The sequence below is a fragment of the Falsihalocynthiibacter sp. BN13B15 genome, assembly GCF_041205415.1.
GTDB classification, from domain to species: Bacteria; Pseudomonadota; Alphaproteobacteria; order Rhodobacterales; family Rhodobacteraceae; genus Falsihalocynthiibacter; species Falsihalocynthiibacter arcticus.
In genome coordinates, this window is the sequence record NZ_JBGFCE010000002.1 from 230,687 (window position 1) to 346,029 (window position 115,343).

The 115,343-nt window shown below is 54.5% G+C and carries 95 protein-coding genes and 1 pseudogene (2 of these 96 running past the window's edge); 73 read left to right on the forward strand and 23 right to left on the reverse strand.

Annotated features, from left to right (window positions below):
• Together AB9F26_RS03810 and AB9F26_RS03815 are read left to right on the forward strand one after the other, a co-directional pair.
• Window positions 1-143, forward strand: the end of a protein-coding gene (locus AB9F26_RS03810; RefSeq protein WP_369767314.1) for a putative 2-aminoethylphosphonate ABC transporter ATP-binding protein. Its footprint begins 970 nt before the window's first position; the window shows 143 of its 1,113 coding nt (coding positions 971-1,113); the start codon falls outside the window, past its left edge; its stop codon occupies window positions 141-143.
• Entirely contained in the window at window positions 140-2,161 is a 2,022-nt protein-coding gene (locus tag AB9F26_RS03815; RefSeq protein ID WP_369767315.1) for a putative 2-aminoethylphosphonate ABC transporter permease subunit, read from the forward strand. The genes AB9F26_RS03810 and AB9F26_RS03815 overlap by 4 nt, the downstream gene beginning before the upstream one ends.
• 22 nt (window positions 2,162-2,183) lie before the next feature.
• Here the strand turns inward: AB9F26_RS03815 and AB9F26_RS03820 are convergent, their stop codons facing one another.
• Entirely contained in the window at window positions 2,184-3,089 is a 906-nt protein-coding gene (locus AB9F26_RS03820; protein ID WP_369767316.1) for a LysR substrate-binding domain-containing protein, read from the reverse strand.
• Between the two features lie 102 nt (window positions 3,090-3,191).
• Here AB9F26_RS03820 and AB9F26_RS03825 point away from each other — a divergent pair, with 102 nt between their 5' ends.
• The 5 genes from AB9F26_RS03825 to AB9F26_RS03845 are packed head-to-tail and all read left to right on the forward strand — an operon-like array spanning window position 3,192 to window position 9,947.
• Window positions 3,192-4,379, forward strand: coding sequence for a 2-aminoethylphosphonate--pyruvate transaminase (locus tag AB9F26_RS03825; RefSeq protein WP_369767317.1), 1,188 nt, complete (start codon window positions 3,192-3,194; stop codon window positions 4,377-4,379).
• A gap of 19 nt (window positions 4,380-4,398) precedes the next feature.
• Entirely contained in the window at window positions 4,399-5,643 is a 1,245-nt protein-coding gene (phnA, locus tag AB9F26_RS03830; RefSeq protein ID WP_369767318.1) for a phosphonoacetate hydrolase, read from the forward strand.
• A 3-nt stretch (window positions 5,644-5,646) separates the two neighbouring features.
• A complete protein-coding gene (gene phnY / locus AB9F26_RS03835) occupies window positions 5,647-7,101 on the forward strand; it encodes a phosphonoacetaldehyde dehydrogenase (protein ID WP_369767319.1) in 1,455 nt (484 codons plus the stop codon).
• A gap of 39 nt (window positions 7,102-7,140) precedes the next feature.
• Window positions 7,141-8,496 (forward strand): aspartate aminotransferase family protein, encoded by a 1,356-nt coding sequence (locus AB9F26_RS03840; RefSeq protein ID WP_369767320.1) that lies wholly within the window; start codon window positions 7,141-7,143, stop codon window positions 8,494-8,496.
• Window positions 8,496-9,947, forward strand: coding sequence for an FAD-dependent oxidoreductase (locus AB9F26_RS03845; RefSeq protein ID WP_369767321.1), 1,452 nt, complete (start codon window positions 8,496-8,498; stop codon window positions 9,945-9,947). The genes AB9F26_RS03840 and AB9F26_RS03845 overlap by 1 nt, the downstream gene beginning before the upstream one ends.
• Here AB9F26_RS03845 and AB9F26_RS03850 read toward each other — a convergent pair.
• A complete protein-coding gene (locus AB9F26_RS03850) occupies window positions 9,944-10,957 on the reverse strand; it encodes a C-terminal binding protein (protein WP_335583526.1) in 1,014 nt (337 codons plus the stop codon). The genes AB9F26_RS03845 and AB9F26_RS03850 overlap by 4 nt on opposite strands.
• A gap of 344 nt (window positions 10,958-11,301) precedes the next feature.
• Here AB9F26_RS03850 and AB9F26_RS03855 point away from each other — a divergent pair, with 344 nt between their 5' ends.
• The 6 genes from AB9F26_RS03855 (at window position 11,302) to AB9F26_RS03880 (ending at window position 22,874) form a co-directional block, all read left to right on the forward strand.
• Window positions 11,302-12,957, forward strand: a complete 1,656-nt coding sequence (locus AB9F26_RS03855) for a ShlB/FhaC/HecB family hemolysin secretion/activation protein (protein ID WP_335583525.1) — start codon at window positions 11,302-11,304, stop codon at window positions 12,955-12,957.
• Window positions 12,917-17,332: a filamentous hemagglutinin N-terminal domain-containing protein gene (locus tag AB9F26_RS03860; RefSeq protein ID WP_369767322.1), complete on the forward strand. Its 4,416-nt coding sequence runs from the start codon at window positions 12,917-12,919 to the stop codon at window positions 17,330-17,332. Before AB9F26_RS03855 ends, AB9F26_RS03860 begins: the two co-directional genes overlap by 41 nt.
• 9 nt (window positions 17,333-17,341) lie before the next feature.
• Complete coding sequence (locus AB9F26_RS03865; RefSeq protein ID WP_369767323.1) at window positions 17,342-19,261, forward strand: caspase family protein; 1,920 nt, start codon at window positions 17,342-17,344, stop codon at window positions 19,259-19,261.
• A gap of 377 nt (window positions 19,262-19,638) precedes the next feature.
• A complete protein-coding gene (locus tag AB9F26_RS03870) occupies window positions 19,639-20,610 on the forward strand; it encodes an ABC transporter substrate-binding protein (RefSeq protein WP_335583522.1) in 972 nt (323 codons plus the stop codon).
• A 146-nt stretch (window positions 20,611-20,756) separates the two neighbouring features.
• On the forward strand, window positions 20,757-21,794 hold the full coding sequence (locus AB9F26_RS03875) for a proline/glycine betaine ABC transporter permease (protein ID WP_039002657.1): 1,038 nt from the start codon (window positions 20,757-20,759) through the stop codon (window positions 21,792-21,794).
• 12 nt (window positions 21,795-21,806) lie between these two features.
• Window positions 21,807-22,874 carry a betaine/proline/choline family ABC transporter ATP-binding protein gene (locus AB9F26_RS03880; protein ID WP_335583521.1) on the forward strand — a complete coding sequence of 356 codons (1,068 nt, stop codon included), beginning with the start codon at window positions 21,807-21,809 and terminating at the stop codon, window positions 22,872-22,874.
• A gap of 73 nt (window positions 22,875-22,947) precedes the next feature.
• Here AB9F26_RS03880 and AB9F26_RS03885 read toward each other — a convergent pair whose 3' ends face one another.
• Window positions 22,948-23,976, reverse strand: a complete 1,029-nt coding sequence (locus AB9F26_RS03885) for a LacI family DNA-binding transcriptional regulator (RefSeq protein WP_369767324.1) — start codon at window positions 23,974-23,976, stop codon at window positions 22,948-22,950.
• Window positions 23,977-24,092: 116 nt separating this feature from the next.
• On the opposite strand from AB9F26_RS03885, the gene AB9F26_RS03890 reads away from it, so the two are divergent.
• The 8 genes and pseudogenes from AB9F26_RS03890 to AB9F26_RS03925 form a co-directional block, all read left to right on the forward strand.
• The gene (locus AB9F26_RS03890; protein WP_335583519.1) at window positions 24,093-24,620 is read left to right on the forward strand and encodes a gluconokinase; all 528 of its coding nucleotides are present in this window, start codon (window positions 24,093-24,095) and stop codon (window positions 24,618-24,620) included.
• A 25-nt stretch (window positions 24,621-24,645) separates the two neighbouring features.
• A complete protein-coding gene (locus AB9F26_RS03895; RefSeq protein ID WP_335583518.1) occupies window positions 24,646-25,668 on the forward strand; it encodes a TRAP transporter substrate-binding protein in 1,023 nt (340 codons plus the stop codon).
• A gap of 61 nt (window positions 25,669-25,729) precedes the next feature.
• Complete coding sequence (locus AB9F26_RS03900) at window positions 25,730-26,281, forward strand: TRAP transporter small permease subunit (protein ID WP_369767325.1); 552 nt, start codon at window positions 25,730-25,732, stop codon at window positions 26,279-26,281.
• Window position 26,282: 1 nt separating this feature from the next.
• Complete coding sequence (locus tag AB9F26_RS03905; protein ID WP_039002663.1) at window positions 26,283-27,608, forward strand: TRAP transporter large permease subunit; 1,326 nt, start codon at window positions 26,283-26,285, stop codon at window positions 27,606-27,608.
• Between the two features lie 275 nt (window positions 27,609-27,883).
• A complete protein-coding gene (locus tag AB9F26_RS03910) occupies window positions 27,884-28,009 on the forward strand; it encodes a hypothetical protein (protein ID WP_335583515.1) in 126 nt (41 codons plus the stop codon).
• Between the two features lie 6 nt (window positions 28,010-28,015).
• Window positions 28,016-28,273, forward strand: a complete 258-nt coding sequence (locus AB9F26_RS03915; protein WP_369767326.1) for a DUF3604 domain-containing protein — start codon at window positions 28,016-28,018, stop codon at window positions 28,271-28,273.
• 108 nt (window positions 28,274-28,381) lie between these two features.
• Window positions 28,382-28,669: a DUF3604 domain-containing protein gene (locus AB9F26_RS03920; protein ID WP_369767327.1), complete on the forward strand. Its 288-nt coding sequence runs from the start codon at window positions 28,382-28,384 to the stop codon at window positions 28,667-28,669.
• A 701-nt stretch (window positions 28,670-29,370) separates the two neighbouring features.
• Window positions 29,371-29,493: pseudogene (locus tag AB9F26_RS03925) on the forward strand (hypothetical protein); the annotation flags it as partial.
• A gap of 149 nt (window positions 29,494-29,642) precedes the next feature.
• Here the strand turns inward: AB9F26_RS03925 and AB9F26_RS03930 are convergent.
• The 3 genes from AB9F26_RS03930 to AB9F26_RS03940 form a co-directional block, all read right to left on the reverse strand.
• Window positions 29,643-30,656 (reverse strand): HupE/UreJ family protein, encoded by a 1,014-nt coding sequence (locus AB9F26_RS03930; RefSeq protein ID WP_369767328.1) that lies wholly within the window; start codon window positions 30,654-30,656, stop codon window positions 29,643-29,645.
• Window positions 30,653-31,498, reverse strand: coding sequence for a peptidyl-prolyl cis-trans isomerase (locus AB9F26_RS03935; RefSeq protein WP_369767329.1), 846 nt, complete (start codon window positions 31,496-31,498; stop codon window positions 30,653-30,655). Before AB9F26_RS03935 ends, AB9F26_RS03930 begins: the two co-directional genes overlap by 4 nt.
• 185 nt (window positions 31,499-31,683) lie before the next feature.
• Window positions 31,684-32,388 (reverse strand): GntR family transcriptional regulator, encoded by a 705-nt coding sequence (locus AB9F26_RS03940; protein ID WP_369755116.1) that lies wholly within the window; start codon window positions 32,386-32,388, stop codon window positions 31,684-31,686.
• A 170-nt stretch (window positions 32,389-32,558) separates the two neighbouring features.
• Here AB9F26_RS03940 and AB9F26_RS03945 point away from each other — a divergent pair, with 170 nt between their 5' ends.
• The 3 genes from AB9F26_RS03945 (at window position 32,559) to AB9F26_RS03955 (ending at window position 35,455) form a co-directional block, all read left to right on the forward strand.
• Window positions 32,559-33,440 carry a fumarylacetoacetate hydrolase family protein gene (locus AB9F26_RS03945; RefSeq protein WP_369767330.1) on the forward strand — a complete coding sequence of 294 codons (882 nt, stop codon included), beginning with the start codon at window positions 32,559-32,561 and terminating at the stop codon, window positions 33,438-33,440.
• 16 nt (window positions 33,441-33,456) lie between these two features.
• Window positions 33,457-34,410, forward strand: coding sequence for a VOC family protein (locus AB9F26_RS03950; protein ID WP_335583509.1), 954 nt, complete (start codon window positions 33,457-33,459; stop codon window positions 34,408-34,410).
• A gap of 118 nt (window positions 34,411-34,528) precedes the next feature.
• Window positions 34,529-35,455 (forward strand): LysR substrate-binding domain-containing protein, encoded by a 927-nt coding sequence (locus AB9F26_RS03955; protein WP_335583508.1) that lies wholly within the window; start codon window positions 34,529-34,531, stop codon window positions 35,453-35,455.
• A gap of 9 nt (window positions 35,456-35,464) precedes the next feature.
• On the opposite strand, the gene AB9F26_RS03960 is transcribed toward AB9F26_RS03955, so the two are convergent.
• On the reverse strand, window positions 35,465-37,096 hold the full coding sequence (locus AB9F26_RS03960; RefSeq protein ID WP_369767331.1) for an FAD-dependent monooxygenase: 1,632 nt from the start codon (window positions 37,094-37,096) through the stop codon (window positions 35,465-35,467).
• Window positions 37,097-37,186: 90 nt separating this feature from the next.
• Window positions 37,187-37,780, reverse strand: a complete 594-nt coding sequence (locus tag AB9F26_RS03965; protein WP_369755110.1) for a VOC family protein — start codon at window positions 37,778-37,780, stop codon at window positions 37,187-37,189.
• 250 nt (window positions 37,781-38,030) lie between these two features.
• Here AB9F26_RS03965 and AB9F26_RS03970 point away from each other — a divergent pair, with 250 nt between their 5' ends.
• The 11 genes from AB9F26_RS03970 (at window position 38,031) to AB9F26_RS04020 (ending at window position 49,740) form a co-directional block, all read left to right on the forward strand.
• Entirely contained in the window at window positions 38,031-38,408 is a 378-nt protein-coding gene (locus tag AB9F26_RS03970) for a nuclear transport factor 2 family protein (RefSeq protein WP_335583505.1), read from the forward strand.
• A gap of 281 nt (window positions 38,409-38,689) precedes the next feature.
• On the forward strand, window positions 38,690-39,706 hold the full coding sequence (locus tag AB9F26_RS03975) for a TRAP transporter substrate-binding protein (RefSeq protein ID WP_369757457.1): 1,017 nt from the start codon (window positions 38,690-38,692) through the stop codon (window positions 39,704-39,706).
• Window positions 39,707-39,766: 60 nt separating this feature from the next.
• On the forward strand, window positions 39,767-40,279 hold the full coding sequence (locus AB9F26_RS03980; RefSeq protein WP_335583503.1) for a TRAP transporter small permease: 513 nt from the start codon (window positions 39,767-39,769) through the stop codon (window positions 40,277-40,279).
• Complete coding sequence (locus AB9F26_RS03985; protein ID WP_369767332.1) at window positions 40,276-41,553, forward strand: TRAP transporter large permease; 1,278 nt, start codon at window positions 40,276-40,278, stop codon at window positions 41,551-41,553. Before AB9F26_RS03980 ends, AB9F26_RS03985 begins: the two co-directional genes overlap by 4 nt.
• Window positions 41,554-41,564: 11 nt before the next feature.
• Window positions 41,565-42,320, forward strand: coding sequence for an SDR family NAD(P)-dependent oxidoreductase (locus AB9F26_RS03990; protein ID WP_369767333.1), 756 nt, complete (start codon window positions 41,565-41,567; stop codon window positions 42,318-42,320).
• Between the two features lie 70 nt (window positions 42,321-42,390).
• Window positions 42,391-43,260, forward strand: a complete 870-nt coding sequence (locus tag AB9F26_RS03995; protein WP_369767334.1) for a fumarylacetoacetate hydrolase family protein — start codon at window positions 42,391-42,393, stop codon at window positions 43,258-43,260.
• A gap of 22 nt (window positions 43,261-43,282) precedes the next feature.
• On the forward strand, window positions 43,283-44,155 hold the full coding sequence (locus AB9F26_RS04000) for an alpha/beta hydrolase (RefSeq protein WP_369767335.1): 873 nt from the start codon (window positions 43,283-43,285) through the stop codon (window positions 44,153-44,155).
• A 129-nt stretch (window positions 44,156-44,284) separates the two neighbouring features.
• Window positions 44,285-45,235 (forward strand): TAXI family TRAP transporter solute-binding subunit, encoded by a 951-nt coding sequence (locus tag AB9F26_RS04005; RefSeq protein WP_369767336.1) that lies wholly within the window; start codon window positions 44,285-44,287, stop codon window positions 45,233-45,235.
• 63 nt (window positions 45,236-45,298) lie between these two features.
• Window positions 45,299-47,236, forward strand: coding sequence for a TRAP transporter permease (locus tag AB9F26_RS04010; RefSeq protein ID WP_369767337.1), 1,938 nt, complete (start codon window positions 45,299-45,301; stop codon window positions 47,234-47,236).
• Window positions 47,233-48,228: an amidohydrolase family protein gene (locus AB9F26_RS04015; RefSeq protein WP_335583496.1), complete on the forward strand. Its 996-nt coding sequence runs from the start codon at window positions 47,233-47,235 to the stop codon at window positions 48,226-48,228. The genes AB9F26_RS04010 and AB9F26_RS04015 overlap by 4 nt, the downstream gene beginning before the upstream one ends.
• A 48-nt stretch (window positions 48,229-48,276) precedes the next feature.
• Window positions 48,277-49,740 carry an amidohydrolase family protein gene (locus AB9F26_RS04020; protein ID WP_335583495.1) on the forward strand — a complete coding sequence of 488 codons (1,464 nt, stop codon included), beginning with the start codon at window positions 48,277-48,279 and terminating at the stop codon, window positions 49,738-49,740.
• A 55-nt stretch (window positions 49,741-49,795) separates the two neighbouring features.
• Here the strand turns inward: AB9F26_RS04020 and AB9F26_RS04025 are convergent, their stop codons facing one another.
• Window positions 49,796-50,353, reverse strand: coding sequence for an NADPH-dependent FMN reductase (locus tag AB9F26_RS04025; protein WP_335583494.1), 558 nt, complete (start codon window positions 50,351-50,353; stop codon window positions 49,796-49,798).
• A gap of 284 nt (window positions 50,354-50,637) precedes the next feature.
• On the opposite strand from AB9F26_RS04025, the gene AB9F26_RS04030 reads away from it, so the two are divergent.
• Entirely contained in the window at window positions 50,638-51,594 is a 957-nt protein-coding gene (locus tag AB9F26_RS04030) for a glutathione S-transferase family protein (RefSeq protein ID WP_369767338.1), read from the forward strand.
• A gap of 14 nt (window positions 51,595-51,608) precedes the next feature.
• Here the strand turns inward: AB9F26_RS04030 and AB9F26_RS04035 are convergent, their stop codons facing one another.
• Window positions 51,609-52,082, reverse strand: coding sequence for an Lrp/AsnC family transcriptional regulator (locus tag AB9F26_RS04035; RefSeq protein WP_038999978.1), 474 nt, complete (start codon window positions 52,080-52,082; stop codon window positions 51,609-51,611).
• 132 nt (window positions 52,083-52,214) lie between these two features.
• Between AB9F26_RS04035 and AB9F26_RS04040 the strand changes: the two genes are divergently transcribed.
• Genes AB9F26_RS04040 through AB9F26_RS04050 form a run of 3 tightly spaced genes read left to right on the forward strand, consistent with a single transcriptional unit; the run spans window position 52,215 to window position 56,764 of the window.
• On the forward strand, window positions 52,215-54,605 hold the full coding sequence (locus tag AB9F26_RS04040) for a transketolase (RefSeq protein WP_369767339.1): 2,391 nt from the start codon (window positions 52,215-52,217) through the stop codon (window positions 54,603-54,605).
• Complete coding sequence (locus tag AB9F26_RS04045; RefSeq protein ID WP_369767340.1) at window positions 54,602-55,276, forward strand: glutathione S-transferase family protein; 675 nt, start codon at window positions 54,602-54,604, stop codon at window positions 55,274-55,276. Before AB9F26_RS04040 ends, AB9F26_RS04045 begins: the two co-directional genes overlap by 4 nt.
• Window positions 55,277-55,294: 18 nt before the next feature.
• A complete protein-coding gene (locus tag AB9F26_RS04050) occupies window positions 55,295-56,764 on the forward strand; it encodes an aldehyde dehydrogenase family protein (protein ID WP_369767341.1) in 1,470 nt (489 codons plus the stop codon).
• A gap of 212 nt (window positions 56,765-56,976) precedes the next feature.
• On the opposite strand, the gene AB9F26_RS04055 is transcribed toward AB9F26_RS04050, so the two are convergent.
• From AB9F26_RS04055 to AB9F26_RS04085, 7 genes are read right to left on the reverse strand one after another with little or no spacing between them, the layout of a single operon-like run.
• Entirely contained in the window at window positions 56,977-58,263 is a 1,287-nt protein-coding gene (locus AB9F26_RS04055) for an NAD(P)/FAD-dependent oxidoreductase (RefSeq protein WP_369767342.1), read from the reverse strand.
• Window positions 58,264-58,268: 5 nt separating this feature from the next.
• Window positions 58,269-59,726, reverse strand: a complete 1,458-nt coding sequence (locus tag AB9F26_RS04060) for an NAD-dependent succinate-semialdehyde dehydrogenase (protein ID WP_369767343.1) — start codon at window positions 59,724-59,726, stop codon at window positions 58,269-58,271.
• A complete protein-coding gene (locus tag AB9F26_RS04065; protein WP_369767344.1) occupies window positions 59,726-61,006 on the reverse strand; it encodes a 4-aminobutyrate--2-oxoglutarate transaminase in 1,281 nt (426 codons plus the stop codon). Before AB9F26_RS04065 ends, AB9F26_RS04060 begins: the two co-directional genes overlap by 1 nt.
• Before the next feature lie 33 nt (window positions 61,007-61,039).
• Window positions 61,040-61,720 (reverse strand): type 1 glutamine amidotransferase, encoded by a 681-nt coding sequence (locus AB9F26_RS04070; RefSeq protein WP_335583486.1) that lies wholly within the window; start codon window positions 61,718-61,720, stop codon window positions 61,040-61,042.
• A gap of 3 nt (window positions 61,721-61,723) precedes the next feature.
• Entirely contained in the window at window positions 61,724-62,692 is a 969-nt protein-coding gene (gene speB / locus AB9F26_RS04075; RefSeq protein ID WP_369767345.1) for an agmatinase, read from the reverse strand.
• A gap of 7 nt (window positions 62,693-62,699) precedes the next feature.
• The gene (locus AB9F26_RS04080) at window positions 62,700-64,010 is read right to left on the reverse strand and encodes an FAD-binding oxidoreductase (protein WP_335583484.1); all 1,311 of its coding nucleotides are present in this window, start codon (window positions 64,008-64,010) and stop codon (window positions 62,700-62,702) included.
• On the reverse strand, window positions 64,010-65,323 hold the full coding sequence (locus tag AB9F26_RS04085; RefSeq protein WP_369755606.1) for a glutamine synthetase family protein: 1,314 nt from the start codon (window positions 65,321-65,323) through the stop codon (window positions 64,010-64,012). The genes AB9F26_RS04080 and AB9F26_RS04085 overlap by 1 nt, the downstream gene beginning before the upstream one ends.
• Before the next feature lie 129 nt (window positions 65,324-65,452).
• On the opposite strand from AB9F26_RS04085, the gene AB9F26_RS04090 reads away from it, so the two are divergent.
• Both AB9F26_RS04090 and AB9F26_RS04095 read left to right on the forward strand, forming a co-directional pair.
• Window positions 65,453-66,142 carry a GntR family transcriptional regulator gene (locus AB9F26_RS04090; RefSeq protein WP_038999990.1) on the forward strand — a complete coding sequence of 230 codons (690 nt, stop codon included), beginning with the start codon at window positions 65,453-65,455 and terminating at the stop codon, window positions 66,140-66,142.
• Window positions 66,143-66,168: 26 nt separating this feature from the next.
• Window positions 66,169-67,662 carry an aldehyde dehydrogenase gene (locus AB9F26_RS04095; protein WP_369767346.1) on the forward strand — a complete coding sequence of 498 codons (1,494 nt, stop codon included), beginning with the start codon at window positions 66,169-66,171 and terminating at the stop codon, window positions 67,660-67,662.
• A gap of 51 nt (window positions 67,663-67,713) precedes the next feature.
• Here the strand turns inward: AB9F26_RS04095 and AB9F26_RS04100 are convergent, their stop codons facing one another.
• The 3 genes from AB9F26_RS04100 to AB9F26_RS04110 are packed head-to-tail and all read right to left on the reverse strand — an operon-like array spanning window position 67,714 to window position 71,085.
• A complete protein-coding gene (locus AB9F26_RS04100; protein ID WP_369767347.1) occupies window positions 67,714-69,048 on the reverse strand; it encodes an FAD-dependent oxidoreductase in 1,335 nt (444 codons plus the stop codon).
• Entirely contained in the window at window positions 69,015-70,403 is a 1,389-nt protein-coding gene (locus tag AB9F26_RS04105; RefSeq protein WP_335583479.1) for a glutamine synthetase family protein, read from the reverse strand. The genes AB9F26_RS04100 and AB9F26_RS04105 overlap by 34 nt, the downstream gene beginning before the upstream one ends.
• Window positions 70,404-70,437: 34 nt before the next feature.
• Entirely contained in the window at window positions 70,438-71,085 is a 648-nt protein-coding gene (locus AB9F26_RS04110; RefSeq protein ID WP_369767348.1) for a GntR family transcriptional regulator, read from the reverse strand.
• Window positions 71,086-71,188: 103 nt separating this feature from the next.
• Here AB9F26_RS04110 and AB9F26_RS04115 point away from each other — a divergent pair, with 103 nt between their 5' ends.
• The 14 genes from AB9F26_RS04115 (at window position 71,189) to AB9F26_RS04180 (ending at window position 87,848) form a co-directional block, all read left to right on the forward strand.
• On the forward strand, window positions 71,189-72,268 hold the full coding sequence (locus tag AB9F26_RS04115) for a polyamine ABC transporter substrate-binding protein (protein ID WP_335583477.1): 1,080 nt from the start codon (window positions 71,189-71,191) through the stop codon (window positions 72,266-72,268).
• Window positions 72,269-72,334: 66 nt separating this feature from the next.
• A complete protein-coding gene (locus AB9F26_RS04120; RefSeq protein ID WP_369767349.1) occupies window positions 72,335-73,465 on the forward strand; it encodes an ABC transporter ATP-binding protein in 1,131 nt (376 codons plus the stop codon).
• Window positions 73,466-73,474: 9 nt separating this feature from the next.
• Window positions 73,475-74,371: an ABC transporter permease subunit gene (locus AB9F26_RS04125; RefSeq protein WP_335583475.1), complete on the forward strand. Its 897-nt coding sequence runs from the start codon at window positions 73,475-73,477 to the stop codon at window positions 74,369-74,371.
• Window positions 74,368-75,183, forward strand: a complete 816-nt coding sequence (locus tag AB9F26_RS04130) for an ABC transporter permease (RefSeq protein WP_335583474.1) — start codon at window positions 74,368-74,370, stop codon at window positions 75,181-75,183. The genes AB9F26_RS04125 and AB9F26_RS04130 overlap by 4 nt, the downstream gene beginning before the upstream one ends.
• Window positions 75,184-75,304: 121 nt before the next feature.
• Complete coding sequence (locus AB9F26_RS04135; RefSeq protein ID WP_335583473.1) at window positions 75,305-75,748, forward strand: hypothetical protein; 444 nt, start codon at window positions 75,305-75,307, stop codon at window positions 75,746-75,748.
• Window positions 75,745-77,937: a 4Fe-4S binding protein gene (locus AB9F26_RS04140; RefSeq protein ID WP_369757459.1), complete on the forward strand. Its 2,193-nt coding sequence runs from the start codon at window positions 75,745-75,747 to the stop codon at window positions 77,935-77,937. The genes AB9F26_RS04135 and AB9F26_RS04140 overlap by 4 nt, the downstream gene beginning before the upstream one ends.
• A 23-nt stretch (window positions 77,938-77,960) precedes the next feature.
• The gene (nosZ, locus tag AB9F26_RS04145) at window positions 77,961-79,895 is read left to right on the forward strand and encodes a TAT-dependent nitrous-oxide reductase (protein WP_369767350.1); all 1,935 of its coding nucleotides are present in this window, start codon (window positions 77,961-77,963) and stop codon (window positions 79,893-79,895) included.
• Between the two features lie 4 nt (window positions 79,896-79,899).
• A complete protein-coding gene (locus tag AB9F26_RS04150) occupies window positions 79,900-81,231 on the forward strand; it encodes a nitrous oxide reductase family maturation protein NosD (protein ID WP_369767351.1) in 1,332 nt (443 codons plus the stop codon).
• Window positions 81,197-82,093, forward strand: a complete 897-nt coding sequence (locus AB9F26_RS04155) for an ABC transporter ATP-binding protein (protein ID WP_369757462.1) — start codon at window positions 81,197-81,199, stop codon at window positions 82,091-82,093. Before AB9F26_RS04150 ends, AB9F26_RS04155 begins: the two co-directional genes overlap by 35 nt.
• Window positions 82,090-82,914, forward strand: a complete 825-nt coding sequence (locus tag AB9F26_RS04160; RefSeq protein ID WP_369767352.1) for an ABC transporter permease — start codon at window positions 82,090-82,092, stop codon at window positions 82,912-82,914. Before AB9F26_RS04155 ends, AB9F26_RS04160 begins: the two co-directional genes overlap by 4 nt.
• A complete protein-coding gene (locus AB9F26_RS04165; protein ID WP_369767353.1) occupies window positions 82,911-83,477 on the forward strand; it encodes a nitrous oxide reductase accessory protein NosL in 567 nt (188 codons plus the stop codon). The genes AB9F26_RS04160 and AB9F26_RS04165 overlap by 4 nt, the downstream gene beginning before the upstream one ends.
• A 4-nt stretch (window positions 83,478-83,481) precedes the next feature.
• The gene (locus AB9F26_RS04170; protein ID WP_369767354.1) at window positions 83,482-84,390 is read left to right on the forward strand and encodes an FAD:protein FMN transferase; all 909 of its coding nucleotides are present in this window, start codon (window positions 83,482-83,484) and stop codon (window positions 84,388-84,390) included.
• A gap of 383 nt (window positions 84,391-84,773) precedes the next feature.
• On the forward strand, window positions 84,774-86,843 hold the full coding sequence (locus AB9F26_RS04175) for a calcium-binding protein (RefSeq protein WP_369767355.1): 2,070 nt from the start codon (window positions 84,774-84,776) through the stop codon (window positions 86,841-86,843).
• 501 nt (window positions 86,844-87,344) lie between these two features.
• Window positions 87,345-87,848, forward strand: coding sequence for a hypothetical protein (locus AB9F26_RS04180; protein WP_369767356.1), 504 nt, complete (start codon window positions 87,345-87,347; stop codon window positions 87,846-87,848).
• Here AB9F26_RS04180 and AB9F26_RS04185 read toward each other — a convergent pair.
• Window positions 87,814-90,357 carry a DUF3131 domain-containing protein gene (locus tag AB9F26_RS04185; RefSeq protein ID WP_369767357.1) on the reverse strand — a complete coding sequence of 848 codons (2,544 nt, stop codon included), beginning with the start codon at window positions 90,355-90,357 and terminating at the stop codon, window positions 87,814-87,816. The two genes, AB9F26_RS04180 and AB9F26_RS04185, sit on opposite strands and share 35 nt — an antisense overlap.
• A gap of 196 nt (window positions 90,358-90,553) precedes the next feature.
• On the opposite strand from AB9F26_RS04185, the gene AB9F26_RS04190 reads away from it, so the two are divergent.
• Complete coding sequence (locus AB9F26_RS04190) at window positions 90,554-93,886, forward strand: glycosyltransferase (protein WP_369767358.1); 3,333 nt, start codon at window positions 90,554-90,556, stop codon at window positions 93,884-93,886.
• 146 nt (window positions 93,887-94,032) lie between these two features.
• Here the strand turns inward: AB9F26_RS04190 and AB9F26_RS04195 are convergent, their stop codons facing one another.
• Complete coding sequence (locus AB9F26_RS04195) at window positions 94,033-94,494, reverse strand: hypothetical protein (RefSeq protein ID WP_369767359.1); 462 nt, start codon at window positions 94,492-94,494, stop codon at window positions 94,033-94,035.
• 412 nt (window positions 94,495-94,906) lie between these two features.
• Between AB9F26_RS04195 and AB9F26_RS04200 the strand changes: the two genes are divergently transcribed.
• From AB9F26_RS04200 to AB9F26_RS04215, 4 genes are all read left to right on the forward strand, one after another.
• Window positions 94,907-95,179, forward strand: a complete 273-nt coding sequence (locus AB9F26_RS04200) for a DUF3302 domain-containing protein (protein WP_335583471.1) — start codon at window positions 94,907-94,909, stop codon at window positions 95,177-95,179.
• 51 nt (window positions 95,180-95,230) lie between these two features.
• On the forward strand, window positions 95,231-96,490 hold the full coding sequence (locus AB9F26_RS04205) for an HlyD family secretion protein (protein WP_369755583.1): 1,260 nt from the start codon (window positions 95,231-95,233) through the stop codon (window positions 96,488-96,490).
• Window positions 96,491-96,749: 259 nt separating this feature from the next.
• Window positions 96,750-98,144, forward strand: coding sequence for a glutamate decarboxylase (locus AB9F26_RS04210; protein ID WP_335583469.1), 1,395 nt, complete (start codon window positions 96,750-96,752; stop codon window positions 98,142-98,144).
• A 152-nt stretch (window positions 98,145-98,296) separates the two neighbouring features.
• On the forward strand, window positions 98,297-99,034 hold the full coding sequence (locus AB9F26_RS04215) for a hypothetical protein (protein WP_335583468.1): 738 nt from the start codon (window positions 98,297-98,299) through the stop codon (window positions 99,032-99,034).
• 5 nt (window positions 99,035-99,039) lie between these two features.
• Here AB9F26_RS04215 and pcaD read toward each other — a convergent pair whose 3' ends face one another.
• On the reverse strand, window positions 99,040-99,831 hold the full coding sequence (pcaD, locus tag AB9F26_RS04220) for a 3-oxoadipate enol-lactonase (protein WP_335583467.1): 792 nt from the start codon (window positions 99,829-99,831) through the stop codon (window positions 99,040-99,042).
• Window positions 99,832-100,253: 422 nt separating this feature from the next.
• Between pcaD and hmgA the strand changes: the two genes are divergently transcribed.
• The 13 genes from hmgA to AB9F26_RS04285 all read left to right on the forward strand — a co-directional run.
• Window positions 100,254-101,615, forward strand: a complete 1,362-nt coding sequence (hmgA, locus tag AB9F26_RS04225) for a homogentisate 1,2-dioxygenase (RefSeq protein ID WP_335583466.1) — start codon at window positions 100,254-100,256, stop codon at window positions 101,613-101,615.
• A gap of 78 nt (window positions 101,616-101,693) precedes the next feature.
• The gene (fahA, locus tag AB9F26_RS04230; RefSeq protein ID WP_369767361.1) at window positions 101,694-102,956 is read left to right on the forward strand and encodes a fumarylacetoacetase; all 1,263 of its coding nucleotides are present in this window, start codon (window positions 101,694-101,696) and stop codon (window positions 102,954-102,956) included.
• Window positions 102,957-103,061: 105 nt separating this feature from the next.
• Window positions 103,062-104,063 (forward strand): Gfo/Idh/MocA family protein, encoded by a 1,002-nt coding sequence (locus tag AB9F26_RS04235; protein ID WP_369767362.1) that lies wholly within the window; start codon window positions 103,062-103,064, stop codon window positions 104,061-104,063.
• A gap of 3 nt (window positions 104,064-104,066) precedes the next feature.
• Entirely contained in the window at window positions 104,067-105,641 is a 1,575-nt protein-coding gene (locus tag AB9F26_RS04240; RefSeq protein WP_369767363.1) for an acyl CoA:acetate/3-ketoacid CoA transferase, read from the forward strand.
• Window positions 105,638-106,420, forward strand: a complete 783-nt coding sequence (locus AB9F26_RS04245; RefSeq protein ID WP_369767364.1) for an enoyl-CoA hydratase/isomerase family protein — start codon at window positions 105,638-105,640, stop codon at window positions 106,418-106,420. Before AB9F26_RS04240 ends, AB9F26_RS04245 begins: the two co-directional genes overlap by 4 nt.
• The gene (locus AB9F26_RS04250) at window positions 106,410-107,933 is read left to right on the forward strand and encodes an aldehyde dehydrogenase family protein (RefSeq protein ID WP_369767365.1); all 1,524 of its coding nucleotides are present in this window, start codon (window positions 106,410-106,412) and stop codon (window positions 107,931-107,933) included. Before AB9F26_RS04245 ends, AB9F26_RS04250 begins: the two co-directional genes overlap by 11 nt.
• A 38-nt stretch (window positions 107,934-107,971) precedes the next feature.
• Window positions 107,972-109,222: an ABC transporter substrate-binding protein gene (locus tag AB9F26_RS04255; protein ID WP_369767366.1), complete on the forward strand. Its 1,251-nt coding sequence runs from the start codon at window positions 107,972-107,974 to the stop codon at window positions 109,220-109,222.
• Between the two features lie 73 nt (window positions 109,223-109,295).
• Entirely contained in the window at window positions 109,296-110,192 is an 897-nt protein-coding gene (locus AB9F26_RS04260) for a carbohydrate ABC transporter permease (protein ID WP_039000402.1), read from the forward strand.
• On the forward strand, window positions 110,192-111,073 hold the full coding sequence (locus AB9F26_RS04265) for a carbohydrate ABC transporter permease (RefSeq protein WP_335583458.1): 882 nt from the start codon (window positions 110,192-110,194) through the stop codon (window positions 111,071-111,073). The genes AB9F26_RS04260 and AB9F26_RS04265 overlap by 1 nt, the downstream gene beginning before the upstream one ends.
• Window positions 111,074-111,077: 4 nt before the next feature.
• Window positions 111,078-112,193: an ABC transporter ATP-binding protein gene (locus tag AB9F26_RS04270; RefSeq protein WP_369755573.1), complete on the forward strand. Its 1,116-nt coding sequence runs from the start codon at window positions 111,078-111,080 to the stop codon at window positions 112,191-112,193.
• Window positions 112,194-112,217: 24 nt separating this feature from the next.
• On the forward strand, window positions 112,218-113,714 hold the full coding sequence (locus AB9F26_RS04275) for a GMC oxidoreductase (protein WP_369767367.1): 1,497 nt from the start codon (window positions 112,218-112,220) through the stop codon (window positions 113,712-113,714).
• Window positions 113,711-114,472 carry a 3-ketoacyl-ACP reductase gene (locus AB9F26_RS04280; RefSeq protein ID WP_369767368.1) on the forward strand — a complete coding sequence of 254 codons (762 nt, stop codon included), beginning with the start codon at window positions 113,711-113,713 and terminating at the stop codon, window positions 114,470-114,472. The genes AB9F26_RS04275 and AB9F26_RS04280 overlap by 4 nt, the downstream gene beginning before the upstream one ends.
• A gap of 7 nt (window positions 114,473-114,479) precedes the next feature.
• Window positions 114,480-115,343, forward strand: the 5' portion of a protein-coding gene (locus tag AB9F26_RS04285; RefSeq protein ID WP_335583454.1) for a GMC family oxidoreductase N-terminal domain-containing protein. It continues 732 nt past the right edge of the window; 864 of the gene's 1,596 nt are visible here — the first part of the coding sequence; it begins with the start codon at window positions 114,480-114,482; its stop codon lies off the right edge, out of view.

Below are 115,343 nucleotides of genomic sequence, written 5' to 3' on the forward strand. Positions count from 1 at the left end.
AACGTTTCGAAGGCTCTGAGTTAATTGCCGACTTCTCGATCAACGCCGTACGGCGCTTGGACTTGGGCGAGGGCAAAAACATGGTCATCGAATTGCCAAATGACCGACTGATGGCCTTTAGCCGTCCGGAGGTCGCAGCATGAGTTTTTTCCAAGCGGCCCCAACTGGGCTGCCTGCAGGTCCCGTGATTAAACCCAAGCTCAGCCGCGACGACATAGTTATGCGCGGCGGTATGCTGGTCATCGCGCTTTATCTGATCGTAACGTTGATTTTGCCCCTTTGGGCGATGTTGTCGAAATCAATTTTGACCTATCATTTTGATCTTTCGCAATACGAGTTTCAGGTCAGTGATGAGGTAGGCACATTCGACGGAATCATCCTCAACGCAGCAGTGCTGAACACTGAAACCAAGGCCTATGCGCCAGATGACCTCAGTGCGGGGAGCGACAGCCGGTTAAGTGTTACCAGCTTTTTCCCTGATTTTAGTTTCCGCAGTCCAGTGCTGTATCAGGTTCGCAATACGGTTGACGGCGGGCGTTTCTTGGTCGGCTCCACCTTGAATGACACAACCGATTGGGTCGAGTTGGACAGCAACACGTTTCGGCGGGTACAATTGCGGCCCATCCAATCGACAGGTCTTGATAACTTTGTGAACTATTTCTCGACCCCCGCTTTGTTCAATTCGATCAAAAACTCGGTGATGATTGCGACGATTTCTACGATCATTACGGTCACGCTGGCGTTCTGGTTCGCCTATGCCCTTAACCGTACGTGTATGCGCTTTAAAGGGGCGTTTCGTCTGGTTGCGATGATGCCCATTCTTGTGCCGTCGCTCCTACCGGGCATCGCGCTCGTGTACTTGTTTGGCAACCAAGGGATGATCAAAGAACTGCTGTTTGGCGCTTCGATATATGGCCCGATTGGGATTGTCATTGGTTCAGTGTTTTTCACCTTTCCGCACGCGTTTATCATTATTTCAACAGCACTCGCGATCTCGGACGCGCGTCTTTACGAGGCCGCGACCTGCCTGCGTTCTACCCCGTGGCGCACCTTCTGGACGGTCACAATTCCGGGTGCGCGGTATGGCCTGATCTCTGCGGCTTTTGTGGTGTTCAATCTCGTGATTACCGACTTTGGCCTGCCCAAAGTCATCGGTGGGCAATTTAATGTGCTTGCGGTCGATATCTATAAACAAGTGATTGGCCAGCAGAACTTCGAGATGGGGGCCGTGGTGTCCGTTGTCCTTGTGATCCCCGCGATTTTGGCCTTCGCGATTGATCGCCTTGTGCAGGGAAAACAGGTGGCGCAATTGTCCTCGCGCTCGGTTCCGTTTCAACCGTCGCCCAACGCGAAAAATGACAGGCTTTTCTTTATCTACGCGTTGTTTGTGGCCATCTTTATTGTCGGAATGCTGCTTGTTTGCCAGTTTGCGGCCCTTGTCAAATTTTGGCCCTATGACCTCAGCCTGAGTTTGAAAAACTATCAGTTCGGCAACATGGACGGTGGAGGGTGGGCGTCGTATTTCAACTCGATCAAGCTGGGTTTTCTTACGGCTATTGTTGGTACGATAATTGTATTCTTTGGCGCCTACCTTGTTGAAAAAACGAATAGATTCTTCGTCGGCCGCGCAATGTTTCAGATGTTCGCCATGTTGCCAATGGCAATTCCGGGCATGGTGCTTGGCCTTGCGTATATCTTCTTTTTCAACAATCCCGCTAACCCGTTCAACGCGATTTACGGCACGATGGCGATCCTAGTGATCTGTTCGGTGACACACTTTTACACCGTGTCTCATCTCACGGCGGTGACGGCGCTTAAGCAGATGGACCGCGAGTTTGAATCCGTGTCGTCTTCCCTCAAACAACCCACGCTCAAGTTGTTTACCCGCGTGACGGTTCCGGTTTGTTTGCCGTCGGTGCTCGACATTTCGATCTACCTTTTTGTCAATGCGATGACCACAGTTTCGGCGGTTGTGTTCCTGTATTCTCCGACCACAACGCTGGCATCGATCGCGGTTTTAAATATGGATGATGCTGGGGATATTGCACCTGCAGCGGCGATGGGAATGATGATTTTCTATACCAACGCGGCGGCGCGGATTATTCACCTGATCGCGTCAAAAGGCATCATGCGGCGCACACAGGCTTGGCGCGCGCGGTAAGCAAAAACGCTTCCGCGCCACATCAATGTGTGGCGCGGGTCTCCTTTTCTTCTTGGGCCACGCGGGCAAAATCCACAAAGGTTCTGATGACTTTAACATCGCGGCGTTGGGCCATATGCAACATCACTTCGCTCATCTGGATGTCGACGCCTTGAAGGTGGATTTTTGTGAAGCGATCATCGTTGCCAAACTCCGCCTCCGACACAAACCCAATCCCTGCGCCAGAAGCCACAACTTCACGCACCGCTTCCCGCCCCTCCGCAACAATCGCCGGTGTCAGGCTTAGCCCCTGTGTCTTAGCAACTTCCTCAAGTTGTTGACGGGTTTTGGAGCCAGTCTCGCGGAAAATGAGCGGGTACTTAGTCAACTCCTTCAGGGTAAGCGCGGTTTTGGACGGGGGTAGGAAATCATGTGCGGCGAAGGCCATAATCTGGCTTGATCCAAGATTCATGATTTCCATATCCCTGCCGGGTGCCATGCTGCCCGCAATGCCAATATCCGCATTATAGCCACGCAATTCCTCAAGGATATCTTCCGTGTTTCCAGTCCGTAAAGTGACGGTGATATTGGGATAGCGATTGCGAAATTTGCCCAGAAAAAACGTAATATGGTGCGCAGAATCCGCGATAATACGCAGCTCTCCATCCACCGTGGCGCTGGTTGCCGACATGTATTCCTCAATCTGCTGTTCGATCTCGAAATATTGTTTGGTATAGCGAAAAAGGCGGTCCCCCTCTGGGGTCAGAGACACCATTTTACGCTCGCGATGGAATAACAGCACGTCATAGTCTTGTTCCAGTTTGCGGACTTGCTCGGAAATCGCGGGTTGGGTGAGGTAAAGCGCTTCTGCGGCTCGTGAAAACCCCCCCGTTAAGGCAACGTAATGAAAGGCTTTTAGCTGGCTGTGGCGCATATTTTTGGCTTTCATTTATTTCATAAGCTGAGCCTATGATTTGATTGTAATTAGCAATTTCACATATAGGTTGGAATTCTGCAATGGTCGTTTTGAAAGTCACTTCGGAGAGATAAAATGGCCGCTCCAGAATTCAAAATACCCCGCCCACATTTGGGCGAGCCTTACCTTCTTACCCCCGGTCCGTTGACCACATCCTACGCCGTCAAACAGGCGATGTTGCGCGACTGGGGAAGCTGGGACGATGATTTCCGCGGTATGACGCGCGAGTTGCGGGCGCGTTTGCTTGATCTTTTGGGTGCGGGCAAAGAAGCCTTCGATTGTGTCCCAATTCAAGGCAGCGGCACGTTTTCCGTTGAGGCCATGTTGGGGTCGTTTATCCCTCGCAACGGCAAGGTTTTGGTGCTTGCCAATGGCGCCTACGGCAAACGCACGGCGCAGACGCTGGAATACCTTGGCCGCGCTCATGTGGTTCTGGACAAGGGCGATTACCTGCCGCCACGCGGCGCAGAGGTCGCGAAAATCTTGGCCGACGATCCGGCCATCACCCACGTTGTCGCTATCCATTGCGAAACCAGCTCGGGCATTTTGAATCCGGTTGAGGAGATTTCCGAAGTTACTTATGCGGCGGGCCGCAAGCTGTTGATTGACTCCATGTCGGCCTTTGGCGCGATTGAATTGAAAGTTGCGGATATTCGCTACGAAGCGCTGGTGTCTTCGGCGAATAAATGCATTGAAGGCGTGCCCGGATTTGGCTTTATCATCGCGCGCATAACCGAGCTTGAGGCCGCCAAGGGCAACAGTCATTCCTTGAGTTTGGACGTCCATGCCCAATGGGCGCATATGAATAAAACCGAGCAATGGCGCTTTACGCCGCCCACTCATGTGGTCGCCGCATTCCTTGTGGCATTGCGCGCCCATGAGGCCGAAGGCGGTGTCGCAGGGCGGGGCGCGCGCTATACGCGAAACCGCGATGTGATGGTCGCCGGCATGCGCGACCTTGGGTTTGAAGCCTTGCTCAAAGATCGCTGGCTTTCCCCCATCATTGTCACATTCTTTTGTCCTTCGGATGATAACTTTGCCTTTGATCGCTTTTACGAACTGATGAAGGACAAAGGGTTTATCATCTACCCTGGAAAATTGACCGTCGTCGACAGTTTTCGCGTCGGTTGTATCGGCCAAATGGACGAACATGTTATGCGGCAAGTTGTTGCCGCTGCCAAAGAAGCGCTTGCCGAAATGGGCGTTGCAAATGCAGCACCTCCCGCGCGCGCCCTAGAAGAACGCGCTATCTTAGCCGCTTGATTTCAAAAGGAAATACCACATGACCATTCAATCTCCCATCGTCGCCAATGGCCGCGCATATCCCGTTCCTAAAACCTGCGCCATCGCCATTTGTCTGGACGGTTGCGAGCCGGAATATCTGGAGGTCGCTATCGCCGACGGCTTGATGCCAACCCTCAAACGGATGCGCGAAACAGGCACTGACAGGTTGGCGCATTCGGTGATCCCGTCGTTCACCAACCCCAATAACCTGTCCATCGCAACGGGACGCCCGCCTGTTGTGCATGGCATTTGCGGCAACTATTTGTACGAGCCGGAAACCGGCGAAGAAGTCATGATGAACGACGTGCGTTTCCTGCGCGCGCCCACCATTTTCAAGACGTTTTATGATGCCGGTGCCCGTGTTGCGATAGTCACCGCCAAGGATAAATTGCGCGCGCTTTTGGGGGCGGGTTTGACGTTTGAAGATGATCGCGCCAAGTGCTTTTCAGCCGAGAAATCCGATACCTCCACACAGGCCGAGCATGGTCAGGAAGCCGCGAGCAAATGGCTCGGAATGGCGCAACCTAATGTCTATTCCGCCGAGTTGTCTGAGTTTGTTTTTGCAGCAGGGGTCAAGCTTCTGCGTGAGTGGAAACCCGATGTGATGTACCTGACGACGACCGATTTCGTGCAACATAAATACGCCCCACATCAGCCCGAAGCCAAAGCCTTCTATGAAATGTTCGACAAATATCTGACCGAACTTGATGCCATGGGCGCGGCGATTGTGGTTACGGCCGATCATGGAATGAAGCCAAAACACCTCGCCGATGGATCGCCTGCGGTGGTCTATGTTCAGGACTTGTTGGATGAGTGGCTTGGCGAAGCGGCGGCGCGTTTGATCCTGCCAATCACCGACCCCTATGTTGTGCACCACGGCGCGCTAGGCTCGTTTGCAACGGCATATTTGCCAGAGGGCGCCGATCAGGCCGATATCATGGCCAAGCTACGTGCGACGGAGGGTATCACGGATGTTCTGACCAACGCTGAAGCGGTTGCGCGGTTTGAACTGCCAAGTGATCGTATTGGCGACATTATTTTGGTTTCGGGCGAGAATATTTGCATCGGAACCTCGGAGCACCGCCATGATCTGGCCGCGCTCAAGGAGCCACTGCGCAGTCACGGTGGGTTAACCGAACAAGAGGTTCCCTTCATTTGCAACCGTGTCTTGCCGCTGCCTGAACGTCCCGTTTTGCGCAATTTTGATGCGTTCTTTTACGCCACTACAGCGGCGGCCCTTTAAAAAATGGCCGTTCTCAAATCTGAAATCCGCAACGAAGGCATGCGCATCGGGGGCGAAATTGTCTTTACCGACGATGTGATCCCCGTTCACTATCCTTTCACAAACGAGGTGGTTGGCTCTGTTCCTGCGGGCACGGCCGAACATGCAAAACGTGCGTTCGAGATTGCGGCAAACTACACCCCTAAATTGAGCCGCTATGAGCGCAGCCAGATTTTGCGGCGGACGGGGGAGCTGATTGGAGAGCGGCGCGATTATCTTGCGAAATGGTTGACGCTTGAGTTGGGGATTTGCCACCAACATGCGATTTATGAAACCAAACGCGCGCAGGATGTGTATCTATTTGCCGCGCAACAGGCGCTGGTGGATGACGGCGAGATTTTCTCCTGTGATCTGACGCAAAACGGCAAACCGCGCAAGATTTTTACCAAGCGCGAACCCGTGCGGGCGATTTCGGCGATCACCCCGTTCAACCACCCGCTCAACATGGTCAGCCATAAAATAGCGCCCTCGATTGCTACCAACAATTGCATGGTCCTTAAGCCCACTGAGCTGACGCCCCTCACCGCGATTGCGCTGGCGGATATCCTCTATGAGGCCGGATTACCGCACGAAATGCTCCAGATTGTTACGGGGTGGCCCAAGGATATCGGCGAAGAAATGATGGTGAACGAGAACATCGATATCGTCACATTTACGGGCGGCGTGCCCGTGGGTAAACTGATTGCAGCCAAAGCGGGCTATAAACGTCTGGCGTTGGAATTGGGTGGCAATGACCCGTTTATCGTTTGCAATGACCTGTCTGATGAAGACCTCGAAAAAGCCGCGTCGATTGCCGTCGCGGGAGCGATTGGCAACTCTGGCCAACGCTGTACCGCGATCAAACGCATTCTGGTTCAAGAGTCTGTGGCGGATAAATTCGTGCCGATGGTTCTGGCCAAGGCCAAAGCGGTGAAGTTTGGCGATCCCCAAGATCCCGAAACGGAACTGGGCTGCGTGATCCATGCAGAGGCGGCAGAACTCTTTGAAAAACGTGTGTTCATGGCGGAGAAGGAAGGTGCGAAGATACTTTACCATCCCGGCCGTCAAGGCGCACTTCTTCCGCCCATTGTGATTGACCACGTGCGCCATGACAGCGAGTTGGTGATGGAGGAAACCTTTGGCCCCATCGTGCCCATCGTCCGTGTTCCCGACGATGACACCGAGGTCATGCGGATTTCAAACTCCACGAATTTCGGCCTGAGTTCCGGTGTCTGTACCAATGATTTAAACCGCGCGATTGCCTATATCAACGGTCTTGATGTCGGCACCTGTAACATTTGGGAGCAACCCGGTTATCGTATCGAAATGTCCCCCTTTGGCGGCATCAAAGACAGCGGTAATGCGGTTAAGGAGGGCGTGATCGAGGCGATGAAATTCTTTACTAACGTCAAAACCTACTCCCTGCCGTGGCCTGAATAACGTCAAATCATCTGTCTCGTTTTTCCCAATTGAGGTCCCATGTCCAAAAAGATTGTCCACACTGAAGGCGAGTCAAACACATCAGACGCCCGCCAAGCTTGGTTGAAAAAATCGATCGGTCCGCGGTCCGAGCCATTGCTTGAGAGGGATTCAAATGCTTTTCTGCATCAAAGTCTGTCGAGCCCCTGTGTGAGCACAATCGCCAAGGCCGAAGGGATTTGGATCGAGGACATGGACGGGCGGCGCTATATGGATTTCCACGGAAATTCGGTGCATCACATCGGATATGGCCACCCGAAATTGGTGGCGGCAATCAAAAAGCAGCTGGATGATCTGCCCTTTGCACCGCGTCGTTTTACCAATGATCCCGCCGTCGAATTGGCCGAAAAAATTGCCGAAATCGCACCGGGGGATTTGTGTAAAACACTGTTTACCACGGGCGGGTCGGACGCAAATGAAGTCGCGTTAAAGATCGCGCGTGCGGCAACGGGGCGGTTCAAAACCGTGTCGTTTTGGGATGCATTTCACGGCGCGGGGTTGGGCGCGGCGAGTGTCGGCGGCGAAGCAACCTTCCGCAGCCACATCGCCGGACCGCTTTTGTCGGGCACCGAACACGTCGCGCCATTTGCCTGTTATCGCTGCCCGTATAATCACGCGGGGCCGGATGTTTGCGGCTTGGCCTGCGCGCAGATGGTCGAATATGTTTTGGAACGGGAAGGCGACGTCGCCGCCGTAATCGCCGAGCCAATGCGGGCCGTGCCTTATGTGCCGCCGCCCGGATTTTGGAAGGTCGTCCGCGAGGCCTGTCATCGTCATGGCGCCTTGCTGATTTTCGATGAAATCCCAACGGGCTTGGGCAAAACGGGCAAAATGTTTGCCTTTGAGCACGACGATGTCATCCCCGATATTGTCACGATGGGCAAAGCTTTGGGCGGGGGAATTCTTCCGATTGCGGCCTGTGTTGCACGACGTGAATTGGATGTTTGCGGCGATTTTGCCATCGGCCATTATACCCACGAGAAAAACCCCGTGACTGCGCGCGCCGCCCTCACGACCATTCAAATCATCGAGGAAGAGGGACTTGTTGCGCGTGCGGCCGAACTTGGCGATTACGCGATGGCGCAGTTGCAAGACCGCCTTGTTGATGTGCCAATCGTTGGGGATATCCGCGGACGCGGTTTGATGTTTGGCGTAGAGATTGTCGAAGATCGTGCTGAGAAAACCCAAGGCAATGCGCGCGCCGAACGGATATATTATGCCTGCCTTGAAGCGGGGTTGAGCTTTAAAATCAGTCAAGGTTGCGTCCTTACCCTTTCGCCGCCCCTCACCATCGCAAAGGCCGATCTTGATCGCGCATTGGATATTGTGGTGACGGCGATCAAGGACGCGGCTTGATGGCGGACACCCATTTCGACGTCGCGATTGTCGGTGGCGGCATCAATGGCGCGAGTGCGGCACAGCATTTGAGCGCGACGGGATACCGCGTTTTGGTTGTGGAGAAAGACGACTTTTCCAGTGGCGCCACCAGTCGTTCCAGTCGCTTGTTGCATTGTGGGCTGCGCCATTTGGCGAATGGTGATCGGCTGCGCGATCTGTTGCGTCATCCCCTGCGGTTGATGCGCGCGCTCGTAACCGTGCGCGAAGACATGTTGGCGCGAGACGAGTTGGTCGCCACCCTTCCTGAGCAGGTTAAAGCGATGAAGTTTTGCTTGCCAATTTACAAGGATGATCCCTATCCCGCGTGGCTTCTTGATCTCGCCTTTGCGGCTCTGAGGCTGGCAAGTCCGCGGGGTGTGCCGCTTGAATATCGCCGGTATCGCCCTTCCGAAATGCAGAAAATCCCGATTTATCCATGGCTGCGTAGGCCAGAAAAGCTGCGCGGGCTTGTGGTGTTTCGGGAGTATATTTTCGACTGGCCCGAACGAATTGCGCTGGATGCCTTATTGGATGCGCGGCGGATGGGGGCCGACATTCGCAACTATACCCAAGTGACGGCGCTGCACCGCGAGGGCAACCAATGGCAATTGAATTTGCGAAAGTCCGACGCAACACAGGCCAAGGTGACCGCGCAAACAGTGCTTAATTTCTCGGGTGCTTGGGTTGATGCTGTGCATCAGTCTACGGGCGATCCTGTGGGTGAAATCTGTCAGGGGATCAAGGGCATTCACATCGCGATTCAACTGCCAGAGGCTTTTGCCGATCATGGCGTTTTTACCTACAACAGCCTTGGCGAACCGCTCTATTGCCTGCCGTGGCGCGGCATTCATTACGTGGGCCTGACGCGTACGCCGTTCACGGGCGATGCCAGCGATATTTCGGCCTCGGATCAGGAAATCGACTGGATACTTGCCGAAACTAACCGCGTGATGCCCGACCTGAATTTGGGGCGTTCGGATGTCTTGTATAGTTGGGCGGGGGTTAATCCGCTAACGCATGATCCACAGGAAGCTTTGGGCAGTCGCGAGATTAAAATCCATGACATGGCGTCCCACGGAATGGAGGGTATGTTTGCCTTGACGGGAGGCGCGATCATGACGCATCGACGCGTGGCGCGGCGGGTTGTTCAGAAGATTAGGGCCAAAATTCAGCCGTCCGTCTCGCCGCAAGACATGCAATTTGGCGCGGGTCTGGGAAGGGTTGACGCCGAATGTGCGCAAAGCTTGACTGACGTTCTGTCGCGCCGGATGGGCCTTGCGTGGGACGCCGATCAGGGGCGCGACTCCGCCCGTGGGATCGCCGAAAAACTGGCTCCCAATCTGGGGTGGGACGCCCAAAGGATCGAAGCAGAACTGATGGACTATGAGGGCTACTTACAAACGGCGCGGCGCAAGCCAACGCAGGATTAATTTTCGAAAACAACGCCTTGGGATTGGGCGCGCAATCGGGGGTCTGTAGATTTCACCAACACATCGCGCCCTTCAAGCACCTCAAAACACCGCTCTAGGGTTTCCGCTTCTAACCGCTCCATCGCCCCCTCCGTATAGAACGTGAGATGCGGCGAGAGGATGACATTCGGGCGATTGAAAAGGGCGCTCATCGGGTGCCGCTCGCGCGCGAGCGGCTCTTGGGAATAAACATCAAGGCCAGCCCCCGCGATCCATTTCTCCTCGATGGCCCGCACCAACGCTTGTTCATCAACAATTGCGCCACGCGAGACATTCACCAGAAACGCAGTGCTTTTCATAGCCCGCAATTCGGCCTCACCGACCAAGTGGAGCGTATCATCATTCAGGACGCTGTGAATGGTGACAAAATCGCTCTGCGCCAACATTGCCTGTAATTCGTCGATCTTTTCTACACCGATTTCTTGCATGTCCTGCGCCGAAGTATGGGGGCTATAGGCGATGACACGGGCGTTAAAGCCTTGCCCTGCCATGCGCGCCATGCTGCGCCCGATTTTCCCGAGTCCGATAATTCCCACGGTTTTGCCGGCAATATCTGAGCCCATCCACGTCGGTTCCGGCCACGCCCAGCCTTCGCTGTTCATGTGCTGGTTCAAATGGGGGAGCCGCTTGGCGAGGGCGATCAACATAGCAAAAGCGCCTTCGGCCACCGTTTCTTCTGCGTATTCGGGAATGTTTACCACCGTCACGCCGTGCTCAATCGCGGCAGGAATATCTATTGCGTCAATTCCGACGCCGTATTTCACGATGCCTTTAAGCATGGGCGCATTTTCCAAAATGTGGCGCGTGATCGGCGTATAGCACATGAGGAGAAGGTCGGCGTCTTTTAGGGCTGCAATGAGATTCTGAGGGGTCGTCGCATCAGGAAGAAGCACCAATTCGTGGCCCGCCGCAATCAAGGCTTGATCCAAATAGGGTGTTTGTAATTCGCTGTCGGTTCTTACAATTCTCATGGTCAACCTTTCAAAATCGAAGCTGGTATAATTCACCCATTTAACAATTGCTCAAATACAAAAATGTGATCGGTCCATATGCTTGTCCTATATGTGCCCGTGGAATGGCGCGTAAAAATGCCAACGCTGGACCGAACTTCGAGACCCTTGAGGAAGATATGGAACCTTAACGTTCGTTCTGGTGCTGAGGTTGCTATCCGACGCGAGATTTAGGGATGCAAAGTACTAATTGTTTGTATAACAATGTTAATAATTAAAATTCAATTTTCCAAGGGTGGTGCGCTGTGGTATTTCAGACTTGCGTGACCGGGGTTCGCAAAAGCAAATTCCTTGTGTGCCTTTTCATGACGTGCCTGGTAGGGGCGCAGGCGTTGGCGCAGACGGCCAGTGAGATCACACCCGACACATTTCAGCCCCCGCTGCAGCGGTTAACGGGCGCAATTGTTTTTTCAGGGCAGTCGGGAACCGAGGCTCCTGCGGGATCAGAAAAGATTGAGATCACCCTGTCTGGGGTGGATTTGCAGGATGGTTTGCGCCAGATGGCAAAGGAAAACGCGGCGTTCGAAGCGCGGTTGACGCGTGGCCGCATTCCCGTATCTGAACTGTTCGAGGCGACCGCCGATCTTGAGGCGGCCTATGCCAACGCCGGATATGTTTTGGCGCGCGTCGTGTTACCACAGCAAACCTTGAACAACGGGGGCAGGCTGAAGGTCACGGTTGTTAACGGCTTTATCGAAGCGATTGATTCAACAAATGTTGCACCCAATATCCGTGCGCGCCTTGAGTTGTTGACGGCCCCATTGGTGGATCAGCCCGGCCTTACGCGTGCGGAACTTGAAAGTCAGCTGCTGTTGGCGGGCGATATGCCCGGGGTGGCTTTGCAGTCGGCACTGGCCGCAGGGGAGCTAGAGGGCGGCGCGATCATTGCGTTGGATCCTGAGTTTAGGCCGTTCACTGGTTTTATCGGATTTGGGAACCCCTATGGCGAAGATTTAGGGGGCAATAGCCTGAATATGGGCTTTGAGATCAATAGCCCGTTTAAGTTCGGTGAGACTTTTTATGCCCGTTTGTCGGGCGCACCGGGGGCGATGGAAACGTCTGATCCGCGCAATCGTATTTTTGCCATCGGGGCTGTGGTGCCGCTGGGATATTCCGGATTAACGATAAACGTTGAGGCGACCCAGAGCGAGACAAACCCAGACGTCGCCTTTTTCCCAACGCAATCCACCTTTGAGCGCAATGCGGTGCGCCTCGCTTATCCCTTTATACGGTCGCTTGATTTGAATGTGTCAGGGCTGTTTGCGTTGGATATGCAGACAGATCAGCAATCATTGAGAAGTGGGCCGCAGATTTACGAAGATCGGCTCTCAATTTTGCGCCTTGGCGGTACCGTCTCGAAGATTCACGACAGTGGCGCGACGAGCTTTCTGGGTTTGACCGTGTCGCAGGGCATTGACGCCTTTGGAGCACGGGTCGAGGGCGATGCCGGATATGCGCCGTCACGCGCGGGTGCCAATGCAATCTTTACCAAGTTGAATGGCGCATTTTCGTATTTGAGCAACTTGTCTGAATCTGTGATGGTGGCTGTCTATGGGCGGTTCCAAACGTCGTTTGGCGATCCGCTACCAACATCAGAACAGTTTAGTTTGGTAGGTCCGACCGAATTGTCGGCGTTTGATTCCGGCGAGCTTCGGGGCGACAGTGGTTGGGTTCTGCATGCAGAAGTCTCGACCCTGCGCCAAGTCAGCCTAGGAGAGACGCCGCTTTTGGCGAGCCCCTATCTTTTTGCCGGTTTCGGACAAGCCTTTACCGAGAGGCCGACCTTCTATGAACAAAGCCGCGTCAATGCGTTTGTTTATGGTGTTGGCACCGATCTATTTACAGTAAATGAATCCAACTTCCGATCCGACAGTTTGCGGATAGAGTTTGGGAGAGGGAGCCGAGACGATGGGAAACCAGATGATTACAGATTCAGCATTACTGCCAATTCCCGCTTCTAAATTCGCCGCTCGTTTGCGCGGGGTTTTGCGCACCAGCGTGGCGGTATGTATTTGCCTGCCCAGTGTCGTATTCGCGCAAGCCTTGCCCCAGAACGGCACGGTGGTGAGCGGCAATGCAAACATCAGTACGGCTGGCGCGGGGATGACCGTGCGCCAAGGGACGAACTCGGCCATCGTAAATTGGCAGAGCTTCTCGATTGGCACGGGCGCGGATGTTGATTTCATTCAGCCCAACGCCAATAGTGTGACTTTGAACCGTGTGACGGGCAGTACCACAAGTGACATTCACGGCAATCTGACGGCCAATGGCTCGGTCTATCTGATCAATCCCAATGGCATTTTTATTGGCCCAAATGGCGCGGTAAATGCGCAGGGTTTTGTGGCCTCGACGTTGGATATGACGAACGAAGATTTCAACAACGGCAGATTGCGGTTTAGTGGCGACGGCAATTCGGCCGCAGTCACCAACCAAGGGCGCGTCACCATTGGGCGGGGAGGCTATGCCGCGCTGTTGGGCGGGCACGTGCGCAACGACGGGATTGTGACCGTGCCGATGGGGCGGGTTGCCTTTGGTTCGGGCGAGCGGATTACGCTGGATTTTTCGGGTGACCAGTTTTTGCAGGTGGCTCTCCCGACGGGCGAAGACGCAGACGTGTTGATTGACAACGCAGGCGCGGTGCAGGCCAACGGCGGCTCAATCGAGATGCGGGCGGCGACGGCGCGCAACGCGGTGCGCAATGCGATCAACCTTTCAGGCGTGGCCGAAGCGCGGTCAGTTTCCGTGCACAACGGCAGCATTGTGCTGGGCGGCGGCAGTGGCGGCGGAGTGAACGTTTCCGGCACGGTCAACACGCGCAGCGCCAGCAACGCCAACGCGGGCACCACGGGCGGCGACATTACGATCACCGGACAAGACATCATGCTAGACGGCGCGCAGATGGATGCCAGCGGCAATGGCGGCGGCGGTTTGGTGCGGATTGGCGGCGATTTCGCGGGCGAGGGTGCCTTGCTGCGCGCCGATACGCTGTCGGCGGATGCAGAGACACGGATTATTGCCGACGGGCTTTTGAACGGCGACGGCGGGCGGATTGCCCTTTGGTCTGACGTCAATACGGGTTTTGCTGGGGATTTGTCAGTGCGGGGCGGCGATATCGGTGGGGACGGCGGCTTTATCGAAGTTTCCAGTCGTCAGACGCTAGCCTATAGCGGGTTCGCGGATCGCCGTGCGCCAAACGGCATATGGGGAATGCTGCTTTTAGATCCAGGCGATGTGACCATAAATTCAGGTACTGGCGGGGATTATGGTGGCGCAATCGGTGTTGGAAATAGCCTAGCGTTTGGCAATCTCACTATCGAGACGAATTCGCGCAGTGGCCCTCCGGGTGCTGGGACGATCACCATCAACGGCGATATTTCTTGGACCACGAGTACCTCCCTATATTTGACGGCTGACGTTGATATCGTGCTAAACGGCGCGATTAACGGACCAAATGGCGGGTTGCATATCTACGCGATAGGCGATGTCATCGCCAATTCCGCCACCAGCAGCATCGACGTGGAATCCCTTTACGTGGACGGAGGGAATTGGATTGAGGTCGGAGCGGCATTGACCCCGATCGACGTGACTTCCTTCTATCTGGATAGCTATGCTGCCACCTTCGTGCGCGCCACGGGTGGAACGGGTATTGAGAGCGATCCCTATATGATCGCCGATATCTATGGCTTGCAGGGGATAGCATCAGGCAATACTTCAGCGGCGCATTTTGCTCTTCAAGGGGATATTGACGCCCGCAGTACGGAGTTTTGGCGCACGACCTATGGCTCAGGATTTTCCCCAATCAACACAGTGGACGGATCCTTGAATGGGAACGGCCATACGGTCAGTAACCTTTTTATCTTGCCTTCGTTTGATGAATCTGGCCCGAGTTCCGCAGCCTTCGCGTATGGTGTTGGAACCACGGGTTCCATTTCGAACTTGTTCCTGACCGGCGTTGAAGTAGTTGGTTCCAATGCGGCGATTTTGGCGCTCTACAATGACGGCCTAATCAGCAACGTGCATGTTGACGGGACAATTCAAACCGTTGGCAGCGCCGCCGGTGGTTTGGCGGCCTATAACAATGGTATCATTGAGGACAGCAGCGCCGATGTTTCTATCCTCGTGGAGGACTCGTTTTTTGGAAATGGAAGCCCCCGCAGTTTCGGCGGATTGGCTGGGGAAAGTGCTGGCGTGATCCAGAATTCGACGGCGGTTGGTGATATTACTCTGCCTATGAGCCTCGACAATCTCGCCGTCGGTGGTGCTGTCGGCGCGCAGTTTGGTGGGGATTTGATCAATACAAACGTCGATGTCGATATCTCGGCAACGGGGACGTTGTTTGCCAACGCGTATTTTGGTGGCCTTGTGGGGTATGTGGATGACGATCTTGGGGAAGGGGCTGTCGATGCAGAGCCATTAGGCGATGCGGCCCTCGGCTCTCCGAATGCGACCCTCACCAACAACACCTCTCGGGGTGATTTAACCTTTAACATTCAGACCGACCATACCAATCTTGACTCGCTATATGTTGGGGGCCAAGTCGGCTACTTGTCGGGCACCTCTACGTTAACACGAGGCCTCTCGTATGGCGATATTTCAGTCACATCCATCGGCACAACCAGCCTGAATGCAGGCGGTGCCATTGGGCGCGCCGATTTCAACGCCACCATCGGCCAAACGCGTTCTCTTGGCGGCAGTATGACCGTTGACTATGACGGTACGGGCGAGATTGGCGGATTTGTTGGGGCGAACGACGGGACGATCACGCAATCCGACACTGCAACCGCCCTCCGCAGTTACGGTTTTAATGACACGAGCATCGGTGGTTTTGCAGGGGCGAACCAAGGCATAATCATGCGGACCGCCGCCAATAACGAAATCTATGTTGATTTCAGCGGTGGTGACAAAGTGATTGGTGGCCACACGGGAAGCAATCTGGGTGGCTCAATCGACATGTCCTATACGACCGGAGATCTCATCGTTTCGGGCACATCGGCTGGCTATCAGTCCTATCTTTACGACGTTGGCTTGTTCGCAGGTCAACAATACGGCAGCGTCTCGGAAAGCTTCGCTGCACGCGATCTCTCCCTTGCCGACTCGCCCATGTTGAACTCTGGTTTCTCGGGTGACTTCAATGATTTATTGGGCTTCGTTGATGTGTTTTTTGATAGTGACCTGGCTGGATTTGCGGCGTCTGCTGATGGTGCGACCGGATATACGACGGCGCAATTGCAAGACACAGAGTTTTTCGTCTCCACCCTCGGGGGCCTGAGTGCTGGGTTTTCTATAACCGACTGGGCACCGGGGGCGGCGGGTTTCTATCCTGTTTTGTATAATCTTGTGCCAGTGATCTATGCTGAACCTGATCCCGTAACGGTTGTCTTTGGGCAAACGGCAAGTGCTACGACGACGGGCACCGTATATGGCGGAGTTGGGTCCTATGTTTTTGGGCCGGACGGCGATAGTGTAAATTTGGATACGCTATTTACCACACTGGTATTCGGCGGAACCTCGGTTGGGCCGCAAGTGTTTACGTTGGCCACAACGGCGCTGACCAGTGCTCTGGACGTGATCTATCAAGTCATTGCGCGTGAAGGGGATGCAACGATTACAGCCGCACCGCCACCGCCGCCGCCGCCACCACCGCCACCGCCGCCGCCGCCACCGCCGCCGCCGCCGCCACCGCCGCCGCCACCGCCGCCGCCACCGCCGCCGCCGCCACCGCCGCCGCCGGATCCAGATCCGAAACCGGAGCCGGTCGCTCCACCACCAGTGGTGCCTGAGTTTTTGCTGCCAAATCCGACGGACATCATTGTGGGCGGTGAAGGCCCCCAAAGTGTATTGACGATCCAAACGGTCACCACGCAGTCGGCGGCGACCGCATTGTCAGTGACGCAAGCAAGCGCGGATGGGCTGGTTTCAGCGACGAGTGCTTGTGACGAAAGTGGTGACGTTAATCAGTATCTGGCCTGTGTGTCCGATGCGCTGAATGATTTTGCGGATGAGCTGGATGCGATTGCCACGGATTTGCCACCGGGAATGGAAAACGTTGCGCAGATTGTGCAAACCGCACGGGCGGATATCGACCGTGCACGCACCCGCGCCACCAGCCGTTTGGCCAATGCCACAACAGACGCCGAGCGTCGGGCCATTCGCCGTGATGCGTTGAGTGAATCCACTGCGGCCCTCGCCACTGCTGCAAGCGAAATTCGCAAAGTGATCTCTTTGGTGCGGGTTGAAGACCCCGAGTTGGCGAGCATTCAGCGAGAAACGATTGTGACGGCCTCCGCTGCTGTGGACAATGTTGGAATTCAACTTTCGCGCGCTGTTGGACTTTAAGGGGAAGTTATGCTGAGAAATATTATTGCGTCTGTCCTATTGTGGGGGCTGACGGTTTCCGCCGTTTGGTCTGAGGGGCGTGTGGCCTTTGTTGTGGGCAACTCTGCCTATGAAAACGTTGGGGCACTGGACAATCCGATCAATGATGCTTTGGATATTTCCGTTGCCTTGGAGGGCCTTGGCTTTGACGTGATCTTGGGCAGCAACCAGGGCTTTGAGGCGATGTCCGACGCGATTTCACGGTTTTCGCAGGCGGCGCTGACGGCGGATGCTGTGCTGTTTTACTATGCGGGGCACGGGTTTCAGGTCAACGGCGAGAACTATCTGGTGCCGGTTGATGCGGTGATTGCACAGGCCAGTGATGTGGCAACAGCAACGATCCCTTTGTCCGATGTTATGAACGCAATGGAGCAATCAAAGGGTTTGAAACTTGTGTTTCTGGATGCCTGTCGCGACAACCCTTTTGCGGGCGGAGCAGCGGTCCCTGAGGCCGGAAGCGGTTTGGCACGGGTTGGCTCGTCGGCGGATTTCATGATTGGTTATGCAACCCAGCCCGACAATGTGGCCTATGACGGGACGGGGCGGAACAGTTTCTTTTCCGAGGCGATGCTGAACCATCTTTATACCCCAGGTCAGTCGATTTCCGAACTGATGATCGCGGTGCGCCGTGATGTTTTGGCGGCGACGGGCGGGCGACAAATTCCTTGGGACAACTCGTCCCTGACACGGCAGTTTCGCTTTGATAACAGCCCCGTAACCGCCTCCGAGGAAACGTTGTTGTGGCAGGTTGCCGCGAGCGAGAGCGACGCAAACTTGATGCAGCTATATGCCGAGCGCTATCCACAGGGCGCGCATGTGGATGATGTGAATGCGTTTATTCAGAGCGGCGCGCAAACCCGCACATTGACGGACCGCGATGACGTGGCCGAGGCCGCGCGACTGTGGTCGTTGGCGCGGCGCAGTCGGATGCGCCCCTTGTTGGAATATTATCTGGAGCAATACCCGACTGGCGCCGACGCCGAACAGGTCGCACGTCTTTTGGCGCTGATCCCCGAGGCCGATGACACCACACCGGGTGGGATTTGCGAGCGCTTGGCAACCCATCCTCGTGATGCGACGGCAAATCAGTCAGGCGTCAGTTTCGAGCAGTTGCAGCGCAATGCTTTCTCGGCGATTCAAGCCTGTTCTGCGGCTGCGGTTCGCTCGCCAGAGTTGCCCCATTACACCGCCCTTTTGGCGCGGGCGACGGCAGCCTCGGGAGAGATGGATCGGGCGGTGCAGTTGTATCAAAGTGCGGCAGAGCGCGGCGATTTACGCGCGATGGTCAGCCTTGCGCAATTAACGGAGTCAGGCAACGGCTTGCCACAGGACCAGACCCAAGCGCTGGCATTATATGAACGGGCCGCAGAGGGGGGAAGCGCTGATGCGATGATCAACCTCGCTATAACTCTGTTTGAGGGCGTGTTGCTCCCTGCCGACCCAGATCGCGGTGTGGCTTTGCTGCGGCGAGCGGCGGAGGGGGGCTCGGCCAAGGCCGTGTTCAACCTTGGTGTTTTGGCCCAGAGCGACCAGATCGATACGCCGGCGGATGCGCTGGACTACTTCCGCCGCGCCGCGCGCGATGGCGAAGTCGAAGGCTATCGTGCCGCTGCGATCTTGCTGGATGAAGGCCGAGGCATTGATCGCGACCCTGAAGCAGCGGCGGATTTGCTACTGCGCGGCTTGGCCGAAGATCGGGGCGCTTTGCTGCAACAATTGACGACCGCGTCGGATGAGTGGTCCCGTGATACAATTTCTGCGGTTCAGTCGCGCCTGTTAGAAGCGGGATATTACACAAGCACTATTGATGGCCTGCCCGGACCGAACTTCACGTCTGCGCTGACGCGTTGGCGCAATGGTGGTTTTAACGCGGATGTTTTGAAGAGTTGAGCTGAACTGGGCTAGAAAAGCCGCCTTTCGTTGCGGGTATATGCGGCGCAAAGGGATTGTTTTGATTGAACACTTTCCTCGTTCAAAGGGCTTGTGGTGTTGATTGTGCGTTGATTTTTACTTGAATCGACCTTGCTCAATTACGCGGCCTTAGAAGGCTTGGAAATATATACTTGGTTGCATTCCGTCAGTATTGCGATAGTTTGTAGCCTGAAAGCGACTAGAGATGTCGCAAATAGACCTTCCACTTTTTTTGACAAAAAAAGGAATGCAGCCTGACTGCTGGGATGGCGTTTGCGAGGTTGCTGGGCTTTCTGCGAGTGCGCCAACACGTGGCTGACACTCGGTAAAACAAGAAATAAGAAGGAATTACCCATATGAAACGTATTATTATCGGCGCGGCATTCGCGGCACTCGCAGCCCCAACGGCGGCTTTGGCACAAGACCAGTGCGGCGAAGTTACGATCACTCAGATGAACTGGGATTCAGCTGCTATTGTTACGGCTGTCTCGAAATTCCTGATGGAACAGGGCTATGGGTGTGATGTAACGGCGGTGCCGTCGGACACGACGCCGGCGATGACGTCCCTTTCCGAAAACAACGAACCAGATATCGTAACCGAGTTGTGGGTTAACTCCGCAGGTGATGCTTACAAAAAGCTAAAAGCTGACGGCAAAATCGAAGAGTTGACCAGCGTCCTTGACCCCGGTGGTGTCGAAGGTTGGTGGCTTCCAACGTATCTTGTTGAAGCGCACCCAGAGCTTGCAACAATCCAAGGCGTGATGGACAATCCAGAACTGGTTGGTGGCATGTTTAACAACTGTCCTGATGGTTGGGGCTGTCGCATCGTCAATGACAACCTGATCCGCGCATTCAACCTTGAAGATAGCGGTATCGAAGTCTTTAATCACGGTTCCGGCGAAACGCTGGCGACTTCGATGGCTGCGGCTTATCAGAGCGAAGAACCTTGGTTTGGCTACTATTGGGGTCCAACGACGCCAATGGGTAAGTTTGCAATGACCAGCGTTGATCTTGGTGAATACGACGAAGCGGTACACGCGGCGAACCAAAACGCTGATGCGGCTGATCCTAAGGCATCGTCCTTCCCATCTGCACCCGTGCTGACGATTGTGACCAAAGACTTCATGGGTACGCACCCTGATATTGCGGACCTGATGAGCAAAGTGACCTTCAAGACGGACACAATGAGCCAACTTCTCGCTTGGAAAGAAGAGAACAACGCCTCTAACGAAGAAGCGGCTGTTTACTTCCTCAAGGGCAATCCTGAGGTTTGGGGAAGCTGGATCAATGAAGCGGCGACAGAAAAACTGTCTGCTCTTTTGAAATAAGCGAACTGCCTGTCTGATTGCTCGTTCAAGGGCATGACGGTATTTTAGGCGATCCATTTAACAGGGCCAGTTCACATGATCTGGCCCTGTCGTCGTTTAGACGAACAATAGAATAGGGCCGAAACGATGGCCTGAATGAGGGATGTATGGCGACTTACGATTTTGTTTTCGACGGACTTGGCTTACGCAACTGGTGTGGTAGCAGCGGAGATGACGGCGGAGGAATGACGTCGATGGCGCAACTTCTGGCGGAGACATCAGACGAAGATGTAGTCGCCTCGGCTTGGGAAACGCCTTTTCCCTCCATGGATGCCCTGCATGAAGCCTGTCCCGCCTTTCCACAATCACGTGAGCTGACTAGCGGACTAGAAGAAGGCTTCCTGTCGATCAAAGACAGTCTGAAAGTCGTCGTCGACCCGCTGACTCAACCCCTGAGCTGGGCGCTTAACGAAGCGCTCTGGGTAATGCAGGTGGTGCCATGGTTCGTCATGATCCCGCTGTTGATGCTCATTGCTTATGCCGTTAGTCGGCAGTGGAAACTGGTTGGGCTGGTTGCGATTTGCTTCGGGTTCCTCGGTTTTGTTGATTATTATAGCTACACAATGCAGACGCTGGCGATCATATTTGTCTGTGCGATAACCTGTGTGTTACTTGGCGTGCCCATAGGGATAGCCATGTCGCGGAGCGACCGCGTACAGCGCACAATGATCCCGATTTTGGACATGCTCCAGACCCTGCCGCCGTTCGTTTATCTGATCCCGTTGATTTTCCTCTTCTCGGTGACGGAACCAAAACTCTACGGTATCGCCATTATTCTCTATGCGATCGTACCGGTGATCCGCCTCACGGATCTGGGCATCCGTCTTGTTGATCCCGACGTGACCGAAGCCGCAGATGCCTTTGGCATGACCAAACGGCAAAAACTGTTCAACGTGGAAATCCCGCTGGCGCTGCCAAATATCATGGCAGGCGTCAACCAAACCATCATGATGAGCCTCGCAATGGTCGTCATTGCATCGCTGGTTTCAGCCCCCGGTCTGGGTGTGCTGGTTCTGCGCGGCATTCGCTCGCTTGAACTTGGCGTAGGTCTGCTCTCTGGTCTGGGGATTGTGCTTCTTGCAATCATTCTTGATCGCGTGACCAAGGCGGCGCTTGCTCGCATCAATGTAAGTCAATCTAGATAAGAGGTGACGGATATGAACGAACCAGAAATCAAGATCTCGATCCGTAATCTCTATAAGATTTTCGGAGACGACCCAGAGCCAGCCCTGCAACACATCATTGACGGGATGGGCAAATCTGAACTGTTGGAAGAGCACAACCATGTTCTTGGCCTGAACGACATCAACATCGATGTGCCCGCCGGAAAAACGACGGTCATCATGGGCTTGTCGGGCTCAGGGAAGTCGACGCTTATTCGCCACCTCAACCGTTTGATTGAACCCACGTCTGGCGAAGTCTGGGTCGATGGCGATAACATTCTGGAATACAACGAGAAGCAGATGCGGCACTTGCGGCAGCATAAAATGTCGATGGTCTTCCAAAAATTTGCGCTACTGCCGCATCGGACCGTGTTGCAAAACGCGGGCCTTGCGCCGTCCATCGAAGGGCAGAGCGAACGCAAATATGCGGATGAGGCCCGCAAGTGGCTTGATCGCGTCGGGCTGCAAGGGCAGGGCGAGCAGTATCCCCACCAACTGTCAGGCGGGATGCAGCAACGGGTGGGAATCGCGCGCGCGTTGACCAGTAACTCCGACATTATGTTGATGGACGAAGCGTTTTCGGCTCTTGATCCCTTGATCCGGACCGACATGCAAAACCTGTTGAACGAGTTGCAGGCCGAGTTGCAGAAAACAATTGTTTTCATCACGCATGATCTGGACGAGGCGTTGAAGCTTGCGGACCATCTGGTCATCCTCAAGGACGGTTTTGTTGTCCAACAGGGGGAGCCGCAAAACATTTTGCTCAACCCTGCAGACCCGTACATCGAAGATTTCGTGAGTGATATCAATCGCGCGCGGGTTTTGCGGGTGCGATCTGTCATGCTTAAGACACCAGATGCACCGGGGGAGCGGGCAGGTGACATCGATCATGATGACACGCTGGAATCTGTGATTGCCCTGTCGGAGGGCGACACAGCACTTAGCTATCGTGTGATGAAGGACGGCAAGCCAGTTGGCTTACTGGACATGCGCAAACTGGTGCGTGCCCTCGTGCCATCAGAGCAATCTGACGATCCGGAAAGCGCCCGCCGCAGTGGCTGATTGACCTAGATTGAAACCGGAAGCCATTTTGGTTTCCGGTTGATCTCGTTCCCTATCGTTGACTTTAAATCTCTCAGCGGGATCGGAACGCGGCCCCCCGTAGATTTGTGGATGCCCTTTTTTTCAGTTCAAAGCCAAGGTCATAGATTTTTTCACTTTTGGTCTCGATTTTTGCGTTGGCGTCGATAACGATTTGCGCCGCAACTTTGCCAATTTCAACGCGCGGTGTGTGTACAGAAGTTACCGCTGGATTCATTTGAGATGTCGTTCCTAAATCATTAAATCCGCAGATTCCCATATCTTGAGGGATGCGGATATTGCGTCTTTCGCACTCAAACGCGATTCCGACCGCGACATCATCGTTGTTACAGAAAACGGCGTCGCAATCGGGAACCGTTGATAGAATGTCACCCAAGAGGTGCCGCCCGATTTCCACGCTCGATTTGATTTGCGTCGTTATCTGGAGGGCAGGGTCATACAGGCCTGATTTCTCCATCATAGACCGATATCCCGCCATTCGCATTTGTGTGCGAGGGTCCATGCGCGTTCCGACAAAGGCGATCCGGCGAAACCCTTCTTGAATCATATAATAAGTGGCTTCTGCTGCGGCTTGGAAGTTGGAAAACCCAACGATACTGTCGATTGGATCGTCGGCAATATCCATCACTTGCACCACGGGACAGTCGGTGGCCTTGAGGAGTTTGCGGGTCATTTCTGTTTGGTCGACCCCGGCGACGATCATACCCGCAGGTTTCATCGTAAGAAATCTGCGCACCATCTCTTCTTCTTTGAGGGCGCTGTAGCGTGTGTTGCCAATTTGGATCGAATATTTGGTGCCTTCAATGGCGTCATAGGCGCCCGCCAAGACTTGTGAGAACACATTATTGGAGAACGAAGGGACGAGCATTCCAATCACAGTGGAACGTTTTGAGGCCAGCGTAGAAGCCGCGCTGTCTGGCACGTATCCAAGCTCCTCTACCGCCGCTTGCACTTTGATGCGTGTCGATTCGGAAACCCGTTCTGGATCGCGCAAAGTCCTTGAAACAGTGATTGCGCTAACGTCTGCAATACGTGCGACATCGATCAAGGTTGGTTTCTTCATCCTCAATTCTCCTTGTTTGTAATGACGTATAAGCTTTTCCAGCTAGAAAAGATATTTCTTTTGACAAATGATTGCGCAATCATTTAAACATGTCTTGGTCATGGGGGGAGATAGACTTGAATGCAGCGTTTGTAATTATGGGTGTTTGCGGTGTTGGCAAAACGTCAATCGGCCAAGCGCTTTCAGTGAGCTTGCCTGCGACGTATATCGAGGCCGACACCTATCACCCACGTGAAAATATCACAGCGATGTCCGCGGGAATTCCACTGTCCGATGCCATGCGCATCCCTTGGCTTGAGAGCATAGGGGATGCGACGGAATCTGCCCGCGCAAAGGGCAACGTTGTCGTCGCTTGTTCGGCGCTCAAGCGGTCGTATCGCGACCTGCTTCAAAGTCGCATTGGCTGCGTCAAGTTTGTCTATCTGCACGGTGACCGAGATTTGATCGCTGACCGCTTAAAGCAACGAAGCGATCACTTTATGCCCACGACGCTGCTTGACAGTCAAATCGAAACGCTTGAACCTCCGACACCAGAGGAACACGCTCTTTTTGTCGATATTACGGGCAGCAAAGATCAAGTGCAGACCGATGTGGAAAATGCCGTGCGCGCGTATTTTGCCACCTCTAACGAAACGATCCGATAAATCATTGAAATCAGGGAGTAACTCAATGTCACTAAACGTAAAATCACTCGCGATTGCCGCGACACTTGCAATGACCGCCTCAGGCGCTTTCGCACAAGACTTTGCATTGCGCTTTCAATCGTCCGATCCCGCTGGCAACCCTAACTTTGGTTTGCAAAGCGAATGGGCCGCCAGCGTTGGCGTCCTCACAGGTGGACGGGTTACTGTTGAAATGTTGCCAGTAAACTCAATCGTCCAACACACAGAAACCCAAGATGCGGTTGCCGCAGGGATCATCGACGGTCACATCACCGATACGTCCTACTTCACGGGCAAAGATGCGGCGTTTGGCTTAATTGCGAACCCCGTTGGCGCATGGTCTTCACCGTATGAAATGTTTGCGTTTATGCAATACGGTGGCGGCAATGAACTGATGGCCGAATTGGTCGAGCCTTATGGTTTGCACTTTATCGGGGCCACAACCCCTGGCCTTGAAGCGTTTATCTCAAAAGTACCCTTGGATGGTGTTGACGATCTCAAAGGCTTGAAAATGCGGGCGCCAGAAGGCCTCGTTCAGCAAGTGTTTGCAGCAGCAGGCGCGGCTCCGGTCAATTTGCCCGGTTCGGAAGTGTTTACCTCGCTTGATAAAGGCGTGATCGACGCGGCTGACTATACCGTGTTCTCGACCAATCAAGAGCAGGGTATGCATGATGTTGCCAAGCATCCCGTTTACCCCGGTTTCCACTCCATGCCACTCGTCGAAGTGTCGATGAACAAAGCGACATGGGACAGTATGCCTGCGGATATCCACGCCATCCTAGAAATGTCGGTGCGTGATTTCGCCAACAATATGGTGAGCCAACTGGCCGCACGCGATACGATTGCTGTTGCCGAAGCGAACGCAAACCCAGAAATCACAGTGCACAACTGGTCCGCAGCAGAGCGCGCCAAATTCCGCACGATTGCACAGGGTGAGTGGAGCAAAGTGGCGACACGTTCGGACAATGCACAACGCGTTTTTGATGTGCTCACTGCATATCTTGCAGCGCAAGGCATGATTTCCGAGTAATCTAAACCACAAGCGGCCCCGTCATTTCGGCGGGGCCGTTTTTTCAAGGGATGTGAACCCAATGGACCAAGATCAAATCAAAAAACTGCATTTAGAGGAAGGCGCTGACCCGGACTCAGGGGCATTGGGGCAAGTCATTAATTCTGTGGGCATCATCTTTGCCATCGGAATTTTAATCTCCGCAGCCATTCTGATCCTCGAAATTTTTCTGCGCTATGTGCTGAATGCTCCCACCATTTGGGCCCACGAGACCGTGATTTTTCTGAACGCCAGCGCGTTTGTCTTCGGTGGCCTCTATGTGGTGTCGCGCAACAGCCATATCCGTGTTGTTTTGATCTATGATTACCTGTCCAAACCCGTTCGGCGCCATTTTGACATCGCGATTTCCCTCACAAGTTTTCTGGCGTCGGTGATATTCGCATGGGCCGCGTGGCAAGGCGTGAAACGCGCAATTTGGACACCCGCTGGCGATTTTCGCTTGGAGACGTCCGGCTCCGCGTGGAACCCCCCAACGCCGGGTCTGTTGAAAGTCTTTCTACTTATTATCCTGTGCCTCATGGCTATTCAATTTCTAGTGTTGGCCGTTTCCTACTACAAAAAGAAAGATAGCTAACATGGAATGGCTTTCCCTCCTCACAGACTTCAAGGCTATGGGTATTGAATGGGCGACATTCGCCATGTTCGCCGCGCTGTTGCTTTTGCTCATTACCGGCATGCCGCTGGCGTTCGTTACCCTTTTGGTCGCTTTGATATTCGCTCTGGGTTGGTTCGGACCTATGGCCGTTCCATTGATTACCAGCCGGATTTTCAGCTTTGTGAATTCGTTTGTATTCGTGTCCGTACCAATGTTTGTTTTGATGGCCGCCATCCTTGATCGGTCGGGCATCGCGCGCGATTTGTTTGATGCTATGCGGCTGGTTGGCGGACGATTGCGCGGCGGCATCGCCATTCAAACCTTGCTTGTTGCGGTCATTCTCGCAGCGATGTCTGGCATTATCGGTGGAGAAGTTGTGCTTCTCGGCCTTATCGCTTTGCCGCAAATGTTGCGCCTTGGGTATGACCGCAAACTCGCTATCGGCGTGTGTTGCGCAGGGGGCGCGTTGGGCACGATGATCCCACCGTCCATCGTTTTGATCGTCTACGGGCTTACCGCAAACGTGTCGATTGGCGATCTCTTCACGGCTTCCTTCCTCCCCGGATTGATGTTGGCAGGTCTCTATGTCGTTTACATCCTCATTCGCGCCTACCTAAACCCGTCACTGGCTCCAATTCCAGAACAGGGCGAAATCCCAAGAGCAGAAAAACTGCGTCTTCTCAAAGGTTTGTTCCTGCCGGGGTTGGTTGTGTTTTTTGTGCTTGGGTCGATCTATGGCGGCATTGCCAGCGTGACCGAAGCCTCCGCTGTGGGTGTGTTTGGCGTTACCTTGTCCACCATAATCCGAGGCGAGTTTTCAACGAGTTTGCTGCTCGGCGCGGCGCGGCAAACCCTTGCAACCGTTGGGATGATCGTTTGGATCGGGATCGGGGCCACGGCCTTGGTTGGCGTGTTCAATTTGATGGGCGGTATCAATTTTGTTTCGTCGCTCATCACCGGTATTTCTGACGAGCCTATTTTGATTATCCTGTTTATGATGGCCATCCTCTTTGTGCTTGGGATGTTCCTTGATTGGGTCGGAATCGCCCTTTTAACGATGCCAATCTTTGTGCCGATTGTCGTGTCGCTCGGCTATGACCCTGTTTGGTTTGGCGTTGTGTTTGCCATGAATATGCAGGTGAGTTTTCTATCGCCACCATTTGGTCCCGCCGCGTTTTATCTCAAAAGCGTTGCGCCCAAAGACATCTCGCTGGGGGAAATCTTTCAATCGCTTCTTCCGTTCATCGGGTTGCAAATTATCGCGCTCGGCCTGCTCCTCGCGTTTCCAGGTATCACGGGTCGTTAGGAAGGTGCCATTTCTAGGCTGGGCACGCCTCCGCCTAGATCTGTGGTCTCAGTCCATTCGCTTTTTGCGATCGAGGACAATGATAGTGCCGTAATCACGGTGGATTGCCCCGTTTAGGGTGGGTTCGCGCAATGCAGTTTCACCGGCATTGCGCGAACCCACCATTTCACCAAGTTCCAACTGGGCGATCGGAATTGAATTTCCCCCCCTCTGAGCCCATGCCGAAAAGGGGCTCGTGCCCGATTAATCGCAGCAAAACCAGCGCGTGATTAAGCATGTTCACCCTCCACCGCATCGTTATTTTCCGCGACGGACCTGAGCGCGCTGGCCAAGTCGAACCCTGTACCACGACGCACCCAATGGGGGCGGTTGATCCGCGCAAACTTTGGGGGTGGTTGTAAAACTATTTGGACAAAACGGGCGGTGATGTGGCAGCGATTCCACACAACGGGAACCTGTCGAGTGGCATGTTGTTCGCACTTCAGGTCGGTTTTGCCGATGGCGCTCCGCTGGACGCAGGCTATGCCGCGCAACGCCAGAAATGGGAATGCCTTTACGAAGCCATCCCTATGAAGGGCGAGGGCGAAGCACATTCTTTTCTCTCTCCTGACGATGAATCTGCCGAATTTGAAACATGGAAATATTGCAACCTTGACGCGAGCTAAGCGAAAATTGCCGATATGTTGGCTGGGATTTCGAAGACGATGACGCCCTGCGTCGAGACTTCGCGGTCGTTGGCGATAGCAAAGGGGGGGCGATGGGGAGCGACCTTGTTGTCGCGACCGAAGAAGGACGTTCGCCCGAGTTTCTGGTCTATGCATTATGCGACCCCAAGCAAAACCAATTCAGCTGGCGCGGCTGAGTTGGGGATAGTATGGGCAGACTCAGATTTTGCTCCTGCTCTCAAGGCGTTCTATTACGCTCGCGTTGTCGAAATTCTGACCCCGTACTGGACGGCGGATGATCGCGTGAAGTACGACCCAGATCTCTCCGTGACGGTCCCCTTCAAAACACAAGATCGGGCCATTACCTCGCCGATTTGGTGCACCCTAAAGGGCTAAATGATCTATCGAAACGTTTGGTCTGTGGGGCCAACTCTGAGTGTGGGAAGGCGCATCGATCCAGATTTTCGGACGGCTGGATTTGAAACTCCGGCCGCCTCCTTGAAAAAGTCATCAACAGATAAAGGGAGAAAAATAAATGATATGGTCCTTAGTGCGGCACGAATGGGCGCCACAACGGCGGGTGCTGCCGAACTTGAGACACCCGAAAGCTATGCGCGTGCCGTGGTTGATGAATCGTTCAAAAGCACTGTTCAGGATGTTAGCTCCTGCACATACCGCCTATGCCGAGAAAGACCCTGATGGTGCCAATCTGGGACACATCCGAGTATCAAAGGGTGGGTGGATGCGCTTGGTGGCACACGCCGCGTATTATCGACGTATTGATTTGAAAATATACCTAATATTTTGGCGCGCCCATGCTCTCGGGGGGAGGCGGACACTGATTTTCCCCATGAATCCCCATCGTTTTACGCCGCGCGCGTCCTTGAAATTCCGAGGCTGTGTGCAATGTTTCACCGTTGATGCCAGAGGTTGCTGCGACGATCCAAAAGAAAGGCTCTCAGATGAATCCTCTACGCCAATTCATCGGGCCCATGAGCGATGCGACACCCTTGTTTGCGGTCGAAGGCGGGCTAGGAAACTATTTTCTGAGGTTACGCGAATCCTTTTCGGGCATTCTCATTTGAGACACGTCGTCGGGTTTGGGCGATACCACGATCACCCTCGTGGTCAGCCGGCATTCTGGCAACCTCCATAGTAGCGCCGCCTTTTTGATCTATACCCCGACAGGAAGCGATGCAAACTGCGCTCAATGCGCGTAACCATATCTGGTTGCTCCAGCTCGTTTTATCGGCCAAGTGGTTGGGAATATTCAGGTTCCGTCCGTGTTTTGTTCAACACCTGCAACACAGCGGCGGTCGACCAAACGCGCCAGCGTTAAACCTTCAGGGGGCCGTACATGATGGCGTGTTCAAAACAGCGCTAGCCTTTGCACAAACCAAAAAGCCGCCACGCCGCCAATTCCATAGCCAATGGTGATTAGGGCGACGCCCTGTGGTTGCAATGCTTTTCTGGCGATTTTTGGGGCCAAGCGGAGCAACAAGTATCCGAGCGAAAGCACAACTGTAATGAACATGAGTTGGCCGATTTCCACACCTATGTTGAAAGAAAATAGCGCCAGTGGGATGTCGCCCTCGGGCAGGCCGATTTCGACCAAAGCGCCAGCAAAACCGAGGCCGTGCAGCAAACCAAAAGCAAACGCCACGGCCCAAGGGTAGCGCACAGTTAGCGTTTGGTGGTCCTTGGATTGTTGCACCAATTCCGAGGCGAGGAACATAATCGACAACGCGATGACCGCTTCTATGGGAGGCGCAGGGAGCGTGACCCAGCCAAGCGTTGCCGCCACGAGGGATATACTATGGGCGACAGTAAAGGCCGTTATCGCTGCCACCAAGGGACGCCAATTTCGGATGAGCAACAACAGGGCAAGCACAAACACGAGGTGATCAATCCCGCCAAGGATATGCTCAACCCCCAGCGCCACATAGCTTGAGAAAACGCCAAAGGTACTTGGTGTAGCGGGGATCACAAAGGACGGTGTACGTGCCGTCAGGCGCATCGTTTGCCCAGTTCCGCTATCGAGGGTATAGCGCACGAGCACGTCGGTATTGGTGTTTTCCAACCCTTCAATCGTGATCTCGTTGCCCGTCAATCCGCCCACGCATTCCGTCGTCCAGCGCGAGATATACGCGTAGCCATCGAATTGGGTGCTCGGGGGGCGTTGGTACGCACAGTTTTCCGGCAACACGGCTTCGATGGGCATAGGTCGCCCCGAAACGGCGGGTTTGCGCCATGTGACGCGCCAGTTTTCGGCCTCTAAAGGTTCGAGTTCCAGATATCCGGGTTCAAGCGCATGTGCGTGAGTCGACGGAACGGGCGCTCCAAAGAAGGCCAGCATGAGGCCAACAAGAATAAGCCGGATCATTGCGTCAACAACGCGCTATAATCACCAACTTGCACGTCATACCTTGCGCGCAGGTTGTGGATGTTTTGCGCTTTTTCGGCTTCTGCGTTTTGGGTTTGCCAGTCCTGTGTAACCCGCTCTTTAATGGATTCAAGGGGCACGGTTTCAGCGGGTTTGAAGTTTTCGACGCGCACAAGATGAACACCGAAGGACGACACGATTGGCCCCTGCCACTGCTCCAACAGTGTCACGTTGATTGCGTCATAGAACCCGATGCCAAAGCTGCGATCCACATTGGCGCGCGTGGAGCCTTTGAGCGTTGAGGGGAGCAAGGTTGGAACGCCTAATTCTTCGGTCGGTTGGCCATTGCGAACCGCGTCTTGTGTCGCCGAAATCTGGGCGTCAGTGGCGTTCGGGCCGAGGTAGATTTGTTCAAAAGTAACAATGGGATCTAGGGTGTAATTTGCAGTATTTGCGTCATAATAGGCTTTGAGCACGGCCTCGTCAGGGGGCGCACCCACTGTATTGACGCCCGTTATGAAATCCATCTTTTGCCGAAGGCGCTGGCGGATTACAGCATCGTCATGATCAAGCCCCAAGGCCAATGCCTCGCGCACCAAGACTTCTTCTTGAACAAAGCCGTCGACCATTCCGGCCATCTCGTCTTGTGTGGGGAGCCGCATCCAAGTGGCGCGAAATTGTTCCGCGATGCGCACCAGATCCGCGTTATCCACGACAAGCAAGTTTTCCTGCTGTTTGACTGGCCGCTCGTTGAGCGCTGCAAAGGTTGCAAAAACGAGTCCACCAACAAAAATGAAATGCAGTAATGGCTCTCTTAATAGCTTTGAAATTGTGTCTTTCATCATGTTTTCAACGGGTGCCTTTAGAAAAAGGAGGGGTAAAATTCGGTGCAGGGTATGGCTGAATTTGCAGGGGCACAACACGAAAAAGGCTTGCGAAGGTTAATTCGATCCGAGCGATCAAGGCGGAAGTATCAAGGCAAATCTTCGCGAAGAAGGTGAGGTTGATACCCGCTAGAAAACGTGGGTTAGGACTGTTTGTGCATGGGTTTTGTTTCCAAAGCGCCGTCGCTAACGACGGCGTCAATCAGGATGCGCGTGGTAAGTTCGAGATGCTCTCGCATCGCAATACTCGCGGCGGTTTTGTCGCGACCGATCGCGGCATCGGCAATCGCCTTGTGCTCGGCGGTCACATCGCGCTTGCGACTGTCTAGGGGAACGGACACGCTGCGATATCGTTCGGATTGCGCAAAAAGCGTCTCGCGAATGCGCAGCAACCACGGGCTGTCACAGGCCGATACCAGAGCTGCATGGAACCGACTATGCGCCGCGGCCCAGTCTTCGTTGACACGGTCGGGATCGTTCGGATCTTGGAGGCTGATCCGGGACAGTTCAAACTGCGTTGAAACAATGCCGGTTTCCCATTTCAAATCGCCATTCTCGATAGCATTTTCGAGGCAACAGCATTCGATAAGAATGCGCGTTTTGGTAAGGTCTTCCAACTCCGATTGTGTGATCGAGGCAACGCGATACCCCTTGTTGGGTTCAGCCACCACAAGCCCTTCAGAAGTAAGACGGGATAATGCCTCGCGCACAGCACCAAGGCTGAAGCCAAGGGCACTCACGAGGTCAGATATTTTTATTTTTTCGCCAGGTCGCAGGCGACAGGCCAGAATATCCGAACGGACCTTTTCATAGGCCTGCGCTGTTAGGTTCTGAGTCTTGGCCGCCATAGGTTGATCCCCTTTTGCCGATACCTATTTCATGAACATCTACTATATCGCAATAGTATACTGTTGCCCATTCAACAGTCACAACTGCGAGATACGGTAAATAATATATTTTTAATTGACTGATACATTATTTCAATTTATGGTTTCCCTGTCTTATCAGAGGAACTGACATGAAATTTGCCGCATTCGAATTTGCTGGGCAGCGCGGGCTCGCCATAGAGGTTGAGGGCGCGTTTCGTGGCCTTATGGCACAGGACGAAGGGTTTCCCGGCGATCTGTTGACATTGATCCGCGCCGGAGCGCCGGCCCTCAAAGCCGCGGCAAAGGCGCTTGGGAATGGTCCCGTTATCGACATGGCGGCGGTCACGTATCTTCCCCCTGTGGCAGACCCCGAGAAAATTGTGTGTGTTGGGCTGAACTATCGCGATCACTCGGCGGAAAGCGGCTTTGAACAGCCAACTTTTCCAACCCTGTTTGGCCGTTTCAACTCGTCTCTTATGGGGCACGGTGCCTCAATCATCCGTCCACAAGTGTCGAACCAACTCGATTATGAAGGTGAATTGGTCGCGATCATCGGGGCCGAAGCGTCCAAAGTGTCCGAGGCCGATGCGCTGAATTATGTCGCGGGATACTCAATCTTCAACGATGCCTCAATCCGCGACTATCAAGTCAAGTCGCCGCAATGGACCGCAGGCAAGAATTTCGACAACACAGGCGCCTTCGGACCCTATTTTGTCACGGCGGACGCGTTACCCAAGGGCTGTCTCGGGTTAGCACTGACAACCCGCCTCAATGGCCAAGTGGTGCAGCAGGCCGAGATTGATGATATGGTGTTCTCTGTTGCGCAAACCATTTCGATTTGTTCGCAGTTCATGACCTTGAAGCCCGGTGATGTTATCGTCACGGGAACACCTTCAGGGGTTGGTCTTGCGCGCAAGCCGCCGCTTTGGATGGTTGACGGCGATGTCTGCGAAGTCGAGATTACGGGCCTCGGTAAGTTATCCAACCCTGTGCACGACGAAATTTTACAGCCACTCACCAAATCCGCCTGAGTTAAGGGAGAAAACCATGACTGCAATCACTGGCAAAGTCGGCATCACCAAGCGCCCCGGCGAATTGGGTATTCATTCGATGGACACCTTTCACATGGTAGTGCCTGATCTTCGGGTGGCACAGGATTTTTACACCAGCTTCGGCCTAGATGTGCGCGAAGAGGGGGAGGGGTTGGGGCTTTATACCTTCGGGTCGACCCAACGCTGGGCGTCCCTTGGGGAGGCTGGTCGCAAGAAGCTCAACCATCTTAGTTTTGCGATATTTGAAGAAGACTTCGAGCCGATGAAACGACGAATTGAGGCGGACGGAGTGCCGATCATGGATGCGCCGCTCGGTTTTGACAGCAATGGCATTTGGTTTCGCGATCCCTTCGGTGTTTTGATTGAGGTCAAGATTGCTGAAAAAACAAGCCCAACACAAAAGGCGGACTTTAGTGTTCCTTCGTCGGCGGCGGGTGTGATGGGCTCAATGCAGCGCTGCAATGCGCCCAAGGTCCAGCCACATCGGCTGGCGCATCTGCTTATTTTTACTCCCGATGTTCCGGCCTGCATCCGCTTTTACAGCCGTACATTGGGGTTGCGTTTGAGCGACCAGTCTGGCGATGGTATTTGTTTTATGCATGGGATTCACGGCTCGGATCACCATCTGGTCGCCTTTGCAAAATCTGACGCTCCCGGTTTGCATCATTGCAGTTGGGACGTGGGCGGCATCAATGAAATCGGCTTGGGTGCGGCGCAAATGGCAGACAAGGGATTTGACAAAGGTTGGGGCCTTGGACGGCACGTGCTTGGGTCGAATTACTTCCATTATGTCAAAGATCCATGGGGCAGCTATTCGGAATATTCCGCCGACATCGACTATATTCCTGTCGATCACGATTGGGAGGCGGGCGACCATCCGCCAGAGGACTCGATTTACCTGTGGGGGCCAGAAATTCCCAAAGATTTCATCACGAATTATGAGTCCTAGCCAGAGTAAAACCCACCCAAGAAGAAACGTTATCGTTTTCAGGCGGCACAACCTATTATTCGGAGGGCAAGAGAGGTAGAAGCGGTTTACCGTCAGGCGCATTTTAGGAGATCGGCCCGTGAAGTTAACCCAGATCAGGGACCTAATTGCGACCGCTGACACCGGCAGTTTGCGCGCGGCGGCGCGTCATCTAGGCGTGACTCAGCCCGCGATAACGCGCAGCATCCGCGAATTGGAGCGGGAGTTGGGCGTTCCCTTGTTTGAACGGCACCAGTTTGGCATGTTGCCCACAACGATGGGGCTGGCCATGCTCAAACGGGCCCGCACCGTTGAAGAAGAACTGCGGCGCGCGACGGAAGAAATCAGTCAAATGCAGGGCGAAATGGTCGGAGAAGTCCGCGTGGCGATGTCGGCGGTTTCTACTTTCGCCATGATGCCGCAAGCGGTGATGAGTTTTCGCCGCACCCACCCTCGCGCTGTCATGAAGTTCGTTGAGAGCTTTTATGCGCCAATAGAGGGTCAATTGCTCAACGGTGAAATCGACTTTTTCGTTGGTCCCTTTATGGATACCGGACGGGGGAGCCGCGTGACGTCGGAAGTGTTGTTCCAGAATATGCGCGTTGTTATCGCGCGCAAAGGCCATCCGCTTGCGCAGGCGACATCGATTCGTCAGCTTGGGGAGGCCGAATGGGTCAAACAGGCCTTGCACGACCGTAAAAGTGAGGGCGACTTTGAGCGACCATTTGTTCAGCTTGGGTTGCCGATGCCACGGATCATTATGCATACCACATCTTCTACGGCGACCCTGCTGGCGGTGGCCAATAGCGATTTGCTGACCTCAGTTCCAATGCAGGTGTTGAATGCGCCCGTTGATCGCGCGTTGTTTGACGTGCTGCCAATCACCGATGTTCTGGAAGCGGCACCGATCTGCCTTGTGCGGCGTGTCGATCTTTCGCTCACACCGCTGGCGGAATGTATGTTCGACATGTTCCGCCGCGCGGGTCTACAACACAGCCGCAAATCCGATGGCGCAGCTGTATTGTAATCCCTTTTCCTATGCTTTGAGCGAACTGCGACGTCCGATGAGTTGTTCGAAAACGTCGACCGTTGGCACCACTTCTCCGCGCCATGCAACATGTTGATCGGGACGAATTAAGACCAAAGGCGCGCCATAGAGCTTGGCCAGTCGCCCGTCTTTTGGAGCAAATACGGTCAGTGGCATGCCCACGTCTTCGGCCGTTTTGCGCGCCTTTGCGATCTCTTGCGCGTCAACTTTATCGGTAATCAACAGCGTGAACCCCTGACCAAAATGATCATAAAGCGACGAGTCGTCCGCGAGCCAACAATGCGGCGCGATGCAACCCGGCGTGGCCGAGGGCGTATAGTCAATCGACCGCTTCCAGTCTTTTTGCGTGCCGTCATCTATAATCGCGGGTGAATTGCAGTAACAATAGCCCAACACCACTCCACGGGCATAGAATTCGCCGTGCTTGTGCTTGCGCACCATTTCCGCCGCTTCTTGGCGTGCGGCGACACCTTCTGGTGTGTCTTCTTCGATGTGCGGTAGGATCAGCTGGTTTGCGAGGATCGTGTGGTTGGCCTCGGCGGCATCCAGCACAAATTGCGCGGTCTGGCGGCGCTCAACCTCAAAGCTGTCGAGTAGGGCCGTGCCGCCCCACCCCTGAAGCACCGCGGCGAGTTTCCAGCCGATATCAACGGCATCCCCAATCCCCAGCAGCATCCCGAACCCGCCAAACGGTGGATGCAAATGGCCCGCATCGCCGATTAAGAAGGTGCGATCCGTGCGAAACCGGTCGGCCAGCAACTTGCTCGCGACCCACTCGTCAGAGCTGAGCACCTCAATTTCGGTGTCAATTCCGGTCGCCGCGCGGATCATATCCGCAGCGGCCTCCAGACTTGGGGCGTTGGCCGCATCAATGCCGGTCGGCATGAAATACCAGAGATCACCCGTGTCCATCGGCCCGATCAGGCTTGGAAAATCGGGGTTGATTTGCCAGTACATGATGCCGTCGCCGTGTGGGTGTTTCGCGGCCAATTCGGGCGCACGGAAAATGACGTTTAGATTGCGTGAGAGGCCGTAGGTGCCTTCCATCTTGGCGCCAATGGCGTCGCGAACGGCGCTTCCGGCCCCGTCTGCTCCCACAAGATATTCCGCCGACAACTCCCAGTCGCGAGAGGTGGCACTGTCATAAAGCTGTACCGATACGCCGCCATCAAGGGCTGTGTAGCCTGTGAATGTCTGGCCATAGCAGATTTCAACACCCGGCAATGACAAGGCGTGATCAATCAGCACTTTCTCAAGCTTGTATTGCGGAATCCATTGGCCGTGCTCGGAAAATTCCTCGTTACGCTCAGCCTTGCAATCGAGCGCGTGTTCAAAACGGTGCAACAGATGTCCGCCCAGTCGGGTCACGAAATTAACGTGCGAAGGGTACTCAACGCCAAAGGGCGAGGCGGCAGCCAGCTTATCGGCGATCCCCCAGCGGCGCATGTGTTCGCGAGTCCGTGAGTGGGTCGTTTTGGCACGTGGCGCATAGCCTGCGCGGACGCTGCGTTCGAGAATGACGCAAGGCACGCCGCGATAGCCAAGCTCAATGGCAAGGGCGAGGCCCGCAGGCCCGCTGCCGATGATTGCCACTTTTGTGGCGCTAGGTAGGTCTGACATCTGTGAAAGTGCCTCCGATGGCCAAGGCGCAAAGGGCCCTTGGCGTCAATTTTCGTGCGGCAGAGTTGCCTCTGCCGCGGCGTTTGGGGATCAGCTGGGCAAGCGGATGTCGCCGGGTGTGTCAGGTAGGAAATCACCAGCACGAGACATCTTCAGCAGATCGGATTGGGCAACCCCGTCCTTCAGAGCCTTGATCAGTTTGGGCGGGTCAACTTCGACACCGATAGGCTCGCGTGCAAATTCGGGCGATGTCTGCATCCAATGCGCGGAGTGAATCCAGTTGCCAAAGTTGTCGCTTTGCAACTCAACGCTATTGCCGTCGGGATCGACATAATAGAACGACATCGTAAGCCCGTGGTCGAGGCTGATGTGCGGGAGAATGCCGACCTCGGCCAGACGTTCATAATTGTCGAGTAACCCTTGGAGCGTGCCAAATTCAAAGGCCGTGTGATGGATACCGTCATGGACGATCTTATCGGGATCGGCTTTGATCCCAGGGGTGGCGAGAAAGGCAATCCGGTGATTTGCCGTGTCATTCGTCGTCCAGGCGGCACCTTCAAAAACGAAATTGGGTGCGCAGCCTACCACGGCTTCGTACCAGTCCATCATTTCCTGCATGCGTGTTGTTTTGAATGTTACGTGGTGCAGTATTGGTTTCTGCGCGATTGGTTTTGGTTTCTTCAATGGTTTCTCCTCCCAGTATAGACGAGCGCAACCCGTTAGGACGCAAACTCGATCGGTCAGTGAAACTCTGTCACGGCCTCTCCACATGGGGCAGATGGAAAACCACCTTTGCTGATACCAGAAAATTATCGCTCCCCTTGATTTCGCGTATTTTCGTTGATGATACCAGAAACCTATCGTCGAAAAGAAATGTGGATCGCGCCAAGGTCGCCAATGGTTTCTAAAACGATACAGAACCAAAGGGGGGATCATGCCAGCAGGACGTACAGCGGAACTAGAAGCCATAGAAATGCTGCGGTGTGCCGCGCTTATGGCGGGTGATTATAACGGTCTCGCGAATTTATTGACGGATGATCTTGTTCATATTCACCTCACAGGGCAGGTGGATACAAAAGAAGGATATCTGAGCGGATTTCGCGATAAGTATAGGTTTCGCAATATCGAACGCGGCCCGCTTCGAATTCGGTTCTTTGGCAATACAGCCGTGATGACGGGGCGGCTCACCCAGATAATCGACGTGCGCGATACAGAGCAGGTGCTTGATGTAACGGCCATGACGACACAGGTCTGGAACCACGACGGAACGCGCTGGCAGCTCAATACTTGTCATAATGCGCCATTGGCATGAAATCCGTGCTATCACGGGCCCATATGCCAAAGTTTGGCGCGTTTTCTGCGACAGTAAACGTCGCCGTATTCACATGGAACATGCTGAATAGACGGGATAATGTTCAATGCGCAGCCACGCCATTTCGTTGTTTTGATTACTTGATACCGTTTTGGCATCACTTGACGCCCGATCATATCTTCGGTGGGGACAGACCCCATGGTACTGCTTAAAAGAGGGAGAACTGTGCGTCGATTTGTTGCCCAAACGGGGCGCAGGCGTACAGTATAAGGGAGGATAGAATGAGCATTAAAACTGTAACTGCCGTTGCATTGATCGCAGGGGCTACTGCTGCGATTGTACCACAGATCGCAAGCGCACAGGACCATGTCCTAAAAGTATCCGCGCCAATTCCGCCAACCGAGAGAGATCCGGTTTACGCGTGGATGGTCGCCTTTGAAAAAGGTGTCGAAGCAAGTTCGAACGGACAGATAGACGTGCAATTGTTCCCCGCCAACCAGCTCGGCCAGCTTCCAGCTGCGGTTGAGGGTGTTTCGATGGGCACGATTGAAGTTTCCTTTTCGATCATCGGCTTTTTCAACGCGCTCGACCCGCGCTTTCAGGTGCTAGATGCAGGCGGATTGTTCAACTCTCCCGAAAATGCAATGCGCGCCTACCAACAGCCAGAAACGCGCCAGATGCTGTCTGAATTCGGCGCGGCCGCCGGTGTGAAACCACTGGTGATCGTGATTGACGGGCAGGGGGTTGTTGTCTCAAAAGAGCCTCTCGAAACTGTTGCAGATTTTGAAGGCGTGAAGGTCCGCACGGGCGGGGCCGCTCCGCTCTTGGTCGATCCGCTCATCGCAATGGGCGCGGCACCAGTCGCCATGCCATTGGGGGAAGTTGTTCCCGGTTTGCAAACGGGCACCATCGACGCGGCCACCAATTCCATGGGTGTGGTCAACGCCTTTAAAATGGCCGATGTCGCCAAGAACGTCACCTATTTGCCAGGCAACTACACCACAGTTGGCGCGGTTGTTAACACGGGCTTCCTAGATAAAATTGGACCGGATTTGGCCAAAATCGTGATGGATGAGGCGATGAAAGCGGAATCTGTCATTTTTGATCACTTGGCAAGTGCTCCAGCGCAAGAAGCCGCTTGGGAAGCTGCTGGAGGGCAAGTCATTCGGATGAACGACGCGGAGCAAGAACTCTTTCTTTCGATTTCCAATCCAATCGTGGAAGGTCTTGTCGCACAGAACCCGCAAATGCAGGCGGATTTTGAGGTCCTGAAAGAAGCAGCCGCTGCTTCGCAGTAATCCGCATAAAGGTACCGGGGAGCAGAATTGCCCCCGGTCGTATTTCTCAAGGGGAAGACTATGCATTTTCTCGACAAGGTCGCTAACGGCCTGCTGAAACTGCTGGGGATCATGCTCATTGCGATGGTTTGTCTGAGCGTTTACAATGTGATCAGCCGATATGTGTTCAACAGCGCGTTGCTCTGGGCCGACGAAATTGCCGTGTTTGCGATGATCACCCTTGGTTGGCTTGGCGCGGTCGTCTGTGGCTGGCGCAATTCCGAAATCCGCATGGATATCCTGAGCAACTTAATGCCGCAATCCGCACAGAGGATCCTTCAGATATTCCAGCAGGCGGTTATTGCGGTTTTGTGTGGTTGGGTGGCGTTTCAATCCGTGCCCTATATCACGCGGACCCACGCCATCGGCATGCGCAGCGACGCCTCGGGTTTTCCGGTCTGGCTTATCCATATCGTGATCCCCGTAAGTCTTGTGTTGATCGCGTTGATCGCGGCGCTCCGCTGTTTGCGTCTGATCGCGGGTAAGGACGTGGTTTTCGCGCCTGTGACACCAACGAAAAGGACCGTCGGATGATTTTCGCTCTGGGCCTCGTGCCCGTCGTCTTGTTGCTTTTTGGCTTTCCCATCTTCATCGTCTTGTTGGCGGGATCGGTGCTGGCGCTCACGGGCTACATGCAAATGCCGCTGACGGCCATTCAGCAAAATTTGATGGGATCCCTGAATTCTCCGGGCTTGTTGGCTGTTCCCTATTTCATCTTTGCGGGCGAATTGATGTCGCGCGGCACCGTGTCCAAACGGCTGGTAGATTTTGTGCGCTCTCTTGTGGGCAATCTGCCCGGATCGTTGGGCGTTACCACGGTTGGGACCGCCACTGTTTTTGGCGCGATCTCTGGTTCGAGTGCGGCTTCGGTCGTCGCCGTCGGCAAGGTCATGCATCCTACGATGACCGCCGACAATTACCCCCAAAGGTTTTCGGCAGGGATGATCACCTCGGTCAGTGCCATTGGTATTATCATTCCGCCGTCCATCCCGATGATTATCTATGGCGCTGCCGCTGAAGCGTCGATCCCGCGTCTCTATGCGGCTGGCGTTGTGCCGGGGTTAATCCTCGCGGCGATGCTGTCGATCTTTATCATGTTGCGCGCCCGTGCGGGTGGTTTTGGTACCACTGAGGCGCCCTCGCTTAAGCGAATTCTCTATACGATGGGCCGCGCGTCTTGGGCGCTGGGCGCACCAGTGATCGTTTTGGGCGGCATCTATGGCGGGGTCTTTTCCCCGACCGAAGCCGCCGCTGTGGCCTGTGCTTATGCGCTGATCGTTACGCGGTTCATCTATCGTGAACTCAGTTGGTCCGAGATCTTGGATGCGGCGACCTCGACTGTTTTCTTCACCGCACAAGTGTTGGTCATCATCGCCGCTGCGGGGCTTTTCTCGTGGATACTTACGGTCAATCAGGTGCCGCAAACGCTGGTGACTTGGATTGCCGAGATGGAGATTTCGCCTTGGCAGTTCCTAATAGCGGTCAACATTCTGTTGCTGGTTGTGGGTTGCTTCATGGACCCTCTGTCGGCGATCCTATTGCTGACACCGCTGCTCATTCCGATCGTTGACTCGCTGGGGATCGACAAGGTTCACTTTGGGATCGTCATGACGCTGAACCTCGCTATTGGCCTGTTCACGCCGCCCTTTGGCATCAATATCTTTGTCGCTCAATCCGCGTTAAAAATGCAGACCCTTGATATCTATCGTGGTGTGCTGCCCTTCTTTGCGGTCTTCCTTGCGGCACTTTTGCTCATCACTTTCGTCCCTGCGATTTCGCTTTGGGGCATGGAACTGTTCCTGTTCTGAAAGGACGAAACATGTCGCGACTGTTTGATCGCACGATAATTATTACTGGTTCTGCACAGGGAATTGGCGCGGTCTATGCCAAGGCCATCGCCGCACAAGGCGCGCGTGTGGCACTATGTGATGTGGCCGCACCCGACGCTTGTGTTGCCGAAATCCGTGCGGCGGGGCATGAAGCGATGGGCGCCATTTGCGACATTACCGATGCAGCGGCAGTGGCGGATTTCGTCGCCGAAGTGACCGCGCAGTTTGGTGAGGTCACGGGTTTGGTCAATAACGCGGCGATGTTTGCGTCGCTGCGGCCCAAACCGTTTGAACAAATCACCTCCGAGGAGTTTGACCGCGTGCTTCAGGTCAACGTGCGCGGCACGTTTGAATGTATCCGTGCAGTGATGCCGGGGATGCGGGCGGCGGGCTATGGCAAGATCGTCAACATCGCCTCAGGAACGCTTTTCAAAGGCACACCGGGATTGCTGCATTACACCGCCTCCAAAGGGGCCGTGATCGCGCTGACCCGCGTGGTTGCGCGCGAAGCTGGGGCAGCGGGTATTCGCGTTAATTGCCTGACCCCGGGTTTCACGTTGAGCGAGGGCATCATGGATGCCGCCGAAACCGAAGCGATCAACCAAATGACAGTGGCGTCGCGCTGCCTGCCGCGCGACCAGATGCCAGATGACTTGAACGGCGCGGTGATTTTTCTGCTGTCACAAGACAGCGATTTCATGACGGGTCAAACCATTGTCGTCGACGGTGGGTCGGTGATGAACTGACACGCCCGCTAACCTCAAAAATACTGTGCCAAATGGCACGCCCACCACTTTCAACGAATTAGGAACCGATATGCCAATTGCAGTATTTACGAAGAATTCGCGGCCACGGCTCGGCAAAGTTTTTGGCGATGCCTTGATTGACCTTTCCGTCGCCGCCCCTGACCTGCCTGATAGCATTATCGCGTTTTTGAAAGCTGGCGCGCCCGCGCGCGCGTCCTATGACAAAGTGACCCGTGACTCAGGCGAACTCATCCCGCTTACCGACGTGACGCTGCAAGCCCCTGTGCCGCAACCCGAGAAATTCCTCGCCATTGGCATGAACTATGCCGATCACGGCGAGGAGGCAAAAAAGCTTGGTGTTGAGGTTCCGCCGTACCAGTTATGGTTCAATAAACAGGTGAGCTGTATCAATGGGCCGTTTGATGATGTGGTGTCGCCGAAAGTGACGGAAAAGCTTGATTACGAGGTGGAGCTTGCCGTGGTGATCGGCAAAACCTGTCGCTATGTTTCTGAGGAGGACGCCGCTTCGGTTGTTGGCGGCTACATGGTATCCAACGACGTGTCGGCTCGTGATTGGCAATTGCGCACAGGCACCATGACGCTCGGAAAATCCTTTGATACGCACGGACCCATTGGCCCATGGTTGACCTTGCCGGACGAAATCGGTGATCCGCATGACTTGCGCCTGCGCACGTTCATTAACGGCGAAGTGCGCCAAGACGGCAATACCCGCGACCTGATCTACAGCATCTGGCAGCAGATTTCCTATCTGTCGCAAGTCATGACCCTCAAGCCGGGCGACATTCTGGCAACAGGCACACCCAGTGGTGTTGGCGTGGCGATGAATCCGCCGCAATTCCTGCGCGTGGGGGACGTGATGCGGGTGGAGGTTGAGGGGCTTGGCCATCTGGAAAACCGCGTGATCAAAGATCGCGGATAACAAAATTAGGGAGGAGTACACAATGAACCAGAAGGCAAACACCACCAGTTTCAAAGAACAAATCGACGCGCAGGTTTTGAGTGGCAAAGTGGCACGCGGCAGCGATACCAGTTTGCCAGTGATCCTCGCGATCCATGGCGGCACGTATAATTGCGACTATTTCGATATTCCGGGATACTCGTTGATCGACCGTGCCGTAGCACAGGGGTTCGATATCGTGGCGCTCGACAGGCCAGGGTATCGCGAGTCAACTGCCTTGCCGGATACGCCTGATATGATTGACGCCAATGCCCAAGCACTGAATGCGGCTTTGCCAGCGTTGATCGCCAAGCTTGGTTTGGCGGGACGTCCGATTTTTGTGATCGGGCATTCCATTGGCGGGGCGATTGCTCTGACGCTGGCGTCGATCCGCGCGGGTTGGTCGTTGTCAGGGATTGCGGTGTCTGGAGTGGGGGCCGAAACGCCGCCCGAGGATGCGGATAATTACGCCAACTTACCGCAGCAATATTTTGTCGAATTGCCAACGCCAATGAAGGACGCGGTAATGTTTGGCCCCGAGGGCAGCTATGCGGCGGACATGCCCCAAGCCAGCCATATGGCCAATACGGCCGTGCCCCGCGCGGAATTGATCGACATCACGGGCGAGTGGCAAAATCGGGTTGCGGGCATTGCGGCGCGCATCGACGTGCCTGTGCATTACCGACAAGCCGCCCATGAGAAGCTTTGGTTGACATCAAAGGAACGCGTCGCGGCATTCGCGGACCTGTTCACAGCCAGTCCGCGCGTCGATGCAGCCCTCATTGAGAACGTCGGGCATTGCATTGATTTCCACAACGTGGGTGCCGCGTTCCAGAAAGCGCAGCTTGATTTTGCTGCAGGCACGCAAACGGCCTAACGAGGCTTTCGTCAAGAATACCACCGAAATAATCGGCGGTGCCTTTCGTCCTTTGGGCGAGGGACCCAAACTTGCAACCCGGACGCTGCATAAGGCACGCCGGTAAGGACCATTAGGGAGGAGACCCAAATGAAAACGTTACTACTTACGACAGCCTTCACCTGTGCCGCCATCGGTGCGCAGGCGCAGGTGTTGACCATCTCGACCACCAATCCCGGCGGGCTAACCCATTCCATCGGCTCGGCCATTGCCAAGACCATTACGGACACCACAGATATCAACGCGGTTGTGGTTCCTGCGGGTGGATCACCAATGCCCGCCGTTGCAGGGGGCGAGGCCGATTGCGGAATCAACGTCGCGTTTGATGTGTCTTACTACACGAACGGCACCGCCTTCTACGAAAGCGAAGGCAAGCATAAAAATTTGCGCATGGTGGCGGCGGTTTTGCCTTCGCAGGTGACGCTTTATGTCCGCACAGACGCCGAAGCACATGACATCGCAGACCTAAAGGGCCAGCGGTATCCCGGCAGACTCAACGCGCAACTTGCGATTGGGGCGGTCTATGACACCTACCTGAAACTGGCAGGATTGAGCCGCGATGATGTTGAAAGCATCCCCGCGCAAAGCATCGTTCAGGCGGCAAATGACTTTGCTTCGGGTCGCAACGACACTTTCTTGTTCTCGGTCGGTTCGGCCAAAGTGTTGGAAGTTGACAGTTCGGTTGGTGGCCTGAAGGCGCTGCAAATCGACGCGTCGGATGCGAACAAGGCGATCCTTGCGGAAAACCTGCCTGGTGCCACGTTTGTTGCCCTGCAACCTGGTGCGGCGCCCCAGATCGTCGAGGAAACCAACGTCATCGCCTATGATTTGGTGCTGTTTTGTGCTGAGTCCGTGCCGGATGAAACCGTCGCTGCTCTGACCCAAGTTGTGCATGACAACAAGTCTGCGCTGGCGGAAAGCTTCAAGGCGATGAACCGCTTTGAACCGGCCAACATGGCGCCAGAAGTCCCCGGTGTCGACTATCATCCCGGTGCCGTGAGCTATTACGAAACCGCGGATCTCTGGCCACCAAAAGGCTAAGCCAAACTGGGTGGCCGCAACCGCTCGTGGCCACCCAGACCAATTTTCCAGAAAGTAGATGCGATGTCTGACCAGAACGAAATACAATCGGGAGCCGGCCTTTCCAATCGTTGGCTTGTTGGTCTGCTGGCGGCTTTGTTGCCGTTGGGCACTGTGGCTTGGGCGTTGGACCTGCCGCGTCGAGCGGGGCTTTTGGTGTATCCCGAAACCTTTGGCGGAGTCATGTTGGCCGTCGCAATTGCGCTGGTTTATCTGGCGGTGCCTGCAGGCGAAGGACGGCGACGCAGCCACGCGCCTTGGTACGATGTGATCCTTGCCGCCATCGGGTTCGTCGTCTGTATTTTTCTTGCCATTCAGTTCCCGCAGCTTTCGATTGCTTCGGTCAAAACGCCCCCAGGGCTGCTCACAGCGGCGCTGGTGATCCCGCTCTTGCTCGAAGGGGCGCGCCGGACGGCAGGCTTGCCCATTGTGCTGGTTGCTGTCGGGTTTCTGGCACTGGGCTTGATGGCGCATTTGCTGCCCAGCCCGCTGACGGGGCGCAATGTGTCCGTACAAAGCCTCGGCTGGTATCTCGCGTGGAACAACAGCGCGATCCTAGGCACACCGACCATGGTTGTGGTGACGGTTGTGGTGGCCTTTGTGTTCTTCGGGCAGGCCTTGTTCATGTCTGGTGGCGCTGGGTTTTTCACCGATATTTCCTTGGCACTCATGGGGCGCTACCGTGGCGGTCAGGCAAAAATTGCCATCATCGCCTCGGCGTTATTTGGCACAATTTCGGGCAGTACCGTGGCCAATATCGTTTCTACGGGCGTGGTCACAATCCCGATGATGAAGCGCGCAGGCTATCGCGCGCATGTGGCGGGGGCGGTGGAATCCGTTGCCTCGACGGGCGGACAGTTGATGCCACCCGTGATGGGCGTCGCCGCCTTTTTGATCGCTGAATTCCTCCAAATGCCTTATGGCGCGATTGCCTTGGCGGCGCTGATCCCCTCGGTTATTTATTTCGCAGCCCTCTTTATCCAAGTTGATCTGGAGGCCGCGCGCCACGGCATTACCCGCGTGGCCGAGTCCGATATTCCCCGTGCCCGTGCTGTGCTCAAGGCGGGGTGGTACATTCCCATTCCGTTCGCAATCCTGATCACCTGCATCTTCTGGCTCAATGTGCCGCTGGATCTGGCCGCGCTTTATGCCACGGTCGCCGTCATCGTGAGCGGTGTTTTGTTTGGCTATAACGGCCAGCGGATCGACCTGCGCAAACTGTGGGATATCCTGACCAAAACGGGCATCGGCCTGTTGGATATCCTGATGATCGCCCCGCTCGCAGGGATCGTGATCGGCGTTTTGAATATCTCGGGGTTGAGCTTCACATTGGCGCTGAGTTTGGTGGCAATGGCAGGGGGCAGCGTACTCGCATTGCTGTTCCTGACCGGAGCGGTCAGCATCGTTTTGGGCATGGGGATGCCCACGGTGGGCGTCTATATCTTGCTGGCCACGCTGGTTGCGCCTGCACTCATGCAGGTGGGAATTGATCCGCTCGCGGCGCATCTGTTCATTTTCTATTATGGCATGTTGTCGATGATCACGCCGCCTGTGGCGATTGGGGCCTTTGCTGCGGCCTCCATCAGTGGAGCCAACCCAATGCGCACGGGGTTTACCTCCATGCGGTTTGGCTGGGCGGCCTTCGTCATTCCGTTCCTTTTTGTCTATTCTCCCAGCCTCCTGATGCAGGGCGGCTTGGTTGAAACCGTGCTGGATGTGGCCACAGCACTTGCGGCTGTCTGGCTGATCGCGGCGGGTTTCACAGGCTTCAGCTTGCGCCTGATTTCGGGCCCACAACGCATTGTTTACGGGCTGGCGGGGCTTTGTCTGCTCCTGCCTGTCGGGATGCTGGACTGGAGTCATATTGCCAACCTCGTGGGCGTCATCTCGGGTGTTGGCCTGCTGGCGTTTGACCTTATCCGGCGCAAAAATACGCTTATAGTACAAGAGAGCCTCTCATGATTATCGACATTTACACCCACATTTTTCCACAACCTTATTTCGACGCTTTGATCCGTGAAACGGCGGGTCTGGGCAGTCTTGGCGAGCGTATGAAAGGGGTGCCGTCGGTTATCGATTTGGATGTGCGGTTCCGCCAAATGGATGAGGTCGGAGCCTACCGGCAAGTGATCAGCCTACCTGCACCCACGCTTGAGGAGGTCGCCGAACCCGCCCTTGCACAGCGCCTCGCACGGCTGGCGAATGACGGCTTGGCCGATTTGGTGGCGCGCCATAACGACCGCTTTCCCGCCTTCGTCGCCAGTGTGGCGCTCAATGATATCGACGGGGCGGTCGCCGAGGCACAGCGCGCGGTTACCGAATTGGGCGCCAAAGGCATCCAGATTCACACTAATATGTGCGGTCGCCCGCTGGACGATCCTGAGTTTTTGCCGATCTTTGATGTTGCTGCGGAATTGGGGGTGCCGATCTGGCTGCATCCGACCCGCAGCGCCGCGATGAGTGATTATGCCGCCGAAAAGAAATCACGTTTCGAGATGTGGTGGTGCTTTGGCTGGCCCTATGAAACCTCCATCGCGATGGCGCGGTTGGTGTTTTCTGGCCTGTTTGATCGCCATCCTGATCTGCGCATCATCACTCACCATCTGGGCGGGATGATCCCCTATTTCGACGGGCGGATCGGCTATGGGATGAAAATGCTGGGCAGTCGCACGCCTGATGAGGATTACAGCCAAGTCCTGCCCGCGCTAAAGCGTCCGCATTTGGAGTACTTCCGCGAGTTCTATGGTGACACGGCCTTGATGGGCGGCACCTCGGGGCTCCATGCTGGGCTCAAGTTTTTTGGGGCGGATCAAGTGGTTTTTGCCACCGACACCCCCTTTGCCCCCATCAAGGCCACCATTGACGCAATCGACGCGCTTGATCTCTCGGATGTAGATCGCCGCAAGATATTCAGCGGCAACGCCGGACGCCTTCTGGGCCTTGATTTTTCGTGATTTGGCAAACGGCTATTTTGCAATAGAACTTTACCACAGGAGACAATAATGAAACCTTCAATGACACCAAAATGGGCGCGAATTTTTTCCCAGATTTGCCGCAGAACTGCAGGCGCTGGCGCTTTATCGGTCCTACCCGGCCTTGCCTGTGCCGCCGTAATTATCCAAAATGTCACGGTTGTAGATACCCAAACTGGTGACGAGACGCCCAATATGTCCATCGTCATCGAAGGCAACCTGATCGCAGCCGTAAGCCCCTCCGACAAAACCACAGGAGCAGCCTCCGATGTCATTATCGACGGCAGCGGATTGTTTGCAGTGCCCGGATATAACGACATGCACAGCCATGCCCTGACCTCTGGCGACAGTGCGACCAACCTGCGCGTGATGCTGGCCAACGGCGTTACGGGTTATCGGCAAATGAGCAGTGCCGCTGAACTTCTGGCAGGTTTCGGCGACAAGCGCGGCGTGGCTGAAGGGCCTGATTTGCTGGCGTTGTCGGGCGCGATCCTTACGGGGGGCAACGTGCGCACGCCCGAACAGGCGGTAGAAGAGATCGCGGCTCAGAAAGCGGCTGGCGCGGATTTCATCAAAATCCTTGTCGAAAATCCACAGGTTTTTGTGGCCGCATTGGATGCCGCCGAGGCGCTAGATATTCCCATCGCGGGGCATTTTCCACCTAGTGTTTCAGCCGAGACTGCAGCCGCGCATGGCATGGACACAATGGAGCATCTCGGCCCGCGCGAGTCGCTTTTGTTGAGCGCCTCGAGTCAAGAAGACGAATTGCGTACCCTGATCGCCAATGCGCCTCCGCCCCCACCACCATCCGCCCCCCCCACACCGGCGTTTTATGAACGGCTGATCGCCAATCCGATCCCCTCGACTTCTCCACAACAATTCGCGAGCATGTTCGCGATGGCCGATAGCTATGACACCGACAAGGCCGCGACGCTCGCCCGTATGTTGAAGGAGCACAACGTCTGGCAAGTGCCGACCCTGATCCGATTGCGCACGATGAACCATGGCGACGACCCCCACTATAGCGAAGATCCAAACCTTGTTTTTGTCACCGACGAGCAGCGCGCGTTGTGGCAAAATATCGCTGCGGATTTTGCTGCCAGCCTGCCTGAAGGGGCGAAGGTTGAGTTGGACCGTATGTATGATGCCCAGATGAAACTGACGCTTCAGATGGCGCAAGAGGGTGTGCCAATGTTGGCGGGCTCGGATTACGGCGGTCAATGGCTGGTGCCGGGTTTTAGCCTGCATCAGGAATTCGCCGAGTTGGCCAAGGCGGGATTGACACCGCTGCAAATCCTGCAAATGACCACGTTGAATGCTGGACAGTTTCTAGACCGTGATATGGGCCAAATCGCGGCGGGAATGGCGGCGGATCTCGTCTTGCTCAGCGCGGACCCACTGGCCGATGTGGCGAACCTGAACCAGATCGAAGGTGTCGTGGAGTCAGGAACCTATCTTGATCGCGCCGCACTTGACGCGCTGCTGGTCCACTAAAAAAAGCGCGCCATCCGAGGGGTCGGTTGGCGCGCGATCTATTAAAAGGGGCCTTTTAGCTCGCAGTCATTTTACCCACTAGTTTTTCCATCCGCGCCCCGAAATCGGCGATAAACCCGGAGAGCGTTTCGTCGTCCATCTGGCCATCATCTCCGATCATGGTGGGCGATTTGAAGGTGATGTAGACCTCCCCCGGCATGACAATCGCGCCCTGAATGGCGAGGATTTGGCGTAGGTGTTGTTGTCCGACGGCGGTGCCGATCCCACCGGGAGACGCGCCCGTCATTGCGATCACTTTGTCGCGCCAGATGTTTTCTGCGGGTGGTTTTGACCCCCAATCAACGGCGTTTTTCAAAACACCGGGGATTGAGCGGTTGTATTCTGGCGTAACGATGCAAACCCCGTCGCACTCACGGATGGCCTTGGTAAAAGCATTCACCTCTGCTGGTCTTTTGCCTTCCAGATCGCCGTTGTACCATGGCATTTCCTCCATGCTCACAGGGATGAAATGCAAATTGGCGGGGGCCGATAACTTGATAGCGCGGGCCAGTTTCTGGTTGATAGAACCAGTGCGCGTACTGCCCACTAGCAGGGCGATAGTATAATCTGTCATGGTAATCCTTTGTCAAAGAGATGCTCAAGTTTGCTAAATGCGATGAAGCGTCCCTTGATCACCAACTTTCGATTATGACCGGAGCAAACGTTTCTCGCAAGCAGGGGGCGTGCCCGCTGTCGTGACGCAATCCGATCCTCAAAGTATGCTAGTTTGCGGATCGACCTGGGTCAATTAAATAATACATTATTTTATAATTAATCTATTGTTATATAGGCTGACCCTGCTATTGTTTTGCCTATACCGCAGGATTGGCGGGAGGCGAAATAAAGGAAGGTAGGACTTTGACACACGATTCCACCCAACAAATTCTTTCCCAATTAACGACGCGATTTCCGGGCGTTCCTGTCGGCCCTGAAGCCATCCCGCGTCACCATTTTTTCCACGCGCCGAATTCAATATGCTCACAAAAAGTGCGCGCTGTTTTGGCGTATCATCAAGTTTCCCATAGTTCCCATCTGCTCGATATCTTCGCGGGCGAGACGTATGATCCTGCCTATGTTCGCGTGCGCATGCAGGGCTGTGCGCGCCTTGGGGTGCCATTGGCGGCCCAACATTTAGGGACGACTTCGGTCGAGGCAAGCGGCTGTGACGGGTGTGTGGTGCCTACATTGGTTGATGCGCAGGACAAAACTGTTTTCGTGGATTCCTTGCGCATTTGTCAAATGCTGGACGCCTCGGAGGGGGGCGGGGCCTTGGTTCCCGCTGCCTTGCGCGCTGCCATTATGGCCGAGCTCGCAGTGGTGGACGATCTGCCAAACTACCAAAATCTTGCCGTTCGGGTGGTGCCCGCATCGGCGCCCGGAAATGCGTTTGCAGCCAGCAAGGTTGCCCGCTGCGATACGCTTCTGGCGGAATTTGGCGACGATCCTGTATTGCGCGCGGCCTATGAGGCCAAGCGCGCAAAGGAGCAATTCGCAGCGGATATGCTGTTCGATGAAGTCGCCCTTACCCGCGCGCGTCAGGCTGTTGTCGACGCCTTGGATGGGCTCGAAGATCGGCTTGCCGACAGCAATGGTCCTTGGTTGTTTGGCGCGACAATTACCATGGCCGATCTCTTTTGGGGCGCGGAGTTGATCCGTACTGAGGATGTCGGGCAGGGGCAATTATGGCAGCTTAATCGGTTGCCATATGTGGCGGCGTACTATGCGCGCCTTTGTGCGTTGCCAGCCCTGTGTTCGGCCATAGTCGACTTTCCCGGAGCCCGTTTGGCCCCGCCGAAATCCGCGGTTTCCGCATGAGTTTTGGCAGGGCTTCAGAGGTCCAGCGTGCGGGACAATCCGGCCTTTACGCGTCGCAACGGCACCGAACTTTCGATCGAGGCCACGCCGGACACTTTGGTAAACGAACCTGTCAAGAAACGCTCGAAATCCGCCGGACTGCGGGTGGCAATGCGCAAAAGGTAGTCGCGATTTCCGGTCATAAGCCAGCAATCAACCACCTCGGGAAAGCTGCGCACGGCGGCCTCAAAGCTGGCCAATGCATCGTCAACTTGTCGGGCCAGTTTGACCGAGACAAAGACCGAAAATTCATACCCCAAGGCCGCTTCATCAATCAGGGCTGCATAGCCGGTAATGATCCGGTCTTCTTCCAAAATACGCAACCGGCGGGCCACCGGAGAGGGGCTGAGGTTGACCTGTTCGGCAAGGTCGTTGATCGACGCGCGCCCGTTGGTTTGCAACGCGCGCAGGATGCCAATGTCGTAGGAATCCAGTTTGGCGATTGTCATGGCGATTCTCCAGTTGTTTGATGAATATCACCACAAATCGAGAAGATTGGCGACGGATATAGTGAAAAAATCCGTAAGTTTAGTTGTAATGTCGCGCAAGTTGCTCCGAAACACACTCTCTGAGGTCCTCCCATGAAACCTACTGACGCCGCTCATTTAAAAACCCTGGAAGACCGCCTGTTGTGGCTGTCTCACTGGATGATCCACCATGCCAACCACATCCGTCCAAAAGAGGACGGGATCAAGGTAGGTGGGCATCAGGCCAGTTCGGCGTCGATGGTGTCAATCATGACCGCGCTTTACTTTTCGGCGCTCAAACCCGCGGATCGTGTGGCAGTTAAGCCCCATGCCTCGCCTATCTTTCATGCCATGCAATATCTGATGGGCAATCAGACCCTCGACAAGATGCAGAACTTTCGCGGTTTCGGCGGGGTGCAATCCTACCCCAGCCGCACCAAAGATGTGGATGACGTGGATTATTCGACGGGCTCGGTTGGGCTGGGCGTGGCGATCACGGCTTTTGGGTCGATCGTTCAGGATTACATCTCGGCAAAAAGCTGGGGCAAGGGCCTGACGCTTGGGCGGCATGTGGCGCTTGTGGGCGATGCCGAACTTGACGAGGGAAATGTTTACGAGGCCTTGCAGGAGGGCTGGAAAAACGATCTGCGCAATTGTTGGTGGATCATTGATTACAACCGCCAGTCCCTTGACGGGGTGGTGCGCGAAGGGCTTTTTGAGCGGATCGAGAAAATATTCGAGGCGTTTGGCTGGAATGTCATTCGGGTGAAATATGGCGCGTTACAGCGCGCGGCCTTCCTTGAGGCGGGCGGCGAGGCGTTGCGCGCGTGGATCGATGCCTGTCCGAACCAGCAATATTCGGCCCTGACCTATCAGGGTGGCGCAGTGTGGCGCAAACGTTTGATGGACGATTTGGGCGACCAAGGGGCAGTGACTGCCTTGATCGAGAAACGTTCTGATGACGACCTGGCCGCATTGATGGAGAACCTCGGCGGCAATTGTGTTTCAACCATGGCGGATGTTTTTGCCAGCGTCACCGATGATAGCCCGACCTGTTTTCTGGCCTATACGATCAAAGGGTGGGGCACGCCGATTGCGGGCCACAAGGACAACCACGGCGGCTTGATGACCAAGAACCAGATGGCCGACTGGCAAAAGCGCATGGGCGTGCCTGATGGCGAAGAGTGGGACAAGTTCGGCACCGTCGCGGATACCGCAGGGTTGCAAAACTTCCTCGACAAAACTCCGTTTTTCGCCGAGGGGCGTAGAAGGTATTCCGACGATGTTCTGCCTGTGCCTGCTATCGCCTTGTCATCGGATCGCGAGATTTCGACGCAAATGGCCTTTGGCAAAATCCTTGATGATCTGTCCAAAGGCGACAGTGATCTGGCCGAACGGATTGTCACCATGTCGCCCGATGTGACGGGCACCACAAACCTTGGCCCTTGGGTAAACCGCCGCAAACTATTTGCCCGCAAAGCGCAGGCCGACGCCTTTATTGAGCATCGCATTCCGTCCACGGCGAAATGGGAATTCACACCCGACGGCCAGCATATCGAGCTTGGCATTGCCGAAATGAACCTATTCCTGTTGCTCGGGGCGGCGGGCTTGTCCCATTCCTTGTTTGGCAAGCGTTTGATCCCGATTGGCACGCTCTATGATCCCTTTGTAGTGCGCGGACTCGATGCGTTGAATTACGCCTGTTATCAGGATGCACGTTTTATGGTTGTGGGCACGCCCTCCGGTGTGACGCTGGCCCCCGAAGGTGGCGCGCATCAATCCATCGGCACTCCGCTAATCGGCATGAGTCAGGACGGGCTGGCGGCGTTTGAACCCGCCTTTGCCGACGAGTTGGCCACGATCATGGAATGGGCTTTTGGCTATCTTCAGCGCGACGGGGCGGGTGATCCGGATGAGCGCACTTGGTTGCGGGATGAAACCGGTGGCTCGGTCTACTTGCGGCTCTCGACCAATCCAGTGGAGCAACCGGGAAAACGGCCCGATGAAGACTGGCGACAAGGCGCAATTGACGGCGCTTATTGGTTGCGCAAACCGGGGCCAAATTGCGAAGTGGTGATTGCCTATCAAGGGGCCATTGCACCCGAAGCCATCCGCGCCGCAGGGGCCATCGCCGAACACAGGCGCGATATCGGCGTTCTGGCGGTCACGTCCGCTGACCGTTTGAACGCAGGCTGGACAGCGGCACAACGGGCGCGCGCGCACGGCCAGTTTGAGGCGACGAGCCATGTGGAGCGGTTGATGCAAACCCTGCCGCGCCATTGCAAATTGGTAACCGTTATTGACGGCCACCCAGCAACCCTGTCGTGGCTTGGCTCCGTCCACGGGCACCAGACTATACCGCTCGGGGTGGAACACTTTGGCCAAACGGGCACCATCAATGACCTCTATCGCCACTTCGGCATCGACGCCGACAGTATCATCGGCAAAATCAACGGCTTAACGCCGGGCCGCAGCATGGCGGTCTCAAGGAATGAGCCTCAATGACCCAGACAATAATTTTCAGCTACCCCGGCGCGTGTTCGCGCGTCACAATGACGGCACTCGAAGAAATCGGCGCGCCCTATGAGGTGCGCTGGATCGACATCATGTCTCAGGCGCAATATGCGTCGGAATATCTGGCGAAAAACCGCAAGTCCAAGGTCCCCGCGCTAGTGGTCGAGGGCACAACCCTCACCGAAAATGCGGCGATCCTGAACTATTTGCATACAGCCCATCCGCAGGCAAAACTGTTGCCCCAGACGGGCAATGCGATTGAGGATACCCAAGGGCTCAGCGATCTGGTGTGGTGCGGCGGCATGTTGCATCCGATGGTGCGTCAAATACGGGCACCGCAAAAATGGACCAAAGGCAGCGAAGCCGAAACCGCAGGCATCCGAGCAGACGGGATGGAGAAATTGGCCAAGGAATGTGCCTATATCGAACAGCGGCTCGCACAGGCGCCGTGGTGGTATGGGGCCGATTGGTCGATTGTTGATACCTATCTTTATTGGGTGGTCTCGACGGCGGCTAAGTCGGTTTTTTCTACAGCGGATTATCCGGCCATCACCGCCCACTCGCAACAGGTCCGCGCGCGGCCTTCGTTTCAACGCATGTTGGCGCGTGAAGTCGCGGCACTCTCATCCGACGGCATTGCCCTTGACCCCACAAGCCTCTGACACAGAAGGAAAACTTGAATGTCGAATTCCAACAATTGGCGTAAAACGCATTTCATTAACGGCGCGTGGGCGCCAGCCGATGAGCGCACCTTTGATGACTATAACCCGTTTAACGGCGAAGTGATCGCGCGCATTGCTGCGGGGGGTCGTGCCGAAGCCGACGCAGCGGTTGCAGCGGCGCATGCGGCCTTTCCAGAATGGGCCGCCATGACACCAGGCGCGCGGCAGGCGCTGTTCTTAAAAGCGGCGGAAATCACCGAACGGCGTCACGATGATGCTGTGCATCTGATGGCGGTTGAGGCGGGGACGGCCCGCGCATTTGCGTCTTTTCAGGTACGGCTCTCGGCCAGTCTAATGCGACAGGCGGCCTCGTGGGGTTACCTTCCGTATGGCGATCTGCTCAAGAGTGACCTTCCGGGCCGCATGGCCATGGTCGCGCGCAAACCCTTGGGGGTTGTGGCGGGCTTTACCCCGTGGAATGGCGCGTTCTATCTGGGATGGCGCACGTTCCTTTTGCCCATGGCGTTTGGCAATACCGTGGTGATTAAGCCCTCCGAGGAAGCGCCTTTGTCGGCGGGCTTGCTGCATGCCGAGATCCTCGAAGAAGCGGGCTTCCCCGCAGGGACGTTCAACGTTGTCACCCATGCACCGGGGCAGGCGGCGGCGGTTGCCGATGCTTTTTTCGAAAGTCGGGCGGTGCGGTGTATCAACTTCACAGGATCAGACAAAATCGCGCGTATTTTGGGCGAACAGGCAGGGCGATCTCTGAAACGCATGGTGCTGGAATTGGGCGGGTTCAACCCGATGATCGTGCTCGCGGATGCCGATCTAGACGAAGCCGCCAAGGCGGTAAACTTCGGCGCATTCTTCCATCAGGGGCAGGTGTGCATGAACACGCGCAAGGTTTACGTTGCGCGCGAAATTCACGATGAATTCCTTGAGCGCCTCACCGCACGGACGCAAACCTTGAAGTCAGGTGATCCGCTCACAGAAGGCGTGGTCGTCGGCCCACTGATCAACGACCGCGCCGTGGAACAGGCCCAAGGGCGCTTGCAAGACGCCCTCGACAAAGGGGCGCGGCTGGTGTTGGGCGGCACGGTCAAAGGCCGCATTTTTGAGCCGACGATCCTTGCTGACGTGCCAAAAGATGTGGTGGCGACGCAGGGCTGTGACGAAACCTTCGGCCCGTTGCTAATCATCGAAGCGTTTGACGATCCAGAACAGGCGCTGGTCGATGCGCAGGACACGCCTTACGGTCTTAGTGCTGCTATCATGACCGGAAACGCGGCCCGAGGTTTGGAAATGGCGCAACGGTTTGACACCGGTATTGTCCATGTCAACGGCGCAACAATGGCGGGCGAAGCGTCGCTCCCCAATGGCGGAGTCAAGGATTCTGGCTGGGGCCGGTCGGGTCACTATGCCGTCGAGGATTTCACCGAAATTCGTTTAACAACGGTCAGCAGCAAACCGGGGCACTTTCCTTTTTAACCAGTTTTCCCGTGGTGAATTTTGTATTTTCCACGGGGAAATGGAAGGCCGCCATCCGTAAGAGAGCTCTCGCTGATTTGGTGCTTTTTCGTTTGTTCGATCTCACGGTCCAATTAAACATACTGCGCCTGAACCTGTCAGGGAAAGGCGCAGTCCAGATGATTGCGCGTCATTTGGCGTCGAAATTTTCCGCAAGCTATGGGGCGGGTGCCTTAACTGGCGATCCTGTCCCGCATACGATAATACGCCATGCCCACTGCGATCATGAGGCTCCCCATGCTGCGACCAACAGGCAAACTCCAATGGCGCACATTTTCAAAAACGTTGAATTCTGAGGCCTCTCCAGCGATTTTTCGTGCGGTGAGGTCGGCGAGGACATGCGTGAGGGCAATCCCATGGCCCGAGTATCCCTGCACATAGAAAACGTCTTTTGAGAGGCGACCCACTTGCGGAATGCGGTTCAAGATGATCCCATCAAGCCCCGCCCAACTGTAATCAATACCGACACCTTTGAGGCGCGGGAATGTGCGCTCCAATGCGGGGCGAAGTTCCGCCGCGATGTCGCCGCTGTCGCGTCCCGAATAATTGGTGCCGCCGCCAAACATGACGCGGTTGTCCGCTGTCAGACGGTAGTAATCCAAAATGAAACGCCCGTCATAGACCGCGATATCCTGTGGATTGATCGCCCGCGCGACGTCGGCGTCCAGTGGTTCGGTTACCATATTTGCTAAAGAGGCGGGGAACAGTTTTCCGCGAAGTTTTTCCTGCTCCAGCAGATGATAGGCATTACCAGCAAGGACAATTTTATCTGCTGTGATGACGCCGTTTTCGGTCACAAGTTTTGGCCGTGCACCGTATTCAATGGCTGTAACCTTAGTGTTCTCGAAAATCTGCGCGCCCAGCGATTGGGCCGCCAGCGCTTCACCCACACATAGGTCCAGCGAATGCACGTGCATGTTGCGACGGTTGAGCAACCCGCCGATATAGAGATCGGATTCTAGATACTCGCCCATTTTGTCCGCGGGGACCATTTCAAGGTGATCCTGCATGCCGCGCGCGCATCCTTGCTCAAAGGTCGCCGTCAACTCGCGCAGATGGCTTTTGTTCAAGGCCGTTTGCATTTGCCCGAACTTTAAATCGCACTTAATCCCGTATTTTTCCACACGGTTTTTGATAATATCGTGGCCCCGCCACCGTAAATCCCAAACGAAATTAGGGGCTTGATCGCCCAAGGTGCGTTTGAATTCACGCTCCATTGCGGTGTCGCCAGATAGGCTTCCGGTAATTTGCCCGCCGTTACGCCCCGTCGCGCCCCAACCGATTTGGTTGGCTTCGCAGACAGCAACGCGCAGGCCACGCTCCGCAAGCTCAACGGCCGTTGCAATCCCCGTAAACCCCCCGCCAACGATGGCGACATCAACGTCGATGTCACCATCCAACGCTGGAAACCCGTCCTTATGACGGGCCGAAGCGGCATAGTAGCTTTTAGCATGCTCCAATTTATTTACTGCACTTCACCAAAACACATATACTTTAGCTCAAGGTAATCTTCTGTGCCGTATTTCGAGCCTTCGCGCCCGAGACCAGATTGCTTAACCCCGCCAAATGGGGCGACTTCAGTAGAGATCAGACCTGTGTTGATGCCCACAATCCCTGTTTCCAAAGCCTCGGCCACGCGCCAAATCCGATTAACGTCCTGTGCATAGAAATACCCAGCGAGGCCGAATTCAGTATCATTCGCCATGCCAATCACTTCTTCTTCGGTTTCAAAACGGAAAAGTGGCGCCAAGGGGCCAAAGGTTTCTTCGCGCGCGACGGCCATGTCGGGCGTCACGTCCGTGAGAATTGTGGGCTCAAAGTAGGTTCCGCCCAAGGCATGCCGCTTGCCGCCCATGGCAATTTTTGCGCCTTTTCCCGTGGCATTGGCGATGTGCTCTTCGACCTTGAGCACAGCCGCGTCACTGACCAGTGGGCCTGTTGTGATGCCTGCCTCCATGCCATTGCCGATAGTCAGCGCCGACATCGCCGTTTGAAGCTTGGCCGCGAAGGCCTCATAGACACCCGATTGAACGTAAATGCGGTTGGCGCAAACGCAGGTTTGACCGTTGTTGCGGAACTTCGAGATCATGGCGCCCGTGACGGCCGCATCCAAATCGGCGTCGTCAAAAACAATAAACGGCGCGTTGCCGCCCAGCTCCAAGCTCATTTTTTTGATGGTGTCCGCACATTGCTGCATTAGGATTTTCCCAACGCGCGTGGACCCCGTGAAGGTGATTTTCGCCACTTTGGGGTTTTCGCAGAGTTCCTGTCCCGTTTCGGCGGCATTGCTCGACGGAATGATATTCAAAACCCCTGCTGGAATGCCCGCACGTTCGGCCAAAACGGCCATGGCCGTCGCCGACAAAGGCGTGAGTTCCGCAGGCCGCGCAACGAAGGTACAGCCAACCGCCAAAGCGGGAGCGACCTTGCGAGCGATCATTGCGTTGGGGAAATTCCACGGCGTAATGGAGCCAACAACGCCAATGGGCTGCTTGATCACAAGGATACGTTTGTCGCGTTGGTGGCCCGGAATAACATCGCCATAGATGCGCTTGGCTTCTTCGGCGAACCACTCAATAAAGGACGCGCCGTAGAGGATTTCGCCTTTGGCTTCGGCCAATGGTTTGCCCATTTCCGCCGTTAGAATGGCCGCCAAGTCATCGGCGTTCGCAACCAAGAGGTCGTACCATTTGCGCATAACCCCCGCACGTTCCTTGCCCGTCCATTTGGCCCATTCCTTTTGGGCCTTATGGGCGTGGTCGATCGCGTCGCGGACCATCTCGACGGGCACATCGGCGACTTGTACAATTTCTTCGCCGGTTGCCGGATTGAGAACGGCAAAGGTTTTCTCGGTCTCAATCCACTTGCCATTGATATAGGCGCGCGGTTCCAAAAGGCTGGGATCGTTTAAAGCGAGGGTCATTATGCATCTACCTTTGCTGCGGAGATTGAATCTTCAAGGATATCAAGCGCTTCAGCAAAGATATCGTCGGGAATAGTGATCGGCGCAAGGAAGCGAAGGACGTTGCCATACACGCCACAGGTGAGCAACACGAGGTTGCGTTTGAGCGCTTCCATCCGCACGCGGTTAGTGAAATCCGCATCCGGCTTGGAGCCATCAACGGTGTTAAATTCTGTGGCCACCATAAAACCTTGGCCACGAACATCAACCATTTGTGGCGTCGTTTGCCTGATTTGTTCTAGGCGCTGTTTTAGGCGCGAGCCAAGCTCGTTGGCGCGGGCGCAAAGGTCTTCTTCCTCAATCACATCCAAAACGGCGTGCGCCGCCGCAATTCCAAGGGGATTGCCGCCGTATGTTCCGCCCAAACCACCCGGATTTGCGGCGTCCATAATCTCGGCTTTTCCCGTTACCGCAGCAAGGGGCAGGCCGCCCGCAAGCCCTTTGGCCATCGTCGTAATATCGGCGGACACGTCATGGCCATCCATCGCAAACATCTGCCCCGTACGCGCAAATCCTGTCTGAACTTCATCCGCGATCATGACGATCCCGTGCTCATCACACAGGCGGCGCACTTCGCGCATGAGGGCCGCAGGGGCGGCGTAAAATCCACCTTCGCCTTGGACGGGTTCGATAATGATCGCCGCAACGCGGGTGGGATCAAGGTCTGCTTTGAAAAGCTTGGTCAAGGCGGACATCGACTCGTCGGTTGAGACACCATGTAGTTCAATCGGAAACGGGATGTGATAGACATCGGGCATCATGGCGCCGAAGCCCTTTTTGTAGGGCTCAACCTTGCCCGTTAGCGACATGCCCATAAACGTGCGTCCGTGAAAACCCCCGCCAAAGGCGACAACCGCAGGGCGGCCGGTATACGCGCGTGCGATTTTGATCGAATTTTCAACAGCTTCCGCGCCCGTGGTCACAAACACGGTGCGTTTTTCAAAGTCACCAGGAACGATTTCATTCAGCCTCTCACCCAAGCTGATATAGTTTTCATAGGGCAAAACTTGATGGCACGTATGGGTGAAACGGGTCATTTGGTGTTGGACGGCGGCCATGACTTTTGGGTGGCAATGCCCCGTGTTAACCACGGCAATCCCCGCTGCGAAATCAATGTAACGGGTGCCTTCAACGTCCCAAACTTCGGAGTTTAACGCACGGTCAACATAGATTTGCGTCATCATGCCTACGCCACGGGCGATTGCCCCCGTGCGGCGTTCTGCGATTGCTGCGTTTGTCATTTCGGTCTCCATTATCTTTATGGCGATAAGCTCTTAAGGGCGGTCAGCTTTGAAAAACTTCTCGATGTGATCGGCGAAGGATGCGGAGGTTAGGTCTTCTCCCGCTCGGTTTGCGGCATCTTCGCGGACATCCACGGGCAATACCTTGCCACGGGTTGCCAATAGGTCGGTCAAGAAGGGGCCAGTGAACTCTGGATGCGGCTGAATTGTCAGTGCCTTGTTGCCATAGATAAGGATCGCATTCTCGCAGAATTCCGAACTGCCAACAACCTTTGCCTCCGCTGGTTTTTCGACGATTTGGTCTTGATGCCAGGCGATGATATTTTGTTCGCCAAACATGTCAGACGTATATTTTTGTGGGCCGACGGACCAGCCTTCCTTGAATTTTTCGACCTTCCCACCCAAAGCTTGTGCCAGAATTTGATGGCCGAAACAGATGCCCACAATCGGAATGCCCGACGCATAGGTTTCCCGCAGGAAATCTTCGAGCGGCGCAATCCAGTCATGGTCTTCATACACGCCAAACCGCGATCCGGTAATCAACCAGCCTTCCGCGTCATTCGGGCTGGTGGGGAAAATCCCGTCGAGGACGGGGAAGTTTTCAAACTCAAAGCCTTTGCCCTCAAGGAGCTTCACGAAAAACTCGTTATAGTCGCCATGTTCGTCTTGGGTTTCGTCGGGTGCGTGGCCGGTTTGAAGGATGCCGATTTTCATGGATTAAATCCTTCCAACGGGTGCGGTTTTTGCCCCCATCTGTTCGGCAAGCACACAAAGCCAATCATGCGCCACGTGCGCTGCTGCAATGGCGGTAATCTCCGCGTGATCGAACGGAGGCGAAACCTCGACGATGTCCATCCCAATGAGGTTTAAGGGCTTGAGGCCGCGCACGAATTCCAACGCCTGCCACGACGCCAGCCCCCCCGGAACAGGCGTCCCTGTGCCCGGTGCAAATGCAGGGTCCAAGCCATCGATGTCAAAGCTCAGATACACCGGCGCATCGCCTGCACGCTCGACCGCAATCTTGATCGCGGCGTCAATTCCGTTGCGATGAATCCACGGACTGGTGAGCAATTCAAACCCGTAATCACTGGAATTATAGGTCCGCAAGCCCACTTGGGTTGAGCCGCTCACATCGATGATCCCCTCGTTCGCCGCACGCGCAAACATTGTGCCGTGGTTCATCTCAGTGCCGTTGTCTTCCCATGTGTCGCAATGCGCATCAAATTGAATGAGGGCGATGGGGCCGTGTTTTTCTGCATGGGCTTTAAGGAGGGGGTAGGCGATGGAATGATCGCCGCCAATCGTGAGGAGGCGTGTGCCTGTGGCGATGATCTCGCGGGCTTGCGCTTCGATCGCTGGTTTGATCGTTTCGGGGTGATGTGGATCAAGAAATACATCGCCGAAATCGACAACCGATAGGGTTTCGAACGGGTCAAAGCCCCACGGAAACGCTTGCAGTTCCGCGAGTTGGACGGAGGCCGCGCGCACGGCTTGCGGGCCGAGGCGACATCCGGGGCGAAAGGTGACGGCGTTGTCAAAAGGTACGCCCATAACGGCCACATCGACCGCCGTCAAATCGCGGGAATATTTGCGCCGCAGAAAGCTTAACGCGCCCCCGTAGGTCATTTCTTGCCATCTGCCTTTGGGGTCAGCTTTTCTAAATGCTTGATCGCCAGTATTTGTCATTTCAGTCTCACAATCCAAACCGGTCTTTAAAACCATAATACCACGAGCCAATCACGGAGTAGGGCACGCGGAACATGCGCCCACCGGGGAAGGGAATCCACGGGACATTGGCAAAAACGTCCAAACGGGTGCGGTCACCGTCAATCGCTTCGGCCAAGATGCGACCGAAGGTATGCGATCCGGTAATACCGTGCCCAGAATAGCCATGCGCGAAATAGGTGTTGTCGTTTAGGCGGCCCATTTGCGGGACGCGGCTAAAGGATAGGGCGAAGTTGCCGCTCCATGCGTATTCGACCTTTTTGTCGCGCAACTCAGGGAAGACTTTATCCATGTTTTTGCGCAGTTTTGCCTCGATATTCTTGGGGTCAGCGCCGCCGTAAACGGTGCCGCCGCCAAACAAAAGACGGTTATCAGCAGACAGGCGATAGTAGTCCAGAATATAGCGAATATCTTCAATGCAAGTGTCCGTTGGAAGAAGGCGTTTCGCCAGATCATCGTCCAATTGTTCCGTCGCCATAACTTGGGTGGAAACCGGCATGACGCGACTGGTAAGCCCCGGCACGACGTGGCCAAGATAGGCGTTGCCACAGAGGACCAGCGTTTTGCAGGTGATCGTGCCAGTGTCGGTCGTGACCACAGGCTCCTTTGCGTCGCTGTTTACGCTGCGCACCATCGACATCTCAAAGATTGTACCGCCATTTTTCTCAAAGGCGTCCGCTTCTCCGAGGGCCAGATTGAGCGGATGCATATGCCCGCCCGCGTGGTCAATCATCCCGCCTGCATAGACGTCAGACCCGACGTAGTTCTGGATTTTGTCGGGGCCGATCATCTCTTGGGTTTCGATGCCATAGCCGCGCCACAAGGCTAGGCGCTCCTCTAGCTCCTTCATGTGGGCCGAGGTATAGGCGGTAAAAACATTGGTCGGTTTAAGGTCGCATTCAATGCCATAAGTGGCCACGCGCTCGCGGATGATGTCGCCGCCTTCCATGACTAAACCCGCAACAAAATTCGCGGTGTCTTTACCATAGCGACGGTCGATGGTTTGCAGTGAAGCGTTCAGGCCATTAACGACTTGTCCGCCATTGCGACCAGACGCGCCCCAGCCAATGCGTGCGCCTTCAACGATGGCGACTTGATAGCCTTTTTCCGCCAAATGCAGTGCGGTCGAGAGGCCGGAGTATCCTGCGCCTACAACACAAACGTCGAATTTTTGATCGCCAACCAAGGGCGCACGCAACGTCCGCGTGTTCGCGGAAGCGGCGTAATAGCTTGTGGTGTGTGCGCCATCACCCGCGTAGTTTTTTTGTGTAACGGCCATTAGACGACCTCCAAATATGTTTGATATTCTAACTTAGTTACTGTTTCGAGGAACCGCTCCAATTCCTGCCGTTTTGATTGCACGATAAGCTGGATGAGCGAAGGATCGAAAATTTCTGCGACGATTGGCCCCTGTTCAAAGGCGTCGATTGCCGCCGCCCAATCCAATGGGAGTTGCGGCATTCCGGCTTCATACACGTTGCCTGTCAAAGGCTCGGGGGCGCGGGTTTTGCCTTCGATCCCCGCGAGGGCGGCGCCCAAAATTGCGGCGAGAACAAGGTAGGGGTTTGCGTCGGCGCCCGCAACACGATGCTCAATGCGGCGCGCTTTGTTGTTTCCGCCGGGGATGCGAATGGCCGCCGTGCGGTTTTCATAGCCCCAAGCAACGGTCGTGGGGGCATGTGAATTGGGGCGCAGTCGACGGTAGCTGTTGAAATGTGGCGCAAAGAGTAGCGCACTTTCCTGCATTGCATCCGTAAGGCCGCCAATCGCTGCGCGCATGATATCCGAACCCTCCTCGGAGCCATCATCAAATACATTCTCGTCTTTTTCGTTCAGCAGGGAGAAGTGAACGTGAAGCCCGCTTCCCGCGCCATCGCCATAGGGTTTGGCCATAAAGGTCGCTGTGTGGCCATGGCTTTTTGCAAAGCCTTTGACGATGCGTTTGAACATCATAGCGTCATCAGCCGCGCGCAAGGGATCGTCGGTGTGCAATAGGTTGATCTCAAATTGCCCTGCGCCGGTTTCGGAAATCGCCGCATCAACGGGGATGCCACTCTCTGCACAAGCAGCATAAACGTCATCCAAAAACGGCGACAATCTCTCAAGTTCTTGCACCGAAAGCACGTTCTCGGTGTCGAATTTCTCGGACGATGGAATGCCGCCTTGTTCGTGCAGATCGGTGAGGTAAAATTCAAGCTCGGTCGCCACAACAGGGCGCAAACCAAGAGCCGCAAATCGCGCGACGACTGCCGCAAGCGCATGCCGTGAATCGGTGGGATGCGGCGCACCATTCTCATCATACATGCAAACTGGAACAAACCCAGAGGACGCGCCCATCCAAGGCGATGGCAGGATTTCGTCGCGGATTGGCAAGCAAATCCCGTCAGCGTCGCCTGACTCAAATACTAGTTCGCTGCCTTCAATATCACGGCCCCAAACATCGACCGTTGCCGCCGACATGGGCATACGAAGGGAGCCGTCAAAGACTTTATCTACTTGATCAATGGGCAATCTTTTCCCACGGAAGGCGCCGTTGATATCGCAAAGGGCCACCATAACCGAATTGTACTTGGGTTCAGACTTCGTGCTCATCGACATTACTTCCTTAAAATACGAGACCACAAAATAATGTGATACCCTTTGTCTAGTTGTGATAGCGTTATTGACAAGAGTCAAGCGTCCGACTAAGGATTTAGCATGAGCCAAGGGGAAAAACGCGCAATGAGTTTTAACATCCCAGAGATCGAAAATTCTGGTGAGCGGACAAGCCAAGAGTATGTCTATGCGCGTCTTCGGAATGCAATCATGGTGGGTGCAATTCCGACAGGGGAGTCCCTGACAATGCGTGGCTTGGCAGAGCAACTTGATCTCAGCCCTACCCCCATTCGCGAGGCCCTCCGCCGCTTGAGTTCTGAGTCCGCTATCGTGTCACAAGACAACCGTCGAATGCTCATTCCCTATATGACACAAGGCCGGTTTGAAGACCTGATCGCCACGCGGATCACGCTAGAATGCCACGCCGCCTTGCGCGCTTTGCCCTATGTCTCCGATATTTTGATAGAGGAGATGCGGGCGATAGATATGCAGATGGACGAGGCGTTGGTGCGGCTGGATTATGATGCTCTCACGGCGTTAAATCACGTTTTTCACAACCGTCTTTATCGTGCGAACCCAGACCATATTTCGATGCCCCTTGTCGAGAGTATCTGGCTTCAATTGGGGCCCTTTCAGCGGGAGGTGATATCCGAACTTGGCGCGTTTTACGAAATTGACCGACACAAAGAAATCCTAACAGCCCTAGACAATCGAGATGCCGACGGGCTGTCTTCTGCCATTCAAAAAGACATCGAAGACGGCGTTGCGGCCGCTGGTCGTGACGCCATTGCTTTACGTGATGACGTTGTTATCTGAAACGTCTCCAACCAACCGAGGTTCCTATGACACAGCAAACAACAGCCCATTGGCACGCCGCGGCCAAGTCCATGAAAATTCGGGCACATGGGATCATTGGCGGCAAATCCACACAGGCCCAAAGTGGCAAAACCTTTGCCTCCGTCAGCCCAATTGATGGCGCTCATCTGGCCGAGGTCCCGCTTATGGATTCGGCGGATGTCGACATGGCTGTTGCGAGCGCACGGACCGCATTTGAAGACGGGCGCTGGTCGCATCAACCGCCTGCGGCGCGTAAGGCGGTCCTGATGCGTTTTGCGGAGTTGATCCGTGAAAGCCGCGACGAACTCGCGTTGCTGGAAACGTTGGATATGGGTAAACCAATCGCCGACAGCCTCTCCATCGACGTGCGTGCCGTTGCCAATTGCTACAGCTATTACGGCGAAGCGCTCGACAAGGTTTACGACGAAGTTGCACCCACGGGGAAGGATTTCTTCGCCATGGTCACCAAGGAGCCGCTGGGCGTCGTGGCTGCAGTTGTACCGTGGAATTTCCCGATGCTCATGGCCTCGTGGAAGGTCGCGCCAGCCCTTGCTATGGGGAATTCAGTGATCCTCAAACCTGCCGAACAATCCTCGCTCACAGCGATCCGTTTGGCCGAACTTGCGCTCGAAGCGGGCGTCCCAGAAGGCGTTTTCAACGTGGTGACCGGACTTGGCCCTGACGTGGGTCGCGCACTGGGTATGCACATGGATATCGACGGGTTGTTCTTTACAGGCTCCACCCAAGTCGGTAAATATTTCATGGAATATGCGGCAAAATCCAACCTCAAGAAAATAGGTTTGGAATTGGGCGGCAAAAGCCCGAACATCATCCTTTCAAGCTACCGCGACACGGCCCATGCCGCACGGGTTTCGGCAAATTCCGCGTGGTTCAATCAGGGCGAAATGTGTACCTGTCCGAGCCGTTTGATCGTGGAAGACTCCATCCATGACGAGGTTATCGAGGTGCTCAAAGACGTGGCCAAAACCTATGCGCCCGGTGACCCCCTTGATCCCGCAACTTCGATGGGTGCCCTTGTTGATGCGCGCCACACACAACGCGTTTTAGGCTTTGTTGACATCGCGCGTGAAGAGGGGGCTGACGTAGTCATTGGTGGCCGAAAAACACGTGAAAAAACGGGTGGAAGCTACGTAGAACCCACGATTTTTGACAATGTGACAAACGACATGCGGGTCGCGCAGGAAGAGATCTTTGGCCCGATGATTTCCGTCATTTCGGTGAAAGATCAAGACGAGGCCATCAAGGTTGCAAACGACAGCCCCTATGGTTTGGCCTCGGCGGTCTGGACGGATGATCTCTCGACGGCGCATAAGATGTCCTCAAAAATCCGCGCAGGAATGGTCTATGTCAATTGCTACGATGCCGACGATATGACCACGCCTTTTGGGGGCTATAAACAGTCCGGTATCGGGCGGGATAAATCGCTGCATGCGCTTGATAAATACGTCGAACTCAAAGCGACTTGGATCAAGCTTTAAGCTTCCCACCAAAGTAAATCCTGCAAGCTCAGATTGGCTTGCAGGATTAGATTAAAGTTTATCGCGCAACGAATACCACAGCATAGCGAGGATCAGCATCGGGTGCTGCATTCTTGGGCCACCGGGGAAATGGGGCGTTGGAATTTGCGCCATTACATCAAACCGCTCGGATTGGCCTGCGATGGCTTCTGCTGCGATTTGGCCCGATAGGGTTCCAAGCGCAACGCCTGATCCAGAGAAGCCCGACATTGATAAAATGTTGCCCGCATAGCGTTCATAATGCGGCAAACGGTTCATGGTGATGCCCAATGTCCCCCCCCAAGCGTGGTCGATTTGCATGTCTGCGAGCTGGGGGAAGATTTCGCCCAACGGTTTGCGGACCTGTTTTGCTATGTCTTTGGGAAAGCGGTAACCGTAACTCTCGGTGCCGCCAAACAGCAGGCGGTTGTCGTCGCTGAACCTAAAATAATTCACCACGAATTTTGAATCTGCGACCGCGACATTGCCTTTAATGATTTGCTCTTGTTGCTCCGGACTCATCGGTGCGGTCGCAACTACGTAGTTATTGATCGGCATAACGCGGCGCGCAACATCGGAATGTAAATCGCCAATATAGCCGTTACAGGCCAAAACAAGTTGGTCGGCGGTTATGCAGGATTGATCCGTGTGGATTTTGACTTTTGCCCCTGTTTCAATTTTTGTAACCCGACTGTTTTCATGCAGCTTTGCCCCTTGCGCCACCGCCATCCGTGCCAGTCCCAACACAAATTCAAGCGGATCAATGTGACCAGATCGCGTATCGAGGGAGCCGCCAAAATAGACAGGCGAATTCACCGTTGCGCGCATTTCTTCTTGGTCTAGAAAACGGACGTGAGGATAGTCGTATTGCGTGTTCAACTTGTCGACATATTCGCGACTGTGGCGCACGAAACGCTCGCGGTGATCGGCATGTATTATGCCTGGATGGAAGTCAGCATGCACCAAATCCGAGCTGGCGAGTTCCCTGACCAACTCAACCGCCCGCGTGCCGATGGCCCAAAGCTCCTTGGCGCGCTCAAGACCGAATTTGGCTTCGAGTTCGTCTTGGTCAAGCCTCTGGCCCTGCCCAACTTGCCCGCCATTGCGCCCAGAGGCGCCAAATCCAACACGCTGTGCTTCGACAAGGCGCACGTCATAGCCGCGCTTTGCCAAATGCAGGGCCGTTGACAGGCCGGTAAACCCGCCGCCAATGACGCAGACATCGCATGAAACATCGCCTGCAATGGCGTCAAATCCGCCCAAATGTTTCGCCGCGGACGCATAATAGGACGGCGGGTAGGTGCCCGCCGTGTCATTCACAGTAAGGAGATCCCTCACACGTTTAACAACAGATGCTGCCGCTCCCATGGTGAAATTTCACGCTGGTACTCCTCGTTTTCCGCAAGCTTAATATCCAAATAAAGCTGACAGAACTCAGGGCCCAGAATTTCCCAAACTTCCTTGGCATCCGCGAAAATATCGAGCGCTGCGTTCAGGCTTGGAGGGAGGCGGTCGTCCGTTTCCCAGACCTCGTTTCTGGCTTCCGCACGCGGCTCAATCTTGTTTTTCATGCCCAGCAACCCACAGGCCAGAGACGTCGCAATCGCCAGATACGGATTGCAATCCATTCCGATTACGCGGTTTTCCAATCGGCGTCCTTCTGGAGGGGAGTGCGGAACGCGCAAACCGGTTGTTCGGTTGTCAGCGGCCCATTCCAAATTGGCGGGCGCGCTTTGTCCCTCAACGGTAATGCGACGGTAGGAGTTGATATAGGGGGCGAGCAACGGCACAGATTGCATCAGATATTTTTGCGACCCTCCGATGAAGTGATAAAACTTTTCGGTGGCAGAGCCATCCTCATTCGAGAAGATATTTTTGCCGGTTTCTTTGTCGACAATCGATTGGTGTAGGTGCATCGCGCTTCCAGGTTCGTCACGCATCGGTTTCGCCATAAAGGTTGCGAAAATGCCGTTCAGTAGCGCCGCTTCACGGATGGTGCGCTTGAAATAGAACACTTGGTCGGCGAGCAACAACGGGTCGCCATGTTGCAGATTAATCTCGATCTGGCCCGCGCCGCCCTCCTGAATGACGGTGTCGATTTGCAATCCCTGCGCCTCTGCGAAATCATAGATCGTATCAATAACGGGCCCATATTCGTCCACTGCGGACATCGAGAAAACTTGCCGTCCGGCACTTTTGCGCCCCGTGCGGCCAATCGGTGGCTCGATGGGCTCATTTGGATCGACGTTTGGCTTGGCCAGATAAAACTCGATTTCTGGGGCGACAACAGGTTTCAATCCTAGTTCATCATAGAGCTTTAGAACCCGTCGCAGTACATTGCGCGGCGCAACTTCTAAATCCGCACCCTCGCGGGTTTTCATATCACAGATAATCTGCAACGTCGGTTCACCCGCCCAAGGGGCCGCGGATGCGGTGTTCATATCTGGAACGAGGATAATGTCTTTCTCAAGCCACTGGTTCTCGATTTCCATATCCACAAACTCACCGGAAATCGTCTGATAAAAGAGCGAAATCGGCAGGTAGAATATCTCGTCTGGTTTAAACTTATATGCGGGCATCGCCTTGCCGCGCGATGTCCCAACGAGGTCTGGAATGATGCATTCCACCTCGTCAATGGAGCGACCATCAAGGTATTCCAAAAAAGCAGTTGGAAGACTGTCAGCCCACGATTCGGTTTTCTTGATTTTCCTAATTTTAGACACTTGTAGCTTCCTTTGCGATCTTTTGATCAAAAATTCAATTCGATGATGTGGTCGCGAGATTTAAACTTTGTTCTAAGTCCCCAGCCATGGCAATCGCCGCAGCTTCCTCATCCCGCTGTGCGAGAGCCTCTAGAAGCTCTGAATGTTTGTCCGGTAGGTTTTCAGTTCCATAGCGACTGCAATTGACGCGCAGACTTGGCCCAACTTGCACCCAAAGAGAGAGGGCCGCGCTAAAAAGGACGGGCGCTTGCGCCAAGGCATATATCTTGAAATGGAATCGATTGTTTCGTTCGAGGTATGTTTCGATATCGCCCGTCTCAATGGCGGTGTCGATTTCCGCGTCAATCGATGATAATTCCGTAATATCTTGTTTAGTAATGTTTTTTATCGCCCGACGTGTAAGCTCTGGTTCGACTTTTAAGCGCAAAAAATAGACGTCCTGAAAATTTTTAATATTCATTTCTGGCACGACAATCCGCCGATTTCCAAGCGTAACGAGTGCATTTTCCGCCGCAAGCCGCCGTATTGCCTCGCGCACCGGGGTCATACCCGCACCAAGACTTTCGGTTAATCCCATGATGGTTAGAGGCTGTCCTGGCGAAAAACGACCAAGCAATATCATGTCGCGCAGACGCTCATAAACCGCTTGGTGTTCTGGAATTTTTTTGGCTTCTATTGTCATCTAATTTACATACCGCTTTTTATGGGCTGACATCTTTTTCACGAATTTTGTTGCTTTTGTCAAACTTTTGATCAAATTATTATCTACACATTCGGAGGTGACGATGAAATTAATTCCAATTACTGTTGCAATCAGCCTTGCGGCGACATTTGCAAATGCACAAGAGGTTCGGGTCTATAACTGGTCCGATTATATCGACGAAGAACTTTTGGAAAAGTTCGAGAAGGAAACTGGCTACAAGCTAATATACGATGTTTTCGACAGCAACGAAGTTCTCGAAACTAAAATGCTGACAGGGGACTCTGGCTACGACGTTGTTGTCCCAACGGCGGACTTCCTACAGCGTCAAATCGTGGCGCAAGCTTTCCAGAAGTTGGACAAGTCGCAACTCTCGAACATTGACAATATGTGGGATGTCATTGAGGCGCGCACGGCGCAATATGATCCCGACAATGCGTATTCCATCAACTATATGTGGGGCACGACGGGTCTTGGGATCAATCTAGGCAAAGTTCGGGAAGTGCTGGGCGAGGACGCCCCGCTCTCAAGCTTGGACCTCGTGCTGAAGCCAGAAAATATGGAAAAGCTGGCCGAATGTGGCGTGTATTTTCTCGACGCTCCAACGGAAATCATCCCGATGACGTTGAAGTTCTTGGGCGAAGATCCTGATACGACTGACCCAGAGATTATTGCTAAGGCCGAAGGGGCGCTGCTTGCTGTGCGTCCTTATATCAAGAAGTTCCACAGCTCCGAGTATATTAACGCCCTTGCGAATGGCGAAATTTGCGTGGCCGTTGGTTGGTCTGGGGATATCCTTCAAGCACGGGATCGCGCGATCGAAGCTGACAATGGAGTTGAGATTGTTTTCAACGCCTTCAAGGAAGGCTCCTTGATGTGGTTTGACCAAATGGCCATCCCTGTTGATGCTCCAAATCCAGAAGGTGCGCACGCGTTTTTGAACTTCATTATGGACGCCGAGAATATGGCGGCTGCGTCGAATTACGTCTATTACGCCAATGGCAACAAGGCGAGCCAAGAGTTCTTGCTTGAGGATGTGATTGGCGACACGGCGATCTATCCAGACGAGGATACCGTTAAAAACCTTTACACAAAATCGCCCTACGAGGCGAAGCTACAACGGGTTGTGACGCGCTTGTGGACCAAAGTTAAGTCCGGCACCTAAGCTTAGGTAATTTATAATACTCCGCCCGAGCCACATGGCTTGGGCGTTTCTTTCTGGAAAGATGACATGAACCAAAACGCCATTTTTGCCCCTTGGGAAGATGCTAAAGCAAAGCCGCTGATCTCCTTTGATAATGTCACCAAGCGTTACGGAGATTTCACCGCCATCGACAAGATGAGCTTGGCTATTTATCCGCAAGAGTTTTTCGCTTTACTCGGGCCCTCGGGCTGCGGGAAAACCACGTTGATGCGGATGCTCGGCGGCTTTGAAGAAGCTAGCGAAGGCACAATCACCATCGACGGGCAGAATATGGCTGGCATCCCCGCCAACAAGCGCGCGGTTAATATGATGTTCCAATCCTACGCGCTGTTTCCGCATTTGTCGGTTGCGGACAACCTAGCGTTCGGTTTGAAGCGCTCTGATATGCCGAAATCCGAAATTCAGGGTCGCGTCGAAGAGATGCTGCGCCTTGTTCAACTACAGAAATTCGCCAAACGTAAGCCGCATCAACTTTCCGGTGGCCAGCGCCAACGCGTGGCCTTGGCGCGCGCTTTGGCCAAGGCACCGAAACTGTTACTGCTCGACGAACCTCTCGGAGCGCTGGATAAAAAACTGCGCCACGAGACTCAGTTTGAGCTTATGGACATTCAGGAAAAAACGGGCACGACCTTCGTGATTGTGACCCACGATCAAGAAGAAGCCATGACCATGGCCAGCCGGATTGCCGTTATGGACCACGGAAAACTGGTGCAGGTCGATACTCCCGCGCGCGTTTATGAATCGCCCAATTCCGTTTATGTGGCCGACTTTATTGGCGACGTGAACATCATTGAGGGCACTGTCACGGAAATTTCCGAAGACGCTGCCGAGCTTTCATGGTCGGAGCATAATAATGGCCTTCGCGCCATGGTGGGGGAAGGCGTTACAAAGGGATCGTCCGCTGCTTTTGCCATTCGCCCCGAAAAAGTTACGATCGACACCGAAGAGCCGGTTGATCGGCACAATCGCGTGACAGGGCAGGTGGAAGATATTGCCTATCTTGGCAATATTTCGACATATTATGTGCGCTTGGGCACGGGCCAGTTGGTAAAAGCACAAACGGCAAATAATCGCCGTATTTCGCGCAGGAATATCACGTGGAAAGATACCGTCTGGTTGTCGTGGACCGACACCGCCGGCATCATTTTACACAAATAGGGGCACAGCATGAAATTCTCTCGTTCGCTTTTGATCGGCATCCCCTATTTCTGGCTTTTCATCCTGTTTTTGGTGCCGTTCGGGATCGTTCTTAAAATCTCGCTGTCCGATATACAACTCTCGATTCCGCCTTATACGCCGACGCTCGATTTTTCCGAAGGTTGGGCAGGGTTTCGAGAGTTTCTGAGTGCACTGGATTTTGAGAATTACATTTTCTTGACCGAAGATGATCTTTATTGGAAGGCCTATCTCTCCAGTATTAAAATCGCGACCGTATCGACGTTTTTCACCCTTCTTGTTGGCTTTCCAATCGCTTACAGCATGGCCAAAGCGCCCGATGAATGGCGTCCGAGCCTGATGCTTTTGATCATTCTGCCCTTCTGGACCAGCTTCCTCATCCGTGTTTACGCGTGGATTGGGATCCTGTCGAACGAGGGTTTTTTGAACCAATTCCTAATGGGGTTTGGCCTGATTTCCGAGCCTCTCACCATCCTGAACACAAATACAGCGGTCTATATTGGCATCGTTTATACGTACCTCCCTTTCATGGTTTTGCCGATTTATGCCACCTTGGAAAAGCTAGACGGTACCTTGATAGAGGCCGCAGAAGACCTTGGCTGCACGCGGTTCTCGGCATTCTGGTCGGTCACGGCCCCGCTTTCAAAACCGGGGGTTATTGCAGGTTGTTTCCTCGTTTTCATTCCGGCCTTGGGCGAATTTGTCATCCCGTCCCTCTTGGGGGGATCCGAGACATTGATGATCGGTAAAGTGTTGTGGGAAGAGTTCTTCTCGAACCGCGATTGGCCCGTGGCTTCGGCGGTTGCAACGATCCTGTTGCTGCTCCTGATCATTCCAATCGTTCTGTTCCAACGCAACGAGCAAAAACAGCGGGAGGAGGGGCAATGAGACGTCTAACTGGCTTCAACATCATCGCCCTCACGGTTGGGTTTGCATTCCTTTATATTCCCATCCTGATCCTCGTGATTTTCAGCTTTAACGAGTCCAAGCTGGTGACGGTTTGGGCGGGGTTTTCCACCAAATGGTATGGCGAGTTGCTGCAAAATCAAGCGTTCCTTGATGCGGCGTGGGTCACCGTCAAGGTTGCCTTTTTCTCGTCCATTATCGCGACCATCCTTGGTACGATGGCGGCGTTTGTTCTTGTGCGTTCGGGGCGGTTTTTCGGACGCACACTATTCTCGGGAATGATTTATGCGCCATTGGTGATGCCCGAAGTTATCACGGGTCTGTCGCTTCTATTGCTCTTTATTTCGATCGGGATGCCGCGCGGTGTGGTCACCATCGTTCTGGCCCACGGAACGTTTTCGATGTGCTATGTCTCGGTTGTGGTTTCGTCGCGGATGGCGTCGTTTGACCGCTCCCTCGAAGAGGCGGCTTATGACCTTGGCTGTTCCGGTTGGGATGCCTTCAAAAGCGTGACTTTGCCCATTATCGCCCCCGCCGTCATCTCTGGCTGGCTGTTGGCCTTTACATTGTCGCTCGACGATTTGGTGATCGCAAGCTTCACCACGGGCCCGTCGTCGACCACACTTCCGATTAAAATCTACTCGTCCGTTCGGATGGGGGTTAGTCCGGAAATCAACGCGCTCTCAACAATTATCATCGGTATCGTTACGTTTGGCGTCTTAACGGTGTCGATCCTCTCTAAACGCGCAATCACCCGCCAACGCTTGGCAGAACGCGCTGCAGAACAACACTGATAGCGCGTTTAGTTGCAATGAGAAAACGAACCTGATGATGTCCCCCGGTTCTCAAAGATTGGTTGCGTTGAACTTGCGTTTAATCAAGGACGATTGATTCTTCCATCGCTAGATAAGCAGCATGAAGAACGCCTTTGCACATTTTTCCAGATTATTGCTGATCGTGAGTTTCGCCTTGAGCAGTGCGGTTGCCGTAGCTGGCAGCAATGACGCAGGCGTTTTCATGGAAATTTGCGCCGACGGTGTAGCTAAAACGGTGCGGATCGACGACGACAGCAATGCAGTTGACCCTTCGCACACCTGTAATGATTGCGTGATGTGCTGTCTGCAGATCGGGGCGGATCTGGAAAATTCTTTTGGCCAGAAGCTGACCTTCGCGCAGTTGAAACTTAAAACAGATTTCGCTTCTTACCAAATACCCCTAATTCAAAAACGTGGCATTCGCCCGAACCCACGCAGCCCTCCCCTAACTGAATTTTCCGGCCTGATCTCAACTGGCACTATAGAGTTCACCCTGAAAACACAGAGCGACGGGCGCCCTTACCTGAAGGATGCTGTCGCATGACGCTCCATAAAAACCTCCTGAATATCGTCGCATTCGTTGTGACATTGTTTTTCTTAGCACTCCCCGCAGCCGCTGAATCGGTTCTCGCCAAACTGCTCCCTAGTGTTCAGGTCGAGGAATTGGTCGAAGGGGCAGATGCCTTTGGTGCCATGAGCGCGGAAATTCCAGCGGTGGAGGTTCTCAAAGACGGAGAGCGCATCGGTTGGGCCTTTGTTACGTCCGATTATGTTTCGACCACTGGCTATTCTGGCAAACCCATTCACACCATGGTCGCGCTCGATGACGCGGCACAGGTGGCGGGTGTGCTTCTTGTTAAACACTCCGAACCGATTGTTTTGATTGGTATTCCCGACGCCAAGATGAAAGCGCTGGTGGCCAATTATCGCGGCCTTGATCTTGTGGCCGAGGCAGAATCCGGTGGCACAGCCCATAAACTCGATATTATTTCTGGCGCTACGGTGACCGTTATGGTGATCGACGATTCCATTGTTCGGGCTGGCCTTAAAGTTGCCCGCGTGCTTGGGTTGGGCGGCTTGGCGGTTGAGGAAAAAGGCACTGGTCCCCAATTCGAGATCAACCCAGATGCCGAAGCTTCCACCGATTGGATGACCCTTGAGGGCGACGGCACAGTGCGGCGTTTGTCGCTGGATGTGGGGCAAATCAACGAAGCCTTTGCCGCCATGGAAGACCCGCGCGCGGCCAAGCGCGCCCTGACCGAGGCCCCCGAAACCACCTTCATTGAGATGGAGGTTGCGCTTCTTTCCCCGCCCGCAATTGCGCGCGCAATCTTGGGGGATGCGGTTGCCGCAAATATTGATGACTGGCTGGACGATGGTGAATATGCCTTGGCCATCGTGGGGCGCGGGCTCTATTCCTTTAAAGGCTCGGGCTATGTGCGCGGCGGTATTTTTGATCGGATCGTTCTGATCCAAGACGACGTATCGGTCCGGTTTCGCGATCGGATGCACAAGCGGATCAACACCATCGCTGCCGATGGCGCTCCGGCGTTTGAAGAGGCTGATCTCTTTAAAATCCCAGCCGATAGCGGCTTTAATCCGACTGAACCTTTCCGCATCCAACTTCTGGTGCATCGCGAAGTGGGTGCAATCGAGAAGGTCTTTACCACCTTCGATTTAAGCTACCGTTTGCCAGAAAAATACATCCGTCCAGTTGCTGTTGCCCCCACAACAGAAGTGCCCGCGAGTGTCGAAGACGTGCTCTCGCAAACGGAAGCCGACGCACATCAGGCGCTATGGAAACGGATTTGGGCGGGCAAGCAGGTCGAGATCGCAGTGCTGGGTGTGATGCTGTTCGTGCTGACTGGCGTGTTCTTTTTTCAAACCTTTGCCACCCGCAATGAACGCAAATTCTATTGGTTCCGTATCGGATTTTTGACCGTTACGCTGGTTTACCTCGGCTGGTTCGCCAACGCGCAATTGTCCGTGGTCAACCTTATGGCGCTGTTTGGTTCGCTTGTGTCAGGGTTCAGTTGGCAGGCCTTCTTGCTTGACCCGATGACGTTCATTCTGTGGTTTGCGGTCGCCACGGCGCTGCTGTTCTGGGGGCGTGGCGCCTATTGTGGCTGGCTCTGTCCGTTTGGCGCTTTGCAAGAGTTGCTTAACCAAGTGGCGCGGGCCTTGCACATCCCGCAATGGACCCTGCCGTGGGGTTTGCATGAACGATTGTGGCCGTTGAAATATATGATTTTCCTTGGCCTTTTCGGGGTTTCCCTTGTTAGCATTGAGCAGGCAGAGCACCTCGCCGAGGTGGAGCCGTTCAAAACCGCGATTATCCTAAACTTTGTGCGGGCATGGCCCTTTGTGGCCTATGTTGGCGCGCTTCTTATCGCTGGTTTGTTCGTTGAGCGCTTCTTCTGTCGCTACCTTTGCCCCCTTGGTGCGGCGCTGGCCATTCCTGCGCGCTTGCGGATGTTTGACTGGCTCAAACGCTACCATGAATGTGGTAATCCGTGTCAAACCTGCTCCAACCAATGCCCCGTACAGGCGATCCATCCAACGGGCGAAATCAACCCGAACGAATGCATCAACTGCCTGCATTGTCAGGTACTTTATCAATCCAAAACAACCTGTCCCGTTGTCATCAAGAAGGTCAAACGCCGCGAAAAAGCTGGCGCGGCCCCTGATCTTTCGCGTGCCAATCTGGGACACCCGAACCAAATAAAATCCTAATTTACCAACTGAAAGGACGAGAAATGTCTGAGAAATCGAAACTTCCAATGACTCGGCGGAGCATGCTAGGCGCTACCGCTGGAACCGCGGCCCTCGCGGGCGCATTTGGCAGCCGCGCCATGCTCGCCGGTGGAGCCATTGGCGCTGCCACATTGGCCACCGCAACCAGCGCACGCGCGGCGGCAGGTGCAGAAGTTGGCCCAGGTCAGCTTGATGAATTTTACGGCTTCTGGTCCTCGGGCCAATGTGGCGAGATGCGCATTTTGGGCATTCCCTCCATGCGCGAACTGATGCGGGTTCCCGTGTTCAACACCTGCTCGGCCACTGGCTGGGGTATCACCAATGAATCCAAGAAAATTCTGACTGAGGGCCTTCTGCCCAAGACCAAGGAATATCTCGCCGCAAACGGTCACGAGTTCCCGCCAAACGGTGACTTGCACCACCCGCACATGTCCTTCACCGAGGGCAAATATGACGGCCGTTTCCTGTTCATGAACGACAAGGCCAACACTCGCGTTGCCCGCGTGCGCTGCGACGTGATGAAATGTGACAAGATCATCGAGATTCCGAACGCGAAGGCGATCCACGGCCTGCGTCCGCAAAAATGGCCACGCACCAACTATGTCTTCTGTAACGGCGAAGACGAAACACCAATGGTCAACGACGGTTCCGTTCTGGATGATCCATCGCAATACGTAAACTTTTACACTGCCGTCAATGCTGACGAAATGACTGTTGCATGGCAGGTGATGGTTTCGGGCAACTTGGACAACACCGATTGCGACTATGAAGGCAAATACGCCTTCTCGACTTGCTACAACTCGGAAATGGGTATGAACCTTGCCGAGATGACCGAGTTCGATATGGACCACGTCGTGGTATTCAACATTGCCGAGATCGAAAAAGGTATCGAAGCGGGCGACTTTATTGAACTGAATGGTGTAAAAGTTTTGGACGGCCGTAAGGGACTAGAAAATAACTACACCCGTTACATTCCTGTTCCAAACAACCCGCACGGTTGTAACATGGCACCTGACAAAATCCACCTCTGCATCGCGGGCAAACTATCGCCCACAGTGACCGTCATCGACGTACGTAAACTGGACGCCCTTTTCGAAGGCGAAACAGATATGCGCAGCGCTGTTGTTGCAGAACCAGAGCTGGGTCTTGGGCCACTTCACACCGCGTTCGACGGTACTGGCCGCGCCTACACCACGCTATTCTTGGACAGCCAAGTTGTTGTTTGGGACATTGCAAAGGCTATCGAGCTTTACAATGGTGCGGACGTTGACCCGATCATCACGAAAGAGGATGTGCATTATCAGCCGGGCCACAACTCAACCGTGATGGGCGAAACTTTGGAAGCGTCCGGTAAATACTACCTGACGATGAACAAGTTCTCCAAGGACCGGTTCCTCAATGTTGGTCCGCTAAAGCCCGAGAACGAGCAGTTGTTCTCGATCGATGGCGACAAGCTGACATTGATCCACGACGGCCCGACCTTTGCCGAGCCGCATGACGCGATCATGGTTGATCCAAGCAAAATCAACCCGAAATCTGTCTGGGATCGCAACGATCCAATGTGGGAGGATGCACGCATTCAAGCTGTGGCGGATGGTGTTGATCTTGACGACTACCAAGATACAGTGATCCGTGACGGCGACAAAGTTCGGGTCTATATGTCGAGCCAAGCACCGGCCTTCTCACTGGAAACCTTTACCGTGCAGCAGGGTGATGAGGTGACCGTTTATGTCACAAACTTGGATGACATCGATGACCTGACCCACGGTTTCACATTGGGTAACCACGGTGTTGCCATGGAAATCGGGCCGCAGGCAACGGCGTCCGTGACCTTTGTTGCGGCACAACCGGGCGTCTATTGGTACTATTGCCAATGGTTCTGTCACGCACTCCACATGGAGATGCGCGGCCGGATGTTTGTTGAGCCAAAGGCGTAAAACCATGTTACGTGCCCTGACCCTTGTGTTGTCATTTCTGATTGCGTTGCCCTTATCGGCAGCGGAAATCAGTGTGCCGTCTGGGTCGGGGCTCCTTGCCAATGCCATCGCCGGAGCAACCTCCGGCGATGTGCTCACTCTTGAGGCGGGCCTTCACGCAGGCCCTGTTATTATCGATCTTCCCCTTACATTGACGGGCCCGCCTGAGGCCATCATCGACGGCATGGGGCAGGGCACCGTCATCACAATTGATGCCTCCGATGTGGTCATTAAGGGCATCACAGTTATAGGTTCGGGTCTCGACAGCAAGAACCTTGATGCTGGTATCAAAATTCTGAAAAAAGCTGACCGTGCCTTGATTGAGGGCAACCGTTTGCTTGGTAATCTGCATGGAGTTGACGTGCATGGCGGCCACGATGCCGTGGTGCGCGACAACACGATTGAGGGCACGCAAACCCCGCGGATGAATGATCGCGGCAACGGCATCTATGTGTGGAATTCTCCGGGGACTGTTGTTGAGGGCAACTCGGTTCGCTGGGGTCGTGACGGGATTTTTTCCAATGCCTCGCGCAAGGGCACCTACCGCAACAACCTGTTCCGCGACCTGCGTTTTGCCGTGCACTACATGTATACCAACGACTCCGAGGTGTCGGGCAACGTGTCGATTGGCAACCATCTTGGCTTTGCCATCATGTTTTCCAACAATGTCATTTTGCAAGATAACCTGAGCCTGTCGGACATCAGTCACGGCATGATGCTGAACTATGCCAACAACGCTGAAGTGTCGGGAAATTTGGTGCGCGGCGGGGCGAACCGCTGTACCTTTATCTATAATGCCCACAAAAACCTGATCTATAATAACCGCTTTGAGGGCTGTAATATTGGCATCCATTTTACCGCAGGTTCCGAGCGTAACATCCTTACAGGGAACGCTTTTCTCGGCAATCGGACACAGGTCAAATATGTCGGAACGCGCGATATCGAGTGGAGCTTTAAGGGGCGGGGTAATTACTGGTCGGATCATTCCAGTTTCGATTTGAATGGCGACGGCATCGCCGACAGTGCGTTTCGTCCCAATGATTTGATGGACCATCTTTTGTGGTCCCAACCCGCCGTTGCCTTGCTGACGGGGGCACCCGCTGTGCAACTTATCCGCTGGGCGCAATCCAGCTTCCCCGCTACACTCCCCGGAGGCGTGGTCGATAGCGCGCCATTGATGGTCGCGCCGACCATTACCGTTCTCCCCCAATACACCGCGATGGAGGCCGACGCGGCTTCCCGCAGGAATGAAAGTGACTTTGATGACTTCGACGTTAACGATCTCGCAACTCACTAAGACGTTCGGCGGGGTCAAAGCCCTGTCCAATGTTTCCCTAAGCGTCGCCCCGGGCGAGCGCGTGGCGCTGCTTGGTCATAACGGCGCGGGAAAATCGACCTTGATGAAGATGATATTGGGCCTGATTGCGCCCGATAGCGGCGACATTTCGGTCTGTGGCGTGGCGCCTGGCGATCCTGAGGCGCGTTCGCGTGTCGCCTATTTACCTGAGAATGCGGCCTTCCATTCCGCTTTGACGGGGTTGGAGCAGATCACCTATTATATGCGTTTACGCAAAGTGGACACTGCGGGGGCGATGGACTTGCTGGATCGGGTGGGCTTGGCCCATGCCGCGAAGCGACGGATTGGCACCTATTCCAAAGGGATGCGGCAGCGCGTGGGCCTTGCCCAAGCCCTGATCGGTCATCCGACGCTTTTGGTTTTGGATGAACCGACCAGCGGCCTTGATCCTGTTTCTCGTCGCGATTTTTACGAACTTCTGGACGCGCTGGCCGCTGATGGTGCTGCCATTCTGTTGTCGAGCCACGCCTTAACCGAGGTCGAGGCCCGCACCGATCGCTTGTTGATCCTGTCGGGTGGTAAAATGGTCGCCGAAGGGACGATGCCTGAGTTGCGGCGCAAGGCAGCCTTGCCTGTCGCGATGCGTATCTCCGCGATCAACGGGTATGATACGGATATCATGGCTGCCTTGCCCGATGCCGTTCGCGTGAATGGGGCGCTTCACCTGACTTGTACTCAGGAAGAAAAACTGGCCATGCTTGTGCGGATCTCTGCTTTGGAAAATAAGGTTGCGGATGTCGATATTATCCCTCCAAGCCTTGAAGATATTTACAGTTATTTCAGCCGGAGGGATGGCCAATGATTGCCCGCATCCTCGCAACCGCCACCACCGAAATTCACATCGCACGGCGCAATCTCTGGGTTCTGATCGCGGTGTTGCTGATGGTGGTCTTCTCGCTGGTTTTATCGGCAGCGGGTTCGGCTCCGACTGGCGCGCTTGGTGCGGATCGCTTGTCGGTTGTTGTGGCTTCGCTTACGTCCTTGTCGGTTTATCTCGTGCCTTTGGTGGCGCTTTTGATGTCGTTTGATGCGGTCGCGGGCGAGGTCGAGCGCGGCACGTTGCCCCTGCTTTTGACTTATCCGGTTGCCCGTTGGGAGGTTCTCGCGGGGAAGATGGTGGCACATACGGCCATCCTGATTGTCGCAATCCTCGCAGGCTATGGTGCGGCAGCGGTGATTACGATTGCTGCCGATTCAGCCGCTGTTTCGGGGTTGGGTGCATTGTGGCGGTTGACGTGGACGTCTACTTTGCTCGGCGCAACATTCCTTGGAATTGGCTATGCGCTTTCGTCTTTGGCGCGTCGCGCTTCGGGGGCGGCTGGGCTGGCGATCGGGCTTTGGTTGGGGCTGGTTGTTCTGTATGATCTGGGTATGCTGGCCGCAGTTGTCGCCGACGACGGCGGCACGTTTACCACCTCCGTCTTTCCCTTCGCGCTGCTCGCCAACCCCGCCGATGCGTTCCGCTTGTTCAACCTGACTGCTTCGCAGGCCACCGCTGCTGCATCCGGTGTTGGCGGTGCTGCCGCCGTTATTCCACAGTGGCAGTCGTTGTTATCCGTCGTGATCTGGCCGCTGTTGGCGCTTGGACTTGCCGCGCTGGCTTTTCGAAAGGTCGAGCCATGAGGACCCTGCTGATAGCGCTGTCGCTCCTCGCGTTGACGGCTTGCAAAGAAGAGGTGGCGCAAGACACGACCGCTGTGCCGCTTTCTGAGGAAGCCGTCGGACATTATTGCCAAATGAACCTGTTGGAACATGATGGCCCCAAAGCGCAGGCCCATTTGGCGGGCCTACCGCGTGCGCCGCTGTTTTTCAGTCAGGTGCGTGACGTGGTCGCCTATCTGCGGATGCCTGAGCAAAGCCATGAAATTCTCGCCGTCTGGGTCAATGACATGGGGGCCACAGGCGCCGCATGGGATGCGCCCGGAGCCACAAACTGGATCACCGCCGAGGAGGCCGTTTATGTTGTCGGGTCGCGTGTGGTGGGGGGCATGGGCGCGCCAGAAATCGTGCCGTTCTTGAAGCCGGAAGACGCAATCAAATTTGCGAAAATCAATGGCGGTCAAGTTATGCAGCTTGCAGAAATTCCAGATAGTGCCGTTCTGGCGCCCGTTGTCTTGGATGGCAACACAGATGATGCAGATTTTGAGACCCGCCAGCGAGCCTTGTCGCGCAAACTCGGAGAATAAACCTATGACCAATCGCCGTCGTTTTCTGGCCATCAGTGCCGCTGCATTTGCTTTCCCAAGTCTTGGAGCCGCGCAACCTGTTTACACGTGGGAGGGTGTCGCCCTTGGTGCGCGCGCGACCCTGCGTCTGGCCCATCCAGATGCCGCCGCGATCAGCGCACGGGTGGCGGCGGAAATTTCACGGCTGGAAGATATCTTCAGCCTCTTTCGCGCGGACAGCGCGCTGTCACAATTGAACCGCACAGGCACCCTGCAAGCGCCGCCGTTTGAATTGTTGGAATGCCTGTCGCTTGCGGGCGCTGTGCATGTGGCGAGCGATGGTCGATTTGATCCAACGATCCAGCCGCTTTGGAAAAGCTACGCTGAAGCTTCGGCACTGGGAGCGCTGCCTGATGCGCAAACGCTGGAATTGGCGCGTGCGCTGACGGGGTGGACGAACGTAAATCTCGACGCTGACGAAATTGCAATGCGGCCCGGTATGATGCTGACACTGAACGGGATCGCACAGGGCTATATCGCGGATCGTGTGGCGGATATGCTAAGCGCCGAGGGGTTGACCAATATCCTGATTAATACGGGCGAGTTCCGTGCGCTTGGCCAGCATCCAAATGGCGGTGCTTGGCCCGTCAAACTGGCGGCGGGAGGCGAAGTGCCCCTTGTTGCACGGGCTCTTGCCACATCTGCCCCATTGGGAACGACGTTTGATACGGACGCGCAAGTAGGCCATATCCTTGACCCGCGCACGGGTTCGCCGATCCCGCAAAACTGGCGGGAGATTTCAGTTTCTGCAAACTCAGCGGCCCTCGCCGACGCGCTCTCGACAACGGCCTGCCTCTTTGAAACCCGAGCAGAGATCGAGAATTGTCTGGCGCAATTCCAAGGTGTCCGTCTTGAGGCAGCCGCATCCGTTTAACGGGAATGGGGATCAGGCGCGAGGCTCCTCGGTTTGGCTTTGAGGCATTCGCCTTGCGTAGGATTACAGCATTTTGAGACAAAACGGGCGCGACGGGATCGGCGCTCGATGTGGCCGATGGTGATACTATCGTTGACCAGCTTGCCGCTTCAAAGCACCCCATGGGATCCTCGACTTGGCGAAATTTCGCAAGTATGACAGCTACCCATGTCGCGGGAAGTTTGCGCGCCCGCGTATTTGAATGGTGTCTTCCAATTGAAGGCAGAGCCAGCTCCTCTTCGACGGTCTCCATAAAAAAGTTGCCAAAAAATCGCTATAACCGTAGTTTCTTCATACGATTGTAAGGATTTAGAAAACTCGCGGACCCTGGGGAGGGATAATACATGACGACATACGCATTTGAAGGCTTCGCCGTTTACTACGACAACTCTGTGGAGGAAGATACGGGCGCTGCCTTTTCGGGCATCACTCTTGAAATTGTGGTTCCGGAATCTACAACTAGTTTTAGTTATGAAACTCTGCCGCTTGAACCTGGTGAAGATGATGTAACGGAAACCAATGTTGATACTTACATCGAAGATTACACAGTGCGTATCAACGGTGAAACAGTCGTAGAAGATAGTGACTTCTACGAGGGTATTTTTGAGGTCAAGTGGCTGGATGGCGGCGTGGCACGCTCTACCATCGTCTATGTTGCCGACTTTCGGGATGTGAATGTTTCAGGCTTTGGGGTCGTCGACCCCCAGAATATCTTTGTTCTCTCAGGGGACGCATTCCCCGCGTTTACATCTCTCCAAGAGGTGCAGGATCTTTTGGACAATCCGAATACCGAGATTGGGATCCCAACCGGTGCCTTTGCTCCAGGCAGGACAATCCAACTCAGTAGTCTCGACGCAACCGTAACGCAAAACGACATTATTACTGGGGACGGCGGAGCAAATGAATTCTATGCTGGAAGTGGCGCTGATTTCATTGAGGGGCTTGGAGGCGATGACGAACTATACGGCGGGAACAATAACGACCGGATAAATGGCGGCGCAGGAGCCGACCTCATCAACGGCGGCAATGGCATTGACCGTGCCGAGTACTCGGATGCAACGGCATCGGTACGCGCGGATCTCGCGTATAGCGGTAACAACACTGGCGAAGCTGATGGCGATACCTACGTGTCGATCGAGAACCTGCTGGGATCCTCTTACGGCGACATTTTGGCGGGCAATAACGCTGCGAATAGTGTTTTCGGCGGCAATGGCAACGATTTTCTGATCGGACGTGGCGGCAATGACAATCTGTACGGTGGTAACAACCACGACAGGCTGAATGGTGGCGCAGGAGCGGACGTGCTCCACGGCGGTTATGGTATTGATCGCGCGGAGTATACGACGGCATCCACGATGGTGCGTGCGGATCTTGGCTATAGCAGCAACAACACAGGTGAAGCGGCGGGGGATACTTACGTATCCATCGAGAACCTCCTCGGGTCTGGATACGGAGACATTCTCGCGGGCAATAACGCTGCGAATAATGTTTTCGGCGGCAATGGCAATGATCTCCTAATCGGACGTGGCGGCAATGACGGTCTGTATGGTGGAAACAACCACGACAGGCTGAATGGTGGCGCAGGAGCGGACGTGCTCCACGGCGGTTATGGTATTGATCGAGCGGAGTATACGACGGCCACTACGATGGTGCGTGCCGATCTTGGGTATAGCAGCAATAACACAGGTGAAGCGGCAGGGGACACCTACATTTTGATCGAGAACCTGCTGGGATCCACTTACGGCGACATTTTGGCGGGCAATAACGCTGCGAATAATGTTTTCGGTGGCAATGGCAACGATTTTCTGATCGGACGTGGCGGCAATGACGGTCTGTATGGGGGTAACAACCACGACCGTCTGAATGGCGGCGCAGGGGCTGACGTGCTCCACGGCGGTTATGGTATTGATCGCGCCGAGTATACGACGGCCACAACCATGGTGCGCGCTGATCTTGGGTATAGTAGCACCAATACGGGTGAAGCGGCAGGGGATACTTACGTATCCATCGAGAACCTGCTGGGGTCTTCCTTTGACGACTTTCTCGCGGGGAACAACGCGGCGAACTCCCTTTTGGGCGGCAATGGCGACGATCTTTTGGTCGGGCGCGGCGGCAATGACCGCCTCTATGGTGGTAACAATAACGACCGTTTGCTTGGAGGCACAGGCAATGACTATCTCCAAGGCGGTCAAGGCGCGGATGTCTTTATTTTCGACGCGAACTCCGGTGTTGACACAATTTCCGATTATGACGCCCTTGATTTGATCCGTATCCAAAACGGTGCAGAAACCATGGCGGACTTCACATTCACCGACACAGTTGAGGGGCTGCTGATTGAATTTGGCAGTGTAGATATTTTCCTGAGCGGTCTGGACCGTGCGGATGTGAATGCAAGCGATTTTGATTTCGTCTGACGCGTGGAACTAACGGGGCGGGTACTGCGATGATGCGTGGTGCCCGCCTTCTTTGCGGGGTCAAAATGTGCGTAAAAGCGAGACGCATGACAGGACCGCTCGGCGTTATATTTTTGCGCGAATGCGGCGCGGGCACGCAATCGGTTGTGGTTGCGCCTCGAGTATGACGCAAAATATGGCCAAATGGCTGCGTGTTTGGAAGCGCCGCTTGGCTGGAGAATACCCGTTTCATTTCGTTTTACAGCGTCCAAAAAGGGGTTGATTCTGCTCCCCCAGGCGTCTTCTCCCCGCGATCAAGTGTGTGATGTTGGCTTTCGAAATTTTATGGCTGCCGCACTAAAACCCCCCAAAAGTCACCAAATAGTCATACATTTCGGCGAACCTTTGCCAGATGCGAGTGTGTTTGGAAAATGGCTGGACGTAAGTCTGTGACGGGCTATGAGTGCCCGCAAGAACACAAATTCGCCTCAAGGCGGAACATACAGGCTTAGGAGCAGTAGCATGTCCAATACATTTGCGGCCTTTTTGGTCGCATTGAAAATGATGGAATCCGGTGGAGACTATCAATCTGTAAACTCGCTTAACTTTTTGGGAGCCTATCAATTCGGCGAAGCGGCCCTCACTGATCTTGGGTATGTCCGATACGACGGCAACGCCTATGATAACAACTATAGTGGTGGTTTCACGGGCAAAGGCGGGGTCCGATCAGCCAAAGATTTCCTCTCCAACAAAAAAGAACAGGATCGCGCGGCAAAGGCGTGGATGACGCTGATGTGGGACTATATCGAGCTTCACAAGATCGCGCATTATAAAGGTAGCAATGTTGGCGGCTCAAAACTGACGGCGAGTAGCATGTTGGCGGCGTCGCATTTGTTGGGCGCGGGTGCTTTGAAAGAATACATTCAATCGAATGGTAAGGCCGATTTGCGCGATCCGTATGGCACGCCGCTCAAGAAATATATCAACAAATTTAGCGGCTACGACGTTCGGGTCGCCTCGCGCTAATCGCCCCCTTGTTTTGGACCTCGTCGCGGAGCATATGGGCGATTGCGGTCAGGATGACGCCGTTTGTGTTGACATCGCTGTAGAGATACATCGGTTTGTGGTCTTGGGCGAAGATACCAGCCGAAAACCCTTGTCCCTCAATTTTGGCTTTGTCGCGAATAAATGCCACTAACTGCCGTGAATAGGGGTGGGGCACGGTGGCGGCCCAAAGATACGCCGATTTGGAGCTGATAACCTCCGCCTTGCGACGAAACGCGGGCGTTTGAAACTTGCTTGAACTGGAGCTGAAGGCAACAACCCAGCTTTCGTCCAATTCCCTATCAAAGCGGACACCTTGATAGGAAAACCACGGTGAAAAATCCAAAAGCGTCTCAGAGGCACATTTCAACGCGCCCGTTTTTTCATACCACCGGAGTTGCGCGTCAAACAACACGCGTGCCAAATAGGCCGTTGGCTCGTCTTTTCCCAGCTCGATTTCCTGCAAAAGGGCAGGTTCCGTACCAAAATGCCCAATAGACGCAGCCGTATAAAGGAAGTTTATCTGCTGCTCAGTCTTGGAATCCTGTCTGTCGCCGGCATAGGGCGAGTCAATTTCCTGACCTGCCATCGCATACCCGAGCCGTGAATACTGGGTGCAATGGGACAGGTATTTATCAACCAATTTACCGTTGATATAATCATAGGGATGACCGTCGCGCACAATACGGTTCAGGTCCCAGCCATCCAGAATATACTGCACGGTTTCTGGTGCGGCCAAACCGTCCTGTTTTACAGCAAAAAGCGCGACCAAGAACCGCCCCGTATCACATGCGTCGAAATCCTCAGAAATACCGCGCCCCGTCTCTGTTGACAGTCTTGCAGGCGGCAATCGCGCGCCATCGATTGTCACAGGCGGTAAGTTCGCAAGTACTGTTTCAACGCGCTCGGTTGCGTTTTTACGGTCGATGATACCAAGAGAGCATGCGGACATAATACCACGCAACTGACTGGCAATGTCCCACATCGTGGCGTCGCGGTTTACGCGACCACCCGATCCGCCCTTGGCTGTGCCCGCACAAAGCCCCGTGGTTGAATGGGAATACCGTTCAATATACTGCCAAGCCAGCGCCGCATCTTGCAGCAACTTTTTACGTTCCTCCGCGACTGGGGGGGCGACGGTTGGGGGCAAGGTTGCCAGCAAGCGGCGTGTTGATTGAAGGTTGCTTAAAATCGGTTCAGACGCAAAAAGATAGTCAACCATACCGCTGACCGAGCGAAGTTTGGCACGACCCTCATGGCGCATCGTGGTCAAGCGATGGATGAGAGACGCCCGCTTGATATACGTTGAAACATTCTCGGGCGTGATGACAATCGTCATGTCAGCAACGGGGTTCAACGGCAGAAGCGTTTGCGCTGGCATGTCGGGAGCGCCGTGACTGGCAATTTGGTACCGACCGTCGGGGCGCAGGCCAAAATAGGCATTCGGCGTTTCTGGCGGCAACAGAATGATCCGCGTGTCTGCCGATAGAGGCGCGCTGTCGCCCTGCGTAAAGTGAATACACTTGGTTTGAATTTCATGCGAGGCGGTCGCAGGGCGGGGGCTGAAGGCGTCCTTGTCAAAGCGCGTGAAGGGGATGCTCGCCGCCGTAAGCTCTTGTTCAAACGCAACAAGGGCATCCTTTGATAGCGGCGTTTTGTTCTCTATCAAAGCAAGGCTCAAGCTTGAGGCGGGGTAGGCGTCGGTTTGGAGCAAAAGATCGGTGGGCCGCGAGATAAAGAACCTGCCGGAATTGTTCGCGTCGGCGAGCTTCATGGCGAGTGCGGTCAATTGTTCCACCACGTCTTTTTCAGGCAATTTAGACGCGATATCGACGGGAATACATATAAGGCCGCCCGCGACCGTGTCCTCACTTGCGGACGTCCCAGATGCGCGCGCGTCCGAGTCCGAAAATTTGAAAAAGGTCCCGCCACTAACGACGATTTGCTCTCGGCCCATCGCGTTAATATCCGGTGCCTTCTCAGAGATGAAAGGTTGCAAAAAGACCCGAAACCCAGAGCCACGAAAAGCGGCGTGATCCAGATCGTCGTCTGGAAAGGGGTCATAAAGCGTCGTGACATTGGACCCGAGCACGTGAAGCGGGCTATCGCTGGGGCCGGTTGTTAGGTTGGCGCGTAACTTCGCCGCGGTGCGCATTTGAAAGTAGCGTCGATCACTTGCGCGTCGCGGCATTTGTGCTGCGACTTCAAAAAGTCCAGCCTCTGTTTGGGCAAGCGTTTCGACCAGCCGCCCGACAGTCGAATCGAAACCCCGCCCCTCGGAGAAGTCTAGAGCGCAGCAGATTGGAAGCCCCCGCGACATGAAAAGTTTTGCGAGCAACTCCACCAAATGCGAGGAGGTTGTCTCTGATACTCCAACCAAGCAAATAGTCACAGAATGCGCTACATCTTGCGCATGCGCACCTGTGCCAACCCTAAATGAAGGCACGATAGACACCCCAGCGGAGGCCATGAAATTACGTCGATTCAGCATAAATTAATTTCCAGGAAATCTATTCATATTGATTTATGTCATAAATTCAGTTATTTATGCAATATATTGTAGCTGAATATATTGCGATAGCGCCAACAGCGGCGCACTCAGTTCATTGCTTTTCTAGACTAACTCATTTTCAGGCATTGTCTGGGTCGCGGGATTAAGTCCTCGGGGGGGGTATTGGGTGCGGAAAATGTTGTTTGAAGATAGGACAGGCACGCGCGTTGTCCTTTGGAGGGGTGTCGTTGCGAGCCTTCTAATTGGGCTTCCACTGTGGGCCGGCGACTATCTGTATCGAATTTATAATCTGCCCACATTACCACATGTCGTGGCTTCTAGCACAGAACAACTTGATCCCGATCTTTCGGGCTTGGGGCAAGAGGCTTGGTTTGAAAGCCGCCTTAAGCCCGAAGTCACAGAAAATTGCCAGCGTTCAGCAAATGGTGCGCGCAAGGTCTTTGGCTATCTTCCAGCGAACGATCCGCGCGCTTTATCTGGATTTTGGCAGCACTGCTCCGACTTAGACGCGGTCATCGCAGAAAGTTTTGTTTTTGACGCGCACAGCCAAGGTCTAACATCCGTTGGTCAGGATTATTTTACGTCGAAGCGAGATGTGCAATTGCCAGAGGTTCTGCTGTCCATCAAGCCGCAGTCGAGCGAATTGGAGCAAGGTTTTGAACGGTTCCTTATGGACCAGAAAAAACGCGCAACCTTGGTGGAGAAACTCGCGTTGGAAACCGCTGGTCGCACCTTTGCGGGGCTGTGTTTGGATCTGACAGGGTATCCCGCGCTCGCCTCCGATGGGCTTGTCGCCTTGCTTGATGAAGTTGCTTCCATGCGGGAGGGGAGCGACACAAAAACCTGTCTCATCGCAGGTGCGGATGCGGCGCTTTGGCAACGCAAGGACTTGATCGACGCTGTGGATTTTGGAGTCGTTCAGGGCTTCCAGACGAATAGAGCGGCCTTCACACCCATCGCCCCCGCGGACTGGTTCGCGCCGGCAATGGCCGAGGTGTCAACGCATCTTCCTGTCGAAAAACGGGTCATTGCCCTTGGAGCGTTCGGGGAACAGTGGCAGACGGGCCGTGCCACCAGCCAAACCGTTTCCTACAGTGAGGCGCTGTGGATGACGAACCGATTTAAGGGCAATGTTGGCGAAAACCTTCAACTCGGAAACACGTATCTTCAATTCGTAGACACAGACCGGCAACGAAACCGGATTTGGCTTTCTGATGCTGTGTCGCTCTACAATCAGATGCGCGCGTTGGAAAACGACCAGACCGTCGCAGTTTGGCCGTTAGGGTATGAAGATCCAGCGATTTGGCCGGTTTTGTCGGCACCAGTCGAGAGTGATGCGGCGCGCAACAGTTTGTCGAGGCGCATTTCCCTTGAGGACAGCTTGATCCATATCGGCCGTGGCGTTGCGGTTATGGAGGTCGTGAATGCCACCGTGGGAAGGCGGAAAGTCACATTCGACGGGTCCGGACGTGCGATCACGCAAACCTATGAAACACTGCCGACCCCTGCAATACTGCGCCATGACGTACATCCCAATGACACGCAAGCGCTCGTGACGTTCAACGGTTTTGGAGGTGAAAGCGACCTCAATACCTTGCTTGGTGTTTTGCACGACAACAATATCAGCGCGACCTTTTTCCTAAGAGATCGCGGGCTGCTTGATATTGGGGCCAAACTCCCTCATGTGGAGGCGCTTGGCCACACTCTTGGTACAATTGTCAGAAGCCTTGCTACGGCAGGCCCATTTGAAGCCGACCTAGAACAACTGGCCAATAATAAAGCGCAACATGTCTTGGCCCATCTAACCGGACACCGCACTACGCTTATTCGCAACGCGGGCCAACCCTTTGATATGCCATCAACCCGAAAGGAACTCGCAATAACGCGTGCGTGGGTTGCGCAAGATTTCATTCCAATATCCAACGGAGCCGTATTCCAAAATCCCGAGACGGATCGCGCAGGCTTTGTTGCCCAACTTCGCGAAGCAAGTCTCACAGGCCATCCGGCGGTTATGTCGTTTGACCTGACAACCAAATATGCTGCGGAGCTTATTGCAACTCTGCCGGACCTGTTTGCCGATTTGCGGCGGGACGGGTTCACGTTTGCGCCCTTGGCCGAAGTTGCTAACCTTGGTGCGGCGGAAATAGCTCCGCTCGATCCGATTTCAAAGAGGGCGCGCGACACGGTCACCTATCGCCTTCTCAACTTCTGGTATTTTGGCCTGACGACAACCTTTCTTGTCTTGCTCGTTTTTGCGATTGTCAGATCGTTGATTTACCTTGTTTTGGCTTTCTTTCGCAAACCTTCGCCACAGCGTGACCCTGAATACCTTCCGGGGATTACAGTTGTGGTGCCAGCCTATAACGAGGCGAATGTTATTGTACGGAGCGTTTGGTCAATTCTGGGCTCGAACTATCCCAACTTTGAAATCATCGTGGTGGATGATGGCTCGTCCGACGGAACCTATGATACGGTCAACGCGGAGTTTCACAATCATCCACGCGTCAGGATCATCCGGCAAGAAAACGGCGGCAAATGGCAGGCCGAGAACCACGCGTTGCAGTATATCAAAACGCCCTTCTTTGTGGGGGTGGATGCCGATACTATTTTAGATCCTGATGCTCTAGGTTGGTTGGTTCAGCACTTCAAAGACGAGCGTGTCGGAGCGGTGGCAGGCTTTGTGGAGGTCGGCAATCGAAAGGGGTATCTGACGTCCTGCCAAGCGCTGGAATACCTCGTTAGCCAAGCGGTCACGCGGCGCAGTTTCGAAACCATCAACGGTATTTTTGTTGTGCCCGGTGCGATCGGGGCTTGGCGGGTTGCGGCAGTTGAGGCCGCAAATAGGTATTCGGGCGATACAATCACCGAGGATGCCGACCTGACGGTTGCGGTGCATCGCGCCGGTTATACCGTTCGTTTTCAAGAACAAGCGCGCGCCTATACTGAGGCCCCCGAACAGACTAAAGCTTTCTTGAAGCAACGGCGGCGCTGGACGTTGGGGATGCTGCAAACCTCGTGGAAACATTGGCGCTCTATTCCAGAACGCCGTGCGATTGGGCTTGTGTCGATTATGGACGCGATCTGGTTTAGTCTGTTGACGAGTATGGTGTCGCCCTTCGTCGATTTGCTTTTGCTCAGCATCTTGGTCAAGACGGTGATTGAATACAGCCTGCATGGAGCGCTCAACGTTACAGGATTTCCAACCGTGGTCTTGATCAGCTATATTGTCCTTGTGGCTATCGACATGGCCTACACTCTTACAGCGTTCTGGTTTGAACGAAAGTTCGACCTAAAACTGCTGTTGCTGACAATTATCCTGCGTTTTGGGTACCGGCAACTGATCTATTTTTCGTCCTTTCAAGCGATCAGAGACGCGTTAACTGGCCGCTTGCCCGGCTGGCAAAAACTGGAACGCACAGCTTCCCGACTAAGCGCCAACCTAAATTTGGTGAGCCCGGTTCTTGTGAGCATAAAACAAACAGACTCGGGCCGGAAAATGAGAACTTAAAACCTGCCAGTTGCGTTGCAGAACGAAAGTGCTTGCGGCGAAATATCGTCCGGAGATTGACGGAGTGCGTGCCATCACAGTTCTCGCGGTCATTGTTTATCATTCTGATACGACATTCTTGAGGGGAGGGGGCCTTGATCTCGCAATTAATCATGGAAAATTTGAGCCTCGGACGATTTACCTTCGGGAACTTCCATACCGGTTGCCACGATTTTAGCGACATTAGGTCTGCTCGCCGTCATTTCATCCCTCGTGCTGCTTAACGCCTCTACGCTGCCCTTAGTTGCGGGTGCCTCCGTGATTTTAGTGTTTGCAGTTGGCAACACCCCAATCGCACCTCCTTTGTCGTGGCGACCATTGGTTGCTATGGGGCTGATCAGTTGCAGCGCGACTGTACGATTCAACTCCCCCAGTCCCCCGACGTTTTCGGATTGATTGCCTTGTCGATCTTGGTGGCGCCGTTCACCTACCACTTCGTTGAAATACCCTTCCGAAAACGTAACAAAAGGGCCGTGATATCCTTGCGCGGGCGTATCTCTTGCCGTCGTCGGTGTCGTGTTGGCAATTGGGGTTAACCAATCCACACCGCGACCCACCAGCGTTTCCATCCCGCGAGCGCCGCCGAAATAGACTTTTTGCGGACGTTGGATCCCGAGATTTCGGTCTTATAACTTGAGAATTTCCTGCGCCCGAATGGCGTGTGTGACACAATGATCGGGTCGACTTCTATGTTTCGCGATGAAGGGCATCTTTCAATCGAAGGATCGCGCTATCTCGGGACGCATACTGATTTCATGCGTAAAATCATTGCTAAATCCAATCTAAGGTATGGAGCTTAGGAACGGGGAAATATTCGAATCGATGCCAGCTATAGGAAAAGTTTTTCCATGAGGTTAGAAGTGGCCAAACCCAAAAGAATGGCATGTGAATTCAAGAAAAAGAGGCCCGTAAAATTTGAAGCTTAGAGGCGCCGTGCAAATTATATTTGTAAGACAACTTGTTCTAATGTATGGTTCTTTAATGCCACACACAACATTAGATTACGTTTCTCTCTTCCTGATTTTCTTCTCAATCCTTGTGATTGTCGTGGGGATTGTTGTCGTCCATGAAATCCCGGGTAAAGTCGCAAAAGCGCGCAATCACCCACAGTTGGATGCGATCAAGATCACCAGTTATTTAGGCTTGCTGGTCTTTCCACTATGGATGCTCGCCCTCATCTGGGCCCATTTCCGCCCTTGGACCGTTTCAGGTCTTGAGGGGACTTCCGACAGTCCTCCGCCGGAACAGAAATAGCCTCCCCGCCAACGACCCCTTCTTCATACAACCCAGTCAGGACGCCAGAAAATGGAAATCCTTGTTACGATTGCCTATCTGTTTTTGATCCGGTTGGTTTTTTTTGATTTTAAATGGTTGAAGTTCAATCTTGTCTGGGGGCTTTTGTGCTCTGGCCTTTATGCTTCGGCCGCTTTGGTTGAGGTTGTTTTTCTTGGACAACTTACCCCTTATTCGGATTCCGCGTTTGTCCAGAGATACGTCGTCCAGATTGGGCCCCAATTTGGCGGCACAGTCACAGAGGTTCACGTTAAACAGGACGACATAGTGAAGCTCGGCGATCCTTTGTTCAGTCTTGAGAAGGACACGTTCCAAGCTACGGTCGATGAAAATCAAGCCAGTCTGGTTTTGGCCAAGCAAAATATAAAAATCATGCAGGCGCAATTGACCTCTGCCGGAGCAAATGTTGCGCATCAGGAAAGCTTGCTTGAACAGACTTCTGTTCAGGTTGAAATTTCCAAAGCAGCTGTCTCGGCGGCACAGGCCCGAGCGAAATACGATGTCGACGAAGCGGCCAGACAAACAAAACTGGCAGAAGAAGGTGCTGCACGAAAGGACCTAGCGGAGCGTGCGCGTCAGACCGCGGCTGTTTCAACCGAATTGGTTATCGAGGCTGAAAAGCAGCTAAAAGAAGACGAACTGATTGCGCGTGATAGCTCCGAACTGGACGTGGCAAAGGCAGCCTACGAAGAAGCAAAACTGTCGCTTGATGCGATGATCGATGGCGAACATGCCTCCGTTAGATTGGCTGAGGCGGCGTTGGCCCATTCCACAGCAATTTTGAAGGACCGCACAGTCTATGCGCCCTCGGATGGTCAGATTCTGAATCTCCAACTTCAACCCGGCGATGTTGTGCGGCTTAAAACGCCCGTCCTGACATTCGTGAACGAAGCCGATCCTTGGATTTTGATGAAAATTCGCCAAAAGGGTGCGCAGCATATCACCGTTGGCGATATCGGCGAAGTGGCCTTTGAAATGTACCCGGGTTACGTGTTTGCCGCCGAAGTCACGCGGATCATTTACGGCAATGGAAACGCCCAGTTGCAGCCTTCTGGCGTGCTCCCGAGGGAGCAACAGGTCGTACCGGGGGAAACATTTTTTGTGGCAATGAGGCTGACCGATCAGTACCCCAACTTCCCGTTGCGTTTTGGGGCTAAGGGGATCGCTGCGATTTATACCTCCGACGCGGCCGATATACTCAAGGTCTTGCGGAAAATTGAACTGCGTTCCGAGAGTTATCTGAACTACGTGTACAATCCATTCCGAGGATAAACGCGTCCGCGTTAACTCTCGGCGCTATCCCTATTTATGCCTGACGCATTCAAGGTTGACCGTAACGAGGCTTACTTGGGCTGAGATATGTTTATACGGTTCTAGTTGTAAAACCGCAGTGCCCAACTAGGTTGGAAGGTGGACCGACGGACAAATTTTGTACTATACAACAGACAACAGTTTGATCTTGCGCCAGAAAACAGAGAGCTCATATTTTGGTTCTTCTCGACCTTCGGCGCGCCAACAATGAGGGACTACAATGGTCGACACCACCAAGACGCCTGCGCCATCTAACCATTTCGACGAAATTTACGGCTCCGACGAGATGTCGGTCCCGCTTTCAGAAAGCATCTTTCCCGGAAGCGAAAGTGACCCGCGCAATGTCTATGCATCGATCCGCGACGAGTTGATGCTTGACGGTAACTCGCGCCAAAACCTCGCAACGTTCTGCCAGACTTGGGAAGAGCCTGAAATCCACCAATTGATGGACGATTGCATTGATAAAAACATGGTGGACAAGGACGAATATCCACAGACTGCGGAGATCGAGCAACGCTGTGTGCGTATGCTTGCGGACCTTTGGAATGCGCCCAGCGATGAAGCTACGGGTTGCTCTACGACAGGGTCGAGCGAGGCGGCGATGCTGGGTGGATTGGCGATGAAGCGCCGCTGGGAAGCCCGCCGCAAAGCCGAGGGTAAGCCGATCGATAAGCCCAACCTGATCACAGGTCCCGTGCAGGTTTGTTGGCATAAATTCACCCGCTATTGGGATGTGGAACACCGCGAAATTCCGATGGAAAACGGACGCCTTTTGATGACGCCAGAAGAGGTGTTGAGCCTGTGTGACGAGAACACCATTGGTGTCGTGCCCACGCTTGGCGTGACATTCACGGGGCAATACGAACCCGTCGAGGCGGTTTCTGCGGCGCTCGATAAGTATGAAGCTGAAACGGGCCTTGATATTCCGATCCACGTTGATGGCGCTTCGGGCGGGTTTCTTGCGCCGTTCTGTGCTCCTGAATTGATGTGGGATTTCCGCCTGCCACGGGTGAAGTCGATAAACGCGTCCGGACATAAATTTGGCCTCGCGCCGCTTGGTGTGGGCTGGATCGTTTGGCGCAGCGCCGACGATCTTCCGGAAAACTTGGTGTTCTGGGTGAATTATCTGGGCGGAAATATGCGCGATATCGGGCTTAATTTCTCGCGTCCGGGCGGGCCTATCACGTGCCAATACTATAATTTCCAACGACTTGGGCGGGAAGGTTACACCAAAATCCACAAGGCGTGCTACGCGACCGCGCAATATCTCGCGGCCGAAATTGGCGCGCTTGGGCCGTTTGACATTGTCTACGATGGCGATATGACGTCTGGTATCCCCGCTCTGTGTTGGACGCTCAAACCCGATGTTGATCTTGGATTTACCCTGTTCGATTTGGCCGATCGTCTGCGGATTTATGGCTGGCAAGTGCCCGCATATACCTTGCCTGCAAACTGTCAGACCCAAGCTATTCAACGCATTTTGGTGCGCAACGGAGTCAGTCGCGACCTTGCTACGCTCCTGATCCGCGATATCCGTAAAGCGTTGGCACATTTGACAAAACATCCGGCGGAAACACCGCTTGGCGAAAATGCCGCCGGTGGTTTTCATCATTGACCGAAGACTGTCGCATCCCCTCCACTGATGGGCCGAAAGTCAGCGCTGCAAGCGGCCCATGGCCGTTTGTAACGCGTCGGCAATATGCGCATCGTGGGCAGCAGCACGTCTGGCGCTCGCGAGATCATCGCAAGGGATTGCGGCGGGCATTTTTGCCCACTTATAGTGACGCGTGGAAACCAGAAAGCCTGAACGTCTGGATCGGCAGCGGGTTCTCGATTGGATCGTTCTTGTTCATCGCCGGTTCGATTCTAACGCTGTGGCCTGTGGCTGCGCACACCTTTTCGATGTCTGGATTTGACGTTAATGCGGTCTTTTTCCTCGGTTCGATTTTTTTCACGATAGCGGGATACCTGCAGTTGTTTCAGGCCGCGAACTCGGGCGCATTACCGCATGAAAACGCTGAACCTCGGCGGTTTGTTTTGATTGGCTGGCAACCCTCTCAAATCGGCTGGCTTAGTAGTTTTTTGCAATTCCTGGGAACGCTTTTATTTAATGCCTGCACCTTTATGGCGTTGCTGTCGATTGAAAGCTGGCTTCAGCAGGACTTAGCGATTTGGGTACCAGATCTTCTTGGGTCCATCCTTTTTCTCACCTCTGGATATCTGGCATTTATCGAGACTTGCCACCGCTATTGGTCGTGGCGTCCGTGGGATATCTCGTGGTGGGGCGCGTTGGTCAATTTCGCGGGTTGCGTCGCGTTTATGATCTCTGCCGTCATGGCCTTCGTGCCGTCAGGTGGCGCGAGCAGTGCTGTTATTACTGCGTCGGTCGCTTGGACGTTGATTGGGGCGGTTGGTTTTTTTGTGGGCGCTGTGCTCGTGCTGGTGGAATGCCGCGTAAACGCCTCTCCACCAGTTGCGTTGCCGTCCACTACTCCGGCCTTATAAGGCGCTTACTGGTTAAGGGTGCGCCAAAGATCGTTCACATGACCGGCGATGATTTCGGGGACCTCAAGGCAGGGCAGATGCCCAACACCTTGGATGATTTCCAGCTTTGAATCCGCAATCAAGTCAGAGAGTGCACGTACAAGTTCGGGCGGCGTTGCTTTGTCTTCGGAGCCGCCAATGCAGATTGTAGGGACGGCTATCGCGCGGGTTGATACGGTTAGGTCCGCGTCGCGAATGGCTCTGCAGGTTTGCGCATAGCCCTCGACGCTGGTTCGCGTCAGCATGTTGCGATATCCCGCCAATTGCGCGGATTTAGTCTTGTGGAATTCTGCTGAAAACCACCTTTCCATCACCGCATCCGCCATGGGTTCTAAGCCCGTGGCTTCGACCGCTTCTATACGCTGGTTCCACGTGGCGTCGTCGCCGATTTTGGCGCCCGTGTTGCTCAACACAAGCCCCGCAACCAGATCGGGGCGAAGTGCAGCAAGAGATTGGGCGATCAATCCACCAACGGATACGCCGCAAATGATGGCCGCTGTGAGGCCAAGATGGTCCATCAAACCGGCCACATCTTGAGCGAGGCCTTCAATGCTGATCGCTCCCATATCACTCAGACCGTGCCCGCGTTTATCCATCATCAATTTAGGAACATCAGGCAGTTTGTCTGCCACGCCCTGCCAAATCCGAAAATCTGTTCCCAAGGAGTTGAGGAAGACAACGGGCTTCGCCGCTTTTGTTCCGGAGTGGAAGCTGTAGTGCAAATTGGTGTCGCGGATTTTTTCGAATTGTAATGACATAGTATGGCTGCCCGTTATCCAAGGGTGGAGCGTACCAGTTGCGGTGCGCGTTTTCAAAAACCTGCGGCGCGAAACCGCACTGACCTAATACATAACGTATCACAGGCTGATCTGCGTGCACTTCGTTTTTTATGTCTGTGATGAATTTAGTGATGGGGTGTGGTTAAGTATATATCTTAAATTCAATTAGTTACGCTTCTATTTTAATGCGTCACATCGATCTCAGTGGGCAGGCGACACTATCTAAACATGCGACCTCACACGCGCCATCAAATTTTCGCAGGCATGTTTTTTGCTGGGATTTGACAGAAGCGCCCCGAAAGTTTCGGAAATATCTAGTAATACGTTTTAGACGAAACAAGCGTTGTTAGTTACAAAAGCAACTGATATTTTGAACGCAATGGCAATTGTCGGAGGCCTCCATGAATACGCAAATTCCACCACACCGAATGGTTCAGGCCCCATCCTTGCCCGGCCCCAACACGGGGTACATGCCTGGATTTGGCAATGACTATGAGACCGAAGTGCTTGAGGGGGCGTTGCCACAGGGCATGAATAGTCCGCAGAAATGCAACTATGGTCTGTATGGTGAGCAGCTTTCAGGGACCGCATTTACGGCTCCAAGTCATCAAAACGAACGCACGTGGTGTTATCGAATTCGCCCGTCGGTTAAGCATTCGCACCGATATGAAAAAATCGATCTGCCGTATTGGAAATCCGCGCCGAACGTCCTGAATGATGTGACCAGCCTTGGGCAATATCGCTGGGATCCGGTGCCCCATGGCGATCATCCACTGACGTGGTTGACGGGGATGCGCACGATGACGACGGCGGGAGATGTGAACACTCAAGTCGGCATGGCGACCCATATTTATCTGGTCACCGAAAGCATGGAGGACAGCTATTTCTTCTCGGCAGACAGCGAAATGCTGGTGGTGCCACAGGAGGGGAGGTTGCGGTTTTATACCGAGCTTGGAATTCTGGATGTGGAGCCTAAGGAAATCGCGATTATCCCGCGCGGGCTTGTGTATCGCGTCGAAGTGCTTGAGGGGCCAGCGCGCGGATTTGTCTGCGAGAATTATGGACAGAAATTTGAGCTGCCGGGGCGGGGGCCGATTGGGGCGAATTGTATGGCCAACCCGCGCGACTTTAAGGCGCCTGTTGCAGCCTATGAAGATCGCGAAGTGCCCTCAACTGTGACCGTGAAATGGTGTGGGCAGTTCCATGAAACCAAGATCGGCCAGTCGCCTTTGGATGTGGTGGCGTGGCACGGAAATTACGCGCCGGTGAAATATGATCTGCGGACGTATTGCCCTGTAGGGGCAATCTTGTTTGATCATCCAGACCCTTCGATTTTTACGGTTCTGACGGCGCCTTCGGGGCAAGCTGGGACGGCCAATATCGACTTTGTGCTGTTCCGCGAGCGCTGGATGGTGGCCGAAGATACCTTCCGTCCGCCTTGGTACCACAAGAATATTATGTCCGAGATGATGGGCAATATTTATGGCAAGTATGATGCCAAACCGAAGGGGTTTGTGCCCGGCGGGATTAGTTTGCACAATATGATGTTGCCGCATGGGCCAGATAAAAACGCCTTTGAGGGCGCGTCCAATGCCGACCTCAAGGCCGAGAAGCTCGACAACACGATGTCGTTTATGTTCGAGACCCGTTTCCCCCAACATCTGACCGCATTCGCCGGTAAGGAGGCGCCGCTTCAGGATGACTATATCGATTGTTGGGAGAGTCTTGAGAAGAAATTCGACGGGACTGCGGGCAAGAAATGAAACGGTATACTATGTTTAAGTCGCAATGAAATATGTGATGGGTCGCGCCGATCACCAGCAAACTATTAAGGGAACATCATGACGAAATTGCATCGCTCTTGGGTGGAAAGCGCCAACAACGCCTCGACTTCTTTCCCACTCAATAACTTGCCGTATGGTGTGTTCTCTGTAGGCGAAACCTCTCCGCGATGCGGGGTGGCTATCGGGGACTATATCCTTGATATTCAATTGCTTGAAGGCGCAGGGCTGCTCGACTTTAACGGCGCATTCGAGGCTGGGTCGTGGAACGCTTTTATGGCACAGGGCCGCAGCAAATGGGATGCGCTGCGCGCACGTTTGATCGAGTTGTTGTCCGAGGGAAGCAACGAGCAGGAACGCGTCGCGGCCTACTTGGTTGCCCAGTGTGAGGCCACCCTACACATGCCCTTTCAAGTGCGCGAATACACCGATTTTTACGCAGGCATTCAGCACGCCAAAAATATGGGTGAAATCCTGCGTGGGTCGCCAGATTTGCCCGCGAATTGGTTGCACATTCCCATCGGTTATAATGGGCGCGCGTCCTCGATTGTGGTGTCGGGCACGCCGATCCACCGCCCCAACGGCCAGACCAAAGCGCCGGACGCCGAGGTGCCATCCTTTGGCCCAACCAAACGTTTGGACATCGAATTGGAATTGGGCGCCATCGTGGGGACGGGCACTAAGTTGGGCCAACCGATTACTGTGGATGAGGCCGACGACATGATCTTTGGCTATGTTCTGCTCAATGATTGGTCTGCGCGCGATATCCAAGGCTGGGAATACCAACCGCTAGGCCCGTTCCAGGGCAAAGCCTTTGGCACAAGCATCAGTCCCTGGATCGTGACGGCTGTCGCGCTAAACCCCTTCCGCGCGGCGACACCACCGCGTGAAAAGGCGCTGCTACCCTATTTGAACGGCACAAAAAACGGGTTGTATGACATTGATCTTGAGGTGCTGATGCAACCCAAAGGGGCTGCGACAGCCACCGTAATCAGCAGAACCAACTACAATCGCATGTATTACTCTGCCGCCGAACAACTGTGCCACCACGCAAGCAGCGGTTGCGCCATGAACACGGCGGATTTGTTGGGGTCGGGCACAATTTCGGGGCCCACACGCGACGAGTTTGGATCGCTCATGGAACTCAGCTGGGCAGGGCGCAAACCTTTCGCCTTAGACACTGGCGAAATCCGCAGCTTCATCGAAGATGGTGACACGCTAACTTTGCGAGGTAAAGCGCAAGGGGACGGGTATGTCATTGGGTTTGGCGACTGTAGCGGGATGATCCTTCCCGCTGTAACTCGTTGCCGCTCAGAAGCCTGACAAATAGTATTCCATAACTAGTTTTTAAAAATGTGTTGACTGGCTGGAACGTTCCAAATAATAGTGGATTCGAAATTGGAACGTTCCAAATAGTTAGGAGATAGTATGAACTGGGGATTGATAGGGGCGAGCACTATTGCAGCTGAGCATTTGATTTCGGCGATCCGGTCTTGTGCGGACAATCAGATCATTTCAGTGCTCAGCGCGAATGCGGAACGGGGTGCGGAGTATGCAAAGACGCATGATATCATGTCCTCCACAACGGATCTTGAGGCGATGCTTGCCGACCCGGATCTTGATGCCGTCTATATCTCAACCACAAACGAAAAGCATAAATTTCAAGCGCTTGCGGCGATTGCTGCGGGAAAACATGTGCTGTGTGAAAAGCCTTTGGCAATGTCCTGTGCGGATGCGCTTGCGATGGTCAATGCTGCCGAGAAGGCTGGCGTTGTTCTCGCGACGAACCACCATTTGCGCAATGCTGGGTCGCACTTGAAAATCAAAGAATTGATTGCCGCGGGCCGGATTGGCGATGTGCAGGCCGTGCGTGTTTTCCATGCGGTTTACCTGCCTGAATCGCTTCAAGGCTGGCGTATTAACAATGCTGCGGCGGGGGGCGGTGTCATACCAGATATCGTTGTGCATGACGCGGACACGGTTGGCTTTCATCTCGGGGAATATCCGTTGGAAGTGACGGCGATTGAGGCCTCCGGCAGTTTGGGGCAGGGGGTTGAGGATTCAGTCATGTCTGTCTGGAAAATGCCGTCAGGAATATTGGTCCAGACCCATGAAGGTTTCACGCTTCGCCACGCCGAAACGGGTCTCGAATTTCATGGCACCAAAGGGTCGATCATTACCAAAAACGTAATGACGCAACAGCCCATTGGGCAAGTTGAGTTGCGCACGGCGGACGGCGTTGAGGAGATTAAGTTCAGCGATCATAATCTCTATGCGCGGTCGATAGATCGCTTTATGGGCGCGGTTGCAGGGCAGGGTCAGCCTGCCGCGACAGGGCGCGATGGCGTGCGCTCGCTTGCCGTCGCCGCAGCCGTCAAACAGGCCGCGACCACGGGAACTCGCGTCGCTGTCAATTACGGAGGCTTGTAAGCCATGCCCTCGAAGATTGTGTCCGCCGCAGAGGCGGTCTCGAAAATTAAGGACAGGGACGTTGTGACTGTGTCGTCATCCTCTGGATTGGGGTGTCCTGATCTGGTGCTCAAGGTACTTGGCGACCGGTTCGCACAGGAGGGCCATCCTCGCGATTTGACCACGCTGCATCCCATTGCTGCGGGCGATATGTACGGCATCAAGGGGGTCGACCATCTTGCGCAAGATGGCTTGCTGGCGCGGATCATTGCGGGGTCCTATCCCAGCGGGCCGTCCTCTTTGCCGATGCCTGCCATTTGGGAAATGCTGACCGAAAACCGCGTGGCGGCGTATAATGTGCCGTCGGGTATCCTGTTTGATATGCACCGAGATGTGGCAGCAAGAAAGCCGGGCGTTTTGACCAAAGTGGGGCTTGATACCTTCGTTGATCCCGCACGGGAAGGCTGTGCGATGAATGAACGCGCTGCCGCCGACCCCATTGTTTATAAACAAGAGTTTGCTGGGGAAACTTGGCTGCATTTTCCGAATATTGTGCCCAATATTGCTATTATTCGCGCCACCACCGCTGATGAGCGCGGTAATCTCACCTTTGAACATGAAGGTGCAACGCTTGGCGCGTTAGATCAGGCAATTGCCGTGCGCAATCATCGTGGCATCGTAATCGCGCAAGTGAAACGTGTGACAGCGGCGGGTTCGCTCCGTCCACATGACGTGCATATCCCCGGACATTTGGTCGATTATGTAGTGATTGACCCCGATCAAAAACAGACAACAGAAACCACGTATGATCCTGCGATTTCGGGGGAAATTATGCGTCCGTGGGACAGTTTTTCCCTTCCTGAATATGGCGTCGAGAAGGTTATTGCGCGCCGCGCTGCGATGGAGCTGAAGGAGGGGGATACCGCCAACCTAGGGTTCGGAATTTCGGCGAATGTGCCACGGGTCTTACTCGAGGAAGGGTATCCGCAATCGGTGACGTGGACGATTGAACAAGGTGCTGTCGGCGGCGTCCCATTGACTGATTTCGCCTTTGGCTGTGCCTCCAACGCGGATGCGATTTTGCCGTCGCCTACACAGTTTACCTATTTTCAAGGCGGCGGATTTGACGTCTCGTTCCTGTCGTTTTTAGAGGTTGATCGCGACGGAAATGTCAACGTGTCAAAGCTGGGGAAGAAGCCCTATTTGACGGCGGGATGCGGCGGGTTCGTCGACATCACGGCCCACGCTCGCAAGATTGTTTTCTCGGGATATTTCGCCGCAGGTGCCAAATTGGAAGTGTCCGAGAGCGGAATTCGGGTCACGGCACAGGGGAAGTTTACCAAAATGGTAGAGACGGTTGAGCATGTTACCTTTGCGGGGCAACGCGCGCGACGCCAAGGGCAAGACGTTATCTACATAACCGAAAGATGCGTGATGCGTCTGGAAGACAGCGGTCTCGTTGCTTTCGAAATTATGCCCGGAATTGATCCGGAGGTTGACATCATCGCTGCAAGCGAAGGCCGCGTTTCCGTGTCCAAAGACGCTAAAATTATGCCGCTTTCACTGCTGTCCGAAGGGAAGATGGGGTTGAAGCTATGAGCAATGTACATCTTGATCTCACCGATGGTGTCGCAGAGTTACGACTGGATAATCCCACCAAACTCAACGCCTTGACGCCCGCAATGCTTGCCGACCTTGAGCGCCATTTGACGGTTCTGGAAACGAATGCCGATTTGCGTTGTGTCGTCCTTACGGCGCAAGGGGATCGCGCGTTTTGCGTGGGGGCAGATATCAACGCGTGGGCGGACTTGTCGCCGATGGATTTCGCCCGTTTTTGGATCCGCAGCGGTCATCGGATTTTTGACCGTATCGCGCGCCTTCACGTGCCGACAATTGCGGTGCTTTCGGGCCACGCTTTTGGCGGCGGGCTGGAACTCGCGGCTGCCTGTGATTTGCGTGTAGCGAACCCGCGCGCAACGCTGGCTCTTCCTGAAACAGGGGTTGGGATTGTGCCAGGATGGTCCGGAACACAGCGCCTAGTTCAGTTGATGCCAGTGGCCGTTCTTAAAGAGCTGGTCTTAACGGGGCGTCGGTTGAGCGCTGAGCGCGCCTATACATTGGGGTTTGTGAATTCCGTTTCCGATGATCCGCGCGGCGACGCATTTGCTATGGCCGCCGAGATAAAAACCAAGTCGCCACAGGCCACTGAGGTGGCGAAATATATGTTGGCGGCGGCGCTAAATGAGGACCGCAGCGCCATGATCGAGGCTTTAGGCGGTGCGGTTATGGCCGCCTCGCCAGACAAAACCGAAGGGGTTGCCGCGTTTCGCGCCAAACGCCCTGCAAATTTCAAGGATATTTCCCGTGATGACTCATGATCTGACGCTGATTTCTGGAGCGGGTGCTGTTCCTGCACCCACGGATGTTTTTATTGCGCAACACCTCATTAACGGCGCTTGGGTCTCCAGTGCGTCTGGCCAAACGTTTGACCGGTTTTCGCCCGCCAACGGACAGTTGGTAACGCAGGCCACTTTGGGGGGAGAAGCCGAAGTTGAGGCGGCGATTGCCGCAGCACGTACCGCATTTGATGATCGGCGATGGTCGGATACCTCTGGCAAGGAACGCGCGACATTTTTGTTGAAAGTTGCCGACCTTATCGACGCCAATCGGTCGCGCATCGCCCTGTATGAAACGATGGAAAGCGGCAAGCCCATCGCCCAAGCCGAAGCGGAAATCGAAGGGGCAGCCGACATCTGGCGCTTTGCGGCCTCGCTTGCCCGCACGATCCATGGTGACAGCCACAACACGCTCGGCCCCGATATGCTCGGGGTTGTCCTCAAAGAGCCGATTGGCGTGGTTTCAATGATTACGCCGTGGAATTTTCCGTTCCTTATCGTGTCGCAAAAACTGCCCTTTGCCTTGGCGGCAGGCTGTACCGCCGTTATCAAACCCTCCGAGTTGACCTCGGCAACCACTGTGATCCTCGGCCAGCATTTGATCGAGGCCGGATTGCCCGCTGGGGTCGTGAATATCGTTTTGGGCTACGGCGATCCTGTCGGCACAAACCTCACCAATCATCCCGATGTCGATATGGTGTCGTTTACCGGCTCCACGGCAGTTGGCAAAGCGATCGTGGCCGCAACCTCCAAAACGTTAAAGAAAGTCTCGCTGGAACTTGGCGGCAAAAACCCGCAGGTCATTTTCCCCGATGCCGATTTGGATGAAGCCGCAGATGCGATTGTGTTTGGTATATATTTCAATGCGGGCCAATGTTGCAATTCTGGTTCACGGATTATCGTACATCATGATATTGCTGCGGTGCTAATACGGAAAATTGTTGAATTATCACGCAAGGTTCCATTCGGTGATCCGCTGAACCCGTCCACAAAGGTAGGGGCTATTATTTCTTCACAACACCAAGCCAAAATAGACGGTTATGTAAAAGAGGCAGTTATGGCTGGCGCAACCGTTGCGATTGGCGGCGCGCCCCTTACCATTGACGGGATGTCGGGCGAGTTTTATCAGCCGACGGTCGTGGCAAATGTGACCAAAAATATGGCAATTGCCTCTGAGGAGGTCTTTGGACCCGTTTTATCCGTCCTAACGTTTACAACATTTGACGAAGCTTTGGAAATCGCGAATGGTGGCGATTATGGATTGTCGGCGGGAGTCTGGAGCCAAGATATTAGCACCTGTTTGAAATTTGCACGGCGGGTTCAAGCGGGAACTGTTTGGACCAACACGTGGATGGACGGGTTTGCAGAGCTGCCTTTTGGCGGCGCGAAAGAAAGTGGATTAGGCCGGGAGTTGGGCCACCACGGAATGGATGAATATCTTGAGACAAAGACCGTTCAAATGAGGATCGGCAAAACGCGCTCCAGATGGGTCTAAATCCATAAAGACGACAACGCAAAAAGGGAGGAAACCAAATGCGTAAATTTATGAAACTTACTACTTCTACTTTGGCCACACTTGCGATCACGGGCAGCATGGCTGTTGCCGAAGATGTTGAGGTCCTACACTGGTGGACGTCTGGGGGGGAGGCCGCAGCGCTTAACGTGCTCAAGCAAGACCTCGAAAGCCAAGGCATCGGTTGGCAAGATATGCCCGTTGCGGGCGGTGGCGGCGATGCGGCGATGACCGTTTTGCGCGCACGTGTTACAGCAGGAAACGCACCAACAGCCGTTCAAATGTTGGGCTTTGATATCCTCGATTGGGCCGATGAAGGTGCCTTGGCGAACCTCAACGATGTTGCAGCCGCTGAAGGCTGGGACGCGGTTGTGCCAGACGCATTGCAAGCCTTTTCCAAGGTGGATGGCCAGTGGGTTGCAGCCCCTGTTAACGTCCACTCGACCAACTGGGTTTGGGCAAATAAAGCGGTGCTAGAAGTCAATGGTATTGCTGTTCCAACGACATGGGAAGAGTTCGAAGTGGCGGTAAACACCCTCGCAGCAGCGGGCCTCACCCCCATCGCTCACGGTGGCCAAGCTTGGCAAGATGCGACCATTTTTGATGCGGTTGTCATGTCTACGGGCGGCCCTGATTTTTACAAGGCGGCCTTTATTGATCTTGATCCCGAAGCATTGGGCTCGGACACAATGAAACAAGCGTTCGACCGCATGTCTTTCATTCGCGCAAATGTGGATGACAACTTCTCGGGTCGCGATTGGAACCTTGCAACGTCGATGGTCATTAATGGCGAAGCGGGCTTCCAAATGATGGGCGATTGGGCCAAGGGCGAATTCTTGAATGCGGGTAAAGTTCCCGGCGAAGATTTCCTTTGCTTCCGCTTTCCAGGCACCCAAGATCAAGTCACGTTCAACGCGGACCAATTCGCGATGTTCAGCCAAGGCGATACGGTATCGGATGAGCAAGCAGCCCTTGCAACAGCGATCTTGTCACCGTCCTTCCAATCGGCGTTCAACGTGGTCAAAGGCTCCGTTCCTGCCCGCACTGATGTGAGCGACGAGGCCTTCGATGCCTGTGGTAAACAAGGCATTGCCGATCTCGCAGCCGCTTCTGCATCCGGTAATCTCTATGGATCAATGGCGCACGGCCACGCATCGAATGCGTCCGTTAAGAACGCGATCTATGACGTTGTAACCGCTCACTTTAATGGCGAGTACGACAGCGAAACAGCGACGTCAGAATTGGTCGACGCAGTCTCCATCGCACAATAAGATCTCTACATCTGGGCCGACCTCGCGTGGGTCGGCCCACCCTGCAATCGCTTTCAAAAACAGGGAGAGCACTATGGCGCAGCCAACTGCCCAGCCAGATTTCAAAACACGCCTACAAAACTGGATTCCCAAGCTCGTCCTGTCTCCCTCGGTGGCGATGGTCTTTGTCTTTGTCTATGGATTTATCATTTTCACCGTCTATCTGTCGTTTACCGACAGTCGGATGCTCCCCAGTTTTGGCTGGGTCGGATTTGAGAATTATGATAAGCTTTTTCGCCTAAGTCACTGGACGATTGCCCTCAAAAACCTCGCTATTTTTGCCTCGCTCTATATCATTATTTGTACGGTGATCGGCCTTGCACTGGCGATCTTCCTTGACCAAAAAATTCGCGGCGAGGGCGTTTTGCGCCCGATCTATCTCTATCCCATGGCCTTGAGCTTTATTGTGACGGGTACGGCATGGAAATGGCTGCTCGACCCCGGAATTGGGCTTGAACATACCATGCATCTTTGGGGCTGGACCAGCTTCCAATTCGATTGGATCAAGAACCGCGACTATGCGATTTACACCGTGGTCCTTGCCGCCGTCTGGCAAACCAGCGGGTTTGTGATGGCGATGTTCTTGGCTGGCTTGCGCGGCATAGACAACGAAATCCTCAAAGCGGCGCAAATGGATGGGGCCTCCAATTGGAACCTCTATCGCCGCATCATCATCCCGCAATTACGTCCCGCATTTCTGTCGGCTTTCGTGATCCTCAGCCACCTTGCAATCAAATCCTACGACCTTGTCATTGCGTTAACGGGCGGCGGTCCGGGGCGGGCGACGGAACTACCCGCAACCTTCATGTACTCCTATACCTTCTCGCGAAATCAGATGGGGATTGGGGCCTCAAGTGCTGTGATCATGCTTATGACAATCGCCGCGATTATGATCCCCTACCTCTATGCTGAACTTAAGGAGGGCAAATAATGTCTGCTGCTTCTGCCGATAGCGCTATTCGCACAGGTCGTGTGACACGCGTCTTTATCTATCTGTTCTTACTCCTTTTTGTCCTGTTCTACGCGCTTCCCTTGTTTGTGATGGTGGTGAACTCCCTCAAACCTCTGGCCGAGATTACGGGCGGTAACATGCTTGCCTTGCCCGAAATCTGGACCTTTGACGCATGGCGCAGTGCGTGGTCGACCGCTCAAATTGGTGTCGAGCCAACGGGCCTGAAACCCTACTTCTGGAACTCCCTCAAAATGGTGGTGCCTGCCGTTGCGATTTCGACCGTCTTGGGGGCATTGAATGGCTATGTGCTAACGAAATGGCGCTTCCGCTATGACACATTGCTCTATGGGTTGGTGCTGTTTTCCTGCTTTATCCCGTTCCAAATCGTGCTGATCCCAATGGCCCGCGTTCTTGGCTTGTTGGATATCGCGGGAACCACTTCTGGCCTTGTGTTGGTGCATGTCGTCTACGGTGTCGGCTTCACGACCCTCTATTTTCGCAACTACTACGCCGCGTTCCCAACGGAACTTGTGCAGGCGGGAATGATCGACGGCGCGGGCTTCTTTCGCATCTTTTGGCGCATTCTTTTGCCAAGTTCAGGGCCGATCATCGTGGTGTCCGTTATCTGGCAATTCACTAATATCTGGAATGACTTCCTGTTTGGCGCATCCTTCGCGGACTTTGACAGCCAGCCGATGACCGTCGCCCTCAACAACCTCGTTCAGAGTTCGACTGGGGTCAAAGAATACAATGTCCACTTCGCAGGCGCGATCTTAGCCGCCCTGCCAACACTCCTCGTCTACATCGTCGCTGGTCGGTACTTCGTCCGCGGTTTGATGGCTGGCTCAGTGAAAGGCTAATCCAATGGGTTTTCTCGATATTAACAATGCAACGAAATCCTATGGCTCCGTGCAAGTGCTGCACAATGTGGATATATCTGTTGAAGAGGGGGAGTTTCTGGTCCTCGTCGGCCCCTCCGGCTGTGGCAAGTCTACTCTGCTGAATATGATCGCGGGTCTAGAGGAAATCACGACGGGCGACATCAGTATCAAGGGCAACCTTATGAACGGGGTGCATCCCTCGCAACGCAACATCGCGATGGTGTTTCAAAGCTATGCACTTTACCCGAATATGACCGTGGGTAAAAATATCACCTTTGGCTTGGAAATGCACGGAGTGCCCAAACCCGAGCGCGAAAAAGCCTTGGCGGATGTGGCCAAACTGCTCCAGATCGAACCGCTTTTGGACCGCAAACCGGGGCAACTTTCGGGCGGCCAACGCCAACGTGTGGCGATGGGGCGTGCCCTTGTGCGCAAACCGGATGTGTTTTTGTTTGACGAACCATTGTCGAATTTGGACGCCAAATTGCGGGTCGATATGCGGACCGAGATCAAGAAACTGCATCAAAAACTCGGTACAACCATCGTTTACGTGACCCACGATCAAATCGAAGCCCTGACGCTGAGCACGCGGATCGCGGTAATGAACGGCGGTTATGTACAGCAATTAGGCACGCCGAAGGAAATCTACGACACCCCCGCCAACCTGTTTGTGGCCTCCTTTATGGGGTCTCCGTCGATGAATTTACTGCCCATGACTGTGCAGGTCGAAGGCGAGTCCGTTTACGTAAAAACCCAGACCAAAGACGGCGAAGGTGTGCGTCTGAAATGCGTGAATTCCGCCAATGCATTGCGCGCCTACGACGGACAACAAATCACCATGGGCATTCGTCCTGAGGCGATCACCGACCCAGATGGTGCCGACCAATCTTCGCGTCATATTGAGGCGGTTCAAGCCCGTGTCGAAGTAACCGAACCCGCGGGATCAGACACTTTTGTCACCTGCACCTTCGGCGGATTTGAATGTGTCGCACGGATGCGTGCGGATGCCGAAGTTAAGCCGGGTGAAATTGCTCCGTTTGCGATCAATATGGAAAAAGCGATTCCGTTTGATCCGCAAACAGAAAACCGCATTGCCTGATTGGCACAAGGGAGTTTTGGCTTTGTGAAACCCGAAATTGTCATCATCGGCTCTGGAATGGGCGGCGCAACTTTGGCTGCGTCCCTCGCTCCAACCGGCGTTCAAATTGTCATGCTGGAACGTGGCGATTATATGCGCGCAAGTCCCGAGTGTCGGGACGACGACGCCATTTTTAAACGCGGATTTTTCCGATCTGACGAGCAGTGGCTTACGCCGTCGGGCGCAGGTTTTAGCCCCGGCAACTTCTATTATGTCGGTGGAAACACGAAATTCTACGGCGGTGTGATGTTGCGCTATCGCGCCGAGGATTTCGCAGAGATGCAACATTTAGGCGGAACCTCCCCCGCATGGCCGCTTTCTTACACGGATTTCGCCCCTTGGTATGACAAGGCCGAAGCGCTTTTTGATGTGCGTGGCCACGCGGGCGAGGACCCAACAGACCCTATTCGCGCGGGCGCATATCCCTTTCCCGCAGTCCCAGATGAGGCATCTATTGCGGATGTCCGCGCACGATTGCGCCGTGCAGGCGTTTCGCCGGCTAGCCTGCCGTTGGCCGTGGACATCGAACATTGGCTCAAGGGGGGCGACGACTCTTGGGATGGCCATCCCGACACTACGGGGGCCAAGCGCGATGCGCAAAGTGTTGGCATTGCCAAAGCAAAACAATACGAGAATTTCACGCTCATTACGGGCGCAATGGTTACACGTTTGCAGACGGATTCAAAACAGCGGATCACCGAAATTCACTATGAAAAAGACGGAGAATTTCACACCCTCAAGCCCAAAATCGCGATCTTATCCGCAGGTGCGGTGAATTCGGCGGCGTTGCTTCTGCGCTCGGCGAACGACGCACATCCCACGGGGCTGGCCAATAGCTCTGATCTTGTCGGGCGGCGGTTCATGAACCACAATTGCACGGCTCTAATGGCTATAAACCCGTTGCGGCTCAACACGGCAATCTATCAGAAAACGCTGTATTTCAATGACTTTTACTTAAAGGGAGGGCCGAAAAATGCCCCCTTAGGCAATATGCAACTACTTGGGAGAATCACAACACCCATCCTTCGCTCGCAAGCCCGTATACCCACGCGCGTGGCGGATTGGGTCACCCGACATTCGGTCGATTGGTATGCCATGAGCGAAGACCTTCCGTCGCTTGAAAGCCGCGTGACGGTGAAGGGGGACCAAATCGTTCTGGATTGGAAACGCTCGAACTGGGAATCTCATGAGGCCCTTGTTGCACAAGCAAAAAAAGTGATGCGTAAAGCAGGCTATCCTATCTTGCTTTCCCGAGCTTTCGACCGTGCGACTCCTTCGCATCAGTGCGGTACCGCCGTTTTTGGCACCGACCCAAAAGCAAGCGTTTTGGACCTGCATTGTCGTGCGCATGATCACCCAAATCTATTCGTCGTCGACGCCAGCTTTTTGCCTAATTCCGCAGCTGTGAACCCCGCGCTGACCATTGCCGCTCAGGCGTTGCGTGTCGCCGAGCATATCAAACACAAGGACCTGAAAGAATGAAACCGGTTGCCCTGATCACAGGTGGACAAAAAGGCATTGGCCTTGGAATCGCCCACGCCCTTGTGGAAAACGGCTATCGGGTGGCGCTTGCTGCCGACAGTGCGCCTGATAGTGTCGCGGTGCGTGACGCCCTTGCGGAGCTGGGCGAGGACGCGCGGTATTTTCAGCACGACCTACGGGATATTGCCGCCGTTGATCGCCTTTTGGATCAAATTGAAGCCGATTGTGGACCCGTCGCAAGCCTTGTCTCAAACGCAGGGGTGCCCGCAAAATTGCGCGGCGATTTGCTGAACCTCACCCAAGATAGCTATGACTTCGTGATGGACGTTAACCTCAAGGGGGCGTTTTTTTTGGCCCAAGCGGTGGCACAGCGGATGCTCGCTTCGCCTGCAAGCGCAAACTATCGTTCCATCGTATTTGTGACCTCCGTCAGCGCCGCGATGGTGTCGATTGAACGGGGGGAATACTGCCTGTCTAAAGCGGGGGCGGCGATGATGGTGCAACTCTTTGCTGCACGACTGGCGGAGGACGGCATTGGCGTGTTTGAATTGCGGCCCGGAATTATCGAAACCGATATGACCGCCGGCGTAAAGGACGCCTACACGCCCCGCATTGAAGGTGGCTTGGTTCCTGCAAAACGATGGGGTACTCCAAGCGATATCGCAAGCATCGTGGTGCCTCTTGTGCGGGGGAAAATGGCCTTCGCCAATGGGGCGATTATTCCAGTGGATGGTGGCTTGTCCATCCATCGATTGTGAGGGTGCAATGACCAAATCATATGACTTTATCATCGTCGGCGGGGGCTCGGCTGGGTGCGTTTTGGCCGCGCGATTGTCCGAAAATCCACAGACCTCTGTTCTTTTGCTTGAGGCTGGCGGGCGCGATTGGCACCCCTTCTACAAGATGCCCGCAGGCTTTGCGAAAATGACCAAGGGCATTGGCAGTTGGGGTTGGCATACCGTTCCGCAAAAGCACATGAACGATATGGTGATCCGCTATACGCAGGGTAAAGTGATCGGCGGTGGGTCGTCGATCAATGCTCAGATTTACACGCGTGGCAATTCTCTGGACTATGATGAATGGCGGCAGATGGGGTGTGAGGGGTGGTCTTATGAAGGCGTCCTGCCGTATTTTCGCAAGTCCGAAGACAACGACACGTATGGCGGAGAATTTCATGGGCAAGGCGGGCTCTTGGGGGTTTCCCAACCGCGCGCGCCTTTGCCGATTTGCGACGCATATTTCGCCGCAGGGGCTGAACTCGGGATTCCGCGCAACCATGATATGACGGGCGAGACGCAGGACGGAGTTGGTTTTTATCAATTGACTCAACGGGATGCGCGCCGATCTTCAACCTCGGTTGCCTTTCTTGATCCCGCGCGAGGGCGGTCCAATTTGACCGTGCGCACCGATGCAATGGTCCGGAAGATCCTTGTCGAAAATCACCGCGCGGTTGGTGTCGAAGTTCTTGCAAAGAACGGCGCCGAAACTCTGCACGCCAATGCAGAAGTCATCGTTTCGGCGGGCGCAATCGGCTCGCCAACCCTGTTGATGCGTTCGGGTATCGGTCCCGCCGATCACCTGCGCGATGTAGGCGTGGATGTGATTTTTGATCAGCCCGAAGTGGGGTCA

Coding starts and splice junctions, on each gene's coding strand:
- AB9F26_RS03875 (WP_039002657.1), top strand. CDS start 20,757: ATGGCGACTTACGATTTTGTTTTCGACGGACTTGGCTTACGCAACTGG.
- AB9F26_RS04015 (WP_335583496.1), top strand. CDS start 47,233: ATGATTATCGACATTTACACCCACATTTTTCCACAACCTTATTTCGAC.
- AB9F26_RS04170 (WP_369767354.1), top strand. CDS start 83,482: ATGACCAATCGCCGTCGTTTTCTGGCCATCAGTGCCGCTGCATTTGCT.
- AB9F26_RS04270 (WP_369755573.1), top strand. CDS start 111,078: ATGGGTTTTCTCGATATTAACAATGCAACGAAATCCTATGGCTCCGTG.
- AB9F26_RS03865 (WP_369767323.1), top strand. CDS start 17,342: ATGCTGAGAAATATTATTGCGTCTGTCCTATTGTGGGGGCTGACGGTT.
- AB9F26_RS03880 (WP_335583521.1), top strand. CDS start 21,807: ATGAACGAACCAGAAATCAAGATCTCGATCCGTAATCTCTATAAGATT.
- AB9F26_RS04280 (WP_369767368.1), top strand. CDS start 113,711: ATGAAACCGGTTGCCCTGATCACAGGTGGACAAAAAGGCATTGGCCTT.
- AB9F26_RS04150 (WP_369767351.1), top strand. CDS start 79,900: ATGTTACGTGCCCTGACCCTTGTGTTGTCATTTCTGATTGCGTTGCCC.
- AB9F26_RS03820 (WP_369767316.1), bottom strand. CDS start 3,089: ATGAAAGCCAAAAATATGCGCCACAGCCAGCTAAAAGCCTTTCATTAC.
- AB9F26_RS04125 (WP_335583475.1), top strand. CDS start 73,475: ATGAAATTCTCTCGTTCGCTTTTGATCGGCATCCCCTATTTCTGGCTT.
- AB9F26_RS04195 (WP_369767359.1), bottom strand. CDS start 94,494: ATGGAAACGCTGGTGGGTCGCGGTGTGGATTGGTTAACCCCAATTGCC.
- AB9F26_RS03940 (WP_369755116.1), bottom strand. CDS start 32,388: ATGGCGGCCAAGACTCAGAACCTAACAGCGCAGGCCTATGAAAAGGTC.
- AB9F26_RS04185 (WP_369767357.1), bottom strand. CDS start 90,357: ATGCTGAATCGACGTAATTTCATGGCCTCCGCTGGGGTGTCTATCGTG.
- AB9F26_RS03825 (WP_369767317.1), top strand. CDS start 3,192: ATGGCCGCTCCAGAATTCAAAATACCCCGCCCACATTTGGGCGAGCCT.
- AB9F26_RS04265 (WP_335583458.1), top strand. CDS start 110,192: ATGTCTGCTGCTTCTGCCGATAGCGCTATTCGCACAGGTCGTGTGACA.
- AB9F26_RS04190 (WP_369767358.1), top strand. CDS start 90,554: ATGTTGTTTGAAGATAGGACAGGCACGCGCGTTGTCCTTTGGAGGGGT.
- AB9F26_RS04000 (WP_369767335.1), top strand. CDS start 43,283: ATGAACCAGAAGGCAAACACCACCAGTTTCAAAGAACAAATCGACGCG.
- AB9F26_RS03855 (WP_335583525.1), top strand. CDS start 11,302: ATGACGTGCCTGGTAGGGGCGCAGGCGTTGGCGCAGACGGCCAGTGAG.
- phnY (WP_369767319.1), top strand. CDS start 5,647: ATGGCCGTTCTCAAATCTGAAATCCGCAACGAAGGCATGCGCATCGGG.
- AB9F26_RS04120 (WP_369767349.1), top strand. CDS start 72,335: ATGAACCAAAACGCCATTTTTGCCCCTTGGGAAGATGCTAAAGCAAAG.
- AB9F26_RS04140 (WP_369757459.1), top strand. CDS start 75,745: ATGACGCTCCATAAAAACCTCCTGAATATCGTCGCATTCGTTGTGACA.
- AB9F26_RS04255 (WP_369767366.1), top strand. CDS start 107,972: ATGCGTAAATTTATGAAACTTACTACTTCTACTTTGGCCACACTTGCG.
- AB9F26_RS03845 (WP_369767321.1), top strand. CDS start 8,496: ATGGCGGACACCCATTTCGACGTCGCGATTGTCGGTGGCGGCATCAAT.
- AB9F26_RS03850 (WP_335583526.1), bottom strand. CDS start 10,957: ATGAGAATTGTAAGAACCGACAGCGAATTACAAACACCCTATTTGGAT.
- AB9F26_RS04040 (WP_369767339.1), top strand. CDS start 52,215: ATGAAACCTACTGACGCCGCTCATTTAAAAACCCTGGAAGACCGCCTG.
- AB9F26_RS04175 (WP_369767355.1), top strand. CDS start 84,774: ATGACGACATACGCATTTGAAGGCTTCGCCGTTTACTACGACAACTCT.
- pcaD (WP_335583467.1), bottom strand. CDS start 99,831: ATGTCATTACAATTCGAAAAAATCCGCGACACCAATTTGCACTACAGC.
- AB9F26_RS04200 (WP_335583471.1), top strand. CDS start 94,907: ATGCCACACACAACATTAGATTACGTTTCTCTCTTCCTGATTTTCTTC.
- speB (WP_369767345.1), bottom strand. CDS start 62,692: ATGACAAATACTGGCGATCAAGCATTTAGAAAAGCTGACCCCAAAGGC.
- AB9F26_RS03905 (WP_039002663.1), top strand. CDS start 26,283: ATGGAATGGCTTTCCCTCCTCACAGACTTCAAGGCTATGGGTATTGAA.
- AB9F26_RS03840 (WP_369767320.1), top strand. CDS start 7,141: ATGTCCAAAAAGATTGTCCACACTGAAGGCGAGTCAAACACATCAGAC.
- AB9F26_RS03970 (WP_335583505.1), top strand. CDS start 38,031: ATGCCAGCAGGACGTACAGCGGAACTAGAAGCCATAGAAATGCTGCGG.
- AB9F26_RS04065 (WP_369767344.1), bottom strand. CDS start 61,006: ATGACAAACGCAGCAATCGCAGAACGCCGCACGGGGGCAATCGCCCGT.
- AB9F26_RS04085 (WP_369755606.1), bottom strand. CDS start 65,323: ATGAGCACGAAGTCTGAACCCAAGTACAATTCGGTTATGGTGGCCCTT.
- AB9F26_RS04095 (WP_369767346.1), top strand. CDS start 66,169: ATGACACAGCAAACAACAGCCCATTGGCACGCCGCGGCCAAGTCCATG.
- AB9F26_RS03815 (WP_369767315.1), top strand. CDS start 140: ATGAGTTTTTTCCAAGCGGCCCCAACTGGGCTGCCTGCAGGTCCCGTG.
- AB9F26_RS04235 (WP_369767362.1), top strand. CDS start 103,062: ATGAACTGGGGATTGATAGGGGCGAGCACTATTGCAGCTGAGCATTTG.
- AB9F26_RS04130 (WP_335583474.1), top strand. CDS start 74,368: ATGAGACGTCTAACTGGCTTCAACATCATCGCCCTCACGGTTGGGTTT.
- AB9F26_RS04180 (WP_369767356.1), top strand. CDS start 87,345: ATGTCCAATACATTTGCGGCCTTTTTGGTCGCATTGAAAATGATGGAA.
- AB9F26_RS04060 (WP_369767343.1), bottom strand. CDS start 59,726: ATGACCCTCGCTTTAAACGATCCCAGCCTTTTGGAACCGCGCGCCTAT.
- AB9F26_RS03930 (WP_369767328.1), bottom strand. CDS start 30,656: ATGATCCGGCTTATTCTTGTTGGCCTCATGCTGGCCTTCTTTGGAGCG.
- AB9F26_RS04045 (WP_369767340.1), top strand. CDS start 54,602: ATGACCCAGACAATAATTTTCAGCTACCCCGGCGCGTGTTCGCGCGTC.
- AB9F26_RS04210 (WP_335583469.1), top strand. CDS start 96,750: ATGGTCGACACCACCAAGACGCCTGCGCCATCTAACCATTTCGACGAA.
- AB9F26_RS03935 (WP_369767329.1), bottom strand. CDS start 31,498: ATGAAAGACACAATTTCAAAGCTATTAAGAGAGCCATTACTGCATTTC.
- AB9F26_RS04245 (WP_369767364.1), top strand. CDS start 105,638: ATGAGCAATGTACATCTTGATCTCACCGATGGTGTCGCAGAGTTACGA.
- AB9F26_RS04005 (WP_369767336.1), top strand. CDS start 44,285: ATGAAAACGTTACTACTTACGACAGCCTTCACCTGTGCCGCCATCGGT.
- AB9F26_RS03960 (WP_369767331.1), bottom strand. CDS start 37,096: ATGTCAGACCTACCTAGCGCCACAAAAGTGGCAATCATCGGCAGCGGG.
- AB9F26_RS04020 (WP_335583495.1), top strand. CDS start 48,277: ATGAAACCTTCAATGACACCAAAATGGGCGCGAATTTTTTCCCAGATT.
- AB9F26_RS04080 (WP_335583484.1), bottom strand. CDS start 64,010: ATGGCCGTTACACAAAAAAACTACGCGGGTGATGGCGCACACACCACA.
- AB9F26_RS03980 (WP_335583503.1), top strand. CDS start 39,767: ATGCATTTTCTCGACAAGGTCGCTAACGGCCTGCTGAAACTGCTGGGG.
- AB9F26_RS03900 (WP_369767325.1), top strand. CDS start 25,730: ATGGACCAAGATCAAATCAAAAAACTGCATTTAGAGGAAGGCGCTGAC.
- fahA (WP_369767361.1), top strand. CDS start 101,694: ATGACGAAATTGCATCGCTCTTGGGTGGAAAGCGCCAACAACGCCTCG.
- AB9F26_RS04160 (WP_369767352.1), top strand. CDS start 82,090: ATGATTGCCCGCATCCTCGCAACCGCCACCACCGAAATTCACATCGCA.
- nosZ (WP_369767350.1), top strand. CDS start 77,961: ATGTCTGAGAAATCGAAACTTCCAATGACTCGGCGGAGCATGCTAGGC.
- AB9F26_RS03910 (WP_335583515.1), top strand. CDS start 27,884: ATGTTCACCCTCCACCGCATCGTTATTTTCCGCGACGGACCTGAGCGC.
- AB9F26_RS03895 (WP_335583518.1), top strand. CDS start 24,646: ATGTCACTAAACGTAAAATCACTCGCGATTGCCGCGACACTTGCAATG.
- AB9F26_RS04135 (WP_335583473.1), top strand. CDS start 75,305: ATGAAGAACGCCTTTGCACATTTTTCCAGATTATTGCTGATCGTGAGT.
- AB9F26_RS03945 (WP_369767330.1), top strand. CDS start 32,559: ATGAAATTTGCCGCATTCGAATTTGCTGGGCAGCGCGGGCTCGCCATA.
- AB9F26_RS04050 (WP_369767341.1), top strand. CDS start 55,295: ATGTCGAATTCCAACAATTGGCGTAAAACGCATTTCATTAACGGCGCG.
- AB9F26_RS04010 (WP_369767337.1), top strand. CDS start 45,299: ATGTCTGACCAGAACGAAATACAATCGGGAGCCGGCCTTTCCAATCGT.
- AB9F26_RS03995 (WP_369767334.1), top strand. CDS start 42,391: ATGCCAATTGCAGTATTTACGAAGAATTCGCGGCCACGGCTCGGCAAA.
- AB9F26_RS04250 (WP_369767365.1), top strand. CDS start 106,410: ATGACTCATGATCTGACGCTGATTTCTGGAGCGGGTGCTGTTCCTGCA.
- AB9F26_RS04025 (WP_335583494.1), bottom strand. CDS start 50,353: ATGACAGATTATACTATCGCCCTGCTAGTGGGCAGTACGCGCACTGGT.
- AB9F26_RS04165 (WP_369767353.1), top strand. CDS start 82,911: ATGAGGACCCTGCTGATAGCGCTGTCGCTCCTCGCGTTGACGGCTTGC.
- AB9F26_RS04240 (WP_369767363.1), top strand. CDS start 104,067: ATGCCCTCGAAGATTGTGTCCGCCGCAGAGGCGGTCTCGAAAATTAAG.
- AB9F26_RS04115 (WP_335583477.1), top strand. CDS start 71,189: ATGAAATTAATTCCAATTACTGTTGCAATCAGCCTTGCGGCGACATTT.
- AB9F26_RS04260 (WP_039000402.1), top strand. CDS start 109,296: ATGGCGCAGCCAACTGCCCAGCCAGATTTCAAAACACGCCTACAAAAC.
- AB9F26_RS04100 (WP_369767347.1), bottom strand. CDS start 69,048: ATGGGAGCGGCAGCATCTGTTGTTAAACGTGTGAGGGATCTCCTTACT.
- AB9F26_RS03860 (WP_369767322.1), top strand. CDS start 12,917: ATGATTACAGATTCAGCATTACTGCCAATTCCCGCTTCTAAATTCGCC.
- AB9F26_RS03870 (WP_335583522.1), top strand. CDS start 19,639: ATGAAACGTATTATTATCGGCGCGGCATTCGCGGCACTCGCAGCCCCA.
- AB9F26_RS03990 (WP_369767333.1), top strand. CDS start 41,565: ATGTCGCGACTGTTTGATCGCACGATAATTATTACTGGTTCTGCACAG.
- AB9F26_RS04110 (WP_369767348.1), bottom strand. CDS start 71,085: ATGACAATAGAAGCCAAAAAAATTCCAGAACACCAAGCGGTTTATGAG.
- AB9F26_RS03985 (WP_369767332.1), top strand. CDS start 40,276: ATGATTTTCGCTCTGGGCCTCGTGCCCGTCGTCTTGTTGCTTTTTGGC.
- hmgA (WP_335583466.1), top strand. CDS start 100,254: ATGAATACGCAAATTCCACCACACCGAATGGTTCAGGCCCCATCCTTG.
- AB9F26_RS03885 (WP_369767324.1), bottom strand. CDS start 23,976: ATGAAGAAACCAACCTTGATCGATGTCGCACGTATTGCAGACGTTAGC.
- AB9F26_RS04090 (WP_038999990.1), top strand. CDS start 65,453: ATGAGTTTTAACATCCCAGAGATCGAAAATTCTGGTGAGCGGACAAGC.
- AB9F26_RS04070 (WP_335583486.1), bottom strand. CDS start 61,720: ATGAAAATCGGCATCCTTCAAACCGGCCACGCACCCGACGAAACCCAA.
- AB9F26_RS03950 (WP_335583509.1), top strand. CDS start 33,457: ATGACTGCAATCACTGGCAAAGTCGGCATCACCAAGCGCCCCGGCGAA.
- phnA (WP_369767318.1), top strand. CDS start 4,399: ATGACCATTCAATCTCCCATCGTCGCCAATGGCCGCGCATATCCCGTT.
- AB9F26_RS04155 (WP_369757462.1), top strand. CDS start 81,197: ATGACTTCGACGTTAACGATCTCGCAACTCACTAAGACGTTCGGCGGG.
- AB9F26_RS04035 (WP_038999978.1), bottom strand. CDS start 52,082: ATGACAATCGCCAAACTGGATTCCTACGACATTGGCATCCTGCGCGCG.
- AB9F26_RS04205 (WP_369755583.1), top strand. CDS start 95,231: ATGGAAATCCTTGTTACGATTGCCTATCTGTTTTTGATCCGGTTGGTT.
- AB9F26_RS03975 (WP_369757457.1), top strand. CDS start 38,690: ATGAGCATTAAAACTGTAACTGCCGTTGCATTGATCGCAGGGGCTACT.